Source organism: Blastomonas sp. 34TW, from assembly GCF_059803595.1.
This window is the reverse complement of the sequence record NZ_JAPFGW010000001.1, coordinates 56,508-170,022: the sequence shown is the minus strand read 5'-3', so window position 1 is coordinate 170,022 and position 113,515 is coordinate 56,508. Positions and strand designations below refer to the sequence as shown.

105 protein-coding genes and 1 tRNA gene (2 of these 106 only partly in view) are annotated in these 113,515 nt (G+C 64.7%); 47 read left to right on the top strand and 59 right to left on the bottom strand.

What is annotated here, in order from left to right; genetic code table 11:
- A protein-coding gene (locus OPU69_RS00800) for a 4-oxalomesaconate tautomerase (protein ID WP_060978017.1) crosses the window boundary here: on the top strand, positions 1-879 show its 3' portion. It extends 156 nt beyond the left edge of the window; only the last 879 of its 1,035 coding nucleotides appear in the window; its start codon lies off the left edge, out of view; the stop codon is at positions 877-879.
- A gap of 133 nt (positions 880-1,012) precedes the next feature.
- Positions 1,013-1,900, top strand: a complete 888-nt coding sequence (locus OPU69_RS00795) for an amidohydrolase family protein (protein WP_060978018.1) — start codon at positions 1,013-1,015, stop codon at positions 1,898-1,900.
- Here OPU69_RS00795 and OPU69_RS00790 read toward each other — a convergent pair.
- Together OPU69_RS00790 and OPU69_RS00785 are read right to left on the bottom strand one after the other, a co-directional pair.
- A complete protein-coding gene (locus OPU69_RS00790; RefSeq protein WP_060978019.1) occupies positions 1,897-2,865 on the bottom strand; it encodes an MBL fold metallo-hydrolase in 969 nt (322 codons plus the stop codon). The genes OPU69_RS00795 and OPU69_RS00790 overlap by 4 nt on opposite strands.
- Entirely contained in the window at positions 2,865-5,177 is a 2,313-nt protein-coding gene (locus tag OPU69_RS00785; RefSeq protein ID WP_208597896.1) for a TonB-dependent receptor, read from the bottom strand. The genes OPU69_RS00790 and OPU69_RS00785 overlap by 1 nt, the downstream gene beginning before the upstream one ends.
- A 133-nt stretch (positions 5,178-5,310) precedes the next feature.
- Here OPU69_RS00785 and OPU69_RS00780 point away from each other — a divergent pair, with 133 nt between their 5' ends.
- The 13 genes from OPU69_RS00780 (at position 5,311) to OPU69_RS00720 (ending at position 16,425) form a co-directional block, all read left to right on the top strand.
- Positions 5,311-6,216 (top strand): LysR family transcriptional regulator, encoded by a 906-nt coding sequence (locus OPU69_RS00780; protein WP_498508928.1) that lies wholly within the window; start codon positions 5,311-5,313, stop codon positions 6,214-6,216.
- A gap of 130 nt (positions 6,217-6,346) precedes the next feature.
- Positions 6,347-7,465: an FAD-dependent oxidoreductase gene (locus tag OPU69_RS00775; RefSeq protein WP_060978045.1), complete on the top strand. Its 1,119-nt coding sequence runs from the start codon at positions 6,347-6,349 to the stop codon at positions 7,463-7,465.
- A gap of 38 nt (positions 7,466-7,503) precedes the next feature.
- Positions 7,504-8,406: a VOC family protein gene (locus OPU69_RS00770; RefSeq protein ID WP_498508927.1), complete on the top strand. Its 903-nt coding sequence runs from the start codon at positions 7,504-7,506 to the stop codon at positions 8,404-8,406.
- 5 nt (positions 8,407-8,411) lie between these two features.
- Positions 8,412-9,584, top strand: a complete 1,173-nt coding sequence (locus OPU69_RS00765; RefSeq protein ID WP_498508926.1) for an alpha/beta hydrolase family protein — start codon at positions 8,412-8,414, stop codon at positions 9,582-9,584.
- On the top strand, positions 9,581-9,901 hold the full coding sequence (locus OPU69_RS00760; protein WP_060978023.1) for a DUF2218 domain-containing protein: 321 nt from the start codon (positions 9,581-9,583) through the stop codon (positions 9,899-9,901). Before OPU69_RS00765 ends, OPU69_RS00760 begins: the two co-directional genes overlap by 4 nt.
- Positions 9,898-10,347, top strand: a complete 450-nt coding sequence (locus tag OPU69_RS00755) for a hypothetical protein (RefSeq protein WP_498508925.1) — start codon at positions 9,898-9,900, stop codon at positions 10,345-10,347. The genes OPU69_RS00760 and OPU69_RS00755 overlap by 4 nt, the downstream gene beginning before the upstream one ends.
- 3 nt (positions 10,348-10,350) lie before the next feature.
- Positions 10,351-11,130 carry a cyclase family protein gene (locus OPU69_RS00750; protein ID WP_498508924.1) on the top strand — a complete coding sequence of 260 codons (780 nt, stop codon included), beginning with the start codon at positions 10,351-10,353 and terminating at the stop codon, positions 11,128-11,130.
- Between the two features lie 3 nt (positions 11,131-11,133).
- Positions 11,134-11,901: an SDR family NAD(P)-dependent oxidoreductase gene (locus tag OPU69_RS00745; RefSeq protein WP_498508923.1), complete on the top strand. Its 768-nt coding sequence runs from the start codon at positions 11,134-11,136 to the stop codon at positions 11,899-11,901.
- Positions 11,891-12,814 (top strand): NAD-dependent epimerase/dehydratase family protein, encoded by a 924-nt coding sequence (locus OPU69_RS00740; RefSeq protein ID WP_498508922.1) that lies wholly within the window; start codon positions 11,891-11,893, stop codon positions 12,812-12,814. The genes OPU69_RS00745 and OPU69_RS00740 overlap by 11 nt, the downstream gene beginning before the upstream one ends.
- Before the next feature lie 20 nt (positions 12,815-12,834).
- A complete protein-coding gene (locus OPU69_RS00735; RefSeq protein WP_060978028.1) occupies positions 12,835-13,794 on the top strand; it encodes a fumarylacetoacetate hydrolase family protein in 960 nt (319 codons plus the stop codon).
- Positions 13,791-14,282 (top strand): cupin domain-containing protein, encoded by a 492-nt coding sequence (locus OPU69_RS00730; protein WP_060978029.1) that lies wholly within the window; start codon positions 13,791-13,793, stop codon positions 14,280-14,282. Before OPU69_RS00735 ends, OPU69_RS00730 begins: the two co-directional genes overlap by 4 nt.
- 4 nt (positions 14,283-14,286) lie before the next feature.
- Positions 14,287-15,003, top strand: coding sequence for an alpha/beta fold hydrolase (locus OPU69_RS00725; RefSeq protein WP_060978030.1), 717 nt, complete (start codon positions 14,287-14,289; stop codon positions 15,001-15,003).
- A gap of 339 nt (positions 15,004-15,342) precedes the next feature.
- Entirely contained in the window at positions 15,343-16,425 is a 1,083-nt protein-coding gene (locus OPU69_RS00720) for a phytanoyl-CoA dioxygenase family protein (protein ID WP_498508921.1), read from the top strand.
- A gap of 161 nt (positions 16,426-16,586) precedes the next feature.
- On the opposite strand, the gene OPU69_RS00715 is transcribed toward OPU69_RS00720, so the two are convergent.
- On the bottom strand, positions 16,587-17,276 hold the full coding sequence (locus tag OPU69_RS00715; RefSeq protein ID WP_498508920.1) for a GntR family transcriptional regulator: 690 nt from the start codon (positions 17,274-17,276) through the stop codon (positions 16,587-16,589).
- Between the two features lie 112 nt (positions 17,277-17,388).
- On the opposite strand from OPU69_RS00715, the gene OPU69_RS00710 reads away from it, so the two are divergent.
- The 4 genes from OPU69_RS00710 (at position 17,389) to OPU69_RS00695 (ending at position 24,062) form a co-directional block, all read left to right on the top strand.
- Positions 17,389-18,468 carry a Rieske 2Fe-2S domain-containing protein gene (locus OPU69_RS00710; RefSeq protein WP_498508918.1) on the top strand — a complete coding sequence of 360 codons (1,080 nt, stop codon included), beginning with the start codon at positions 17,389-17,391 and terminating at the stop codon, positions 18,466-18,468.
- A gap of 71 nt (positions 18,469-18,539) precedes the next feature.
- The gene (locus tag OPU69_RS00705; protein WP_498508916.1) at positions 18,540-20,684 is read left to right on the top strand and encodes a penicillin acylase family protein; all 2,145 of its coding nucleotides are present in this window, start codon (positions 18,540-18,542) and stop codon (positions 20,682-20,684) included.
- Positions 20,685-20,815: 131 nt separating this feature from the next.
- Positions 20,816-23,722 carry a M16 family metallopeptidase gene (locus OPU69_RS00700; RefSeq protein ID WP_498508915.1) on the top strand — a complete coding sequence of 969 codons (2,907 nt, stop codon included), beginning with the start codon at positions 20,816-20,818 and terminating at the stop codon, positions 23,720-23,722.
- 40 nt (positions 23,723-23,762) lie between these two features.
- Complete coding sequence (locus tag OPU69_RS00695; RefSeq protein WP_023838966.1) at positions 23,763-24,062, top strand: hypothetical protein; 300 nt, start codon at positions 23,763-23,765, stop codon at positions 24,060-24,062.
- 51 nt (positions 24,063-24,113) lie between these two features.
- Here the strand turns inward: OPU69_RS00695 and OPU69_RS00690 are convergent, their stop codons facing one another.
- From OPU69_RS00690 to OPU69_RS00660, 7 genes are all read right to left on the bottom strand, one after another.
- Positions 24,114-24,557 (bottom strand): YybH family protein, encoded by a 444-nt coding sequence (locus OPU69_RS00690; protein WP_498508913.1) that lies wholly within the window; start codon positions 24,555-24,557, stop codon positions 24,114-24,116.
- 146 nt (positions 24,558-24,703) lie between these two features.
- On the bottom strand, positions 24,704-26,491 hold the full coding sequence (locus tag OPU69_RS00685; protein ID WP_498508912.1) for a DUF885 domain-containing protein: 1,788 nt from the start codon (positions 26,489-26,491) through the stop codon (positions 24,704-24,706).
- Positions 26,492-26,695: 204 nt separating this feature from the next.
- Positions 26,696-27,148, bottom strand: a complete 453-nt coding sequence (locus OPU69_RS00680; RefSeq protein WP_498508911.1) for a MaoC family dehydratase — start codon at positions 27,146-27,148, stop codon at positions 26,696-26,698.
- A gap of 198 nt (positions 27,149-27,346) precedes the next feature.
- On the bottom strand, positions 27,347-29,236 hold the full coding sequence (locus OPU69_RS00675) for an acetyl/propionyl/methylcrotonyl-CoA carboxylase subunit alpha (RefSeq protein WP_498508909.1): 1,890 nt from the start codon (positions 29,234-29,236) through the stop codon (positions 27,347-27,349).
- Complete coding sequence (locus tag OPU69_RS00670; RefSeq protein WP_331710219.1) at positions 29,230-29,613, bottom strand: endonuclease domain-containing protein; 384 nt, start codon at positions 29,611-29,613, stop codon at positions 29,230-29,232. Before OPU69_RS00670 ends, OPU69_RS00675 begins: the two co-directional genes overlap by 7 nt.
- 153 nt (positions 29,614-29,766) lie before the next feature.
- The gene (locus tag OPU69_RS00665; RefSeq protein WP_060978038.1) at positions 29,767-31,368 is read right to left on the bottom strand and encodes a carboxyl transferase domain-containing protein; all 1,602 of its coding nucleotides are present in this window, start codon (positions 31,366-31,368) and stop codon (positions 29,767-29,769) included.
- Between the two features lie 130 nt (positions 31,369-31,498).
- On the bottom strand, positions 31,499-32,647 hold the full coding sequence (locus tag OPU69_RS00660; RefSeq protein WP_498509312.1) for an acyl-CoA dehydrogenase family protein: 1,149 nt from the start codon (positions 32,645-32,647) through the stop codon (positions 31,499-31,501).
- A 108-nt stretch (positions 32,648-32,755) separates the two neighbouring features.
- On the opposite strand from OPU69_RS00660, the gene OPU69_RS00655 reads away from it, so the two are divergent.
- A complete protein-coding gene (locus OPU69_RS00655) occupies positions 32,756-33,628 on the top strand; it encodes a LysR family transcriptional regulator (RefSeq protein ID WP_498508907.1) in 873 nt (290 codons plus the stop codon).
- 49 nt (positions 33,629-33,677) lie between these two features.
- On the opposite strand, the gene OPU69_RS00650 is transcribed toward OPU69_RS00655, so the two are convergent.
- The 5 genes from OPU69_RS00650 to OPU69_RS00630 all read right to left on the bottom strand — a co-directional run bounded on the left by OPU69_RS00650 (position 33,678) and on the right by OPU69_RS00630 (position 38,312).
- The gene (locus OPU69_RS00650; protein ID WP_498508905.1) at positions 33,678-34,790 is read right to left on the bottom strand and encodes a hypothetical protein; all 1,113 of its coding nucleotides are present in this window, start codon (positions 34,788-34,790) and stop codon (positions 33,678-33,680) included.
- 213 nt (positions 34,791-35,003) lie between these two features.
- Positions 35,004-35,825 (bottom strand): transporter, encoded by an 822-nt coding sequence (locus OPU69_RS00645; protein WP_498508904.1) that lies wholly within the window; start codon positions 35,823-35,825, stop codon positions 35,004-35,006.
- A 144-nt stretch (positions 35,826-35,969) separates the two neighbouring features.
- Positions 35,970-36,155 carry a YegP family protein gene (locus OPU69_RS00640; protein ID WP_023838955.1) on the bottom strand — a complete coding sequence of 62 codons (186 nt, stop codon included), beginning with the start codon at positions 36,153-36,155 and terminating at the stop codon, positions 35,970-35,972.
- Positions 36,156-36,216: 61 nt separating this feature from the next.
- Positions 36,217-37,329, bottom strand: coding sequence for an NAD(P)/FAD-dependent oxidoreductase (locus OPU69_RS00635; RefSeq protein ID WP_498508903.1), 1,113 nt, complete (start codon positions 37,327-37,329; stop codon positions 36,217-36,219).
- Positions 37,329-38,312 (bottom strand): alpha/beta hydrolase, encoded by a 984-nt coding sequence (locus OPU69_RS00630; protein ID WP_498508902.1) that lies wholly within the window; start codon positions 38,310-38,312, stop codon positions 37,329-37,331. The genes OPU69_RS00635 and OPU69_RS00630 overlap by 1 nt, the downstream gene beginning before the upstream one ends.
- A gap of 21 nt (positions 38,313-38,333) precedes the next feature.
- Between OPU69_RS00630 and OPU69_RS00625 the strand changes: the two genes are divergently transcribed.
- From OPU69_RS00625 to OPU69_RS00595, 7 genes are read left to right on the top strand one after another with little or no spacing between them, the layout of a single operon-like run.
- A complete protein-coding gene (locus OPU69_RS00625) occupies positions 38,334-38,807 on the top strand; it encodes an A24 family peptidase (RefSeq protein WP_498508901.1) in 474 nt (157 codons plus the stop codon).
- 41 nt (positions 38,808-38,848) lie between these two features.
- Positions 38,849-39,880 carry a Flp pilus assembly protein CpaB gene (gene cpaB, locus OPU69_RS00620; protein WP_498508900.1) on the top strand — a complete coding sequence of 344 codons (1,032 nt, stop codon included), beginning with the start codon at positions 38,849-38,851 and terminating at the stop codon, positions 39,878-39,880.
- A complete protein-coding gene (locus tag OPU69_RS00615; RefSeq protein ID WP_498508899.1) occupies positions 39,877-41,553 on the top strand; it encodes a type II and III secretion system protein family protein in 1,677 nt (558 codons plus the stop codon). The genes cpaB and OPU69_RS00615 overlap by 4 nt, the downstream gene beginning before the upstream one ends.
- A gap of 29 nt (positions 41,554-41,582) precedes the next feature.
- On the top strand, positions 41,583-42,227 hold the full coding sequence (locus OPU69_RS00610) for a CpaD family pilus assembly protein (protein ID WP_060978580.1): 645 nt from the start codon (positions 41,583-41,585) through the stop codon (positions 42,225-42,227).
- Positions 42,224-43,519 carry a CpaE/TadZ family protein gene (locus OPU69_RS00605; RefSeq protein WP_060978579.1) on the top strand — a complete coding sequence of 432 codons (1,296 nt, stop codon included), beginning with the start codon at positions 42,224-42,226 and terminating at the stop codon, positions 43,517-43,519. Before OPU69_RS00610 ends, OPU69_RS00605 begins: the two co-directional genes overlap by 4 nt.
- 57 nt (positions 43,520-43,576) lie before the next feature.
- The gene (locus OPU69_RS00600; protein WP_060978578.1) at positions 43,577-44,548 is read left to right on the top strand and encodes a type II secretion system F family protein; all 972 of its coding nucleotides are present in this window, start codon (positions 43,577-43,579) and stop codon (positions 44,546-44,548) included.
- 16 nt (positions 44,549-44,564) lie between these two features.
- Complete coding sequence (locus tag OPU69_RS00595) at positions 44,565-45,563, top strand: type II secretion system F family protein (protein WP_167348211.1); 999 nt, start codon at positions 44,565-44,567, stop codon at positions 45,561-45,563.
- A 130-nt stretch (positions 45,564-45,693) separates the two neighbouring features.
- Here OPU69_RS00595 and OPU69_RS00590 read toward each other — a convergent pair whose 3' ends face one another.
- A complete protein-coding gene (locus OPU69_RS00590; RefSeq protein ID WP_202187992.1) occupies positions 45,694-48,189 on the bottom strand; it encodes a TonB-dependent receptor in 2,496 nt (831 codons plus the stop codon).
- A 411-nt stretch (positions 48,190-48,600) separates the two neighbouring features.
- Here OPU69_RS00590 and OPU69_RS00585 point away from each other — a divergent pair, with 411 nt between their 5' ends.
- Complete coding sequence (locus tag OPU69_RS00585; RefSeq protein WP_498508898.1) at positions 48,601-49,650, top strand: CaiB/BaiF CoA transferase family protein; 1,050 nt, start codon at positions 48,601-48,603, stop codon at positions 49,648-49,650.
- A gap of 6 nt (positions 49,651-49,656) precedes the next feature.
- On the opposite strand, the gene OPU69_RS00580 is transcribed toward OPU69_RS00585, so the two are convergent.
- Together OPU69_RS00580 and OPU69_RS00575 are read right to left on the bottom strand one after the other, a co-directional pair.
- Positions 49,657-50,283 carry a hypothetical protein gene (locus OPU69_RS00580; protein ID WP_498508897.1) on the bottom strand — a complete coding sequence of 209 codons (627 nt, stop codon included), beginning with the start codon at positions 50,281-50,283 and terminating at the stop codon, positions 49,657-49,659.
- A gap of 254 nt (positions 50,284-50,537) precedes the next feature.
- Positions 50,538-51,461, bottom strand: coding sequence for a glutaminase (locus OPU69_RS00575; protein WP_498508896.1), 924 nt, complete (start codon positions 51,459-51,461; stop codon positions 50,538-50,540).
- 77 nt (positions 51,462-51,538) lie between these two features.
- Here OPU69_RS00575 and OPU69_RS00570 point away from each other — a divergent pair, with 77 nt between their 5' ends.
- From OPU69_RS00570 to OPU69_RS00560, 3 genes are all read left to right on the top strand, one after another.
- Positions 51,539-52,510: a bile acid:sodium symporter family protein gene (locus OPU69_RS00570; protein ID WP_498508895.1), complete on the top strand. Its 972-nt coding sequence runs from the start codon at positions 51,539-51,541 to the stop codon at positions 52,508-52,510.
- A gap of 49 nt (positions 52,511-52,559) precedes the next feature.
- Positions 52,560-53,525 (top strand): radical SAM protein, encoded by a 966-nt coding sequence (locus OPU69_RS00565; RefSeq protein WP_498508894.1) that lies wholly within the window; start codon positions 52,560-52,562, stop codon positions 53,523-53,525.
- A 154-nt stretch (positions 53,526-53,679) separates the two neighbouring features.
- Positions 53,680-54,927 carry an ABC1 kinase family protein gene (locus OPU69_RS00560; RefSeq protein ID WP_081097048.1) on the top strand — a complete coding sequence of 416 codons (1,248 nt, stop codon included), beginning with the start codon at positions 53,680-53,682 and terminating at the stop codon, positions 54,925-54,927.
- A gap of 9 nt (positions 54,928-54,936) precedes the next feature.
- Here OPU69_RS00560 and OPU69_RS00555 read toward each other — a convergent pair whose 3' ends face one another.
- The 24 genes from OPU69_RS00555 to OPU69_RS00440 all read right to left on the bottom strand — a co-directional run bounded on the left by OPU69_RS00555 (position 54,937) and on the right by OPU69_RS00440 (position 84,740).
- Positions 54,937-57,255, bottom strand: a complete 2,319-nt coding sequence (locus tag OPU69_RS00555) for an SPOR domain-containing protein (protein ID WP_498508893.1) — start codon at positions 57,253-57,255, stop codon at positions 54,937-54,939.
- Positions 57,256-57,393: 138 nt separating this feature from the next.
- Positions 57,394-58,824, bottom strand: a complete 1,431-nt coding sequence (ftsZ, locus tag OPU69_RS00550; protein WP_060978569.1) for a cell division protein FtsZ — start codon at positions 58,822-58,824, stop codon at positions 57,394-57,396.
- Positions 58,825-58,961: 137 nt separating this feature from the next.
- Positions 58,962-60,275, bottom strand: coding sequence for a cell division protein FtsA (ftsA, locus tag OPU69_RS00545; protein WP_197418000.1), 1,314 nt, complete (start codon positions 60,273-60,275; stop codon positions 58,962-58,964).
- A complete protein-coding gene (locus tag OPU69_RS00540) occupies positions 60,272-61,168 on the bottom strand; it encodes a cell division protein FtsQ/DivIB (RefSeq protein ID WP_498508892.1) in 897 nt (298 codons plus the stop codon). Before OPU69_RS00540 ends, ftsA begins: the two co-directional genes overlap by 4 nt.
- Positions 61,152-62,102: a D-alanine--D-alanine ligase gene (locus tag OPU69_RS00535; RefSeq protein WP_498508891.1), complete on the bottom strand. Its 951-nt coding sequence runs from the start codon at positions 62,100-62,102 to the stop codon at positions 61,152-61,154. The genes OPU69_RS00540 and OPU69_RS00535 overlap by 17 nt, the downstream gene beginning before the upstream one ends.
- A complete protein-coding gene (gene murB / locus OPU69_RS00530; RefSeq protein WP_498508890.1) occupies positions 62,099-62,983 on the bottom strand; it encodes a UDP-N-acetylmuramate dehydrogenase in 885 nt (294 codons plus the stop codon). Before murB ends, OPU69_RS00535 begins: the two co-directional genes overlap by 4 nt.
- 26 nt (positions 62,984-63,009) lie before the next feature.
- Entirely contained in the window at positions 63,010-64,422 is a 1,413-nt protein-coding gene (murC, locus tag OPU69_RS00525) for a UDP-N-acetylmuramate--L-alanine ligase (protein WP_060978565.1), read from the bottom strand.
- Entirely contained in the window at positions 64,419-65,609 is a 1,191-nt protein-coding gene (murG, locus tag OPU69_RS00520; RefSeq protein WP_060978564.1) for an undecaprenyldiphospho-muramoylpentapeptide beta-N-acetylglucosaminyltransferase, read from the bottom strand. The genes murC and murG overlap by 4 nt, the downstream gene beginning before the upstream one ends.
- On the bottom strand, positions 65,609-66,838 hold the full coding sequence (locus OPU69_RS00515) for an FtsW/RodA/SpoVE family cell cycle protein (protein ID WP_208597939.1): 1,230 nt from the start codon (positions 66,836-66,838) through the stop codon (positions 65,609-65,611). The genes murG and OPU69_RS00515 overlap by 1 nt, the downstream gene beginning before the upstream one ends.
- On the bottom strand, positions 66,835-68,163 hold the full coding sequence (gene murD / locus OPU69_RS00510; RefSeq protein ID WP_060978563.1) for a UDP-N-acetylmuramoyl-L-alanine--D-glutamate ligase: 1,329 nt from the start codon (positions 68,161-68,163) through the stop codon (positions 66,835-66,837). Before murD ends, OPU69_RS00515 begins: the two co-directional genes overlap by 4 nt.
- Complete coding sequence (gene mraY / locus OPU69_RS00505) at positions 68,160-69,230, bottom strand: phospho-N-acetylmuramoyl-pentapeptide-transferase (RefSeq protein WP_498508887.1); 1,071 nt, start codon at positions 69,228-69,230, stop codon at positions 68,160-68,162. The genes murD and mraY overlap by 4 nt, the downstream gene beginning before the upstream one ends.
- A complete protein-coding gene (locus tag OPU69_RS00500) occupies positions 69,230-70,648 on the bottom strand; it encodes a UDP-N-acetylmuramoyl-tripeptide--D-alanyl-D-alanine ligase (RefSeq protein WP_060978585.1) in 1,419 nt (472 codons plus the stop codon). The genes mraY and OPU69_RS00500 overlap by 1 nt, the downstream gene beginning before the upstream one ends.
- Complete coding sequence (locus OPU69_RS00495) at positions 70,645-72,072, bottom strand: UDP-N-acetylmuramoyl-L-alanyl-D-glutamate--2,6-diaminopimelate ligase (RefSeq protein ID WP_060978561.1); 1,428 nt, start codon at positions 72,070-72,072, stop codon at positions 70,645-70,647. The genes OPU69_RS00500 and OPU69_RS00495 overlap by 4 nt, the downstream gene beginning before the upstream one ends.
- A 97-nt stretch (positions 72,073-72,169) precedes the next feature.
- Entirely contained in the window at positions 72,170-73,879 is a 1,710-nt protein-coding gene (locus tag OPU69_RS00490) for a peptidoglycan D,D-transpeptidase FtsI family protein (protein ID WP_498508886.1), read from the bottom strand.
- Positions 73,876-74,472 carry a hypothetical protein gene (locus OPU69_RS00485; protein WP_060978559.1) on the bottom strand — a complete coding sequence of 199 codons (597 nt, stop codon included), beginning with the start codon at positions 74,470-74,472 and terminating at the stop codon, positions 73,876-73,878. The genes OPU69_RS00490 and OPU69_RS00485 overlap by 4 nt, the downstream gene beginning before the upstream one ends.
- Positions 74,469-75,437 carry a 16S rRNA (cytosine(1402)-N(4))-methyltransferase RsmH gene (gene rsmH, locus OPU69_RS00480; RefSeq protein WP_498509311.1) on the bottom strand — a complete coding sequence of 323 codons (969 nt, stop codon included), beginning with the start codon at positions 75,435-75,437 and terminating at the stop codon, positions 74,469-74,471. The genes OPU69_RS00485 and rsmH overlap by 4 nt, the downstream gene beginning before the upstream one ends.
- 20 nt (positions 75,438-75,457) lie before the next feature.
- The gene (locus OPU69_RS00475) at positions 75,458-75,919 is read right to left on the bottom strand and encodes a division/cell wall cluster transcriptional repressor MraZ (protein WP_060978558.1); all 462 of its coding nucleotides are present in this window, start codon (positions 75,917-75,919) and stop codon (positions 75,458-75,460) included.
- Positions 75,920-76,252: 333 nt separating this feature from the next.
- Entirely contained in the window at positions 76,253-77,029 is a 777-nt protein-coding gene (locus OPU69_RS00470; RefSeq protein ID WP_498508885.1) for a Gldg family protein, read from the bottom strand.
- Positions 77,029-77,385, bottom strand: a complete 357-nt coding sequence (locus OPU69_RS00465; RefSeq protein WP_498508884.1) for a hypothetical protein — start codon at positions 77,383-77,385, stop codon at positions 77,029-77,031. Before OPU69_RS00465 ends, OPU69_RS00470 begins: the two co-directional genes overlap by 1 nt.
- A gap of 14 nt (positions 77,386-77,399) precedes the next feature.
- Entirely contained in the window at positions 77,400-78,389 is a 990-nt protein-coding gene (locus OPU69_RS00460; RefSeq protein ID WP_498508883.1) for a cysteine synthase A, read from the bottom strand.
- Positions 78,390-78,459: 70 nt separating this feature from the next.
- Complete coding sequence (locus OPU69_RS00455; RefSeq protein WP_498508882.1) at positions 78,460-79,308, bottom strand: phosphodiesterase; 849 nt, start codon at positions 79,306-79,308, stop codon at positions 78,460-78,462.
- Between the two features lie 44 nt (positions 79,309-79,352).
- Positions 79,353-81,224, bottom strand: a complete 1,872-nt coding sequence (locus OPU69_RS00450) for a cytochrome c3 family protein (RefSeq protein WP_060978553.1) — start codon at positions 81,222-81,224, stop codon at positions 79,353-79,355.
- A gap of 46 nt (positions 81,225-81,270) precedes the next feature.
- Complete coding sequence (locus OPU69_RS00445; protein ID WP_060978552.1) at positions 81,271-82,182, bottom strand: hypothetical protein; 912 nt, start codon at positions 82,180-82,182, stop codon at positions 81,271-81,273.
- A gap of 2 nt (positions 82,183-82,184) precedes the next feature.
- On the bottom strand, positions 82,185-84,740 hold the full coding sequence (locus OPU69_RS00440; protein WP_498508881.1) for a cyclic nucleotide-binding domain-containing protein: 2,556 nt from the start codon (positions 84,738-84,740) through the stop codon (positions 82,185-82,187).
- A 264-nt stretch (positions 84,741-85,004) separates the two neighbouring features.
- Between OPU69_RS00440 and OPU69_RS00435 the strand changes: the two genes are divergently transcribed.
- Positions 85,005-86,021, top strand: coding sequence for a tetratricopeptide repeat protein (locus OPU69_RS00435; protein WP_060978550.1), 1,017 nt, complete (start codon positions 85,005-85,007; stop codon positions 86,019-86,021).
- A 203-nt stretch (positions 86,022-86,224) separates the two neighbouring features.
- A complete protein-coding gene (locus tag OPU69_RS00430) occupies positions 86,225-86,977 on the top strand; it encodes a LuxR family transcriptional regulator (protein ID WP_066275996.1) in 753 nt (250 codons plus the stop codon).
- Positions 86,978-87,248: 271 nt separating this feature from the next.
- Here OPU69_RS00430 and OPU69_RS00425 read toward each other — a convergent pair whose 3' ends face one another.
- The 4 genes from OPU69_RS00425 to OPU69_RS00410 all read right to left on the bottom strand — a co-directional run bounded on the left by OPU69_RS00425 (position 87,249) and on the right by OPU69_RS00410 (position 90,601).
- A complete protein-coding gene (locus OPU69_RS00425; protein ID WP_498508880.1) occupies positions 87,249-87,845 on the bottom strand; it encodes a hypothetical protein in 597 nt (198 codons plus the stop codon).
- Positions 87,842-88,864, bottom strand: a complete 1,023-nt coding sequence (locus OPU69_RS00420) for a M48 family metallopeptidase (protein ID WP_498509310.1) — start codon at positions 88,862-88,864, stop codon at positions 87,842-87,844. The genes OPU69_RS00425 and OPU69_RS00420 overlap by 4 nt, the downstream gene beginning before the upstream one ends.
- A 173-nt stretch (positions 88,865-89,037) precedes the next feature.
- Positions 89,038-89,817 carry a hypothetical protein gene (locus OPU69_RS00415; RefSeq protein WP_060978547.1) on the bottom strand — a complete coding sequence of 260 codons (780 nt, stop codon included), beginning with the start codon at positions 89,815-89,817 and terminating at the stop codon, positions 89,038-89,040.
- A 112-nt stretch (positions 89,818-89,929) separates the two neighbouring features.
- Positions 89,930-90,601 carry a YggS family pyridoxal phosphate-dependent enzyme gene (locus tag OPU69_RS00410; protein ID WP_498508879.1) on the bottom strand — a complete coding sequence of 224 codons (672 nt, stop codon included), beginning with the start codon at positions 90,599-90,601 and terminating at the stop codon, positions 89,930-89,932.
- A gap of 23 nt (positions 90,602-90,624) precedes the next feature.
- Here OPU69_RS00410 and OPU69_RS00405 point away from each other — a divergent pair, with 23 nt between their 5' ends.
- On the top strand, positions 90,625-91,176 hold the full coding sequence (locus tag OPU69_RS00405) for a thiamine phosphate synthase (RefSeq protein WP_498508878.1): 552 nt from the start codon (positions 90,625-90,627) through the stop codon (positions 91,174-91,176).
- A gap of 9 nt (positions 91,177-91,185) precedes the next feature.
- On the opposite strand, the gene OPU69_RS00400 is transcribed toward OPU69_RS00405, so the two are convergent.
- Positions 91,186-92,079, bottom strand: coding sequence for a LysR family transcriptional regulator (locus tag OPU69_RS00400; RefSeq protein WP_498508877.1), 894 nt, complete (start codon positions 92,077-92,079; stop codon positions 91,186-91,188).
- Positions 92,080-92,176: 97 nt separating this feature from the next.
- Between OPU69_RS00400 and OPU69_RS00395 the strand changes: the two genes are divergently transcribed.
- Together OPU69_RS00395 and OPU69_RS00390 are read left to right on the top strand one after the other, a co-directional pair.
- Complete coding sequence (locus OPU69_RS00395; protein ID WP_498508876.1) at positions 92,177-92,506, top strand: nuclear transport factor 2 family protein; 330 nt, start codon at positions 92,177-92,179, stop codon at positions 92,504-92,506.
- Positions 92,503-93,291, top strand: a complete 789-nt coding sequence (locus OPU69_RS00390) for an SDR family oxidoreductase (RefSeq protein ID WP_498508875.1) — start codon at positions 92,503-92,505, stop codon at positions 93,289-93,291. The genes OPU69_RS00395 and OPU69_RS00390 overlap by 4 nt, the downstream gene beginning before the upstream one ends.
- A 114-nt stretch (positions 93,292-93,405) precedes the next feature.
- On the opposite strand, the gene OPU69_RS00385 is transcribed toward OPU69_RS00390, so the two are convergent.
- Positions 93,406-94,080 (bottom strand): hypothetical protein, encoded by a 675-nt coding sequence (locus OPU69_RS00385; RefSeq protein WP_060978541.1) that lies wholly within the window; start codon positions 94,078-94,080, stop codon positions 93,406-93,408.
- 357 nt (positions 94,081-94,437) lie between these two features.
- Between OPU69_RS00385 and OPU69_RS00380 the strand changes: the two genes are divergently transcribed.
- The 5 genes from OPU69_RS00380 (at position 94,438) to msrB (ending at position 99,586) form a co-directional block, all read left to right on the top strand.
- Entirely contained in the window at positions 94,438-94,881 is a 444-nt protein-coding gene (locus tag OPU69_RS00380) for a DUF3576 domain-containing protein (RefSeq protein WP_060978582.1), read from the top strand.
- Positions 94,882-94,905: 24 nt separating this feature from the next.
- Positions 94,906-97,455, top strand: a complete 2,550-nt coding sequence (leuS, locus tag OPU69_RS00375) for a leucine--tRNA ligase (RefSeq protein ID WP_498508874.1) — start codon at positions 94,906-94,908, stop codon at positions 97,453-97,455.
- 154 nt (positions 97,456-97,609) lie between these two features.
- Positions 97,610-98,107: an LPS assembly lipoprotein LptE gene (gene lptE, locus OPU69_RS00370; protein WP_498508873.1), complete on the top strand. Its 498-nt coding sequence runs from the start codon at positions 97,610-97,612 to the stop codon at positions 98,105-98,107.
- Complete coding sequence (holA, locus tag OPU69_RS00365; protein WP_498508871.1) at positions 98,104-99,141, top strand: DNA polymerase III subunit delta; 1,038 nt, start codon at positions 98,104-98,106, stop codon at positions 99,139-99,141. Before lptE ends, holA begins: the two co-directional genes overlap by 4 nt.
- Positions 99,142-99,187: 46 nt before the next feature.
- A complete protein-coding gene (gene msrB, locus OPU69_RS00360) occupies positions 99,188-99,586 on the top strand; it encodes a peptide-methionine (R)-S-oxide reductase MsrB (RefSeq protein ID WP_060978537.1) in 399 nt (132 codons plus the stop codon).
- A gap of 115 nt (positions 99,587-99,701) precedes the next feature.
- Here the strand turns inward: msrB and OPU69_RS00355 are convergent, their stop codons facing one another.
- The 3 genes from OPU69_RS00355 to OPU69_RS00345 all read right to left on the bottom strand — a co-directional run bounded on the left by OPU69_RS00355 (position 99,702) and on the right by OPU69_RS00345 (position 102,339).
- Entirely contained in the window at positions 99,702-100,103 is a 402-nt protein-coding gene (locus OPU69_RS00355) for a Smr/MutS family protein (protein WP_498508870.1), read from the bottom strand.
- Positions 100,104-100,348: 245 nt separating this feature from the next.
- Positions 100,349-101,653, bottom strand: coding sequence for a murein transglycosylase A (gene mltA / locus OPU69_RS00350; RefSeq protein ID WP_498508869.1), 1,305 nt, complete (start codon positions 101,651-101,653; stop codon positions 100,349-100,351).
- A 23-nt stretch (positions 101,654-101,676) separates the two neighbouring features.
- Complete coding sequence (locus OPU69_RS00345; protein WP_498508868.1) at positions 101,677-102,339, bottom strand: Tim44/TimA family putative adaptor protein; 663 nt, start codon at positions 102,337-102,339, stop codon at positions 101,677-101,679.
- 217 nt (positions 102,340-102,556) lie between these two features.
- Between OPU69_RS00345 and OPU69_RS00340 the strand changes: the two genes are divergently transcribed.
- The 4 genes from OPU69_RS00340 (at position 102,557) to OPU69_RS00325 (ending at position 106,514) form a co-directional block, all read left to right on the top strand.
- Positions 102,557-103,063, top strand: coding sequence for a protein-export chaperone SecB (locus OPU69_RS00340; RefSeq protein WP_060978534.1), 507 nt, complete (start codon positions 102,557-102,559; stop codon positions 103,061-103,063).
- Positions 103,064-103,088: 25 nt separating this feature from the next.
- Positions 103,089-104,666 (top strand): murein biosynthesis integral membrane protein MurJ, encoded by a 1,578-nt coding sequence (murJ, locus tag OPU69_RS00335; protein ID WP_498508867.1) that lies wholly within the window; start codon positions 103,089-103,091, stop codon positions 104,664-104,666.
- A gap of 35 nt (positions 104,667-104,701) precedes the next feature.
- Positions 104,702-105,706 (top strand): tryptophan--tRNA ligase, encoded by a 1,005-nt coding sequence (gene trpS, locus OPU69_RS00330; protein ID WP_498509309.1) that lies wholly within the window; start codon positions 104,702-104,704, stop codon positions 105,704-105,706.
- A 115-nt stretch (positions 105,707-105,821) separates the two neighbouring features.
- A complete protein-coding gene (locus OPU69_RS00325) occupies positions 105,822-106,514 on the top strand; it encodes a DUF4136 domain-containing protein (RefSeq protein WP_498508866.1) in 693 nt (230 codons plus the stop codon).
- A 181-nt stretch (positions 106,515-106,695) separates the two neighbouring features.
- On the opposite strand, the gene dut is transcribed toward OPU69_RS00325, so the two are convergent.
- The 5 genes from dut to OPU69_RS00300 form a co-directional block, all read right to left on the bottom strand.
- The gene (gene dut / locus OPU69_RS00320; RefSeq protein ID WP_060978530.1) at positions 106,696-107,160 is read right to left on the bottom strand and encodes a dUTP diphosphatase; all 465 of its coding nucleotides are present in this window, start codon (positions 107,158-107,160) and stop codon (positions 106,696-106,698) included.
- Complete coding sequence (coaBC, locus tag OPU69_RS00315; protein WP_498508865.1) at positions 107,147-108,355, bottom strand: bifunctional phosphopantothenoylcysteine decarboxylase/phosphopantothenate--cysteine ligase CoaBC; 1,209 nt, start codon at positions 108,353-108,355, stop codon at positions 107,147-107,149. The genes dut and coaBC overlap by 14 nt, the downstream gene beginning before the upstream one ends.
- Positions 108,356-108,388: 33 nt before the next feature.
- Positions 108,389-108,712: a hypothetical protein gene (locus tag OPU69_RS00310; protein WP_155645926.1), complete on the bottom strand. Its 324-nt coding sequence runs from the start codon at positions 108,710-108,712 to the stop codon at positions 108,389-108,391.
- A gap of 61 nt (positions 108,713-108,773) precedes the next feature.
- Positions 108,774-109,949, bottom strand: a complete 1,176-nt coding sequence (locus tag OPU69_RS00305; protein ID WP_060978527.1) for an amino acid aminotransferase — start codon at positions 109,947-109,949, stop codon at positions 108,774-108,776.
- Positions 109,950-110,150: 201 nt separating this feature from the next.
- Positions 110,151-110,939, bottom strand: a complete 789-nt coding sequence (locus OPU69_RS00300) for a DUF1134 domain-containing protein (RefSeq protein ID WP_498509308.1) — start codon at positions 110,937-110,939, stop codon at positions 110,151-110,153.
- 288 nt (positions 110,940-111,227) lie between these two features.
- Here OPU69_RS00300 and OPU69_RS00295 point away from each other — a divergent pair.
- A tRNA-Ser gene (locus OPU69_RS00295) sits at positions 111,228-111,320 on the top strand.
- 284 nt (positions 111,321-111,604) lie between these two features.
- On the opposite strand, the gene OPU69_RS00290 is transcribed toward OPU69_RS00295, so the two are convergent.
- The 3 genes from OPU69_RS00290 to OPU69_RS00280 form a co-directional block, all read right to left on the bottom strand.
- Complete coding sequence (locus OPU69_RS00290) at positions 111,605-112,033, bottom strand: hypothetical protein (protein WP_060978525.1); 429 nt, start codon at positions 112,031-112,033, stop codon at positions 111,605-111,607.
- The gene (locus OPU69_RS00285) at positions 112,026-112,787 is read right to left on the bottom strand and encodes a hypothetical protein (protein ID WP_498508863.1); all 762 of its coding nucleotides are present in this window, start codon (positions 112,785-112,787) and stop codon (positions 112,026-112,028) included. Before OPU69_RS00285 ends, OPU69_RS00290 begins: the two co-directional genes overlap by 8 nt.
- A 164-nt stretch (positions 112,788-112,951) precedes the next feature.
- On the bottom strand, positions 112,952-113,092 hold the full coding sequence (locus OPU69_RS00280) for a hypothetical protein (protein ID WP_155645716.1): 141 nt from the start codon (positions 113,090-113,092) through the stop codon (positions 112,952-112,954).
- 234 nt (positions 113,093-113,326) lie between these two features.
- Here OPU69_RS00280 and OPU69_RS00275 point away from each other — a divergent pair, with 234 nt between their 5' ends.
- Positions 113,327-113,515: the 5' portion of a DUF1843 domain-containing protein gene (locus tag OPU69_RS00275; protein ID WP_498508862.1), read on the top strand. 9 nt of this gene lie beyond the right edge of the window; only the first 189 of its 198 coding nucleotides appear in the window; the start codon lies at positions 113,327-113,329; its stop codon lies off the right edge, out of view.

Genomic DNA, 113,515 nt, shown 5'->3' with positions numbered 1-113,515 from the left:
AAGGTCGCGGTGGTGAGCAAATCCGATCGTCCGGGCGTCGATGTCGATTATCTGTTCCTGCAGGTGTTCGTCGATCAGGCGATCGTCACCGATGCGCAGAATTGCGGCAACATCCTGGCTGGCATAGGCCCGTTCGCCATCGAGCGCGGGCTGGTCCAACCGACCGGCGATGTAACGCGCGTCGCGATCTTCATGGAGAATACCGGCCAGGTCGCCGTCGCCAGCATTGCGACGCCCGGCGGCACGGTCACCTACGAAGGCGATGCGGCGATCAGCGGCGTGCCCGGCACCGCAGCACCCATCCCCCTCGCCTTTCGCGATACCGCAGGCTCCTCTTGCGGCGCGCTGCTGCCCACGGGCCATGGCGTCGACGAGATCGATGGCGTCGCGGTGACGATGATCGACAACGGCATGCCCTGCGTCGTCATCGCCGCCGAGGACATGGGCATAACCGGCTATGAGGACCGCGATACGCTCGACGCTGACGCCGCGATGAAAGCCAGGGTCGAGGCGATCCGGCTGAGGGCCGGGCCGCTGATGAACCTGGGCGATGTATCGGCCAAGTCGGTGCCCAAGATGATGCTGGTCGCGGCGCCGCGCGAAGGCGGTGCGATCGCGGTACGCTCGCTGATCCCGCACCGCGTCCATGCCTCGATCGGCGTGCTCGGCGCGGTCAGCGTCGCTACCGCCTGTCTGATCGAGGGATCGCCCGCCGCAAAGGTGGCAAAAGTTCCCGATGGCGCGTCCAAGACTCTGGGGGTCGAGCATCCGACCGGCGTCACCGAATGCGTCGTCACCGTGGACGAGCAGGGCCAGCCGGTCGAGGCGGGCATGCTGCGCACCGCGCGCAAGCTGATGGATGGCGAGGTTTTCGGGTGAATATGCGCCACTCGCCCTCACCCTTCCCACGCCTGACGGCGCGGGCCCCTTCCCTCTCCCGGTGGGAGAGGGAGGGAGGCGCGAAGCGCCGGAAGGGTGAGGGCGACCTGCCCCTAATAACAGGATCGACTGCATGACCACCACCGACGCCAATGGCCGCATCCGCAGCTGGAACCTTGCGCCGAGCAAGCCGCGCTTCACCCCGCCGCCGGGCGCGGTCGATGCGCATTGCCATGTCTTCGGGCCGCAGGCGGAGTTCCCGTTCAGCTCCAAGGCCAAATATCTGCCGCAGGACGCCGGGCCAGACGCATTGTTCGCCCTGCGCGATCATCTGGGCTTTGCCCGCAACGTCATCGTCCAGGCGAGCTGCCACGGGACGGACAATAGCGCTACTTTGCACGGCATCGCCCGGTCGAACGGCCTCGCGCGTGGCGTCGCGGTGGTCGATCCGGCGATCTCCGACGCGGAGCTCGACGCGCTGCACGCGGGCGGTATTCGCGGCGTGCGGTTCAACTTCCTGAAAAGGCTGGTCGACGATGCACCCAAGGACAAGTTCCTCGATATCGCGCAGCGGATCGAGCGGCTCGGCTGGCATGTCGTGGTCTATTTCGAGGCGGACATTCTGGAGGAATTGCAGCCCTTTCTCGCCGCGATCCCGGTGCCGATCGTGATCGACCATATGGGCCGCCCCGATGTGACCCAGGGACCGGACGGACCGGACATGACCGCGTTCCGCCGCCTGCTCGACAGCCGCGACGACATCTGGACCAAGGTGACCTGCGCCGACCGGCTCGATGCCGCAGGTCCGCCTTATGCCGATTTCGTCCGTGCGGTGCGCCCGCTGGTCGAGGCCTATCCCGACCGGGTGCTCTGGGGCACCGACTGGCCGCACCCGAACATGGAAAAGGTGCTGCCCGATGACGGGCATCTGGTCGACACCATCCCCGAAATCGCGCCCACGGCAGAGCTGCAGCACAAGCTGCTCGTCGCCAATCCGATGCGGCTCTACTGGGCGGACTAGAAGCGGTCGAGATCGCTGGCGAGCGTCACCGGGCCGCTGTAGCGCGTCGCAATCTCGGCGATATAGCCCTTGGTGCGTGCAGGGTCGGGCGTGCCTGCGGCAAAATGGGTGATGACCAGCGCCTTCACGCCGGCGCGCGAGGCGAGTTGCCCCACGGCATCGGGGGTCAGATGGTGTGAGGACAGGTGCTGCTCGAGCTGCTGCTTCGCCTGGGGCGGCATGTCGGGCGAGTTGCGCGCGACATTGGCCATGGTGCCGCCCATGTCGATCATCTCGCTGACCAGCAGGTCGGCGCCTTTGGCCAGCTTCTCCACCGCCGGGCTGGGTCCGGTGTCGCCGGTATAGACGATCGACCGCGCGCCCAGATCGAAACGGAAGCTGAAGGATTTGTAGTTGCGGTCCTCGATGCTTCCCGGCGCGAAGTCGTAATGCGAATTCTGCGCGGCGGTGACGGTGAAGCCATCCACGGTCAGCCGTTCACCATCGGCCAGCTCGATCACCCGCACCGTATCGGCGGGCGGTGCCCAGGGCTGGCCGGGAATGCCATAACCGACGCGCGCGGCGGGCTGCATCGAGGCGACCATGCCCGCGACCAGCTCGCGCGTGCCCGGCGGGCCGTAGACGGTGATCGAATCGCGCTGGTTGGTCTGGTTGCGCAGCGCCAGCACGGCGGAAAGCCCGCCGGTATGATCAGCATGCAAATGGCTGAGGAACACCGCGCGCACCCTCGGCAGCAGGATGCCGGCACGCGCAAGCTGCTGCACCGTGCCGTCCCCCGCATCGACCAGATAGACCTTGTCCTGATGGACCAGCGCATTGGCGGGCTGCGACCGGTCGGGCGACGGCACCGGCCCGCCCATCGTGCCGAGCGTGATGAACCCGTCAGCAGCCGGACCAGGCTGAGCCAGAACCGGTGCGGCGAGCAGACACGCCGCCAGCACCGGCCCGATGGCGCCCCTTGCCATCAGAAATTGAACCCGACGCGCACGCCATAGGTCCGTGGCGGACGCAGCGTCGCCACCGGGAAGTCGAGGATCGGGCGGGTGCCAGCGCGTGCCAGCACTTCCTCGTCAGTGATATTGTTGATGAACGCGGTGATGTTCCAGCCGCCGCGATCTTCCAAGGTCGCATAGGCATCGGCCATTGCGAAGCTGCCTTGGCGCTCTTCCGGACGGAAGTTCGAGTTCATGAAGCGGCTGCTCTCGATATTGCCGCGCGCGCCAAGGATGAGGTTGAGGTCGCCGGTCAGCTCGAACGTGCGCTCATAGCCCAGGTTCAGCGCCCATTTGGGCGAGTTGACCGTCGGGCGGCCCGAACAGTCGATATCGAAGAAGCGCGCGGCGTTGACGCCCGGATTGGCAAGACGGCTGCCCAGCGTCGTGCATCCCGTGGTCACCGGCGCGCCGGTGGGCGAGAAGTTTGCCGTGGTCAGCCGGTCGTACTTGCCGTTGAGATACTGGACGTTGAGGCTGAACAGGTCGTTGCGGCTCGGCGCGAACCGGGCTTCGAACTCGGCACCATAGATGCGCGACTTGCCCGCGTTGACCGTGGTCGAACCCTGCGCGAAGATTCCGCCCGCGGCGCGCACGCCGCCGACAAAGGTAATCTGCTGGTCCTTGTAGTCCCAGTAGAAGGCCTCGATGTTGAGCTGCAGCTTGTTGTCGAAGAAGCGGTTCTTCGCACCCACGGTGAACGCGGTGAGGTTCTCCGGCGCGAAGGTGTTGTTCGGCGGCTGTGCGACAAAGAACCCGCCCGACTTGAAGCCGGTCGCGGCATTGGCATAGACCAGCGACTGCGGTCCGGCATCCCATTCGAGACCCGCCTTCCAGGTGAATTTCTCGAACGACAGGTCGCCGGTGAACGGCGCGCTGAGCGGCGGATTGATCGGACCGGGCAGACCGCCGGCAGCGACCGAGGTCAGCTGCTTCTTGTCTTCCTTGGTGTAGCGGCCACCGGCGACGAGGCGCAGCGTGTCGGTTATGTCGAAGGTCAGCTGCCCGAACGCGGCGACGCTCTCGGTGCTCAGACGCGGGGTGAAGCGCGTGGTCGAGATATTGCCCTGGCGGAAGAAATTCTCGGTTTCCTGGTTTTCGCCGAAATAGAACAGGCCGACGACATAGCGCAGCCGCTGGTCCTCGTTAGATGCGAGGCGGACTTCGAGCGAGCTCTGCTCGGCAACGTCGCGGATCGTTCCGGCAAAGCCCGGCAGATAGGTGAGCACGTTCACGTCCGATCGGCGATAGGCCGGAATGAAGGTCAGCGTGCCGAAGCCCATATCACCGGTGATCGTGGCGCTGACGCCGATGAATTCGTTGTCGAGGAAACCGTCGGTGCCGGGCAGCGCAACGCAGCCGCTGTTGACGAAATTGCCCGGGCCTCCGCAGAACGGCGGCGCGAAGATGCCGGACGCGAGTTGGCGGATGGCGGCCCGTGCCCTGGGATCGGAGATGCTCACGCGGTCTTCCAGCGCGGGGACCGTGTAGCGAGTCTCGGGCAGCAGCACCGCGCCCGCGCCCTTGCCGCCCTGATTGTAGTAATCCGCGACCAGCAGCATCGACCAGCGATCCGACGGTTCGATCAGCAGCGACGCGCGAAAGGCCTCACCCTTGTCGTCGTCATAGCCGTCCGAGATATAGCCGTCACGATCGACCACCTGGCCCGCGAGGCGCAGCGCGACCGTGTCGCCAATCGGAATGTTCAGCGCGACGACCGACTTTTTGCTGTCGTAATTGCCATATTCGAAGAATCCCTCGCCGCCGAACGTGCCCAGCACCGGCCTTTTGGGGATCACGTTGATCGCGCCGCCGGTGGCGTTGCGGCCGTAGAGCGTGCCTTGCGGACCCTTGACCACCTCGACGCGTTCGAGATCGTAGAACACGCCTGCCGGCGCGGTCGGGCGGCCGACATAGATGCCGTTGAAGTTGAACGCGACCGCGTTTTCCGCGAACGAGTTCTGCGAATTGGTGCCGACGCCGCGCAGGAAGAAGCTGGTGGTGCCGCCGGTCGGCTGGACAACCAGCGAGGGGACCAGACGGCCCAGATTGGCGGTTTCGGTGATCCCGGCATTGACCAGATCCTCGCCGCCCACCGCGGTCACGGCAACGGCGGCGCGCTGCAGGCTTTCCTCGCGGCGCTGCGCGGTCACGACGATTTCGCCCAGACCCTGGTCTTCGGTGGCTTCGGATTGCTCGGAGGCGGTGGCATCCTGTGCGATGGCGGTGGCGGGAACGCTCAGTGCGCCAAGCACGGTAGTGGCCAGCAGGAATGCCTTCATCATCTATCTCCCCAAATGCGCGCGATGCCTGCATGGGCACCCGCTGTATCGGCGCGATGTTTACGGGAAATGCTAGCCATAGGTGAAATCTTTTGTTTTAATGATAATCCAGCAATCACACTGATAGGTTAAAGCCATGCGCTTCAAGGGTCTCGATCTCAATTTGCTCGTCGCCTTCAGCGTGCTGATGGAGACGCGCAGCGTTTCGCGCGCGGCCGAACAGCTCAACCTCAGCCAGCCTGCGATGAGCGCGGCGCTGGGGCGGCTGCGCGACTATTTCGGCGACGATCTGTTGGTGCTGCAGGGCAAGCGCATGTTCCCCACCCCCTATGCCGAATCGCTGGTACCGATGGTGCAGGACACGCTGCGCCGCATCGACGCGCTGATCACCACCTCGACCAGCTTCGACCCTGCCACCTCGCAACGCGTGTTCCGGCTCATCGCATCGGACTATATCACCGCAGCGGTCATCGCGCCGCTCTCGCGCCGCCTGTCGCATGTCGCGCCCGGCATCCGGCTGGAAGCTGTTCTGCCATCGGACGGCAGCGCGGACCTGATCGCGCAAGGGGCATTCGACCTGCTGATCACGCCCGAGGAGTTCATCAACCCCGGCCAACCCGCCGAACTGCTGTTCGAAGAACGGCATGTCATTGTCGGGTGGAAGGGCAATCCCGTCTTTGCCGGCGAGGTGACTCTCGAGGATGTGCTGCGCGCCGGCCATGTCGGCATCCAGATGGGCAACCAGCGCACCAGCGCCTTTGCCGACAGCATCATGGAGAAGCTGGGCCATTTCCGCCGGATGGAAATGACCGCCTCGTCGTTCACGGTCGTGCCCTGGCTGATCATCGAGACCAATCGGCTCGCATTGATGCACGAACGACTCGCGCGCGTGATGGCACGGATGTTCCCACTGGCCATCGCGCCCATTCCCTTCGAGTTCCCGGCGATGCGCGAGATGATGCAGTTCAACCATGCCCGCAGCGCCGATGAAGGGCTGGCCTGGCTGCGCGGCGAACTGCGCCGCGACAGCAAGCTCGATTGAGGCAATCATTCACAAATCTGATACCTAGGCATAAATACAATAAGATTTACAGATTTACGGCTCTCCCCTTATCTAGGCCGGGATGAACAGGCCCGGCGACGCAATGCCGGGCGGGGAGAGGCGTATCGGCATGAAGGACATGCGAATCTTGATCGTGGGCGGCGGGATCGGCGGACTGACCTCCGCCATCGCATTGTGCCGCAAGGGGTATGAAGTCGAGGTGATCGAGCGCGATCCTGACTGGTCGGTCTATGGCGTCGGCATCATCCAGCAGGGCAATGTCGTCCGCGCGATGACCGAGCTCGGTCTGATCGACGATTATATCAGTGCGGGCTTCGGCTTCGACCGGGTCCAGGTCTATATCCCGACGGGCGTGTGCGTGGCGGACATTCCGACCCCGCGTCTGGTCGAAGGCTATCCGGGCAATGTCGGCATCGGCAGGCGGGCGCTGCACAAGGTGCTGGGCGACCGTGCGAAAGAGGCGGGCGCGGACATTCGCCTTGGCATCACCATCAGCACCTTGGTGGATGATGGCGAGGGTGTAGCGGTCACCTTCAGCGATGGATCGAGCGGTATCTTCGATCTCGTGATTGGCGCCGACGGGCTCTATTCGCAGACGCGCGGGATGATCTTCCCCGATGCGCCCAAGCCCGAATTCACCGGCCAGTCGGTGTGGCGCTACAATTTCAAGCGCACCCCCGATGTCATCGGCTTGCAGGCCTATGAAGGCCAGACCGGCATCGGCCTTGTCCCGCTCTCGGACGAGCTGATGTACATGTACGTCACCACGCCCGAGCCGGGCAATCCCTGGTACGCCAAGGAAGATCTGGCGAGCACAATGCGCTCCAAGATCGCCGGCGTGCCTTCGCCCGCGATCCAGGCGCTGGTCGGCCAGATCACCGAGGATGACGAGGTGGTCTACAAGCCGCTCGAATGGATGTTCCTTGAAGGCGCGTGGCACAAGGGCCGGGTCGTGCTGCTGGGCGATGCAGTGCACGCGACCACACCGCATCTCGGCCAGGGCGCAGGGATGGCGATCGAGGATGCGCTGGTGCTGGCCGACGAGCTGGTCAAGGCCGACACGCTCGACACCGCGCTCACCGCCTATCGCGACCGCCGCTTCGAACGCTGCCGCTATATCGTCGAATCCTCGCGCGCGATCTGCTTCGGCCAGATCGGCAAGGGGCCGCTGGTCGATAATGCCAAGGCCACGCAGGAAATGTTCATGAAGGTGGCAGAGCCGATCTGACGCTCGCCCCTTTCCAATACAATCAAGGAGTTACCATTATGGCACGTGTCAGCGAAATTCGCCATGTCGGCTATGCCGTCACCGATCTGGCCGCCGAGGCCGCATTCTATCGCGACGTCTGGGGCCTGAAAGAAGCCGGCGAGAAGGACGGCATGCTGCACTTTGCCGCCGAGGGCAATGACGAGCTCTATGTCGTGCGCCTGCGGCAATCGGACACGCAGCGGATCGACATCATCACCCTTGCCGCAGACAGCCGCGAGGATGTCGACGCGCTGCACGCCAAGGTCGCCGATTATGGCTGCCAGATCGTGTTCGCGCCCAAGCAGCTCGACACGCTGGGCGGCGGCTATGGCTTCCGATTCTTCAGCAAGGACGGCCTGCCATTCGAGATTTCGAGCGATGTCGCCCGCGGCACTGCGCGCGAACTGACCCGCTGGGAAGGCATTCCGCAGAAGATCAGCCATATCGTGCTGCATTCGCCCGACCACAAGGAAATGGTCCGCTTCTTCACCGATGTGCTGGGCTTCAAGGTCAGCGATTGGCTGGGCGATTTCATGTGCTTCCTGCGCTGCAACCAGTGGCACCACCGCATCGCGCTGCTGCCTGGCCCCGCCTGTCTAAACCATGTTGCCTATGACATGCTGGGCGTCGACGACATGATGCGCGGCATCCACCGCCTGAAGCAGCAGGGCACCGATATCCGCTGGGGTCCCGGTCGCCATACTGCCGGCAACAACACCTTCAGCTATTTCACCACGCCTGCCGGGTTCGCGGTCGAATATACCGCCGATCTCGAGGAAGTCGACGACGCCACCTGGGAGGCCAAGGTCCACACTCCTGCCCCGATGGTCATGGACCAGTGGGGCATCGGCGTCGGCGGACCGCAGACCATGCCGCATCCTGCGCCCGACGCAGGCCTTTTCCAGCCTGCCGGAGTCTGATCCCCATGGCCCTGTTCGAATATTTCCCCAATTATGTCTGGAACCTGTCGGTCTCGATCGCGCTGGAAAGCGGCGGCAAGATCGGCGAGATCATCGACATGTGCAAGCCGATCCGCGATGCGGCGGCCAATGGCGAGGACGCGGGCACCGGCGAGTTCCTGCAGCAATGGGTGGCGATGGGCGAAAAGCTGATCGAGCTTGCCGCCGAGGACGAGGCGCGCGGCCGTACGCTCTCGGCTTCCAAGAAGCTGGAGCGCGCCGCGCTCTACCTGCTGGTCGGCGAACGCATGCAGGACCATGGCAACCCCGCGCGCGTCGCGACCTTCGCGCTGGCGCAGGACACGTTTGCGCGCGCGATGAAGCTCGGCAACCACCCGGTCGAACGCGTGATGATCCCCTATGAGGGCAGCGAATATCCCGCGCTCTATGTCCGCGCGCCGGGCGATGGCCCCAAGCCGGTCGTGGTCTATTGCAATGGCCTCGATAGCTCGAAAGAGCTGCTCTACTGGTCGAACCTGCCCCAGGCACTAGCCGCGCGTGGCATTTCGACGCTGTGCGTCGATCAGCCGGGCACCGGCGAGGCGCTGCGCATCAGCAACCTGCCCGCCACCCCGCATTCAGAAAAATGGGCCTCGCCCGCGGTCGACTGGCTCGAGAAGCAGAGCGATGTCGATCCGAAGCGCATCGGCATGACCGGCATCTCGCTCGGCGGCCATTTCGCGCCGCGCGCGGTCGCGTTCGAGCCGCGCTTCGCCAGCGGCGCAGTCTGGGGTGCGAACCACAACTGGGCCGAGGTGCAGCAGAAGCGCCTGCGCCGCGAAGGCGAGAACCCAGTTCCGCATTACTGGGCGCATGTGCTCTGGGTGTTCGGCGCCAAGGACATGGACGACTTCCACGAAAAGTCGAAGGACATGACGCTCGATGGCGTGATGGAGCGGATCAAGGTGCCGTTCCTGGTCACGCACGGCGCGCAGGATCGCCAGATCAGCGTCGATTATGCGCACCAGAGCTATGAGCAGCTGACGAACAGCCCGAAGCGCGAACTGAAAATCTTCACGCCGCGCGAAGGCGGGGTCGAGCATGTCGGGGCTGACAACATGTCCTATGGCTGCGACTATATCGCCGACTGGTTCGCCGACACCCTGGGCGGCGACATCACCGGAAAGGCCAATCCATGAGCTTCACCGCCACCGCGCGCATCCCCACCGCCAGTGCCAGCAAATACCTGCAACAGGTCTGCAAGCACTGGGAGCACAATCTGCCCGTGAACTTCGACAAGACGCATGGAGAGATCACCTTCGCCAAGGATGCGCGCGGGGCGGACTGGCCAGCCGATGCTTTGGTCACGCTCGATGCCGAAGAAGGCACGCTCGTCTGCACGATCAACGCCAGCGCCGAAGGACAGCGCGACGGGTTGAAGGGCGCGCTCGAACGCCATATCGACCGCTTCGCCTTTCGCGAAGTGCCGCTGGCCTATAACTGGGTCGATGGATGACTGCGTCTGCCGCACATCTGCGAACAAGCACGCTGATCTCGATCGTCATCTCGATGGCGATCAGCGCAGCGTTCTTTCTGCTGGTGTTCGGCTTGGCGGTGGACGTTCCGGTGTTCGGCACCTCGAGTCTGGCACTCGATTTCGTGCCGCCGACGTTGGCCGCAGGGTTCATGGCGGCGTTGATGCCTTGCCTGCAGACCCGCGCGAAGATCATTGCCGGAGATCTGCCCGGCACATCTCTTTCGCCGCTCGCCATTGCCAGGCGCGCGCTGCTGCTCGCGGTGGCGGCGCTGGGGCTCGCTGCGATTGTCACCGCCGGGCTCTGGCTGGCGGGCACAACCACGCTGCCCTGGACGGCAGCGCTGGCGCTCAAGATCGGCTATGGTGGCCTGATCGGGCTGATCGTCACGCCCGTCGCGCTTCACGCCCTGCTTTCCAAAGGATAATCCATGGCCCGCACCTTTGTTGACCTTTCGATCTTCCTCGAAAACGACGTCATTACCGATCCGCCGTTCATGCGGCCGAAGATCACCTATCAGCAGCATGCCGATACCGTGGCCGAGCTGGGCCATTTCTTCCCCGGCGTCACGCAGGAACAGACCCCCGATGGCGCGGGCTTTGCGGCGGCGGAATGGGTGACGCTGACCACGCATAACGGCACGCATCTCGACGCACCGTGGCATTTCCACCCGACGATGGATGGCGGCCAGCGCGCGATCACCATCGACGAGGTGCCGCTCGAATGGTGCTTCAACCCCGGCGTGAAGCTCGATTTCCGGCATTTCGAGGACGGCTATGTGGTGACCGCCGCCGATGTCGAGGCGGAGCTGAAACGTATTGGCCATGAGCTGCAGCCGTTCGAGATCGTGCTGGTCAACACCGCCGCCGGTGGCGCGGTCGGCAATCCCGAATATGTCAATATCGGCTGCGGCATGGGCTATGAGGCGACCATGTACCTGCTCGAACGCGGCATCCGCGTCACCGGCACCGACGCCTGGAGCTGGGACGCGCCGTTCAGCCATACCGCGAAGAAAGTCGCGGAGACCGGCGATACTTCGCTGATCTGGGAAGGCCACAAGGCCGGGCGCGATATCGGCTATTGCCATCTCGAAAAGCTGCACAATCTCGAAGCCCTGCCCTCGCACGGCTTCACGGTAAGCTGCTTCCCGCACAAGATCCGCGGCGCCTCTGCCGGATGGACCCGCGCGGTGGCGATCATCGAAGACTGATCGATGCAAGGGGGCGCGTTCGATCTTGCCGGCCGCACGGCCATCGTCACCGGATCGACGCGCGGCATCGGGCTCGGCATCGCGCAGCTCTTCGCCGAGATGGGCGCGAATGTTGTCGTGTCGAGCGAGGACGCGCGCGATGTCGCCGAGACCGAAACCGTGCTCGCGGGCCAGGGCTATCGCGTGCGCGGCATTGCCTGCGACGTGACCAACAGCGATGCGCTGGCCGGTCTGGTCGAAGGTACGCGCTTGGCGTTCGGCGGCATCGACATCCTCGTGTGCAATGCCGGCATCACCGGCGAGGGCGGCAGCTGGGCGCTGGAAGATTTCGACCGGGTGATGGCGATCAATCTCCGCTCGATGGTCGAACTGACCCAGCTTGCCCTGCCGCATATCGCCCGGCGCGGCACCGGCAGCGTGATCCTGATGTCGAGCCTCTCGGCGCTGCGCGGCAATGGCAGCATCAACGCCTATGCGCTGGCCAAGGCGGGCGTTGCGCAGCTGGCGCGCAACCTGGCGGTGCAATGGGGGCCGAAAGGCGTGCGCGTCAACGCGATCGCGCCGGGGCTGATCCGCACGCCGCTCTCCGAACCGCTCATCGCCAACGCGGATTTCATGGCACGGCGGCTGCAGATGACACCGCTGCGCCGCGTCGGCGAGGTCGAGGATATCGCCTCGACCGCGCTGTTCCTTGCCTCGGACGCCAGCCGCTTCATCACCGGTCAGCAGATCGCCGTCGATGGCGGCACATCGGTGACCGATGGCAGCTGAGCGCATCCTGATCACCGGCGCGGGAGGCTTTGTCGGCCAGGCGCTGGTGCGCGCGCTGGCAGGCTCGCGCCCGATCGTCGCGACCGACCGGACGGGGCTGGACGCGCTCACCTTACCCGGCGTCACGCCGATGCCCGGCGAGATCGACGATCCTGCGCTGGTCGCCACGCTCACCGCCGAGCCGCTTGCCGCGATCATCCATCTTGCGACCATTCCCGGCGGCGCAGCAGAGGCCGATCCGGCGCTCGCTGCACGGATCAATGTCGCAGCCCCCATGGCGCTGATCGATGCTGCCGCCTCGCATGGCAACACGCCGCGCCTGCTCTTCGCCAGCAGCATCGCGGTGTTCGGCGATCCGCTGCCGCCGCATGTCGATGACGCGACGCCCGTCGCTCCGATGCTGCGTTATGGCGCGCACAAGGCGATGATCGAGGAATGGATCGCGACGCTCACCCGGCGCGGCGCAGTTCGCGGCCTGAGCCTTCGCCTGCCGGGCATCATCGCGCGCCCGCTCGCGCCTTCGGGCATGAAATCGGCGTTCCTGAGCAACCTGTTCCATGCGCTCAAGGCCGGCGAGCCGATCACCCTGCCCGTCTCCGCCGATGCGACCTGCTGGCTGCTCTCGCGCCGGGCGCTGGTGGCGCAGCTCGTCACCGCGCTCGACTTGGCCGAGGACCCCGACAGCGCCCGTCTGAACCTGCCCGCGCTCCGCATCCACATGGGCGATCTGGTCGCCGAGGTCGCGCGCCAGACCGGGGCCGATGCCGCGCTCGCGACCCATGCCTCCGATCCGGCGATCGAAGCCGCATTTGGTGCGCAGCCGCCGCTTTTCACCCCCGCCGCCGACGCGCTGGGCCTGACGCACGATGGTACCCTCGCCAATCTGGTCGCCCACGCGCTCGCCGATCTGTAATTCCAGGAAAGGACGCCCATATGAAACTCGCCACCATCGAGAACGGCACGGCCGACGGCGCGCTCGTCGTCGTCAGCGCCGATGGCAGCCGCCATCTGCCCGCCGCGATTGCCACGCTCCAGGCGGCGATCGAGAGCTGGGAAACGTCCGAACCGGCGCTGCGCATGCTGGCCGCGCGGCTCGATGCGGGCGAAGGCGACAGCACCGATGGCCTCGCCTTCGCGGCCCCGCTACCCCGCGCCTGGCAATGGCTCGACGGCTCGGCCTATCGCAGCCATGGCGAGCTGATGGAGACGCTGTTCGGCACAGAACCCCCGCCGCCGGGACGCCCGCTGATGTATCAGGGCCTGTCGCACCAGTTCCTATCCGCCACTGCCGATGTGCCGCTGCCGCGCGAGGAGGACGGCATCGATTTCGAGGGCGAATTCGGCGTCATCACCGATTTCGTGCCGATGGGCGTCACGGCCGAACAGGCACTGTCGCACATCAAGCTGCTGGTGCAGATCAACGACTGGTCCCTGCGCGCGCTGGCACCCATCGAGATGAAGACCGGTTTCGGCTGGGTCCAGGCCAAGCCCGCCTGTTCGGTCGCGCCCTTTGCCGTCACCCCCGATGCGCTGGGCGATGCGTGGAGTGAGGGCCGCGTCCATCTGCCGCTCACCGTCGATTGGAACGGGACAAGGTTCGGCAATGCCGAGGGCGGCGCGATGGAGTTCGGCTTTCACGAACTGGTCGCACATGCCGCGAGCACGCGCTCGCTCTGCGCAGGCACGATCATCGGATCGGGCACGGTCTCGAACAGCAACTTCCGCGAGATCGGTTCAGCCTGCATCGCCGAGCGGCGCGGCATCGAGATGCTCGACGAGGGCAAACCGCGCACCAGCTTCATGCATTTCGGCGACACCGTGCGCATGGAAGCGCGGCTGCGCGACGGCGGGCTGCTGTTCGGCGCGATCGACCAGAAGGTGATCAAGGGATGACCGGCTCTCCCCCCGTGCGCCGCATCGTCACTGGCCATGACGCGGCCGGGCGCGCGGTGTTCACCGCCGACGACCTGCTGCCGGTCACCCCGATCCCCTCGGGCGATGCCGCATTCAGCCTGATCTGGACCACGGCGAGCGTGCCTGCAGACAATAACGATGATAGCGACGGGCGCAGCCGCGATGCCGGGCTGACGCTGCACCAGGGATCGGTGATCCGCATCGTCGACATGCTGCCCGGCGGGGTTTCGCCCTTCCACCGGTCGAGCAGCATCGATTACGGCATCGTGCTGTCGGGCGCGGTCGAACTGGAGCTGGACGATGGCGCGGTGACGACCGCGCGCGCGGGCGACATCATCGTCCAGCGCGGCACCATCCATCTGTGGCGCAACCCTTCCGCGAGCGAAAATTGCCGCATCGCCTTCGTGCTGATCGAGGCGGCGCCCAGGATCGTGGACGGAAAGCCCCTGCCCGATGTAATGGGCTGAGCTTATGATCACGCGCGAAACCGTCATTCTCGTCCCCGGCCTGTTGTGCGATGCGGATGTCTGGACGGACCAGATCGCCGCCTTGTCGCCGCTGTACGAGGTCATCGTTCCCGACCTCACCCGGCACGATTCGCTGCAGGGCATGGCCGCGCACATCCTGGAGGGCGCGCCCGAGCGCTTTTCGATCATCGGCCATTCGATGGGCGGACGCGTGACGCTCGAGGTATTCCGCCTGGCACCGGAAAAGGTCGAGCGGATCGGCCTGCTCGACACCGGCGTACATCCCGCGCCACCGGAGGAATTGCCCAAGCGCCAAGCGATGCTCGACATCAGCGCAGGCCAGGGCATGACCGCGCTCGCCGATGCGTGGCTTCCGCCGATGGTGCGGCCCGGCCTGCTCGATGCCGACCCGGCGCTGCGCGCGACGCTCTATGCGATGATCGAGCGGATGACGCCCGCGATCCACCGCCAGCAGATCACCGCGCTGATCAACCGCCCCGACGCTGCCCCGCTGCTGTCGCAGATCGCCTGCCCGGCGCTGGTCGGCGTCGGCGAACTCGACCTGTGGAGCCCGCCCGACCAGCACGTCCCCATCGCCGAAGCGATCGTAGGCGCGACGATGGTGGTCTTTGGCGGCGCAGGCCATATGGCCCCGATGGAAAAGCCCGATGCGGTCAACGCGGCGCTGCTGGAGTGGATGGCACGCCCCGTTGCGGGGTGATGGCGGGCGTCGGCGGAGTCAGGAGGCTTCGCGGCACAAGTTCGAGACAGGTTAGCGCCTCCCCCCCTCCGCTCAGCCTGAGCTTGTCGAAGGCCCCGTTAGATGGCCTACATATGCGCGGGGCCTTCGACGGTCGCGGGCTTGCGCCCGCTGCTCAGGCTGAGCGGACATGGTGATGGCCTGCCGCTCAGGACTTGTGCTCCTCGGCCTGCACTGGCTAGGCCTCGTGTCCCCGATTAACCCGTTCTAGAAAATTCTCTGCCATGAAGCGAAACTCTCGCCCATCATGGTCAGCAATTGGCCGGGCGAAGGAAGTCATCATATTCAGGGCGCAAGGGCATGAAGGACCTCGACACCTCCACCGACACATCCGCGTTCGAGCTGCCTGCGGAACTCGACGCGCAGGGCCGGCTCACGGCGGCTTGCGCGGCCGCAGCCCTGGTGCGGATGGAGGCGCATGGCCTCGTCATGCTCACCAATCTTTTATCCGACGCGGAAGCCGCAACCGGGCTCGCGCTGATCCGCGAGACCATCGACGATCCCGACCGCCAGCGCTGCGCCTTTGCGAGCGAGACCGACAATCGCTATGTCCGCCGCGATTTCTGTTCGCTGCCCTCCACGCCGCCGGTGGCGGATCTGGTCGCGACGCTCGCGCAGCGGCTGGAAGCCGTGCTGTCGCATTATTGCCACCGCTCCCATTCGCTGCTCGAAGTCACCACACTCACCAGCTATCTCGGCTCGTCGCACCAGTATATCCATCGCGACCCCAGCGGCGTGATCAGCCTGTTTGCGGCGGTGGAGGACGTGTCCGAGCAGCAGGGCGGGACGGTTTTCGTCCCCGGCACGCAACTGTTCGATGGCACCGCGCCCAAGCATGACGATGCGGCGCTGGAGCGGATGGAGCTGTTCCGCCTCGCGTGCAACTGGCGCATCCTGCGGCACAATCTGGCCAAGCTGTGGGCCATGGGCCGCAACAATGACGCGCCGCTCGCGCCGGGCGAGTTTGGCGACCGGGTGTTCTCGCGCATCTGGGACGAGCACCAGCCCAATCTGCTGCGCTTCTTGCTCGGCAAGAATTCGCAGTTCAGCCTGCGCATGCTGAGTCCAGGCCGGTTGCTGAAGCTGGTCCGCCAGCGCGCCGCACGCGACCGGAACTTTGAGCTCGTCTCCACCGCGCCGCGCAAGGGCACGGTGATCGTCTATCAGAGCGACATGTTGCACGCAGGCCCCGACAACCGCTCGGCTCAGCCGCGCCGCCTGTTCAGCATGAGCATCGCGCGCGAGGCAATCTCGGCCAAGCGCTGGCACGACGGCTATTCGCCGCACCCTAACCTGATTGCGCAGCCATTGAACCTTGGCGACCTGCTGGACCGGCCCGTCCGCAAGGACCGGGCTGGAAGCGAACTGCGCATCGCAAGCTGATCTGGCGCGCGCCCCTTACCTTCTCCGCTCAGCCTGAGCCTGTAGAAGGCCACGCAATTTGGCCAGCGTCGGTGCGGGGCCTTCGACGGTCGCGGGCTGCGCCCGCTGCTCAGGCTGAGCGGCGGTCGCTGGCGCCGACAAATCGGAAGCCGCCTTGGCCCTCAAACCGACGCAACCAGCGGCATCAGGCCGGGGTTCAGCGCGGCGCGCGCGTGCTGGCGCATGCGCTGTTCGGCCTCGTCGGCGCGGCCCGCAAGGATCGCCTCGGCAACCGCGAGATGCTCTTCGTGCGCGGCCTTGAGGTTGGTATGCGCATTGGCGAGATCGTCCCAGTCGAGCGCCAGCGCCGCAGCCGAGGCGAGCGGGAGGTGGTTGTTGCGCGACAATGCCACGCCGATCGCGCGGTTGCCGCTGGCATCGAGCAGCAGGTCGTGAAACGCAAGATTGTAACTGTAGAAGCGGTCGATATCCTCGGGCGCGAAGCTGTCGCCCGCAAACAGCGCATCGCCCTCGGCCAGCACCGCCTTCAGCCGGCGCGCAAAGCCGGGCGCGATCGGGCGCGAGGCGATCAGCCGCACTGCCAGCCCTTCGAGCACGCCGCGCACCTCGATCGCATCGTCGATCTGGGCAGGCGTCACCCCGCGCGCCGCATAACCGCGCCGCCCCAGCTTCGCCACCAGCCCTTCCTGCTCCAGCGTGCGAAGCGCGGTGCGCACCGGCATGCGCGAGACGCCGAAGCGCTCTGCCGTCGCGATCTCGGCGATGCGCGCGCCATCGGGAATCTCGCCCGAAACGATCATCTTGCGCAGGGCAAAGAGCACGCGCTGGCCAGGCTTCATCGGGGCAGTCATGCCGCCCTGTTTAGCCTGTGCGCCCGCACCGACAAGCCCCCGCATCCGCCTTGCAACGCTCATCAAACTGCATTATTGGATCCAATAACGATTTATCTCAGGAGAGGCACCCATGGCCACCGCCCCCGATCTGGAAGAGCGCAGCGCTGCGCACACCACCGCGCCCTGGCCGCGCAACGCCTGGTATGTCGCGTGCACTCCGCAAGAGATAGAAGGCAAGCCGCTCGGCCGCACGATCTGCGGCGAGCCGATGGTGTTCTTTCGTGGGCGCGAGGGCAAGGTCGCCGCGCTCGAGGATTTCTGCCCGCATCGCGGCGCGCCGCTGTCGCTCGGTTTCGTCCGCGATGGCGCGCTCGTCTGCGGCTATCACGGGCTCGCCATGGGCTGCCATGGCAAGACCGAGGGCATGCCCGGCCAGCGCGTCGGCGGTTTCCCGCCCATCCGCACCTTTCCGGTGATCGAGCGCTATGGCTTCATCTGGGTCTGGCCGGGCGATGCCGATGCGGCCGATCCCGCCAAGCTCAGGCACCTCGAATGGGCCGAGGACGAAGGCTGGGCCTATGGCGGCGGCCTGTACCACATCCAGTGCGATTACCGGCTGATGATCGATAACCTGATGGACCTGACGCACGAGACCTATGTCCATTCGACCAGCATCGGGCAGAAGGAGATCGACGAGGCTCCGGTCAAGACCCGGCTGGTCGGCGACGAGGTGGTGACCAGCCGCTTCATGGACGCGATCGACCCGCCGCCGTTCTGGGCGATGGCACTGCGCGGCGCGGGGCTGCCTGATAGCGGCCCGGTCGATCGCTGGCAGCTGTGCCATTTCCACCTGCCCAGCAGCGTCGAGATCGAGGTCGGCGTCGCCCCGGTCGGCGAAGGCGGCTACGAGGCCCCGCTCGACCGCAAGGCCTATTCGGTGGTGGTCGATTTCATGACCCCCGAGACCGAGGGATCGCACTGGTATTTCTGGGGCATGGCGCGGCGATTTGCCGTCGACGATGCCGAGCTCACCACCACCATCCGCGACGGCCAGGGTCGGATCTTCGCCGAGGACATGGAAATGCTCGAGCGCCAGCAGAAGAATCTCGACCTCTATCCCGACCGCCGCCTGCTGCTGCTCAATATCGACGCCGGCGGCGTCCGCGCGCGCCGGCTGATCGAACAGGCGATTGCGGCGGAATCAGGCTGATGCGACAGGCCGCAGCCCTACCTACAGCATTGTCAGTAGACGCGCGCTGATTGGTTGATAAGGTGCGCGCCATGCGTGTGCTCAAACGTCTGGCGCTCAGCCTTCTCGTCCTTGTCGTCGTAACCGCCATTGCCCTTGCGGTGTGGGAGCCGCTGGTGGCCGAATCGGGCAAGGCCCCGGCGTCGCGCAAATATGACGTGGAGATCGTCCGCGACGATTTCGGCGTGCCGCATATCTTCGGCAAGACCGATGCCGATGTCGCCTATGGCGTCGCCTATGCGCATAGCGAGGATGATTTCTCGACCATCCAGGAAGTCGCCGCGATGACCCGCGCGCGCACCGGCGCGATGACCGGTCAGGATGGCGCCAAGGTCGATTTCGCTGCGCATCTGCTCGATATTCGCGGCACGGTGGACCGCAAGTACGACACGCTGCCCGCCGATATCCGCGCGCTGCTCGATGCCTATGCCGCGGGCCTCAACCATTATGCCGACAAGCACCCCGAAGAGGTACGCCTGTCCGGCCTGTTCCCACTCGAAGGTCGCGACATCGCCGCGGGCTTCGTGCTGCGTTCGCCCTTCTTCTTCGGGCTCGATTCGGTGCTCGGTGCGCTGGTCGAGGGCAACGACCTGCCGATCGAGGGCGGACCCAGTTTGAGCGGCAAGGACGTCGCGCGCGTCACCCCGATCGGTCCAGAGCCCGACATGAATGGGTCGAATGCCTTTGCCGTCGCCCCTGCGCGCTCGACCGACAATGTCACGCGGCTGATCTCCAACTCGCACCAGCCCTGGCGCGGCGGCGTCGCCTGGTACGAGCTGGTGGTGCATTCGGAAGAGGGCTGGAATTTTGCGGGTGCGACCTTCCCCGGATCGCCCTATCCGTTCCTGGGCCATAACAAGCATCTGGGCTGGACCAACACGGTCAACCGGCCCGACCTGATCGATGTCTACAGACTCGAGCTGAACGACGACAGGACGCAATACCGGCTCGACGGAAAGTGGCGCGACCTCGAATCCAAGCGCGTCTGGCTCAAGGTGAAGATGGGGCCGTTCACCCTGCCCGTGCCGCAGACCGTCTATCGCTCGGTCCATGGCCCGGTCATCATGAACGACAAGGGCGCGTTCGCGATCCGCTATGCCGGCATCGACGAATTGAAGATGCTCGAGCAATATTTCCGCATCAACAAGGCCCGCGATTTTGCCGAATGGCAGCAGGCGATGGCAATCCAGGGCGTGCCCGCGACCAATTTCATCTATGCCGATGCCAAGGGCAATATTGCCATGGCGTACAACGCGCTGTTCCCTGCGCGCAAGCCGGGGGCGAACTGGCGCGGGGTGCTGCCTGGCGATCGCAGCGACCTGATCTGGAAATCGCACCTGCCCTGGGACCGGGTGCCGCTGCTGGTCAATCCCGCGTCCGGCTATATCATGAACGCCAACAACACGCCGTTCGTCGCGGCGGGTCCCGGCGACGAGCTCGATCGCGCCAGCTTCTCCCCTCTCTTGGGGATCGAGGACGACATGACCAATCGCGCGCGCCAGGCGATCAAGCTGTTCGAGGCGGCAGGCCAGATCGACGCGGCAACGCTGGCGCGGATCAAGTACGATGTCGGCTATGACAAGTCGGATTACGCCACCGGCTGGATCAACGCCGTTCTCGCGGTCAAGCCCGATGGCGACAAGCGCATTCCCGAGGCGCAGGCGCTGCTGCGTGCCTGGGACTGGCAGATGGACGGCAAGGACAAGGGCGATGCCTTGGCGCTGATGCTGATGCGCCCGGCGATGCGGCAGAGCTATCGCCGCCTGCCGCTGCCCGATCCGCGCGAGGAGCTGGTCGCGGCGATCGATCATCTCGAGAAGCATTTCAAGACGCTCGATCCGAAGCTCGGCACCGTGCTGCGGCTGCGCCAGGGCAAGGTCGATCTGCCGATGGACGGCGGATCGGACACGCTGCGCGCCGCGACTCTATGGGACGTCGACGAGAAGGACGGCCGCTTCGCCGTGCGCCATGGCGACAGCTTCATCCAGTTCGTCGAATGGGATGATCAAGGCAATGTGACTTCGCGCTCGATCCAGCCGTTCGGCGCGGCGACGACGCGGCCGGACAGCCCGCATTATGCCGACCAGGCCAAGCTGTTCGTCGAACACAAGACGAAGCCCGTCTATTTCACCCGCGAAGCGCTGATGCCGCATGCCAAGCGGCGCTATCGCCCGTGATTGCGCTTGAAACCGGTTGGACAAACCTTATGGTTTCGAACAGCAACCTGAAGGCGGCACCGGCGCTCCTACATCAGCCGGTGGCACCCGATAGAACAGTCATATTCGCTCCCAAGAGAGGCTCCATATCCATGCTCAAGCCCTTCCGCTCGCTGATCGCCGTATCCTCGCTGGCGCTTGCCGTGGCGCTTTCCCCCGCCCAGGCACAGCAGGCCGCGCCCGTCGCCGATCTGGTCAAGACGGTGAACATCCCCTATCAGCAGTTCACGCTGGCCAATGGCCTCACCGTCATCGTTCACGAGGACCGCAAGGCCCCGATCGTGGCGGTTTCGATCTGGTATGATGTCGGCTCGAAGCACGAGCCCAAGGGCAAGACCGGCTATGCCCATCTGTTCGAGCATATCATGTTCAACGGATCCGAAAACGCGCAGGGCGACTATTTCGAATATCTGAAGAAGCTCGGCGCGACCGATTTCAACGGCACCACCTGGTTCGATCGCACCAACTATTTCCAGACCGTGCCCAAGGCGGGGCTGGAAGGCGCCCTGTTCCTGGAAAGCGACCGCATGGGCCATCTGCTCAACGGCATCACCCAGGAGAAGCTGACCAACCAGATCGGCGTGGTGCAGAACGAGAAGCGCCAGGGCGATAACCAGCCTTATGGCCTGGTCGAATACAAGCAGATCGAGATGCTCACGCCCCCTGAGCATCCCTATGGCCATTCGACCATCGGATCGATGGAGGACCTGCAGGCCGCCTCGCTCGACGACATGAAGAAGTGGTTCACCGACCATTACGGCCCGAACAATGCGATCCTGGTGCTGGCGGGCGACATCAACGTCGCCGAAGCCAGGCCGCTGGTCGAGAAATATTTCGGCGATATCGCCAAGGGTCCTGAAGTTGCCAAGCTGAACCCGCCGCTGCCGACGCTCGACAAGGAGAAGGTCGCGGAGATGAAGGACAAGGTGCCGACCGCGCGCCTCTATCGCTTCTGGACCGTGCCCGGCCTCAATGACCCCGATTATGCCGCACTCGACGTTGCCGCGACCGTGCTCGGCGGCCTGGCCAGCTCGCGGCTCGACAACATTCTTGTGCGCGACGAGCAGACCGCGGTCGCCGTCACTGCATCTGCCCAGCCCTTCGTCCATGGCAGCGTGTTCGAGGTCTATGTCGATGTGAAGCCGGGCGCGGATGTCGACGCGGTATCCAAGCGGCTCGACGCGATCATGGCCGATTTCATCGCCAAGGGCCCGACCGCCGACGAGGTGCAGCGCGTCGCGACGCGCGAGGCGGCCCAGCGGATCAACGGCCTGGAACAGGTCGGCGGCTTTACCGGCAAGGCGGTGACGCTGGCCGAAGGCGCGCTCTATTCGGACGATCCGGCCTTCTACAAGAAGCAGCTCGACATGCTGGCCGCGATGACGCCGGCCAAGGTCACGGCTGCGATGCAGAAATGGCTGACTCGCCCCGTCGCCAAGCTGCACGTGCTGCCCGGTGAGCGCGATGCCTATCAGGAAGTCGCGGGCGGCAACGGCCAGGTGACCGGCAGCGGCCCCGCGATGCGCACGGGCGTCCTAGCGGCACCGGCGTTCTATTCGAGCATGGCCGAAGACGCGATGGCCGCAGGCGCTGCGAGCAAGCAGCCGCTTGCCGCTGTCGATCGCTCGACCTTCCCTGAAGCCGGCGCAGTGCCCGATCTCGACTTCCCCGATGTCGAGGAAGCGACGCTCTCGAACGGCATCAAGGTGCGCTTCGCCAAGCGGACCGCCGTGCCGGTGGTGCGCGTCGCCGTCAGCTTCGATGCCGGCTATGCGAGCGATCCCAAGGATGCGCTCGGTACCAACAGCCTGATGATCGCGCTGCTGCAGGAAGGCACCCAGAAGCTCAATTCGGTGCAACTGGCCGAGGCGCAGGAGCGCCTGGGCACCAATATCAGCGCCTCGTCGGACCTCGATCGCACCATCGTCTCGATGAGCGCGATGAAGGCGAATCTCGGCGCATCGCTCGACCTCCTCACCGATGTCATCCGCAACCCCGCTTTCGATGCCAAGGAGCTGGAGCGCGTGCGCGTGCAGCAGTTGACCCGCATTCAGGCGGAATTTACTCAGCCGCAAGGCATCGCGCTGCGCAACCTGCCGCCGCTGCTCTACGGCCCGGCCCATCCCTATGGCGTGCCGCTGACCGGCACCGGCGATCCGGCGGTGGTCGCCAAGCTGACCCGCGACCAGCTCGCCGCCTATCACGCCCAGTGGATGCGGCCTGAGCGCGCATCGATCTTCGTCGTCGGCGACACCAGCCTCAAGGACATCATGCCGATGCTCGAAGAGCGTTTCGGCAAATGGCCGTCGAACCGCATGGCGCTGATGCAGAAGGATTTCAGCGCGGCGATCCCGGCTGGCCAGGGCCGCATCATCCTGATCGACCGTCCCAATTCGCCCCAGTCGCTGATCCTGGCGGGTCAGGTGCTGAAGGCCAAGGGCACCGACAATCTGCTGGCGCTCGAAACCGCGAACGACATTCTGGGCGGCGATTTCCTCTCGCGCATCAACATGGACCTGCGCGAGACCAAGGGCTGGTCCTATGGCACCCGCACGCTGATCCAGCGGCCCAAGAACGACGTGCCGTTCCTGGCCTTTGCGCCCGTCCAGACCAACCAGACCGGCCCCTCGGTGACCGCGATCATCCAGCAGATGAACGATTTCATCGGCACCAAGGGCGTGACCCCGGAAGAGCTCGACCGCACGGTCAAGGGCAACAGCCTGGAGCTGGCGGGCACCTATGAACGCTCGGCCGCGGTGCTGTCGCAGATGCAGTCGGACGCGCTTTACGGCCGCCCGACCAACTATGCCGAAAGCCTGGCCGCGCAATATCGCAGCATGGATGCCGAGAAGCTCAACGGGGCGATGCGCACCGCGCTCAACCCCAAGACGCTGACCTGGGTGATCGTGGGCGATGCCGCCAAGGTCGAGCCGCAGCTCAAGGAACTGGGCATGCCCGTCGAGGTTCGCCGCGCGGCACCTGCCGCCGGAGACAAATAAGCCAACTACCCTTCAACCCACCACAGAGAGGACGAATAACATGTCAGTTGCTGGACAATATGATTGCGTGACCAAATCGCCGATGGGCGACCAGAAGTCGGTACTGACCGTCAATGTCGATGGCGACAGCTGGACCGGATCGAATGCCGGCCAGATGGGCTCGCTCGACATTACCGACGGCAAGGTCGACGGCAACACGCTGACCTGGACGATGGACATGAAGGTGCCGATGCCGATGAAGCTCGAAGGCACCGCGACCGTCGATGGCGACACCATCACCGGCCAGATCAAGGCCGGCGCATTCGGCACCATGGCGATGAGCGGCACCCGCAAGGCCTAAGCTTTCGCAAGCAACGAAAATCCTCCCCGTGCCTGGCGCGGGGAGGATTTTTTATGGGCGGTGCCCTTCAACCGGGTCGTTCGGATCGGGCGTCTCGCTCGACGAGACATGGTTGAGCGCGATCACCCAGCGCCCACCGACTTTCCGCATCAGCCGGGTGTTGATGCCATATTGCGGGCTTTGTGCCCGATCGAGATGATAGCGACTGATCAGCTGCGCGGCGTCGTCGCTGAGAATCTCCACCTTGATGTCGTAGAAATGCAGCGTCCCGCGCTTTTCCGGCGCGCCGCCATAATCGCGGACATAATGGTCGAGCGTTCCCTGCCAATCGCGCTGGAACTGCCCGCGCGAGACGAACACCACTCCGGGGTTGAGGAAGCCGCGCATATAGCCCTGAAAGTCGCCGCGATTCCAGGCCGCTTCCATCTCGGCGATCACATTGCGGATTTCGGCTTCGGGTGCGGGCGTCTCGGCATGGGCGGGCGCCGTGGCCATGCAGAGCGCAAATGCCGCGAATAACGAAAATCGCCCTGCCCCGTCATTCTCGCGAACGCGGGAATCCCGCTGTTGCGCCACGGGTTGAGAAGAAAGCGGGACCTTCGCCTTCGCTGGGGTGACGCATTCAGGGAAGGCCGGAAAGCTCACTTCCCCGCCTTGGCGAGCTTCGCCTTCTCGGCGGCGATGAATTCCTCCATCTTCTGCTCCATCACCGGCAGCGGCACCGATCCCAGCATCAGATAGGTGTCGTGGAACGGGCGCTGGTCGAAGGCCGCGCCCAGCTCGGCTTCCGCCTTCGCACGCATCTTGCGCAGCGCCAGCTCGCCCAGCTTGTAGGCGAGCGCCTGGGCCGGCCAGGAGATATAGCGGTCGACCTCGGTCTCGACATCGCGCGGGGCGAGCGCAGTGTGGCTGGCGAGATAGTCGATGGCTTGGCTCCGGGTCCAGCCCTTGGTATGCACGCCGGTATCGATCACCAGCCGCGCCGCGCGCCACATTTCAAAGGTCTGGCGGCCGAATTCCTCATAGGGCGTCTCGTAGATGCCGATCTTCGATCCCAGCCATTCGGTGTACAGCCCCCAGCCCTCGCCATAGCCGGAGAAATAGGTCTGGCGGCGGAATTCGGGCCGGTTGGGGGCTTCGAGCGCCACCGCCGCCTGGAAGCTGTGCCCCGGATTGCACTCGTGCAGCGCCAGCGCGGGGATGTTGTACAAGGGCCGCTGCGGCAGGTCATAGGTGTTGAACAGGCACGCATCCAGACCGCCGCGCCCCGAGGTGTAGATCGGCGCGATCACATCGGGCACCGGCAGCACGGTGAAGCGATAGCGCGGCAGGAAATTGAACGTGTCCTTGAGCTTGCCGTCCATCTTCTTGACCGTATAGGCCGCAGCCCCCAGCAGCTCGCGCGGTGTTCTGGCATAGAATTGCGGGTCGGTGCGCAGGAATTGCAGGAATTCGGGGAAACTGCCCTTGAACCCGGTCTCGCGCATCGTCCGCTGCATGTCGGCATCGATCCGCGCCACTTCCTTCAGCCCGATTTCGTGGATCTCCTCGGGCGTCAGGTCGAGCGTGGTGAAGACCTTGATCATGTCCTGGTAGAAGGCCTTGCCATCGGGCAGCGCATAGGCGGCGATGGTCGTGCGCGCCTTGGGCATGTACTCGGTCCGCATAAAGCCGAGCAGCTTGGTATAGGCGGGCACCACCGACGTCTCGATCGTCTTCAAGGCCTCGGCGCGCAGCGCGGCCTGTTCGGCGGGCGGTATGCTCTGCGGCATCACGCGGAAGGCATCGTAGAACGGATTGGCCTCGCCCGGCACCGTATAGGCCTCGATCGTCTTGTCGCGCCCCTCAATGCCGACGCGCGGCACGGTATAGCCCCGGGCCAGCCCTGCGCGCATGTTGACGATATTCTCGTCGAAATAGCGCGGAACATCGCGCATCCGCCCCAGATAGCGCTTGTAGCCGGTGGCATTGCCAAAGCCCTGGCGCGGGTTCAGCCCGCCCCAGAAGAAGGTGTCGCTGTTGAACGGGGCTTCATAGGTCTTGTATTCCAGCCCCTTGGCATTTTCCCAGACCGACTGGCGGAACACCGCGGCGTTGACCTGCTCCTCGGGCGACAGCTGATCCATCGGGATCGCGTCGAGCTGTTTCAGCACATCCTGCCAATAGGCGAGCCTGCGCGCCTGATCGGCAGCAGTCTCGCTGGTCAGCCGGTCGCCATCGACCCAGCGGCCATTTTCCTTGATCTGGGCCAGTTCCTTCTGCCGCCAGTCCCACTCCGCATCATAGAGCGCGCGCAGCTTCGCATCCATCGGGCCCGGCGCGGGCCTGGCAGCAGTGGCCGGCGCGGGTGAAGGCGCGGCGTCCTGCGCCATGGCGGGAGCGTTCGCCGTGCCGAGCAGCAGCGATGCGATAAGGATGGATGCGCGCATGGTGATGGGCCCCTTCGGAATGCCGTAAGCAGTTGTTCGGCATTAGAGTGAAGGGCATTCGGCAGGTCAAGCGATCAGTATACGAAACGCGGCAGGCGATTGAATTGCATGCTCTTTTCCGCCACTCCGGCGCAGGCGGGGGTCCCCCTGATGCACGACAGCGAACGAGCGAGCGGGATTCCCACGTGCGCGGAAATGAAGGGTTCAGGCGTCTCTCTTCTTCACCAGCGCCGACCGCAGGCACCGGCACACCACCTCGCCCCGCTGGTTGATCAGTTCGTGCGTGAAGGTGACGATCCCGGCATTGGGCCGCGATTTCGACTCTTTCAGCTCGGTCACCTCGCTGGTCGCGCGCATGGTGTCGCCGATGAACACCGGCTTGGGCATGACGAGCTTGTCATAGCCCAGGTTGGCGACCAGCGTGCCCAGCGTCGTATCACCCACCGACAGCCCGACCATGAGCGCAAAGGTGAAGGTGCCATTGACCAGGATCTGCCCGAACTCGCTCGCCTTGGCCGCCTCGACATCGAGGTGCAGCGGCTGCGGATTGTGCGTCATCGTGCTGAACAGCAGATTGTCGGTCTCGGTCACCGTGCGCCGGATCTCATGCTCGATCCGGTCGCCGACCTGCCATTCGTCGAAATATCGTCCTGCCATATTTCCCTACCTCAACTACCCCTCTCCCTCGATGGGAGAGGGCTGCGAAGACTTATGAGCGAAGCGAATTAGTCGAAGCTGGGTGAGGGTGAGAATGCGCCAGCTCGCAACCATCACCCTCATCCAACTGCGCCTAGCCGGCTACGCCGACAAGGCTCCGTATCCTTCTCCCTGTCCAGGGAGAAGGACCAGCGCGCATCACTCCGCCGCCGCCTCGATCCGCACGAGCAGCGCCTCGACCTGCACCTGCGCGCCCTCGCTGGCGTTAAGTTCCGCCACCACGCCATCGAACGGCGCGACAAGCGAATGCTCCATCTTCATCGCCTCGAGCGTCAGCAGCTTCTGCCCCTTGGCGACCTGCTGACCCGCCGCCACATCCACCGCAATCACCTTGCCCGGCATGGGGGAGAGGATGGAGCCGCTGCCTGCCGCCGCCGCACCTGCATTGAATCGCGGCAGGCCAATAGCAAAGCTCTGGCCTGCCTTCGTTACCAATGCAGAATCTTGATCTATCGCTGAGGAATAGACATTGCCGCCGAAGTCCGGGACCTTGGAAAGATGATGGACTGTACCACCGGCCTGCAAGACCAATGCCGTCCTTTTGCCGCTGTTGAGCCTGAAGCCTTCCAGCAATTCGTTGTCACGCGAATGACGCGACGCGTCCGCATAGGCATGAACCAGGTGACGGCCAGCCTGACCGAGCAACTCATGATCAGGCTCTGCTGGCGGGATGAGAGCGTCCCCCTGCTCTGCAATGAAGGCTGTCGTGATCAGCGCAGATCGGAATGGTGCACTGCTTGCCGCCTTGTGCAAGAAACCTGCATTGGACTTGACCGGCCAGACCGCAGTGCCCTCAAGCGCGGATAGCAACCTGTCGACAGCATCATCCCGATCCGAACCATGGACGATGATCTTGGCAATCATCGGGTCATAGAATGGAGAAACAACCGACATTTCCTCGACGCCGGTATCAACCCGAGCTTCCTCTTCGGGAAGGCAATAGCGATCCAGCCTGCCGGTGCTGGGAAGAAATCCGCTCGCCGGGTCCTCCGCATACAACCGCGCTTCCATCGCCCAGCCGTTGATGCTGAGCTCCTCTTGGCGCAGCGGGATCGGCTCGCCGCTCGCCACGCGCAGCTGCCATTCGACCAGATCGACCCCGGTAATTTCCTCGGTCACCGGATGCTCGACCTGCAACCGCGTGTTCATTTCCATGAACCAGATGCGATCCGCGCGCAGCCCCTCGGAGCCATCGGCGATGAACTCGATCGTGCCTGCGCCCTGATAATCCACGGCTTTCGCCGCGCGCACCGCCGCGCCGCACACCGCTTCGCGCGTTGCCTCGTCCATGCCGGGCGCGGGGGCTTCCTCGATCACCTTCTGGTGGCGGCGCTGCAGCGAGCAATCGCGCTCGAACAGGTGCACGACGTTGCCGTGACTGTCGCCGAACACCTGCACCTCGATATGGCGCGGGCTTTCGATCCATTTTTCCAGCAGCACGACATCATTGCCGAAGCTCGCCGCCGCCTCGCGCTTGCACGAAACCAGCGCATCGGCGAACCCGGCGGGGTCATCGACCTTGCGCATCCCCTTGCCGCCGCCCCCCGCGACCGCCTTGATCAGCACCGGATAGCCGATGCGTTCGGCCTCTGCCGCGAGCCGCTCGGGGCTCTGGTCCTCGCCCAGATAGCCCGGCGTGGTGGGTACGCCGGCTGTGTCCATCAGCTTTTTCGCCGCGTCCTTGAGGCCCATGGCGCGGATCGAGTCCGGCTTGGGGCCGACCCAGATCAGCCCGGCGGCGATCACGGCCTCGGCAAACTCGGCGTTTTCCGAAAGGAAGCCATAGCCCGGATGGATCGCCTCCGCGCCGGTCGCCTTGGCGGCGGCGATGATCTTCTCGCCCACCAGGTAGCTCTCGCGCGCCGGTGAAGGTCCGATATGTACGGCTTCATCCGCCTTGCGCACATGCAGCGCCCTGGCGTCGGCGTCCGAGTACACCGCGATGGTGCGGATGCCCATCGAGCGCGCCGTACGGATGATCCGGCAAGCGATTTCGCCCCGGTTGGCGATGAGGAGGGATTTCAGCATGGGGTGTTCCCTTGAAATCCTCCCCGAGCTTGTCTCGGGGAGGGGGACCGCCCGGCCCTTGCCGGGTGGTGGAGGGGCAATCGCGCGACCGCGTAGTCGACAATGCCCTCGGCAACCTGCGCGCAATCCATCAATACGTCACTGGCCGGAACCCGCAGCGTTTCGATGCCTTGCGATGCCAGCCAGGCATCGCGTCGTTGGTCTCGCAGGGGTCGGTCCGCACAGTCATGATCCGAGCCGTCGATCTCGACCGCCAGACGAGCATCCGCGCAGTAGAAGTCGAGCACCAATTCGCCGCTTGGATGCTGGCGACGGAATTTGATGCCTTCGGGCGCGCCTTTAAGATGCTTCCAGAGAAGCACCTCCGGCAGGCTCATGACCCTGCGCAACCGACGGGCACGGGTGACTGCTCCGATTGCGGGCCTTGGGGCCTCATCCTTGAGCATGAAGAGCCCCTCCACCACCCGCTGCGCGGGTGGTCCCCCTCCCCGAGCGAGCTCGGGGAGGATTTTGGGTGTCCGCGCGTCCCCTCACATCCGGAACACCCCGAACCGGGGGGCCTCCTCGACGGGCGCGTTGAGGCACGCGGCGAACGCCAGGCCCAGCACGTCGCGCGTCTGTGCGGGGTCGATAATGCCATCGTCCCACAGCCGCGAGGTCGCGTAATAGGGGTTGCCCTCGTCCTCGTATTTCTGGCGGATCGGGGCCTTGAACGCCTCGGCCTCGCGCTCGTCCCATTTGTCGGCATCGCGGTGCACGGTCGCGAGCACGCTGGCCGCCTGCTCGCCGCCCATCACGCTGATGCGCGCATTGGGCCAGGTGAACAGGAAGCGGGGCGAATAGGCGCGGCCGCACATGCCGTAATTGCCCGCGCCGAAGCTGCCACCGATGAGCACGGTGACCTTGGGCACGCTCGCCGTCGCCACCGCCGTCACCAGCTTGGCGCCATGCTTGGCGATGCCTTCCGCCTCGTATTTGCCGCCGACCATGAAGCCGCTGATATTCTGCAGGAACAGGAGCGGAATGCGCCGCTGGCAGGCAAGCTCGATGAAATGCGCGCCCTTGACCGCGCTCTCGCTGAACAGCACGCCATTGTTCGCCAGGATCGCGACCGGCATGCCCCAGATATGCGCGAAACCGCAGACAAGCGAGCTGCCATAGAGCGCCTTGAACTCGTGGAACTCGGACCCGTCGACCAGCCGCGCGATCACCTCGTGCACGTCATAAGGCGCGCGGACATCGGAGGGGATGATGCCGTACAGCTCTTCCGCGTCGAATTTCGGTGCGCGCGGATCGCGGACATCGATGTCCGGCTTGGGGATCGGGCCGAGGTGCGAGACGATATCGCGCACGATGGTCAGCGCGTGCTCGTCATTCTCCGCGACATGATCGACCACGCCCGACTTGCGCCCGTGCAGGTCGCCACCGCCCAGGTCCTCGGCGCTGATCTCCTCGCCCGTGGCGGCCTTGACCAGCGGGGGACCTGCGAGGAAGATCGTGCCCTGGTTGCGCACGATCACCGTCTCGTCAGACATCGCCGGGACGTACGCACCACCCGCCGTGCAGCTGCCCATCACGCAGGCGATCTGCGGAATGCCCTTGGCAGACATGTTCGCCTGGTTGAAGAAGATGCGGCCGAAATGCTCGCGATCGGGGAAGACCTCGGCCTGGTGCGGCAGGTTCGCGCCGCCGCTGTCGACAAGGTAAATGCACGGCAGCCGGTTGGCCTCGGCAATCTCCTGCGCGCGCAGGTGCTTCTTCACCGTCATCGGATAATAGGTGCCGCCCTTCACGGTGGCGTCGTTGCACACGATCATGCATTGACGACCCGAGACGCGGCCGATCCCGGCGATCATGCCTGCGCCAGGGATTTCGCCGTCATATTGATCGTTTGCTGCGAGCTGGCCGATCTCGAGGAAGGGCGAACCCGGATCGAGCAACCGCTCCACCCTTTCCCGAGGAAGCAGCTTGCCCCGCGCGGTGTGCCGCTCCCGCGACTTGGCGTTGCCGCCGAGCGCCGCTTCGGCGACCCTGGCCCAGAGCTCATCGCGCAGCGCGCTGTTGTGCGCAAAGGCGGCGCGGTAGCTTTCCGAATTCGTGTCGATTTTCGTGTCGAGAACGGGAGCGGTCATTGCATAACTCCGTCATGCTGAACTTGTTTCAGCATCCATCGTGCCTGATGAGCCGAAGCCGCGTGGCGAGAAATGGACCCTGAAACAAGTTCAGGGTGACGGCTAAAGCATGAAGCCGACCAAATTCGCATCACCGCGCTCCGATCAGTTCGCGCGCGATCAGGAACCGCCGGATCTCGTTCGTCCCTGCCCCGATGTCATACAGCTTGGCATCGCGCAGGAAGCGCTCCACCGGCCAGTCGGTGGTGTATCCCGCCCCACCCAGCGCCTGGATCGCCTCGAGCGAGCATTTCACCGCATTCTCGCTCGCCAGCAAAATCGCCCCCGCCGCATCGAAGCGCGTCGTCTTGCCCGCATCGCACGCCCGCGCCACCGCATAGACATAGGCCCGCGCGCTGTTGAGCGCGACATACATGTCCGCGACCTTGGCCTGCACCATCTGGAACGCGCCGATCGGCTGGCCGAACTGCTTGCGCTCGCGCACATAGGGCAGCACCACGTCGAGGCACGCCTGCATGATGCCGAGCGGCCCGGCGGCCAGCACCGCGCGCTCGTAATCGAGGCCACTCATCAGCACGCCAACGCCGCCGTTCAGCGGGCCCATGACATTTTCGTCCGACACGAAACAGTCGTTGAACACCAGCTCCGCCGTGGGAGAGCCCCGCATCCCCATTTTCTGGATCTTCTGGCCGATCGAGAAACCCGGCATGCCCTTTTCGATGATGAACGCGGTGATGCCGCCCGATCCCTCGCCGGTCTTGGCATAGACGATCAGCGTTTCGGCATAGGCCGAGTTGGTGATCCAGAACTTGGTACCGTTGAGCCGGTATCCGCCCGCCACCGCATCGGCCTTGAGCTTCATCGAGACAACGTCCGACCCTGCGCCCACTTCCGACATGGCAAGCGACCCGACATGCTCGCCCGAGATCAGGCCGGGCAGATATTTCGCCTTCTGCTCCGCATTGCCCCAGCGGCGCAGCTGGTTGACGCACAGGTTGGAATGCGCGCCATAGCTGAGGCCCAGCGAGGCGCTCGCGCGGCTCACCTCTTCCATCGCGATGACATGCTCGAGATAGCCGAGGCCGAGCCCGCCATCCTCTTCGCCCACCGTGATGCCGTGCAGCCCGAGTTCGCCCATTTGCGGCCACAGTTCGACCGGGAACCAGTCCTCGGCGTCGATCTTCGCGGCGATCGGCGCAATTTTGTCGCTGGCGAAGCGCCGCGTGGTATCGCGGATCATCTCGGCGGCTTCGCCCAAAGCGAAGTCGAAATCGGGCATCATGGACATGGCGGCATCCTCTCCTGGAGCTCTGATCGCACCGGTTCTAGGGCCCCAAGTCAACAAAGGAAAATTGATATTGAAAGGGGTTTATCCTAGACGCTGTCTATGATCGAACGCTATCTGCTTCGCTATTTCCTCGCCGTGGTCGAACATGGCAATTTCACCCGCGCGGCGGAAAGCTGCAACGTCACCCAGCCGACGCTGTCGGTCGGCATCGCGCGGCTGGAGGAAAGCGTGGGGCAAAGATTGTTCCACCGATCGAACCGGCGGGTCGACCTGACGCCGACGGGCGCACAGTTCGCCGAACATGCGCGGCGGATCGAGGCGCAGTTCAACCTGGCCGAAGCCGCAATGAAGCAGCACCGGCCCGAGGCGATCGTGCGGCTGGGCGTGCTCTCCACCCTTCCCACCGCGATCGTCGCCGCGATGGCCGCAGCGCTCGCCGAATTGGACGGCATCCGCACCGAGTTCGTCGAGGGCCGCGCGAGCGAGCTGACCGACCGGCTGGAGGCAGCGCGGATCGACATGGCGATCACGATGGAGCCCCAGGGCCGGTTGCGCGCCGATTTCGAGCCGGTGGTGACCGAGGGCTATAGCCTAGCCCTGCCCGCCAGCCACCCGCTTGGCCAACGCAACGCCATCGCCGCACAAGAGCTGGCGCGCGACGTGATGCTGGTCCGCCGCCATTGCGAACTGCTTGGCCAGACCAGCCAGCATTTCACTGCCCGCGGCGTCCGCCCCTTCTTCGCCGCCCGCTCCCGCAACGACGACCGCATCCTGGCTCTGGTCGCCGCGGGCGTGGGCGTGACGGTGATGCCCGACTGCTTCACCGCGACAGGGGTGGCGCGGGTGTCGATGGAAGATTTCGCGCATGTGCGCACACTGGGGCTGCTGGTGCGCGAGACGGGGGTGGTGCCAGAGGCGGTGGTGGAGCGGGTGCGTGGGGTGTTGGGTGAGAGGATTGGGGGGTGGGATTAAATAAGACGGCAATCAGACATCCAACGCGACAACGAAGAGGCCAATTAGCTCAAACCTTCGGGTTTTTGGGCTGACTTCTACGAGCATCATCATTTGCGGCTTCAAGCCTGAAAATCGGATCACCTGCAGGACGCGGAAAATTCAGCTTCGATGCAGCCAAATTCATCTCCGATTTTCTTTCTTCACGATCCTCCGTTTCCGCTTCGCTATGACCCTCTGCCAATGGCGCTGGCAAATACCTTACATCGACAGTTAGTCCTCTTTCAATTCTAGCTAAGAACTGCTTAAGGGTAGCTCTCAATCCATTTTGCAATTCATTTGCACGTGCTTTGTCAGTAACTGAAAGAGTCAGCGCTGCAATTTTTTCATCAATTGCGCTATCAATCTCCTTAACAATCTTTTCCCCAAAAATATTCTCTATTTCTTCTGCACTAAAAGACTTTAGCTTTGCAGTCTGCGCGCGCACATTTCTGATGTCCTCGACCTTCTTCCATGTTTCCAAACACCAGTCAGTAATTCCCGCGATCGTTTTTGCCACGCCATACCCAACTATCAACCATACCAATGGATCGCTCGTAGATAACGCCCCTACAGATACTTCATCGGGATTTTCGCCCTCAGCCTCTGACACGAGCCGAATGAATTTTTTGATAAAACTAAGCTCGCCAATAAAAGAAGAGAAGTTATTATCAAATATTTCCCTCGGTATTTTAAAGCCTACCTGAGCATTTTCACTTTTATTTAAATGATCAAAAAAACCATAATAAATCAAACTCTTGAGGAGTCGACTTAAATTATCTATCTCCCGATTTCGATCATCTACCATTTCGGTCAATAGGTCGCGAACCACTGCAGGCGTGGCCGGATTCTCAATGATCGATTCATCTATTCTTGAAATTAGATCTGATGAGAATTCTTCACGGCAATTTATTTCACCAAGCCTATCCCATTCAGGTGGAGAAAGCGCACTGGAAAAATTTTCCACACTGGACCTTAGGCTATGCAGCGCTTCTGCGAAAGCAGTTTGGTATGTCGGCTCTTGGGGCGCACCAGCCATATTCGAAATCGCATCACGAGCTTGCTCCAAGTACAGCTGAACCTTAAATTCCTTTTCGTAACGAAGCACCTTTTCCAGCAAGCCTCGCAAAACTGCAGCATCCATTGTCCAAATCCCCTCAACCAGCAAACTAGCGAGAAATCGATTATTTGAATAGCCCCGCCTACTTTGACAAGAGAGTATGCCTCTCCTGCAAGGGGAGATGGCGGGCGGAGCCTGACGGAGGGGTGTCACCGGCGCGCGGGTGGACACCCCTCCACCACCCGCGTTGCGGGCGGTCCCCCTCCCCCAGAAAGCTGGGGGAGGATTTGAAGGCGATCAAAACCGCGCCGAGACCCCTACATACACCTGCACATCGGGCGTCGCCTGGTTGAGCCCGAAATTCACCCCGCCGTCGAGTTGCAGGTCGTTACCGAGCAGGTGCGCGATGGCGAGGTCGGCGGAATATTGGCGGACGGTGCCCGAGGGATCCCAGTTCTGCGAGGTCCACACTTCCGCGGCGACACCGGTGCGCTCGGACAGCTGATAGCCCAGGTTGAGCACGGTCTGCAGCTCCAGATGCCGCTCGTCGGGGTCGGCCGCGCCCGCGAGCAGGCTCAGCTGCGGGTTCACGGTCAGCGACCAGCGATCGGCGAGCGCATATTGGATCGGCACGCTGACCCCCGCCTCCCATTCGCCATTGCCGATGCCGGTCTTCGCGGTGGGTGCCTTGATATAGGGGATGAGGGCGAGCTCGAACCGCGCGTCCTTCGGCGTCATGCGCTGCTTGTAGCGCAGGACAATGTCGCCGAAGCCGGTCTGGCTAGCGGTGCGCCCGGCAAAACGGTTGCGGACCTCGACCAAGGGGGTCAGGGTCAGTTGCACGTCGCTGCTGTCGCTGAGGCCCAGCTTCATCGTCGGGCTGGCATAGGCGAACACGTCGCTGCGCGCGCTGCCGGCATTGAGCCGCGACCAGTTGATCGCCTCGAACTCGACCTGCACCATGCCCTTGGGCACGCTGCACGCATTATTGGCCTTGGTCGGCCGGTCGGTGCAGATCGGATCGTCGCCGATGGCCGATTGCGCCATCGCGCCGCTGGTGCACGCCATGCCCATCAGCAGTGCCATCAGACCCGCCCGCGCGGCTGCCCATCCCGTCATCTTCCAACTCCCCCTTTGACACAGCGATCGCTGCCCGCAAGGACAGTCGCCATAGCCGGGGCCTAGACCAGCCGGGATTATCCGAAAGTAAACATGGGCCGATAAATCCTTCGCGATGTCCGCAAAGGACCTATCGCCCGCGTATCAGCCCTCGGTCGTGGTATCGACGATCGGCGCTTCGGGGCCGTTCTTCTTCATCGATTCGATCGCGTTCTTGGCCGAGGCCTTGCTGGCATAGCCTTCGGTCGAGAACATCACTTCCGAATTATACTTGAACCGCACGCGAAACTCGCCGGCCTTGTCCTTGTAGATCTCGAAATGGTGCGCCATCGACTCGTCTCCCTCAAACTGGGGCGAGGATATAAAATATGGCGATCCGCTGCCAGCACAGTCAGCCGAAACGCGCAGGATTATACAACTGCCCATCCACCTCGTTCAGCATCGCATCGGGGGTGAGGCCGAGCAGCACCGTCGCGGCCAGGCGCGCGGCGGCGGGCGCGGTCTGGATGCCGAAACCGCCCTGGCCTGCGAACCAGAAGAACGCCGGTTGATCAGGGGCATAGCCGATGACCGGCAGCCGGTCGGGCGCGAAGCTGCGCTGCCCCGCCCAGCGATGCTCGACCGCCTCGATCCCCCAGTCCACCACCTGGGTGAAGCGGTCGATCGCAATCGCCATGTCGAGCTCGTCGGGCGCGGTATCGCCGGGCGCTTCGGGCGTCTCGTCATGCGGGCTGAGCCAGAGCCTGCCGGCTTCGGGCTTGAAATAATAGTCGCCCTTGACGCCCAGGGTCAGCGGCAGATGCACCACCGGCGCGGGACGGGTGCGCAGCTGCACGACGGTGCGGCGATAGGGCTGCACGCCGAGCGGGCGCACGCCGCAGCGGGTCGCCACCGGATCGGCCCAGGCACCGGCCGCATTGGCGAGGCGGGAGGCGGTCACCGACTGCCCGCCCAGCACCAGATGCCACTGCCCGCCGCGATACTCGGCATGCTCGAGCGGGGCCTTGAGCGCGATCTGCGCCCCGCCGCGCCGCGCAACCGAGAGGAAGGCCTGATGCAGCCCGCCGACATCGATATCCTGGCAATCAGGTTCGTACACGGCGGCCACGATGTCCTCAGCCAGCCCCGGCAGCAGCGCCGCGATCCGCTCGCGACCCCAGCGCTCCATCCGCACGCCCGAGCCTGCAAACTCCGCTTCGAACGCGTCGAGCAGCGGTTCCTCGCCCGCCCGCGCCAGCGTCAGCGCGCCGCGCGGGGCGAGGAAGCTGCGCTCCCCATAGCCGCCCGGCGGCGAATGCAGCCAGGGGCCGGACGCGGTGGTCAGCGGCTGGACCTTCGGCCCACCATAGCTTTCCGCCCAGAAGGCGGCGGAGCGCCCGGTCGAATGATAGCCGGGCCGGTCCTCGGCCTCTGCGACCAGCACGCGCGCATGCGGCGCGGTCTCGGCGGCAAGGCTCGCTCCGGCGATCCCGGCGCCGATGATGACAACGTCGTAATCGGCCATCAGGCGGCGGCCCCGGCCTTTTCGCTGTGCGCGGCGGGGGCCTTGCGCGCGAGGAAATCGTCGATGGTCGCGAGGATGCGGTCGCGGATCGGATCGACCTCGCGCAGCACCTCGTGCCGCGCCTCGCGCCCGAAGCTGAGCAGCTCGGCCCCCGGAATGCGCGCAGCCGCCGCGACCGTCGCCTTGTTGTCGACCAGCTGGTCGGCGCTCGTGCCGATCAGCAGCATGGGCACCTTCACCTTTTCCCAGGCGCCGGGGGCATTGAGCCGGATGATCGATTCATAGGCGCGCTCGACCCAGTGCCAGCTCGCCGGGCCCATCACCAGCTCGGGCCGCTCGGCCCACCACCACAGTTCGTCCTGATAGCGCGCATCGTCATGCGTCAGCAGCGTCTGGCGGATCGCGAGCGGCGACGCGGGCTTTTCGCTGACCTTCCAGGCGGGGCGTTCGGGCTTGCCGAAGCCGCGCATCAGCTTCGTCACCATATGCCCGACCGAGAGCGGCAGGCCGAGGCCCTTCAATCCCAGCATCGGCGCGCTGAGCACCGCCGCATCGGGGGTGATCCGCTTTTCCTGGATCGCGCGCGCGATCAGATGTCCGCCCATCGAATGGCCGACCACGACATAGAGGCCCGGACGCGAGACCACCCAGTCCGCCCAGAAGCCGCCAATGTCGTCGATCCACTGGCTGAAATCGTGGATATGGCCGACATATTGGTGATCGCTCATCCGGCCGCTGCCGCCCTGCCCGCGCCAGTCCGCGGCGGTGACGTTCCAGCCCTGGGCCTGCCAGTGCGCGAGCGTCTCGAGATATTTTTCGTAAATGTCGCCGCGCCCCGGCATGAACAGGATCGACCCGCGCGCGGGGCCGTCGGCCATCCAGTCGATGCGGCGCAGCGGCCAGCCATCGGCGGCGTTCCAGCGGCTTTCCACCGCGCCTGCCGGGATCGCGCGCCGGTCAATGGTTACTTTTTGGTAAGTCATGCCCGCTATACGCCAGACCCCATGGAAAACGGTCCTCTCGTCTACGGTCTGCTGGCAGCCTTGGCAATCGCGCTGTTGCACGCGGCCTATACCGACATCCTGCGGCGCGAGATCGAGGACTGGCTGAACGCAGGGATTGCGCTCGTTGCACCGGTGTTCTGGTGGGCCTGCGGGCTGTCCTTCTGGCCCGACATGGCGCTGCAACTGGCGCTGGGCGCCGGCGTTTTCGTGTTCTTTGCGCTGATGTTCGCGATCGGGGCGATGGGCGGCGGCGACGTCAAGCTGCTCGGCGCCATCGCCTTGTGGTTTCCATGGGTCGAAATGGCGCGGATCACGATCATCATGTCGCTGATCGGTGCGGCGCTCACCGTGATCGTTCTGGCCGAACACAAATGGAAGCGAAAGCCGGGTCAGCCGGAGGTTCCCTATGGCGTTGCCATCGCCATTGCGGCGCTTTGGCCCGTTGGCGAACGGTTTTTTAACCATTTTGCCTGAAAAGATGAACATTCTGAAGGGTTTTGGGGGCTGCAAACGCCATGGATAGACGCAAAGTAATCCTGCTTGTGGGCGCGCTGATGATCGCGCTCTGCACAGCCTTTCTGGCCAGAAGCCTGTTCACCGGATCGGCAGCGCCTACCGTCACGGCAGCGCCGCAACAGGCGGTGGCCACGGGTCCGCGCGTACTGGTCGCCAAGCGCTCGCTGCCGGTCGGCACGATCATCACCCCCGACAGCGTGGCCTTCCAGCCCTGGCCGAGCGAACTGGTGAGCAACGCCTATTTCCTCGAAGCCGATTCCAATATCGATTCGCTGCTGGGCACCGTCGTGCGCAACGCGGTGACGGCCGGACAGCCGGTAACCCAGGGTTCGCTGGTCAAGCCCGGCGATCGCGGCTTCCTCGCTGCAGCGCTCGGCCCGGGCATGCGCGCCGTCACCGTACCCGTTTCCGCCCGCACGGGCGTTGCCGGCTTCGTCTTTCCGGGTGACAGGGTCGATCTGGTGCTGACCCAGTCGATCAGCGGCGACAGCGGCCCCGCACTCAACGCCTCTGAAACCATCATCCGCAACCTGCGCGTACTTGCCACCGACCAGCGCGTGTCGGCGGAAGACGCCGAGGGCAAGCGCGAGGTCATCGCCTTCACCACCGTGACCGTGGAAGCCACGCCCAAGCTGGCGGAAAAGATCGCGGTTGCGCAGACCATCGGCACGCTCAGCCTGTCGCTGCGCTCGATCGCCGATAACGAGGCCGAACTCGAACGCTCGATGGCCGCAGGCGACATCAACCTGCCCGCCGGTGCCGATCGCAAGACCGAGGACAAGCTGCTCAAGGCACTGGCCACGCGTCCGGTCGATACCGACGTCACCTTTGTCACCGGCGGCGATGTATCGCGCTTCCAGCGTCGGTCGGTCCCCGTCTCGGGTTCCGCCAACCGCCAGAACGGCCCCAGCGCATCCAGTGCAGGCCCCATGCAGGTCGCAGCTCCGGCTGCACCGCCTGTCCCGCGTGGCCCCGTCGTACGCGTAGCTCGCGGCAATACAGTGACCGAAGTTCCGGTCGGAGGGAAATGACCATGCGTTTTTCCAAGTTCATCAAGGGCGCCCTGCTGGGTAGCGCCGTCGTGGCCACCGCATCGCTGACCGGACTGGTTCCGGCCATCGGAGGTGCCGCCCTGGCGCAGTCCGCCGTTCAGCGTCCGACCGAAACGCTGGTGCTCTCCATCGGTCGCGGCCAGCTGATCCAGTTGCCCGGCACCATGGCCGATCTGTTCGTGGCCGATAACAGTGTTGCAGATGTGCAGGTCAAGTCGGCCAGGCAGCTTTATGTCTTCGGCAAGGCCGGTGGCGAGACCACGCTCTATGCCAGCAACGCGGCGGGCCAGGTGGTCTATTCGGCGACCGTGCGCGTCGGATCGAACATCGATTCGGTCGACCAGATGCTGATGCTGGCCATGCCCGACGCCAAGGTGCGCGTCAGCACGCTGAATGGCGTGGTGCTGCTCACCGGGACGGTGGGTGCGCCCGAGGACAGCGCCGAGGCCGCACGCCTTGTCCAGGCCTTTGTCGGCGATAACGTGAAGGTCATCAGCCGCCTCTCCACCGCCACCCCGATGCAGGTCAACCTGCAGGTGCGCATTGCCGAAGTCAGCCGATCGCTGGTCAAGGAAATCGGCGCGAACCTGCTGACGCGGGACCTTACCGGAGGCTTCCAGTTCGGCGTCAGCCGCGCATCGCGCAATTTTGCGGCAATCGGCAACACGATTGACGTCAGCACATTGCCGCGCATCGATGCCTCGGCCCAGTTCGGCCTGCCCGCGGGCTCGCTCAGGCTGCCGTTCAACCCGTCGACCGGCCAGTTCGTCACCGGGGGGACCACCACCACCTTCAACAACGTGCTCGACGGCAAGACCGCTATTCAGGCGGCCGGACGTCTGTTCGGCGTCGATATCGCCAGCGCCTTCGACCTCGCCGAGCAGGTCGGGCTCGTGACCACGCTGTCGCAGCCCAACCTCACCGCGCTGTCAGGCGAAACCGCCGACTTCCTGGCGGGCGGCGAGTTTCCGATCCCGATCAACCAGGGCCTCGGCACCACGACGATCGAATACAAGAATTTCGGTGTCAGCCTGGCCTATACGCCGACAGTGCTGGCCAATGGCCGCATCTCGATCCGCGTCCGCCCCGAAGTGTCCGAACTGTCGTCCGCCGGATCGGTGACGCTGAACGGCTTTCAGGTGCCCGCGCTGACCGTTCGCCGCGCCGAAACCACGGTGGAACTGGGGTCGGGCGAAAGCTTCATGATCGCCGGCCTGCTCAGCAACAACTCGCAGAACCTGGTCGACAAGGCCCCGGGTCTCGGCGACGTGCCGGTGCTCGGCAACCTGTTCAAATCGTCCAATTTCCGCAAGGGCGAGACCGAACTGGTGATCGTCGTGACGCCGTATCTGGTGAAACCGGTCAATGCCAACGACATCAAGCTGCCCACCGACGGCTATCGCTCTCCCGACGATCTGCAGCGCCTGATCAACCATCAGAATGCGGATGGCGTTACGGGCGGCGATCGCCCCAAGCCGAGCGTTGCACCGACAGAAGGCACGGGCGGGCCGGATTTCGGCGCGCTGCCCGATCAGCCGCGCGCACTGCCCCAATCTGCGTCCAAGCCGCAGCGCGAGGCCAGACAGGGCAAGGTGAAACAGGGTGACAAGTCTGCCGGTCTCGCCGCGGCCCCCGGTTTTTCGTTCGATTGAGGCCAGACCCCGCTTTGAGGAGAATAGCAATGCGCGCTTATCATGCAGCTATCGCAGCAGCGGCCATCCTGACCTTGTCGGGTTGCGGCAACATGGCCAGCAACCGGGGCCTGGATAGCGTCCACCAGGCCGTCGTATCGCGGAGCAACTACACGCTCGACCTGAATGCGGCGGGTGGATCGCTGCCTGCGCAGGAGCAGCGTCGGCTGGCCGAATGGTTCCAGGCAATGGACCTGGGCTATGGCGACCGAGTCTCGATCGACGATCCGGCCGGCCGCAATGTCGTGGTCAAGTCCGCGATCGAGGCCGCAGCCTCGCGCCATGGCCTGCTGGTCAACGACGTGGCACCGGTCACCACCGGAGAAATCGCGCCCGGCGCGGTTCGCGTCGTGGTCACGCGCAGCACTGCCGAGGTGCCGGGCTGCCCCGATTGGAAGACCAAGCTCGAGATGAACTATCGCAACGCGACCAGCAGCAATTTCGGCTGTGCCTTCAATGCGAATGTCGCGGCGATGGTCGCGAACAAGGAAGACCTGGTGCGTGGCGAGCCGGGGGCATTGACCACCTCCACCCAGCGTTCGGACACCGCCATCAAGCAATATCGCGAGACCCCGCCGACCGGCGCTCAGGGCCTGAAGCAGGGCGCGACCCAGCAGGGAGGATCGCAGCAGTGAACGCACCCTGGAAACCGGGCATGACGGCCAATCGCGACCAGTTCGCGGCCTTTGTCTGTGACGAGGCGACGCTCGACATCGTGCGCGCGATGGCGATCAACATGGGCTGGCCGCCGGAAAAGTGCAGCAAGGGCGGCCTGCGCAATGCAGTCCAGTCGTTGTCGATCACCGCAAGCCCCAACATCCTGCTGGTCGATCTTTCGGAATCGGGCGATCCACTCAATGACATCAACGCGCTGGCCGAGGTCTGCGAGCCCGGCACCGTGGTGATCGCCATGGGCCAGGTCAACGACGTCCGGCTGTATCGCGACCTGATCGCGAGCGGCCTGCACGACTATCTGCTCAAGCCCGTGGGGCCGGATCAGATCCGCGATACCATCCTGCAGGCGCAGGCGATGCTGAACGCACCCAAGGCGGGGGAAGCGGCGATCGAGCGCGCGCATGTCGGCATCATGGTCATCGGGACGCGCGGCGGCGTCGGCGCATCGACCGTGGCGACCTCGCTCGCATGGCAGCTTAGCAAGAACGCCGGTCGCATGACCGCGCTGCTCGACCTTGACCTTCATTTCGGCACCGGCGCGTTGACCATGGACCTGGAGCCTGGCCGCGGTCTTACTGACGCGATCGACAATCCCAGCCGCATCGACGGCCTGTTCATCGAACGTGCGATGATCAAGGCCAATGACAAGCTGTCGATCCTGTCGGCCGAAGCGCCGATCAGCTCACCGCTGATCACTGACGGCACCGCCTTCTTCCAGCTGCAGGAAGAATTCCGCCACGCGTTCGAAAATACCGTGGTCGACCTGCCGCGCCAGATGCTGATCGACTATCCGCATCTCGTCGCCGAGACCAACATGGCGGTGCTGGTGACCGAGTTGACGCTCGCCTCCGCACGCGATGCGATCCGGCTGCTCGCCTGGCTCAAGTCGAACGCGCCCGCTGCGCGCGTGCTGGTGGTGGCGAACAAGGTGCAACCGGCCGCGCTGGAGATCAGCCGGGCCGATTTCGAGACCACGATCGAGCGCAAGATCGATTTCCTCATCCCCGCCGATCCCAAGACCGCAGCCCAGGCTGCCAAGCTGGGTCAGCCTTTCTGTGAGGCGGGCAAGTCGACCAAGGCCGGCGCGGTGATGAAGGCGCTGACCGACCGGTGCCTCGGCCTGGCCGAGGAAGAGGCCGCAGCGGAAAAGGACACCGGCGGCGCCAAGAAGTCGCTGCTCGGCAAGTTCGGCGATTTCAAGTCGCTGCTTCCGGCCAAGCCGGGCAAGGCCGCAAAGGCCGCCAAGAAGTAACCGGTACCGCCGCGCCATATCGGCCAGCGGCGGCCCGAAATTACGGGTGAAGAGCGCATGGATATGGTGCAGACATTGCTGTTGGCGGCGGGCCTTGCGAGCGTCTTCGGTCTGCTCGTCTTGGCGTTTTCCGGCCCGTCCGAACGCAAGGAACTGCAGCGCCGCATCCTGACGGTGCGCGAGCGCTATAGCGAGAATGCCAGCGCCAAGGTCGAGGCGCAGATGCGCAAGGCCATCGCCAATCGCAAGCCGCGCTTCAACCAGACCGGTGAAGAGCTCACCAAGGTGCAGATGCTCGCGCGTCGCCTGGCGATGACCGGCAAGCACTGGACCGTGGTCCAGTTCGGGCAGGTCGTGGTCGGCCTGGGCCTGCTCGTGGCAATGGCGGTCTATTTCCGCACGGGTCAGCTGATGATGAGCCTGTTCGTCGGATCGGCGCTGGGCTTCGGATTGCCACACATGGTGGTCGGCCATTTCATCAAGCGGCGGCTCAACCAGTTTACCGCACGCTTTCCCGACGCGATCGACCTGCTGGTGCGCGGCCTGCGTTCGGGCCTGCCGGTGACCGAGACGCTCACCGTGGTGGCCAAGGAAATTCCCGGCCCGGTGGGCGAGGAATTCAAGCTGGTGACCGAGCGGATCAAGATTGGCCGCTCGATGGAAGACGCGCTGCAGGAAAGCGCCAACCGGCTGCAGACCCCGGAGTTCAACTTCTTCTGCATCACCCTGGCGATCCAGCGCGAGACCGGCGGCAACCTCGCCGAAACGCTCTCGAACCTTGGCGCCGTGCTGCGCTCGCGCGCGCAGATGAAGCTCAAGATCCGGGCGCTGTCCTCCGAATCCAAAGCCTCGGCCTATATCGTCGGATCGCTGCCCTTTCTGGTGTTCATGATGATCTGGTGGGTGAACCCCGAATATCTGGCCGGCTTCTTTGTCGAGGAACGCCTGATGATCGCCGGTATCGGCGGTCTGGTGTGGATGGGCATCGGCGTGTTCATCATGGCCAAGATGGTCAGCTTCGAAATCTGATCGGGGACTAGGGACGATGCAGGAAGCAGCCAATCCTACCCTGATGGGAATTGACGTGATCTTCGTGGCGACGATGCTCGCTGCGGTGGCGACGCTCGCGGTGCTGATCGCGATCTATGCCGCGACCACGGTGCGCGATCCGATGGCCAAGCGGGTCAAGGCGCTGAACGAGCGACGCGAGCAGCTCAAGGCCGGGATCACCGCCTCCACCGCCAAGAAGCGCGCCAAGATCGTTCACAAGAACGACACCACCGACAAGATGCGCAGCACGCTGCAATCCTTGCGCGTGCTGCAGGACGAACAGCTCAAGGCCGCGCAGCAGAAGCTGGCCCAGGCCGGCATCCGCTCCAAGGACGTGGCGGTGTCGATCATCTTCGGCCGCATGGTGCTGCCGATCGCGCTGGGCGGCCTCGCCGCGCTGCTGATCTATGGCCTCGACGTGCTGGTGCCCGACTGGTCGCCTATCAAGAAATTCGGCCTGTTTGCTGCCATCCTGATCGGCAGCTACAAGGCGCCGGACCTGTTCGTGCAGAACATGATCACCAAGCGCACCGATGCCATCCGCAAGGGCCTGCCCGATGCGCTCGACCTGCTGGTGATCTGCGCAGAGGCGGGCCTCACGGTCGATGCGGCCTTCAACCGCGTCGCCAAGGAACTCGGCCGCGCCTATCCTGAACTGGGCGACGAATTCGCGCTGACCGCGATCGAACTCGCGTTCCTGACCGAGCGCCGCCAGGCCTTTGAGAACCTGGCCTATCGCGTGGCGCTGGAATCGGTGCGCGGGGTGGTGACGACGATGATCCAGACCGAGAAATACGGCACGCCGCTCGCCTCCGCGCTGCGCGTTCTCTCGGCCGAATTCCGCAACGAGCGCATGATGCGCGCCGAGGAAAAGGCCGCGCGCCTGCCCGCGATCATGACCGTGCCGCTGATCCTTTTCATTCTGCCGACGCTGTTCGTCGTGATTCTCGGCCCGGCGGCATGCTCGATCGCCGATGCCTTTGCCAAGCAGTGACCGGTCGGGCCACCGACACGCGGACGGAATCAAAAAAGGGGCGGTAACCGTTGCCGGCACCGCCCCAGGTCACTGATGTTCACTGCCCGATGGTGTCCTATCGGGCAGTGTCCCCCATCAATTCACGATCTCAATATTTCGCGCGCAGCGTGATGCCGTACATCCGCGGCTCTTCGACAAAGGCGATCCGCGAACGGGTGCCGGCACCGCCGCGCAGCGGGGTGTTGGCGGTGATGCCGCGCGTGATCTCGTTGTTGAGGTTGGTGCCCCAGAATTCGAACGAGAAGCGGTCATCCGGCGTGGTGAAGCCGAGGCGCGCATTCATCTTGAAGAAGGCGGGCTGGATGTCGAGCGGATTGGGCAGGCCATTGGTGTCGAGCGCCGAGGTGGCGGTACGACGGCTGCTCGAATAGTTGATGTTGAAATTGGCCAGCATCTTCCAGCCGGAATCGGTGATCTCGTTGTCATAGGTGATGCCCGCAACACCCGTGAACTTCGGCGCGTTGGTGAGATCCTGGCCGCACAGGGCACGGATCGTCACCAGGGTCGGCGCGGATGCGACGACACCATCGGCGCAATTGCCGGGATAACGCGCATCTGCATAGGTCATCGCCAGATTGACCGAGATTCCTGATTCAAACTGTCCGAACAGTTCGAGTTCGGCACCGGTCGATTTTGCCGCAGCGACGTTGAAGGTCTGGAACTGCACGCCGGTAAAGTCGAGCACCTGGAAGTCGCTCATGTCCATGTGGAACACGGCAAGGTTGGCGCGGATCCGGCCATTGGCGAACTCGGTCTTGATCCCCGCCTCATAGGCATCGACCTTTTCCGAATTGAAGCGCGGATCGGCACCCAGTGCGGCCGCTGCCGGGTCAAGGTTGAAACCGCCCGACTTGAAGCCCCGGCTGAAGCCGGCATAGGCGAGGAAGCCGTTGTTGCTGTTATAGGCCAGCTGCGCGGTATAGGTCAGCTCGTCATCCTTGAAGACGAGGTCATATTCGCGCGGCAGCGGCAGGCCGGGAATGGTGTTGGCCAGAACCGTGCCACCCGTGCCCGGCACCGTGATGCGCGCCGAGGTTGCGAACGGGAAGCAGGTCAGGCCCAGCGCGCCAGCGCGCAATGCGGCCGGGATGGCACCGGTGATCACGCCATTGACGATCGCCTGACAGGCCGGGGAATTGGCAGCCAGCTGATTGAAGCTGCCATCCTTGGTCTCCTCGACATAGCGAGCACCCAGAGTGAGGCTGATATTGTCGGTGAAGTTGATGACATTGTGGGTGAAGATCGAGAAGCTTTCGGCATCCTGCCGGAAACGATTGACGGCAAAATTGCCTGCAGCATTGACCGGCACGCCGCCATTGCCCAGCGCGGTCAGCGCGAACAGCGGATTGACGCCTGCGACATTGCCGAAGTTTCCGGCGCTGACGGCGCGCTGGAAGTCGGTTCCCAGCGTCAGCGACTGGATCTCATCGATCTTTTCGTCCGAATAATAGGCGCCGACCAGGAAATCGAGCGCATCATTGAAGGCGCTGCCCTGGAAGCGCAGTTCGTGCGTCATCGTCTTGATCGGGCCGCCATTGCTGGGCGTGGTCGGCGCTGCCGTCGATCCCGCACCCGAGCTGAAGATGTTCAGGCCGACAAAATCCGATTCCTGGTCCGACGAAGCCTCGAAGTGGCGATAGGAACCGATATAGGTCATCTGCACCGGGCCGATGTCCCACTTCAATTCGCCCGAGAAGCCATATTGCTCGGTATCGTTGTTGAAGAGCTGGCTGTTGGTCTGCAGCCGCCTCAGCGCCTGCGGACCGGAAGCAGCGACCCCGCCATTGGCCGGCAGGCCCTGGAAGGCGAAGAACGGCAGCAGCTCGGTTTCGCGCACGATCACCGCGTCGCAGCAATTCTCATCGGCCTTGGCGTAATCGCCGATCAGCCGAATGCTGACATCGGGCGACGGCTCCCAAAGCAGCTGCGCGCGCAGGATGTAGCGATCGCGATTGCCGCTGCGGGCACCGGGGACGGTCACGCTGCGCAGATAGCCGTCGCGCTTGCGATAGGCTCCCGAGATACGCAGACCGAGCTGATCGGTGACCAGTGGCACGCTGACACCGGCCTGGACGTTGAAGAAATCGTAATTGCCGTAGGTCACGTTGCCGAAGGCCTTGACCTCGGTCAGGTCGGGGCGCTGGGTCGTGATATTGAGCGCGCCAGCCGAAGTGTTGCGCCCAAACAGCGTGCCCTGCGGGCCGCGCAGGATTTCGAGCCGTTCCAGATCGAGCAAATCGCCCAGCGCGATCCCCGGACGCGACTGGTAGACGCCATCGATGAACACGCCGACCGAGCTTTCAAGGCCCGTATTGTTGCCGGTGGTTCCGACGCCGCGAATTCGGATCGAGGTGCCCTGGCTTTCGGTCTGCGAGGACTGGATGCTGAAGCTGGGCGAGATCGAGGTCAGCGCCTTGATGTCCTGCACATTCTGGCGGTCGAGCTCGGCCGGGCTGACCGCGGTGACCGCCAGCGGAATATCCTGCACATCGGCCGCGCGCAGCGTCGCGGTGACGATGATGACATCGCGCTCGGGCGCCTGATCATCGGCTTGCGCATCCTGCGCCTGAGCCATCGATGTCATTGAGACAGTGCAAAGCAAGCCCAGAACGGGCTTCCACAAAGTGCGCATCCTCTTCTCCCACAAGCAACCTGTTGGTTGTGCTTTTGCCCCCCTCACTCTGCAGGTGATGTTGGGTGCGAAGTGAAAGCTGTCACAATGGCTGCCGGAATGCAATTCGTTTTAATTCCCTGATTAAACTTTTGCAGTGCGGCAAGAATGGCGGAAATCCTGACCTTTTTATTTGTTGCAATGCAACATCAAGCTTCCGTTACGGGAAGGTCACTGTTCCGCAACACCCGCACCCTGCATTTTGCATCGCGGCGATCAACCCACTTGCCAGCCCGCGCCCTGACCTCGAAATCTGGCTTGCATTGGACGCCGTCGACGCTAGCGTGCGCCCCTTAATCGATCAGTTAAACAAGGTGGAGAGATATGGCGGGTGCACTGGCAGGCGTGACGATCATCGAACTGGCGGGAATCGGTCCCGGCCCGTTTGCCGCGATGATGCTGGCCGATCATGGCGCGCGCGTCATCCGCGTCGAGCGCGCCACCGGCCGTGCGACCATGGGTGATTCCGGCAATCGCGATATCCTCAACCGCAACCGCGAGGTGATTGCGGTCGATCTCAAGTCACCCGATGGCATTGCCCATGTCCGTGAACTGGTCCGCGCCGCCGACGGGTTGATCGAAGGCTTCCGTCCTGGCGTGATGGAGCGGCTGGGTCTGGGTCCCGACGTGCTGCTCGCCGACAATCCCCGCCTCGTCTATGGCCGCATGACCGGATGGGGGCAGACCGGTCCCTATGCCCCGCTCGCCGGGCACGACATCAACTATATCGCGCTGTCGGGCGCGCTGCACAGCTATGGCCGCGCAGGCGAGAAGCCGACCCCACCGGTCAACGCCGTGGGCGATTTCGGCGGTGGCGGCATGTTCATGGCCTTCGGCATGGTCGCCGGCATCCTGTCCGCGCGCAGCACCGGAAAGGGCCAGGTGATCGACTGTGCAATGACCGATGGCGCGGCGGTGCTTTCCGCCATGACCTATACCTTCCTCGCCAATGGCCAGTGGCGTGACGAGCGCGGCGTCAACCTGCTCGATACCGGTGCGCACTTCTATGACACCTATGAATGCGCCGACGGCAAGTACATCTCGATCGGCTCGATCGAACCGCAATTCTACGCGCTGCTGCGCGAGAAGGCGGGACTTGCCGATCCCGCGTTCGACCTGCAGATGGACCCGCGCCAATGGGGTCCGCTCAAGGAGAAGCTCACCGCGCTTTTTCTGTCGAAGACGCGCGACGAATGGTGCGCGATCATGGAACATACCGACATCTGCTTCGCCCCGGTGCTGAGCCTGACAGAAGCGCCCGAACACCCGCACAACAAGGAGCGCGGCACGTTCATCGAAGTCGACGGCATCCTGCAGCCCGCCCCCGCGCCAAGGTTCAGCGAGACGCCTGCGCCGCCGGTGCGGATGGGGTAAGGTTACCTAATCAGCCTGGCCGACCTCAAGGAGCCAGTTAACGACCAGTCGTTCATAATCCACATATGGAAGGTCATTGAAATCAAAATGCAGGGCGGCCAGCAGATCGGGCAGATCCCGTACAAATCTGGTGTAGCTTTGCGACAGCAGCACTGCACTTGGTAGTGCTCGTCGTGAAACATTTGCCAGCCAGTTGCGCGCTTCCCGGATAGCGACACCCGGGTCGTTCGCGTGAGCGTGAATGTCCATTCCGGCCAAATCCGAAATGAATTTCTGGTAGCGAAACTGCTCGACGTCAAAGATCAGCAGCCGCTTTTCCTTCTGTGGTTTCCCGCCGAATCGTTTTGCACCGAGGAACAGGCCCAACTCCAAGGGCATATTGAAGCGCGGAAGGTGGTTTACCGGATCAAGTTCGGTCCGCGACAAATCATGGATACCATAGCGACATTGCTGGATGATAGCGTAGAGCTTTTCTATCCGCACTTGCCCGCCATCATCCAGCTCACGTGCGGACCTTGGCCGGAAACCGCAAAAATAGATGCAGAAAATCAGGGCGTTGAAAATGGCTGCGAACTGAGGGTCGAACGGGCAATTGATGAACACATCATCAATTGACGTCCGATCTTTCGCCATTTGAGCTATGCGCTCTTGCTCGCCAATACCGTTCTGACAGCCTGCTTGACCTGTCGATCGGAAACCGATTTTGGCTTGGAAACCGGCGTCAGGACAAATTGGCCGGTCAATGCGCTCCGACCCATGCGCGCCGCATCGGGGCTTTTCGCTTGAGTGTCTGACCTTGAGAGCTGTTCACGCGCCATCGGTAGAATATCACCGCGTCTAGCCTAAAAATCAAGCCCCAGCCCAAGATTGACCAACAGCGTGACCCATCAAACAAACACGCTCCACCCCGTCGCCTCGACCAGTTCCTCGAGCGCGATCGCGCCGACCATCGAGGTGCCCGAGGCGTTGAGCCCGGGCGACCAGACCGCGATCGCGCCATGGCCGGGCGCGATGCACAGGATGCCGCCGCCGACGCCGCTCTTGCCGGGCAGGCCGATGCGATAGGCAAAGTCGCCGCTATTGTCGTAATGGCCGCAACTCATCATCACCGCGTTGATGCGGCGGCAATTCTCGCGCGTCACCAGCTGCTCGCGGTTGATCGGATCGCAGCCATCGAACGCCAGAAACAGGGCGGCGCGCGCCAGCTGGCGGCAGCTCATGCGCACAGCGCACTGGCGGAAATAGGCGCCGAGGCTCTCTTCGACCGGATTGGCCATATTGCCGAACGCGGCCATGAAATGCGCGAGCGCGCGGTTGCGCGATCCGGTAGCGGACTCCGATTCCGCTACCTCCTCGTCCACCGCAATGCTGTCATCGCCCGACAGCCGGTGGAAGCGCCCGAGCAGTTCCGCCTCAAACGCTTGCGCACCGCTGCGCGCCACCAGCATGTCGGTGACGACAATCGCGCCGGCATTGATCAGCGGATTGCGCGGGATGCCCTTTTCGTTTTCCAGCTGCACGATCGAATTGAACGCGCTGCCCGAAGGCTCGCGCCCCACCCGGTGCCAGACATGTTCGCCATAATGCTTGAGCGCCAGCGAGAGGGTGAACACCTTGGAGATCGACTGGATCGAGAACGGTTCGTGGCTGTCGCCCAACGTCACCATCGTGCCATCGCCCAGCACGATCGCCATGCCGAACTTGGTCGGATCGATCCGCGCGAGCGCGGGGATATAGTCGGCAACCTTGCCGGTGCCTATATGCGGGGTGACCGCAGCCTCTATGCGCGCGGTGATCACCGGCCAGTCCATGCCCCCTCCCCCAGAATTCGGCGCTGGATCGTTCCGATCGTTGCGCAACCGAACAAAACATAGCAGGGGGAAGCGGCATGTCGATTCTTACGCGCTTCATTCCCGACCGGTTCGTGCTGATGCTGCTGCTGACCGTCGCGGTCGCCGCCGTGCTGCCCGTGACCGGCCAGGCGGCGGTCTATGCAGGATACGGCGTCTCGGTCGCGATCTTCCTGCTGTTCTTCCTCCACGGCCTGCGCCTGCCGCGCGCCGAGGTGATCGTCGCGATGAAGAACTGGCGGCTGCAGGGCCTGATCTTCGCGTTCACCTTTGCGTTCATGCCGCTGCTGGGTCTGGCGGCGTCGCAGGCACCGGCCGGACTGCTGCCGCACGGGCTGGTGATCGGGCTGCTGTTCCTCGGCATCCTGCCCTCGACCGTGCAATCGGCGATCAGCTATTCCTCGCTCGCCGGGGGCAATATCGCGGCCTCGGTCATGGCATCGGCACTGCTCAACCTTGCCGGCATCATCATGACCCCGCTGCTCGTCGCGCTGCTCATCGGCGCGGATGGCGGCGCTGCGATCAGCAGCGATACCGTGATCAAGATCCTCTCGATCCTGCTGCTGCCCTTTGCGCTGGGTCAGATCGTTCAAGCCTGGCTTGGCGCCTGGGCGCTGCGCAACAAGCCCCTGCTAACGCTGCTCGACCGCAGTTCGATCGCGATTGCGGTCTATGTCGCCTTCAGCTCGGCGGTCGCGGGCGGCAAGATGCAGACGCTCGGCTGGAGCGTCCTTGCTATGCTGTGCGCGATCATCCTGCTGATGCTGGTGCTCTCGATGCTAGCCGCCTGGGGGCTGGGCGGGCTGCTCGGCCTGCCGCGCGCCGACCGCATCAGCCTGCTCTTCGCCGGATCGCACAAGAGCATCGCGACCGGCGCGCCGCTTGCCGCGATCCTTTTTGCTGGGCCGCAGGCGGGGATCGTGATCCTGCCCGCGCTGATCTATCACCAGCTGCAGCTCGTCCTTTCGGCACCACTGGCCTTCAGACTGGCGAAACACGCCGAAGCCTGACGCTTTTTCGCTTGGCGGCGATCGGCGACGCAGCGATATAGTCGGCAGCATGAGCACCGCCGCCAGCCCCTTCGCGATCGACAATGCCCCGCCGCTCAACCCGGCCAAGTTCCGCAACCCGCTGGTCACCGCCAAGGGCGAAGCGCGCGCGAGCGTCCGCATGACCGGGCTCGAGACGCTGTGGTTCAACACCGGAACCCTGTGCAACCTCGCGTGCCTGAGCTGCTATATCGAAAGCTCTCCGCGCAACGATGCGCTGGTCTATCTCTCGCTCGCCGAGGTCACTGAATATCTCGACGAGATTGCTGCCAGCGGCCTCCCCACGCGCGAGATCGGGCTGACCGGGGGCGAGCCGTTCATGAACCCGGACATCATCGCGATCCTGGAACTTTGCCTGGCGCGCGGCTTCGAGACGCTGGTCCTGTCGAACGCGATGCGCCCGATGCGGCGGCACGAGGCGGCGCTGCTCGAGCTCAAGGCGCGGCATGGCGACCGGCTCACCATCCGCGTCAGCCTGGACCATTACACCCAGTCCGTCCACGAGGCCGAACGCGGTGCGAACAGCTGGGACAAGGCCTTGTCCGGCCTGCAATGGCTGGCGCAGCACGGCTTCAGGATCGCGATCGCCGGACGGCATCTGGCGCACGAAAGCGATGCCGAAGCGCGCGCCGGTTTTGCGGCGCTGTTCGAACGCCTCGGCCTTGCCATCGACACCGGCAATTCGCAGCAGTTCGTGATGTTTCCGGAAATGGACGCGGCGGCCGACATCGCCGAGATCAGCACGGGCTGCTGGGACATATTGGGCAAGAGCCCCGATGCGATGATGTGCGCGACCAGCCGCATGGTGGTGAAGCACAAGGGCGCACATGCGCCGACCGTCGCGGCCTGCACGCTGCTGCCCTATGATCCCGGCTTCGACATGGGCTCAACGCTGGCCGAGGCATCGCGCGCGGTATCGCTCAACCATCCGCATTGCGCGCGCTTCTGCGTGCTGGGCGGGGCGAGTTGCAGCTAGGGGACCGCGCACCTACATAGCGGGCGAGGCGCGTGCCTATCCCGGTCGCGCCAAGCTGACAGGCCGACACACCCCGATGCTCCCTCCCAGAACGCGATCTTCCGGCCAGGCCGTCCCCAGCGGCCGCCTCTCCCGCTTTGCCAGCTTCGGAACCATGGTCGGCGGCGTCGCCGGATCGATGCTCGTCGATGGCACCAAGCAGCTCGCGCAGGGCCGCCGTCCCTCGATCGGCGACCTGCTGCTCACCCCCGCCAACGCGCGCAAGATCGCTGACCGGCTGGCGACGATGCGCGGCGCGGCGATGAAGCTGGGCCAGCTGATGTCGATGGACACCGGCGATTTCCTGCCCCCCGAGCTGACCGATATATTGAGCCGGTTGCGCGCCGACGCACAGCACATGCCGCAGGGACAGTTGCGCAATGTGCTCAACCAGAACTGGGGGCGCGGCTGGGAAAAGCGCTTTGCCAGCTTCGATTTCAGACCCGTCGCCGCCGCCTCGATCGGCCAGGTGCACCGCGCGAAGACGCTCGACGGGCGCGACCTTGCGATCAAGGTGCAATATCCCGGCGTGCGCCAGAGCATCGACAGCGATGTCGACAATGTCGCCGCGCTGATCAAGCTCACCGGGCTGCTGCCGCCCGAGCTCGACATCGACCCGATGCTGGCCGACGCCAAGGCGCAGCTGCACGAAGAGGCCGACTATGCGCACGAGGCGGCGCACCTGGCGCGCTTCGGCGAGCTGCTCGCAGGAAATGCGGACTTCCGCGTCCCCGCATTGCATGCCGACCTCACCACCACCGACATCCTCGCGATGGATTATGTCGAGAGCATCGCGATCGAGGACACGATCGCCATGGACCAGGCGACGCGCGACGGCATCGTGCTGCGGCTTGTCGGATTGCTGCTGCGCGAGCTGTTCGAGTTCAAGCTGATGCAGACCGACCCCAATTTCGCCAATTACCGCTTCGATCCGGCCAGCGGCAAGCTGGTGCTGCTCGATTTCGGCGCAACGCGCATCGTCAAGGATCGGGTGTCGAACGCCTATCGCACGCTGCTGCGCGGAGGGCTGGAGCGCGATATCGCCCTGATGCGCGAGGGAGGCCTGACCCTGGGCATGCTTCATCCCGATGCGCCCGAGAGCCACAAGGTGGCGGTGTTGGGGATGTTCGACACGGCGTTCGAGCCGCTGCGCATCGACGGGCCGTTCGACTTCTCTTCCAACGAGATGACGAGCGAACTGCGCGACGAGGGCATGGCCTTTGCCAAGGAACGCACCTTCTGGCAGGTCCCCCCGGTCGATACGCTGTTCATCCAGCGCAAGATCGGCGGCGTGTTCCTGCTCGGCAGCCGGCTAAAAGCCAATACCAATGTGCACCGGCTGATCCGCGACGCGGTGATGTAATCCGCACGTTTACTTGCCGAGCGCGGTGACTTCCTGGCCCGCCGGGCTGGTGAAGGTGAAGCCCGACAGCTTGTTCTTGGCCAGCGTGTTGACGAAGGCCTGCGCCTCGTCCGCGCTCTTGAACGGCCCGGTCAGCAGCCGGTTGGTGGCATTGAGCGGCGTCCACCAGCCCTGCTTGCCCTTGAACAGGGCGGGCGAGGTCGTGGTCAGCCGCTTCCATTCCTTGGAAAGGTCGGCGCGATTGGCACCGCCTGCCACCTGCACCCAATAGCGCTTGGGATGCTTGGGCTCGGCCTTTTTCGCAGCCGCAGCCTTTTTCTCGGCTGCCAGCTTGTCCGCTGCCTTCTTGTCCGCCAGCTTCTTGTCGGCCAGCTTCTTGTCTTCCGCAGCCTTCTTGTCAGCGGCCTGCTTGTCGGCGAGCTTCTTGTCCTCTTCCGCCTTCTTGGCGGCAAGTTCCTTCTCGTCGGGCTTTTTCGGTGCTGGCGGCAGCTTGGTAACATCGACCGCATAGTCCGCTGGCGCGAGCTCGGCTGCGGGAACCTGAATGCTGGCAATGACCGACGCCAGGCTGATCCGGGCAGGCTCTGGTGCGGATGGCAGCGGCTGCACGGTCGCCGGAGGAGCCCCAGCGCTGGCCGTCGTGGCACTGGCCGCCGCCGGACTGGAACTGGACAAGATCAAAGGCGCCTGCCCCGGCGCAACGGCATTGGTCGACGTCACTGCAGAGCCTGCAAGCCCCGTTGGCGCTGCCGAGCCTGGCGCGCTGGTCGCAGGCGGAGGGGGCGGCGTCGCGCTCGTCGTTGCCGCTGTCGGATTGGCGACCGAAGTGAAGCCGGGCCGCGGCAACTCTGTCATGCCTGAAAGCACGACCACCTTGTCATCAGGGCCGATCAGCGGGCCCTGCGTTGCCCGATCGCGCGCGGACGATGGTGCTGGCAGTTCCTTGAGGTCAGTGACCCTGACCGAGGTCGCGAGCGCGAGCTGGTTATCCGCCGGTCGGTCAGGCTGTACGCCGGATTGGACGTTGGTCGCCAGGGCAGGACGATCGCCGCCGCCACGTGCGACGTTGGCCGGGGCTGCCGCCGCGTTGCGTGACGCCGCACTGCTGTCGGGCAAGGACTGAACGGTCGCGCGTGATCCGGGCAGCGGCTGAACGGTCGCGCGGGCGGTCTGCACATTCTGGATCGTCTGGATGGTCTGCTGCGATGGCGCCGATGAGGTGCCGCGCCCGGGCATCAGCAGATCGGGCGGCGGCACGGGACCCGGCGCGCGTGTTTGAACCGGGACGGGCTGTGCAGCGGCCTGCGCCTGGGCAAGCGCGATCGCCTCGCGCTCCTTTTTCGAGAGCTTGCCCGGGATACGCCGCTGCGACTTGTCGACCTTTGCCACCCGGCGGCTCTTGGTCTCGGGCGTCGGACCCAGCGGCTCGCCCGCCGGGATCAGCCCTGCATCGGCACGGCCCGAACGGACGCGCGGCGTACCCAGCGATGCATATTGCCGGTTGCGCGGATCGTCCTTGCCCACCGCCGCCGCTGCCGGGAAATGCCCGAAATGTGCCGCTGCAGCCTGTTGTGCCGGGGTGAGCCGGCCCATGAAGCGGAAAAAGGGCTCGATCGACGCGGCCATGCGCTTGGGCATCGTCGCATCGGCAATCGCAATGGCCCCTTCGGCATCGCCCGACACTGCGAGCACGAAGGCGCGGGTGCGCCAGGCCGCAGCGTCGCGCTTGCGCAGCAGCGGATCGAGCCGGGCTTCGGCAGCCGCCCGGTCGCCCGAAATGCCCAGCGACAGCGCATAGCGACGGATGGTCTCGTCATCGGCTCCGCGGCGCAGTGCCAGTTCGTAATCGTCCTGCGCGGCGTTCGAATTGCCGACCAGGTCGTAGGCGAGACCCCGGTCTGCGGCATAGACGGTCTCAGGCACGCCCAGCCTCTTCGCCTCGTCGAACAGGCGCAGCGCTTCATAGGGGTTCTCGTTGAGCAGCAGCGCCGAGCCCAGCCCGGCCTTCACCCGGCCATTGCCCGGCGACATCTCATCGGCGCGCGCGAAAAAGCCGATCGCCGCCTGCGGGTCCTGCAGCAGCAGGGCGGCATTGCCTGCATCGATCAGCGCGTCGATGTCACCGGGATAGAGCGCCAGCCGCTGCAACGCATTCTGCAACTCGCGCGTGCCGCGTGGCTGCGCGACATCGAGCGAGCTATAACCGGTTTCGGGCGCATCGGGCCCTTCCTCCTGCGCCTGGGCAGAGGTGAGCGAAACACTGGCAACCGCGCCAAGCAGAGCAGCGAAACGAAGTTTCCGGTGACGCAAAAACGGGGTCAAAGCCATATCGCCCCGTCAGTCGCGCTTTGCAGGCACGATTTCAAGCGCAGCATACCGGGCATCACGGCAGGGCGTGTGCGGTATTCGGTGGCTTGCGGGAACCAAATGCCCGCCGGGTGCACAGGCACGCGGCGGGCAGCAGGATTACTGGTTGTTCTGGCGGCCCAGGAAGCGCGGGATGTTGAGCGGCGGCGCATCGGCACCGTCGTCATCTCCCTCGTCCTCGCTGCGGGCACCGCCGCGCGACAGGCTCGACATCCGTTCGAACAGGGTGCCACCGCCCGTAGCGACGCGCGGGGCCTTGGCGACCGGATCTGCCGTCTGCGCGGGCGGCGCAACGAACGGTGCGGGCTCCTGCGGCAGTTGGGCGCTCGCGGGATCGAGCAGCAGCTCATCGGCGCCGGCATCGTCGTCGAGCGACTGGGCTGCAACGCCGAGGTCAAGCGCTTCGGGCTCGGCCGCCGCAATTGGCGTGGGCGCCGGAGCAGGGGCGGGTGCCGGGCGCGGGGCCGCGGCGAAGCTGGGTGCGGGCGTCGGCGCAGCAAAGGCGCGCGGGGCGGCCTGGTTCAGCGAGAACGGACGCGCCTCTTCCTGCCCCTGCTGCATCGCATCGCCATCGATGCCGGTGGCGACCACCGAGACGCGGATCTTGCCTTCGAGATCGGGGTTGAACGCGCTGCCCCAGATGATGTTGGCATCGGGATCGACCAGTTCCTTGATATGGTTGGCCGCTTCGTCGACTTCCATCAGGCGCATGTCGTCGCCGCCGGTGATCGAAACGATGACGCCCTTGGCGCCCTTCATCGACACGCCATCGAGCAGCGGGTTGGCGATCGCGCGCTCGGCGGCTTCGAGCGCACGACCGTCGCCCTCGGCCTCGCCGGTGCCCATCATCGCCTTGCCCATTTCGCGCATCACCGAACGGATATCGGCAAAGTCGAGGTTGATCAGGCCGGGATTGACGATCAGGTCGGTGATCGAACGCACGCCCTGCTGCAGCACCTCGTCCGCCAGCTGGAAGGCTTCCTTGAAGGTCGTGTTCGGGTTGGCGACCAGGAACAGGTTCTGGTTCGGAATGACGATCAGCGTGTCGACATTCTTCTGCAGCTCGGCAATGCCCGCTTCGGCAGCGCGCATGCGCCGCGTGCCTTCGAAGGTGAACGGCTTGGTGACGACGCCGACGGTCAGGATGCCGCGATCGCGCGCAGCCTTGGCGATCACGGGCGCTGCACCGGTGCCGGTGCCGCCGCCCATGCCGGCCGCGATAAAGCACATGTGCGTGCCTTCGAGGATCGCCTCGATATCGCCGACGGTCTCTTCCGCTGCCGCACGACCGACTTCGGGCCGCGATCCGGCGCCCAGACCCTGGGTGACATCGGGACCCAGCTGGATGCGCTGCTCGGCGGTCGAGCTGTTCAGCGCCTGCGCGTCGGTATTGGCGACGATGAAATCGACGCCCTCGACGCTGGCTGCGATCATGTTGGCGATGGCGTTGCCGCCAGCCCCGCCGATCCCGATCACCGCAATGCGCGGGCGCAGTTCGTCGACGGTCGGCGGTCCGATGGTGATGCTCATGCCTTAATTCTCCCCTGCTTCATCATTCTGAAGCAAATACCAAAAACCACATTGCACAGATTGATTCGCGAATTCACCCAAAAAATCGGGTTTTTCCACCACTTCCTGCATGCAAGACGACGAACCGCGCCGCATCGTCAGAAATTTCCAACCAGGGCACGCCACAATCGCTGCAGAACAGCAGCGCCAGAATGACGGTGAACCTGCTGATAGCTGGAGGCAACGCTGCGAATATCGACCGGTTCGTCGGCCGCGAACAGCGCCAGTCCCGCCAATGTCGAGAAGGCCGGACCCGCATGTGCATCGGGAAGGCCCGCGATGCCGGTCGGGCGACCGATCCGCACCGTGCGGCCCAGCGCCACCTGCATGTGATCGGCAAGCCCGCGCAGTTCGGCGCACCCGCCGGTGAGCACGATCCGCTGGCCCTGCGCGCCGGTAAAGCCCAGTTCCTTCAGCCCCTTGGTGATCTCGCCGATCAGATAGTCGAGCGGCTGGCGGATCACCGAGACGAGCTGCGCGCGGCTGATCGAATGCTTGTCATCCGTCCTCCCGCCTGCGCCGACCAGCTTGCTGTCCTCTTCGGGCAGACGCAGGTCGATCATGTCGTGATTGTCGCGCGGCGAGGATGTCGCGGCACCATGAAAGCACTTGATCCGCTCGGCCTCCGCCCGGCGCAGCCCGAAGGCGGAGGCGATGGCATCGGTAATGTCCGCGCCGCCGAAGGGAATGGTGAACAACCCGACGAGCATGCCGCCGGCATAGAGCGAGATATTGGTGACCGCCGCGCCCATCTCGACCAGCGCGACGCCGAGCTCGCGCTCTTCCTCGCCCAGCACCGCAGTGCCCGCGGCGATCGGCGCGGCAACGATGCCGCTGACGCCGAGATAGGCGGCCGCGACCGTCTGGTCGATATTGCGCACCGGCGCACCGTCGGCAAAGATCACGTGGATATCGACGCCCAGCCGCTCGGCATGCAGGCCGATCGGCTTCTTGACGCCGGTTGCGCCGTCGAGCGTGTAGAGCGCGGGCTGCGCGTGCAGCACCATGCGACCGCCGGGCTGGATCGTCTCGCGCCCCGCTGCCAGCAGATGGTCGACATCATCCTCGTCGATCCGCCCGCCGCCCAGATCGATCTCGACCCGCGCGATCGTGCTGGTCAGCCCGCCCGAAGTGCAGCCGACATGGACATGGTCGATGTTGAGCCCCGCGATCCGCTCGGCCTGTTCCACCGCTTCGCGCACCGCCAGCTCGGTCGCGGCCATGTCGGTGATATAGCCGCGCTTGACGCCCTCGCTCGCGCGCTGACCAGTGCCCAGCACCAGCAGCTCGCCCGCGTCGGTGCGCCCGATGATCATCGCGCAGACCTTGGACGAGCCGATGTCGAGCGCGCCATAGGTCTTCTCGATCCGGGGGACGGCCGCGCCGCCCTTGCGTGCCTTGCCGCTGCTCATTGGTCGGCTGCCGATGCCAGGGCATCGCCTTCGGGCTTGGCGGGGCTACGCGGACGGCGCAGATAGGCGCGCTCGGGATCGCGCAGGTCGAAATAGGTCACGCCCTTGCCCAGCAGCCGGTTGACCCCGTCCATCCGCGCGAAGTTGATCAGCGCGGCCTGCGACAAATCCTCGCCCTCGGGCAGCGCCAGCACCTCGCCGGTATGGAAGCTGAGGTTCCAGCGTCGGTTGCCGACCCATTCGGCCTCCTTGACCTGCGGGGTCAGCGCGGGCGCGGCGTCGAGCAGCTTAGTGAGATCCTTGATCCGCGTATTGGCGCGCTTGCCGACGATGCGCAGCATCTTCGGATCGATCTGGCCGGGGCTCGGCTCGAGCGCGACGCCCTCGGCATCGACCAGCATCACGCGCCCACGATCCTCCCACACCGCCAGCGGCTCGCGCTCGACGATATCGACGATCAGCGTGTCGGGGAGCTGGCGCGAGATGCGCGCGTCGGCGATCCAGCTGAACCGGGTCAGTTCGCGGCGCAACTCCTCAAGGTCGACCTGCGGCATCGACCGGTCCTTCTGCGCGAGCACGATCTCGTAGACCTTGAGCTCGTTCATCTTGTCGACGTTGCGTACCTCGACCTTCTTGACCTCGAACCCGGCGCGACCGGCGGCCAGCGCCATCTCTTCCTGCACCATGCCGGGAATGCCCATGAACTGGGCGGTGATGACCCCGCCCAGTGCGAGAATGCCCAGGATGCCGATGGTCGCCGCCTTCTGCATCTGCTCTTCGGTAAAGGGCAGACGGGCGAGAAACGCGTTGGTGCGCGAGCGCTGCGGCGTGCGCGGCTTGGCGCGCGTCGCGCCCCGTTTCGCCGATGTGCCGCGCTTAATCCGTGTCGCCATGCCGGGTGCCCCCCAATGCCTGTTCAACGATGATCTCGACCAGATCGGCATAGCTGATGCCGATCGCCGCCGCCTGTTCCGGCACGAGGCTGAGCGGGGTCATGCCCGGCTGGGTGTTGACCTCCAGCAGGTACAGCCCTTCCAGCCCCTTTTCGTCATCCCAGCGGAAATCGGAGCGCGACGCGCCCTTGCAGCCAAGGATGTTGTGCGCCTTGAGCGCCAGCTCCATGCAGCGCTGCGCGATCTCTTCGGGGATTTCCGCCGGACAGATATGCAGCGTCAGCCCATCGGTATATTTGGCGTCATAGTCGTAAAAGCCCGATTTGGTCTGCAATTCGGTGACGCCCAGCGCGCGGTCGCCGAGCACCGCCGTGGTCAGCTCGCGGCCCTTGATGAACGGCTCGGCGAGCAGTTCGTCGAATTCCTGCCAGGGTCCGATCGCGTCGCGGCTGATCGGATCGCCATAATTGCTGTCCGCCTTGACGATGGCGACGCCCACCGACGAGCCTTCGTTGACGGGCTTCAGCACATAGGGGCGCGGCAGCGGATCGCCCGAATACAGGCTTTCCGACCGCACGATATGCCCGCCCGGCATCGGGATGCCATGCGGCACCAGCGCCTGCTTGGTCAGCACCTTGTCGATCGCGATCACCGAGGTCGCCATGCCCGAATGCGTGTACGGGATCTGCATCAGGTCGAGCATGCCCTGCACGCTGCCATCCTCGCCCGGCGTGCCGTGCAGCGCGTTGAACACGATATCGGGACGGATGCCCGCCAGCACCGCAGCGACATTGCGGTCCATGTCGACCCGCGTCACCTGGTGCCCGCGCGATTCCAGCGCCTTGGCGACGCCCTCGCCGCTCATCAGCGACACCTCGCGCTCGGCCGACCAGCCGCCCATCAGCACGGCAATATGGAGCTTGGGCAGGGTCATGAATTCGGCTTTCCTATCCGCTGGATTTCCCATTCCAGCGCGACACCCGATTGCGCGAGGACGCGGGCGCGGACTTCCTCGCCCAGCGCCTCGATATCGGCGCTGGTGGCGGTGCCGGTGTTGATCAGGAAATTGGTGTGCTTCTCGCTGACCTGCGCGCCGCCGAGCATCAGGCCGCGACAGCCCGCCGCATCGACCAGCGCCCAGGCCTTGTGCCCTTCCGGATTTTTGAAGGTCGATCCGCCGGTCTTGCTGCGCAGCGGCTGGCTCGCCTCGCGCGAGGCGGCAATGCGGTCCATCTCGGCCTGGATCGCCGCCGGCGCATCGGGATGGCCGCGAAAGGTCGCCGCGATCACGATCGCACCTTCGGGCAGTTCCGAATGCCGATAAGTGTAGTGCAGGTCAGCGAGTTGCAGGGTCTGGCGCTTGCCGTTGCGCAGCACGACTTCGCAGTCGATCAGGATATCCTTGACCTCGCGACCATAGGCACCGCCGTTCATCCGCACGAAACCGCCGACCGTGCCGGGGATCGAGCGCAGGAATTCCAGGCCCCCGATACCGGCATCGCGCGCGGTCGAGGAGACGAGAATGCCCGAGGCCCCTGCCCCGCAGGCCAGCGTCACGTCATCGATCCGCTCGACCTTAGAGAAAGCCTTGCCGAGGCGAACCACGACACCGGGCACGCCGCCGTCGCGGACGATGAGGTTCGATCCCAGTCCCAAAGCCATCACAGGCACGGACGGATCGAGCGCGGCCAGGAATTGCGCGAGGTCATCGGCGTCCTTGGGCTCGAACAGCCAGTCGGCGGCGCCCCCGGCCTTGAACCACACCAAAGGGGCCAACGGCGCATGCGCCGTCAGCTTGCCGCGTACATCGGGCATGGTTTCAGGACGAGGCGCGGTTGAAATCACGCAGGCACTCTCCGCGAACCAATCGCCGCAGCCAGGCCCGCCGCCCATTTCGTGATATCGCCTGCGCCCAGGCAGATGACCATGTCGCCGTCCTGCGCCTCGGCCGCCAGCAGATCGGCCAGCTCGTCCGGCCCGGTGATCGTACGCGCCTGGCGATGGCCGCGCTGCTTGAGGCCGCTCGCCAGCGTTTCGGCGCTCACGCCCTCGACCGGCTCCTCGCCCGCCGCATAGACCGGCGCGACATAGACGATATCAGCATCGTTGAACGCCTGCTGGAACTCGTCCATCAGATCGCCCAGACGCGAATATCGGTGCGGCTGGACCACCGCGATGATGCGGTTCTTGACCCCCTCGCGCGCCGCCGCCAGCACCGCGCGGATTTCCACCGGGTGATGGCCGTAATCGTCGATGATCGTCACACCATCGACTTCGCCCACCTTGGTGAAGCGGCGCTTGACCCCGCCGAACTTGGCAAAGCCGGTGACGATATCGGCGTCCGCCATGCCCATCTGCAGCCCGACCGCGATCGCGGCGATGGCGTTCTGCACATTGTGGCGGCCCGGCATGGGGAGTTCGATGCCCGTGATCTGGCGGGTGGAGCCGTCGCGCTCGCGCACGGTGACGTCGAAGCGGTTGCCGCCGGGGATCGAGACGACATTGTCGCCGCGCACATCAGCCTGGGCTGAAAAACCATAGGTCACCACGCGCCGGTCCTTGACACGCGGCAGGATCGCCTGGACCTCGGGATGGTCGAGGCACAGGATTGCCGCGCCGTAGAAAGGCACGTTCTGGACGAACTCGACGAACGCGTCCTTGACCCGGTCGAAGCTGCCATAATGGTCGAGATGCTCGGGATCGATATTGGTGACGACCGCGATCGTGCCGTCGAGCCTCAGGAAGCTGCCGTCGCTCTCGTCGGCCTCGACCACCATCCATTCGCTGTCGCCGAGGCGCGCGTTCGATCCGTAATTGTTGATGATGCCGCCGTTGATCACGGTGGGGTCGATGCCGCCCGCATCGAGCATCGCGGCGATCATCGAGGTGGTCGTGGTCTTGCCGTGCGTGCCGGCCACTGCGACGGTGGACTTGAGGCGCATCAGCTCGGCCAGCATCTCGGCGCGGCGGACGACGGGGACGCGGTTCTCGAGCGCCAGATCGACTTCGGGATTGCCGCGCTTGATCGCGGTCGAGGTTACGACCACCGCAGCGTCGCCCAGATTTTCCGCCTTGTGCCCGATCATCACCTTGATGCCGCGCTTGCGCAGGCCCTCGACGACATAGCTTTCGGCAATGTCCGACCCTTGCACCTTGTAACCCAGATTGTGCATCACCTCGGCAATGCCCGACATGCCGATGCCGCCGATGCCGATGAAATGGATGGTACCGATGTCGATTCCGACGCCCTTCATGCTTCCTGTCCTTCAGCTTCGCGGGCCAGGGCCTCGCCGCCCAGGGCCTGGCCCTTGGCGGCGGGAGCCACGCGAATAATGTCTGCGAGCGGCGCGGCGCCGAAGCTCTCGACGAGATCGGCGAGATCGCGCACCGCATTAGGGTAACCGCATTTGTGCGCGGCAAGCGCCGCATTCTCGAGCGCCTGCGGGTCGAGCGCCATCTTCTGGATCTGCTTGGCGAGTTCCTTGGGCGTGAAAGCCTCCTGCCGGATCGAGCGCGCGCCGCCGGCCTTGACCATCTCGCGCGCATTGGCGGTCTGGTGGTCGTCGGTGGCAATCGGCAGCGGCACCAGGATCGCCGGGCGGCCAGCAACCGTCAGCTCGGCGATCGTCGATGCGCCCGCACGGCCGATGAACAGGTGCGACCAGCCGAGCTTTTCGGGCAGGTCGTTCATATAGGTGGCGAGTTCCGCCGGAATGCCATGCTCGGCATATTTGGCGCGGACGCCCTCGATATCCTCCTCGCGGCACTGCTGGACCACCTGGAGGCGGCGGCGCAGATTGACCGGCAGCATCGCCAGGCCATCGGGCACGACTTCGGACAGCACCCGCGCGCCCTGGCTCCCCCCGGTGACGAGCACGCGGAACACGCCATCCTCGAGCAGCGGCGGGTAGTTCTCGCCGCGCAAGCCAAGCACCGCGTCGCGCACCGGATTGCCGACCAGATGAACGCGATCCTTGAGCCTGGGGTTCAGCCGGTCGACCTGCTTGTACGCAGTGGCAATCGCGTTGACCCGGCCTGCCATGAAGCGGTTGACCCGCCCCAGCACCGCATTCTGCTCGTGGATGATCGTCGGGATGCGCGCCTTCTGCGCCGCGAGCAGCGTCGGCAGCGCGGGGTAGCCGCCGAAACCGATGACCGCGCTCGGCTGGAAATTCTCGAACAGGTTGAGCGCCATGGAGCGGCCCGCCCAGATGCCCCTCATGCCGCGGAGCCAGCCGATCGGCCCGCCCGCGATGCGTCCGGGCGGCAGAATGTGCACCTGATCGCCCTCGAAAATGCCGGGGATCTTCGCGCCGCGCTCGTCGGTCACCAGCGCGATATGATGCCCGCGCTGCTGCAATTCGCGCGCAAGCGCATAGGCCGGAATCAAATGTCCGCCGGTGCCGCCTGCGGCGAGCACATAATGGCGTGAGATGGTCATCAGTTCTTCCAGTCCGGTCCGAGCAGGCTGCGGTCTTCGAACGGGTTACGCCGGGTGAGCGACAGCAGCAAGCCCGCGCCGATGCCGAGCGCGATCATCGAAGAGCCGCCATAGCTGATGAACGGCAGCGTCATGCCCTTGGAGGGGAACAATTGCAGGTTCACCGCGATGTTGATGAACGCCTGCCCGCCAAGCTGCGCGGTAAGGCCCGTCACCGCGAGGATGGTGAACAGGTCGCGCTCGTCGAGCAGCCGCATGCAGATGCGCACGATGATCGCAAAATAGACCAGAGCGATGGCGGCGCAGGCGAGCAGGCCGAACTCCTCGCCGATGACCGAGAAGATATAATCGGTATGCGCCTCGGGCAGGTTGAACTTGTGCACGCCCAGGCCCGGTCCGGTGCCGATCAGCCCACCGCCGGTCAGCGTCTTGTGCGCGAACATCACATGGTCATACTCGCCCGCGCCGAACAGCCAGCCGTTGATGCGCTGCGTCGCCACCGGATAGAAGAAATAGGCGAGCGTCATGCCCACCGCGCCCGCACCGACACCAAGGCCGACCACCTGCATCGGCAGGCCAGCCAGCAGCATCAGCGTGAACCAGATGCCGATGAACATGATCGTCTGGCCAAGGTCCGGCTGGCGCATCAGCAGCACCGCGATACACGCGGTGATCGCCATCGACAGCTTGAGCACTGGCAGGCTCGGGTCCTTGACGCGCAGCGAGATGATCCAGCCCATGGTCACCGCATAGGCGGGTTTCAGGAATTCGGACGGCTGGATGCCGATGCCATAGCCGATCCAGCGCTTCGACCCGTTCACGGCATTGCCGAAGATCGGCACAAGGGCGAGTAGCACGAAGAACACGCACGCCATGATGATCGCCAGGCGGCGCGCCTCGCGCTTGGGCAGCATCGAGACCACGAACATGAAGCCCAGGCTGACGATCACCCAACCAAGCTGGCGGTAGAAGAAGTAGAGCGGGCTCAGCGTCTCGGTCGCGGTCGAAAGGCGGCGCGCGGTCGCGGGCGATGCCGCCTGCACCGCGATCAGGCCGATGGCGATCAGCATCATGATCATTGCCAGCAGCACGCGGTCCAGTTCCCAGAACCAGATCGCCAGCTGCGACCGGTCGCTGCGGCCCAGCCTGCGCCCGAGATTGCGCGGCAGCTTGTACGCGCGCTTGCCCGAAAGACCGGTTGCGGGGGCGGTGGCAGCAAGATCACTCATCGCTCGGCATCCTCCTCGTGGTTCGCATCTTCGGCAATCAGCGCATCGACGATCTTGCGGAAGCAGTCGCCGCGCGCCTCGAAATCGCGGAACTGGTCGAACGAGGCACAGGCCGGCGACAGCAGCACCACCTCGCCCGGCTTCGCATTGGCCATCGCGCTGCGCACCGCGTTCGCCATCAGCTCGGCACGGGTCACCGGCATGACCTTTTCGAGCTGGTCCGCGAACACCGGCCCGGCCTCGCCGATGGTATAGGCGTGAACGACATGATCGAAATGCGGCGCGCATTCGTCGAGGCTGTCGCCCTTGGGAAGGCCGCCGACGATCCAGTGGATGCGCGGATAGGCCCCCAGCGCAGGCGCGGTCGAGGCCGGATTAGTCGCCTTGCTGTCGTTGACATAGAGCACGCCGCGATGCTCGGCGGTGCGCTCCATGCGGTGCGGCAGGCTGGAATAGGTGGCGAGCGCCGCGCGGCTGCGCGCCTTGTCGAGCCCCAGCGCATCGACAGCTGCCAGCGCGACCGCGACATTCTGCGCGTTGTGCGGGCCCTGCAATGCGGGCCAGGCGCGCTGGTCTTCGGCCAAGATATCGGCTGCGTGAACCTCGATCGGGTCGGTCAGCGTCGCAGCGATGCCGCGGGTCGGCTCGTCATCGGTGGCGATCACCGCGACATGCTCAGGATCATGCTGCATCGCAAACAGCCGCGCCTTGGCGGCGCAGTAACCGGCAAAGCCCTCATAGCGGTCAAGATGATCGGGCGTGATGTTGAGCAGCACCGCGACATTGCAATCGAGGCTGTAGGTCAGGTCGATCTGATAGCTCGACAGTTCCAGCACATAGATCCCGCCTTCGGGAAGCGGCGGCTGCGACAAGATGGGCAGGCCGATATTGCCGCCCATGATCGTCGGCACGCCCGCCTCGCGGATGATGTGGTGGATCAGCGCAGTGGTGGTCGACTTGCCGTTGGTGCCGGTAATGCCCACCACGCGGTGCGGCGGCAGGCTCGCCCGGGCGAGCGCGAACAATTCGATATCGCCGATGATCGGAACGCCCGCAGCGCGCGCGCGATCGGCCACCGGATGGCGGTTGAGCGGCACGCCGGGGGAAACGATAAGGCCATCGAACCCTTGGAGGTCGATCTCCATCGGATCGCCGATCCGCACCTCGGGGTGGTGCGACACCGCCGTCTCGCGCGCTTCGTCGCGATTGTCCCACACGGTGCACTCGGCACCCGATGCCATCAGCGCATCGAGCGTCGCCAGGCCCGAGCGCGCCAGGCCCAGGATGCAATAGCGTTTCGCGGCAAAGGCGGGCGACGTGATCACCGGATCTTCAGCGTCGCAAGACCGGCCAGCGCGAGCACCAGCGAGATGATCCAGAAGCGCACGACAACGGTCGATTCCGCCCAGCCCAACTGCTCGAAATGGTGGTGGATCGGCGCCATGCGGAACACGCGCTTGCCGGTGCGCTTGAAGAAGAACACCTGGATGATCACCGACATCGCCTCGACCACGAACAAGCCGCCGACGATGCCAAGCACGATTTCATGGTGCGCCGCGACCGCGATCGCGCCGAGCGCGCCGCCCAGCGCCAGCGAGCCGGTATCGCCCATGAACACGGCGGCAGGAGGCGCGTTGAACCACAGAAAGGCAAGGCACGCGCCGATGATGCAGCCGCAATAGATGGCCAGGTCACCCGCGCCCGGCACGTGCGGAATGCCCAGATATGCTGCAAACTTGGCGTTGCCGACCATGTAGACGATCAGCAGGAACGCGAGGCTCGCGATCACCACCGGGAAGGTGGCAAGGCCGTCGAGCCCGTCGGTCAGGTTCACAGCATTGCCGAAAGCCACGATGGTGAACGCGGCGAACGGGATGTAGAACAGCCCCAGGTCGAACGGCGGATAGTTGATGAAGGGCACATAGAGCAAGGTTCCGGTCTGACCCAGGATGACCCAGCTCGCCACGCCGGCGATCAGGAACTCGCCCAGCAACCGCACCTTGCCCGACACGCCCTTGTGGCTCGCCTTGCGCACCTTGTCGAAATCGTCGAGAAAACCGATCAGCCCGAAGCCCAGCGTCACGCACAGGCACGCCCAGACGAAAACGTTGGTCAGGTCCATCCACAGCAGCACCGAAATGGTGAGCGAAATCAGGATCATCAGCCCGCCCATGGTCGGGGTGCCGCGCTTGGCGAGGTGCGTCTGCGGGCCGTCGAGACGGATCGGCTGGCCCTTGCCCTGGCGCATGCGCAGCATCAGGATGAAGCGCGGGCCGATGATCAGACCGATGAACAGCGCGGTGACGATCGCCGCGCCCGAGCGGAAGCTCAGATAACGGATGAGGTTCAGCGGCCCTTCAAAATCCAGATATTGCGCCAGCAGATACAGCATCAAACCCCCTCCCGCGACACGGCGGATGCGGCCGGCGATGCTGCCAGCGCGCGCACCAGTGCGGACAATCCCACGGAATTGGACCCCTTGACGAGCAGGGCATCGCCATCGCCCAAAATGGCCGTCAGCGCGTTCAGCGCCGCATCGGCGGCGGGCACATGCGCGATTGTGCCCCGCCACTCAAGCGAATTGGCGAGTACATCGGCCAAGGGTGCCATTTCGTCGCCGACCAGAATGACATGATCGACCTTGGCCGCGAGGATCGGCGCGGCGAGCCCTGCATGATAGCTGTCCGAGGTCTCGCCGAGCTCCTTCATCGCACCGAGTACGGCGATGCGGCGGCTGGCCTGTTCCTGTCCGAGCAGTGCCAGCGTCGCCGCCATCGAGGCTGGGTTGGCGTTATAGGCCTCATCGATCAGCAGCGCACTGCCGCCATCGGGCGTCGCAACCTGCACACGCTCGCCGCGACCCGACATGCCAGGCAGATCGGCGAGCGCGAGGCCAGCCACCGCCAGATCGCCGCCTGCCGCGTCGACCGCGGTCATTACCGCGAGCGCGTTCATCACCCAGTGCTCGCCCGGCGCGGAGACGCGGAAGCACAGCCGCGCCTCGCCGATCTCAGCAGTGACCAGCGATCCGCCTTCGGGCGCGCGGATCGCATCGATCAGCCGGGTTTCGCTGTCCGGCTGGCTGCCGAAGCGGCGGATGACATGGGCGCATGCCTGCGCAGCGGCATAGAGGCGCGGATAATGGCGGTTGTTGTGCGGCACGATCGCGGTACCGCCGGGCTCAAGACCCTGGAAGATCTCGGCCTTGGCATCGGCAATACCTTCCTCGCCATTGCTGAAATTGCCGATATGGGCAGGCGCGATCGTCGTGATCATCGCGATATGCGGGCGGACGATGCGGGTCAGTTCGGCCAGCTCGCCCGCATGGTTCATGCCCATTTCGAACACGCCGAACCTGGCGTCGCGCGGCATGCGTGCCAGGCTCAAGGGCACGCCGACATGGTTGTTGTAGCTCTTGACCGATCGGTGCACCGCGCCCGGGGCCATGCGGTCGAGCGCGTGGAACAGCGCCTCCTTGGTGCTGGTCTTGCCCGCCGATCCGGTCACGCCGATGACCGTCGCGCCGGTCCGCGCGCGCGCGGCATGCCCTAGCGCGGTGAGCGCGGCGGCGCTATCCGCCACCAGCACATGCGGGTGATCGACCGGCTGCTCGCAGATCACGCCCGCCGCGCCTGCCGCCATCGCGCGGTCGATGAACAGATGCCCGTCGGTCGCCTCGCCGCGCATCGCGATGAACAGGTCGCCCGGCTGGATTTCGCGGGAATCGAACGCGACGCCGGTCACCTCGAACTCCGCCGAGGCGGTGCCGCCAGTTGCCTTCGCGAGCTCGGAGGACGTCCAGAGGCTCACGCGGCGCACTCCCGCGCAACCTGGACGTCGTCGAACGGCAGCACACGGTCTCCGACGATCTGACCTTGCTCATGGCCTTTCCCGGCGAGCAGCACGATATCGTCCTTGCCCGCCATGGCGATGGCAGCGGCAATCGCCTCGCGCCGTCCGCCGATCTCGGTCGCACCGGGCGCCGCGGCCATGATCGCGGCGCGGATGCTGGCGGGGTCCTCGGAGCGCGGATTGTCGTCGGTGACGATGACGACATCGGACAGCTCGGCCGCCACCTTGCCCATTTCGGGGCGCTTGCCGGCATCGCGGTCGCCGCCCGCACCGAACAATGTGATCAGCCTGCCCGAGACATGCGGGCGCAGTGCGGCAATCGCGGCGACCAGACCATCGGGGGTGTGGGCATAATCGACATAGACCGGCGCGCCTTCGCGGGTGATGACCGCGCGCTCGAGCCGTCCGCGAACCGGCTGCAGCCGCGCCATATGGTCGAACACCTGCGCCGGCGTGCCACCCGATGCGATGACGATGCCGGCGGACACCAACGCATTGGCCGCCTGATAGGCGCCGATCAGCGGCAGGTTGACCTTCACCTGCTTCCCATCATGCTCGAGCACCAGTTGCTGGCCGAGCTGGGTCGGGGTGCGGCTTACGAGCGTGATCGCCTCGCCGCCCTCGCCCACCGTCATCAGCTTGAGCCCGCGCGCGTTGACGCGATCGATCACGCGTGCCGACCATTCGTCATCGGCCCAGACGACGAAATGGCCGTCCTCGGACACGACCTCGTCGATCAACCGCATCTTGGCCTCGAAATAGGCCTCCATCGTGCCGTGATAATCGAGATGATCGCGGCTGAGATTGGTGAAGGCGCCCACCTGGACCGGCAGTCCTTCGGTGCGGAACTGCGACAGGCCGTGGCTCGAGGCCTCGAAGATCGCATGGGTCACGCCCTCGCGCGCCAGGCCGGACATGTTGCCGAGGAACGTCACGATATCGGGCGTAGTGAGCCCGGTGGACGCCTGATCGACCGAGGTGGTGACGCCGAGCGTCCCGATCGAGGCAGCGTTGTGCCCGGCCATGCGCCAGAGCTGCCGGGTCATCTCGGCGGTCGAGGTCTTGCCGTTGGTGCCGGTGACGGCAGCGACGTGTGCGGGCACGGGGGTGAAGAAGCGCGCGGCGATCTGGGCAAAGGCGCGGCGGGGATTGGCGTCGGCGATGTGCACCGCGCCCTCGACCTTCGCACTGGGCGCAGCGACAATGGCGATGGCGCCGGCAGCAACGGCATCGGCGATGAAATCCTCGCCGTTGAAACGGGCACCGGCAAAGGCACCGAAGACGGTGCCGGGTGCGACCTTGCGGTGATCGATGGCAAATCCGGTGACAGTCCGCGCCGCATCGTCGCCGGAAAGACCCGAAGCCAGTTCACCCAATTTCATTGCACGTCCCTTTTGCCGACCCTGAAAATCCCCGCCTCCTCTATGTTTCGCCGCTTCAGATGCAACCCCCTGCATCGCGGCGCCTGTGTATAATTGCCTATACCGGATCGTCCGATTTCTTGCCCGGCGCCTTCCACAGCAGCGGCATCAGTTCGGACACATCGACATCGCGCCTGTCGTCAGGGATGACGCCCAGCATCGGGCCGATCCGCGGAACCAGCTTGGCCACCACCGGCGCGGCGGTCCAGCCTGCGGTGCGCTGGAAGGACGACGCCTGGTTGCCCGAGGGCTCGTCGATCATAACGATGACGACATAGCGCGGCTTGTCCATCGGGAAGGCGGCGGCGAAGGTCGCGACCACCGAGCTGCGCTTGTAGCCGCCTGCGCCCGGCTTTTCGGCAGAGCCGGTCTTGCCGCCGACGCGGAAGCCCGGGGCCTCGGCCTTGCGACCCGTGCCATCGCGAACGATCATGCGCAGCAGCTGGTTCATCCGCGCGCTGGTCGAGGCCTTGAACACGCGCTCGCCCCGCGGCACGTCGGCGGGATTGAGCTTCATCAGGGTCGCCGGGCGGTACAGCCCGCCATTGACCATCGCCGCATAAGCCGAGGCGAGATGCAGCGGCGTCACCGCGATGCCATGGCCGTAGCTGACCGTCATGTTGGTCAGCCGTCCCCATTGCGACGGCCAGAGCGGCTTGGCGCGCTCGCGCAGGTTGATATCGGCCTGGCGATCGAAATGCAGCTTGCGCATCACTGCCTGCAGCCGTTCCGGACCCAGCTCGTCGGCAATCTGGGCGGTGACGATGTTGGAGCTGTGCACCAGCGTTTCGGGCACGTTGAGCCAGCGGCCCGACGAGTGGGAATCGCGGATCTGGAAACCTGCGACCCTGAGCGGCCGGCTGGCGTCATATCGGCGCGCCATGCTGGTCACCGTGCCCGCATCGATCGCGGCCGCGACGGTCAGCGGCTTGAAGGTCGAACCCAGCTCGAAGAAGCGATAAGTGACCTGGTTGGCTTCGAACGCCACGCTATTGGCGTTGAACTGGTTGGGGTTGAAACTGGGCAGCGAGGTCATCGCCATCACTTCGCCGGTCTCGACATCGAGCACGATCCCGGCTGCGGCCTTGGCATCATAGGCCTTCATGCCCTTGCCGAGTTCGTCCTCCAGCGCCGCCTGGACGCGGATGTCGATCGACAATGCCGAGGGCATGAGCCGCTTCTTCGGATCGAGCAGCTCCTGGTCCATCGCGCGCTCCATGCCCGAGACGCCATGGCCATCGGGATGGACATAGCCGAGCACATGCGCCGCGAGTTGCAACTGCGGATAGAAGCGCTCCTTCTCGCGCGGAAACTCGATGCCGACCTCGCCCAGCGCGTGGACGCGATTGACCTCTTCCGGAATCGCGCGGTGGCGCAGATAGGTGGGCTTGGTGCGGCTGAGCAGCTTGAGGAAGCGCTGCTCGGATGTGTCGGGGAAGATTTCCGCCAGCTTGGCGGCGAGCACCTTGCGGTCGCCGATCAGCTTCGACGGCACCACGCGGATGGCATAGCCATCGATCGTGCGCGCCAGCGGCACCCCATTGCGATCAACGATATCGCCCCGCCCCGGATCGACCAGCGCGCCGCGCGTCGCGGCCTGGGCCTGTTCGCCGAACACGCCGATAAACGTCAACCGCAGGAGGATCGCGCCGACGCCGAGGCCAAACAACGCGAGCACCGCGACCAGGCGGACCTGCGCGGTGAGCGTGAGATGCTGGCGCTTGCTGGCCAGACGGACCCTGTGACTTCCGGATGCAAGCGCGGTCATTGACCCCCCGTCTTCTTCAGTTCGGCATCGGCCTGTTTGTTGATCCGGTCGAGCAGCCGGTCATCGAGCAGACGACGGCCCGAGCCCTTTTCCTCGCCCGCCTTTGCGGCCTTGGGTGCGGTCGCCGATGTCGCGGCGCGCGCCGGGCTGATGATGGCGACGCTCGCCGAGACCGAGAGCGGCTCGGGCGTCTTGACCGTGTTGGCAGCAAGCTCGGCGGGCTTGATCGGCGTAGGTTCGGCCTGCGGCTTGATCGTCATCGCGGCGACCCGCACCGGCTCGTCGAGCGGCTTGTCGATCTCGCCCAGATTGGCCAGTTCGCGCTCGCCATCGAGATACTGAGCGGCGCTGGGCGCCTCATAGCCATATTCGAGGTCGTTCCACATCGCGAGCTGGGCAAGGCTCGCGCGGGTGGCGAATTCGGTTTCCAGATAGCGGATCTCGGCGCGAGTACGCAGGATGTCGCGCTCGGTGCGCGTGAGGTCGCTGCGCAGCGTCGCGACGCTGAGCGAGAGCGGATAGAGCGCGATCGCGACGATGAAGATCAGCGCGATCCAGCCGATGGTCTTGAGGCGCTTGACTGCCAGGATCATGCCGCCTGCCTTTCCGCATCGTCATGCGCGCCCCAGGCCGGGGCATCGCTACGGACTGCAACCCGCAAGGTGGCCGAACGCGCGCGGGGGTTACGCGCGCATTCGGCCTCGCCCGCCCGGGTCGGTCTGGCGGGTTTCTCGAAACTGGGGGTCCGGCGCTGGCCGGGATTGTCGGGCAGGTGACGCGATCCTGCGCCCTCGCCGCCGCTGCGCGCCTTGAGGAAGCGCTTGACGATGCGGTCTTCCAGGCTGTGGAAGCTGACAACGGCAAGCCGCCCGCCCGGTGCGAGCATCGCCTCGGCCGCGACCAGGCCCTCGCGCAGCTCGTCCAGCTCGCCGTTCACATGGATGCGGATCGCCTGGAAGGTGCGCGTCGCCGGATCCTTCGGCGCGCCGGGGCGATAGCCCAGAGCCTTGCGCACCACCGTCGCCAGCTCGAGCGTCCTCTGCAACGGACGGGCGGCGACGATGGCGCGGGCGATGCGGCGCGATTGACGCTCCTCGCCATAGAGATACAGGATATCGGCGATATCGCCTTCGTCGGCGGTGTTGACGAAATCGGCAGCACTGAGGCCGTCCTGGCCCATGCGCATGTCGAGCGGACCGTCCGACTGGAACGAGAAGCCGCGCTCGGCCTGGTCGAGCTGCATCGACGAGACGCCGATATCGAAGACGATGCCATCGACCTGGGTCACGCCTGCCGCGCGCAGCATCTGCGCCATCTGCGAGAAGCGCCCGGCGTGGAAGGTGAAGCGGCCTTCGCTCTGCCCGGCCAAAGCAGCTCCGGTGGCCACCGCGTCGGGATCGCGGTCAAAGCCATGGACCTGGGCACCGGCGGCCAGCATCGCGCGGCTGTATCCGCCTGCGCCGAAGGTCGCGTCGACATGCACTTCACCCGGCAGGATCGCCAGGCCTTCGAGCACCTCGGCGAGCAGCACCGGAATGTGCGGCGCGTCGTGCGTCATCGCGGGAGAATCAGCGGCCATCAGCGCTTGCCTCCCAGTTCTTCCATCAGGAAACGCGCGTTGAATTGCTGCGAGGCGAGACGCGGGTCGTCGAGCGACATCAGATGCTCGTAGCCCCAGACGCTGAAATCGGTGCCGTTGCCGCTGAAGAACACGTGCTTCTCGATCCGCGCCATGGCGACCAGCATCTTGGGCAGGATCAGGCGGCCGCTGCCGTCGAAGCTGATCGTCGAGGTGGAATTGAACCTGGGGCCACCGAAGAGTTCGGTGCGGAATTCCTCGCCGGTCTCGTTGGCGATTTCCTCGCGGCGGCGCATCTGTTCGAGCAAGGCGTTCAGCCGCTCGGTGCCATAGCCTTGGAGACACTGGCCCTGCGCGTTGAACGAGAAGACGACTGCGCTTTCGCCGTTCGAGTTTGCGATGATGGGATTGCGGAAGGCAGCCGGGATGGCCATCCGCCCCTTGGGGTCGATGGTGGTCAATGCAGAACCCAAAAAGGCACTGATTTCCGCCACTTGGTCGACTCACCCCTTTTTCCGCGCCCTTGCGTATCCCTGACATGCCGGGGGTGTTCGCCTGACCCTTGCCTGACCTGCAAACAGCCCTTGCCCGTCGCTCCGCAGGCAAAGTCCTCAGGCCCCCACGCCGCGCTAGCGCCGCAGGTCGGAAAGGAATCACAGATGGTTGAACCCCGATTAAGGAGGTTCATAACAAGGGATAGTTGGGGATGGAAGGGGTTTTTTGGGTCTAGAACGGTAACATTGGGGTCAATGTTCCATATTCGGGGTGAACCGAAAATATTCGGGCAGTTGGCATCATCCGCTGTCCTCCTGCATCAGTTCGAGCAGCAGATCGCGAATGAACGTGCGGTTGGCGGCCCCGGAAACGGCGCGGTTTGCGAGGATTTGAGGATCGAGCAGATCGGCATCGGCAACGATCACCGCACGCCCCTTGCCTATGCTGCAGCGGACCACCGAAGCGTGGAAAGCCGGGTGGCATGATCCGTCCCCAGATTTCCCCAGCAGAACCCCGAATTGCCCGGGATGGACCAGTAACACGCCCGATTCACCCAGCCGGACCGATTCGATTCCCGGATTTTGCAGCTCCAATCCCCAATGGCGGAGCAAGGGCGAGATCAGCGACGTGCGCAGCGGACCGCGCGGATCGGCCAGCCCGACCCCGTGCGGCCAATCGAGCTGCGGATCGGCAAACAGCAGCAGCCGGCCGCCAGCGCGCACATAGTCATCGAGCGCCACCAATTCGTCGGGGCCGAGCGCGCGCGGTTGCACCAATATGGCCAGCCGCACATCCTTGAGCGCAGCGGCATCCAGGGCATCGGGTACGACCAGATCATGCGCCGCGGCGAGCGCCGCATGCAGCGGGTGCGGATCGGCCTTGCCCGCGATCACGTCCGCCATGTCGACCCCCGCGCCATAGACCAGCGGCAGGCTGCTCATCAGCGCGATCTTCTGTCGCGGCAGGCTGGGGACGATCGGGGATGGTTCAGCGCGCTGGGCCGGCTGTTCGGAAGAGGCAGGGACGCAGGCGGTGACCGCAAGGCTTGCCGCCGCGAGCGCGTGCCCTGCGCGCATCACTGCTGGGGCTGGCTGGGCGAACCCGATTGCGGCGCGTTCTGCAGCTCGCCGACCACCGGGGTCTGCCCGCCCGCGCTATGCTGTGTGCCTTCTGCCGGAAGATCGGGGACGACGCCCAGATCGACCAGCGGTTCGCTGGCGGCGGGCGGCTGCACGACGGGCGGAGCGGTGGTCGCAGCGACACCGGGCTCGGCGACACTGGTGCTCTCAGCCGGAGCCTCGGTGGCCGCGCGCTGCAGCAGCATATCGGCGAGCGCGACCATCACCAGCACGGCAAAGATGCCGCCGATGCCGATCTGCAGGCGGTGCATCAAGGGGTTGCCCCCCGGCGTGCGGGCTTTGTCAGCGGCCATCGCGCCAGTATAGGTCAATCGGCCAGCCAGGGGAAGACGGGCAATCCCTTGGCGCGCAGCCATTCGGGATTGTACAGGGTCGACAGATAGCGGAATCCGGTATCGCAAAGGATCGTCACAACGCGCGACCCCGGGCCGAGTGTCCGCCCAAGCTCGACCGCGCCCGCGACATTGATGCCCGAGGAAAGGCCCAGGCACAGCCCCTCTTCGTTGAGCAGCCGCTGCACCCAGTAGATCCCGACCTCGTCCGAGATGCGGAACTGCGTGTCGATCGGCGCATCTTCCAGATTGCCGGTGATCCGCCCCTGGCCGATGCCTTCGGCAACCGACGAGCCTTCGGCCTTGAGTTCGCCATTGGCATAATAATTGAACAGGGCCGCACCGTGCGGATCGGTGAGCGCAATCGTGACATTGGGGTCGTGCGCCTTGAGGCCCATGCCGACGCCCGCGATGGTGCCGCCAGTGCCTGCCGCGCAGGTAAAGCCATCGATCCGGCCGTCCATCTGCGCCCAGATTTCCTCGGCCGTGCCCTCGATATGCGCGCGGCGGTTGGCGATATTGTCGAATTGCTGTGCCCAGACCGCGCCGGGCGTCTCTTCGGCCAGGCGGCGCGAGGTGTGCACGAAATGGCCCGGATTGGCATAGGGCGCTGCCGGGACGAGCACCAGCTCCGCCCCCAGCGCGCGCAGCGTGTCCATCTTTTCCTTGGACTGGGTCTCGGGCATCACGATGATCGTCTTGTAGCCCTTGGCATTGGCGACCAGCGCGATGCCGATGCCGGTATTGCCCGCCGTGCCCTCGACGATCGTGCCGCCGGGCTGCAGCGTTCCGCGCTCCTCGGCATCGCGCACGATATAGAGCGCCGCACGATCCTTCACCGACGCGCCGGGATTGGCGTATTCGCACTTGCCGAAGATGTCGCACCCGGCGGCCTCGCTGGGGCCGTGCAGGCGCACGAGCGGGGTGTTGCCAATCAGGTCGAGCGTGGTCGGTGCAATGGTCATCGCCGCTAGATAGCCACCGGGTCCGCAGGCGGCAAGGTGCCGTGACCCTCCGCCCCCGCCCGGGCCGCGATCAGGCGGGCCGCTCGGCCAGAAGGCTGCGCACCAGGGGCTGCATCTTCTCGTCGAAGCGCGCCAGCATCACGTGCTCGTCGGCGGTCTCGTAATGCGTGATCAGCTCGCGCCCGTTCCACCAGTGCAGCGCGAAGGCAGGCGGATCGGCGATGATCATGTTGCGGCCATCGGGCCGGTCGGGATCGATCGGTGCAAGCTCCAGCGCCACCTGCGGCGCGCTCGACGGACAGATCGCGACGGGAAAGCCGTTCCACTGGCTGACGATCGCGCGGTGGACATGGCCGCAGACCATGCCGATGACATTGGGGCGGTTCGCCAGGCATCCGCGCAACCGCTCGACCCAGGGCTCTTCGGGGTGCGTGTTCATCCATTCGATGCCGACCTCGATCGGCGGATGATGCTGGACGATCAGCGTCGGGCGATCGGTCTGCTCGGCGAGCCGAGCGCGCAGCCATTCGGCGCGAACCTCGCAGAACGCGCCGCCATGCCGCCCCTCTTCGAGCGTATCGAGCACCAGCAGCCGGATGGGTCCCGCGTCGACCTCGTACTGCACGAAGCCGTCGACCATTGGCACGTGGGGAAATTGCGAGGCAAAGGTGTCGCGCTGGTCGTGATTGCCCATGCACATGTGCACCGGGAACGGGCAGACCGAAAACGCATTCTTGAGCCGGCGATAGCTGTCCTCGTCACCACGATCGATCAGATCACCGGTGGCGAGCAGAAGATCGGGCACCGGGTCCAGATCGCGCAACATGGCGATCACCTGATCGAGCCGCTTGCGATTGAATTCGGCGGGATTATCCGGATCGAAGCCCAGATGAATATCGGTGATCTGAGCTATCAGCATTGTGCGACCCGGTCCCCTGTCTTTTGTGCGCTCAGGCGCGGCAGCTATCGTCGCAGCCGCGCCGCTGCCCCTCCCGGATGCGCCATGGAGGCCGTAATCTCTGGCCGCTTTTTCTTCTTGTCTTGCTCGCGAAGCAGCCATGGCGCCCCCTTATCGGCATGGTAATCGTGACACATTGCGCAGGTGGATTCGACCGGTTTCTTCACCTTGATCAGCGAAGCGCCAGTCTCGCCGACATGACAGGTCCGGCAGTCCTTGATTCCGGGCAGTAACAGGTCGGATGCATCGCTCGACTTTTCGGCGAGATGGCAGCTGGTGCACTCTTCCTTGTCATGCGCGTCGTGCGTGAACCAGCCCTTCTGCATGTAGCGACTGGTCTGCGCGACCGGAGCAATACGGAAATCGAGCCCGCCCGATCCCGAAGGGGGCACCACGACATGACAGTCATAACAGGCACCGCCGCGGCTGAAGACCTGACGGATCGCCTGATCGGCCCGGCCGCCGCGGAAATTGACCGCGCGCGCATAATCCGCCGCCGTCCGCCGCGAGTTCACGACGCCGGGGCGCTGGCGTGCCAGGCTGCCCAGGTTGATCGGGCGTGCAGGCGGGGTCGAGCGGTAGAAGGCGCGCAGATCCGCCTTGACCTGCTCGGGCTGGCCATGGCGCAGCGTGCGATAGGTGTCGCCGATCTTGTCGAAGGCCAAGCTGTGGCACATCGCACAGCTCTTCTCCATGTCGACCTCGACAAAGCCGACATTGTTCTTGTCCGGCTCGTGGCAATCCTTGCACTCGAGCGCGTCGCCAAAGCCGTATTTGGCGCTGAGCCGCCGTCCCATCTGCGCGACGCCGTTGGTCTTGCTCAGATGCATGTCGTGCGGGAACTTGAGGCCGTTATTTTCCTTGGGCTTCCTGTCGAGCGAGATGCGCTTGCGCGGCGCCTTGGCATCGTCGCCGACCAGCGGACGCACCAGCACCGCCGCCTGGAACTGCGGATGGGCCTTACCGAAATCGGCGGCATTTCCGAGTTTGGTGTCGGTCAAGCGCGTGTTCATCCCGTCGTGACATTCAGCGCAGAATCGCTGCTGTGTCGGTTCCATAGCACCCGCACCCTCATGCTCGGTGTGACATTCGACACAACGTCCCGCAGGTTTGTTGAAACTGGCTGCAACGAATCGGGTGAAAGCGGCAAATCCGGTGGGGTCGCCACGTGCATCGAGCTGACGCGCCATCGGGGCGTGAGGTCCTGCATCCTTCTGGTGGCAGGTCATGCAGGCATTGTCGCGGACGGACACGAACGCATCGACATGGCACGACTGGCAATCGTTCTTGAGGGTCTTGTGCGCCAGGCTGAGCTTGCCCGAAGACCACATCGTGTCGGCATGAAAACCGGCGGGCCGCGAGATTTTCTCCTTGTAGGCCAGGTCCTTGTAGCTCGACCAGGTATAGACCGGCCAGGCCAGGCACGCGATGAGGACCAGCAGCGCAAAGCCCCAGGCGCTCATCCGCTTGCCGGGCAGCAGACCTTTCAGCGAATAGATCGCGGCCTCGTCCTTGTCCTCGGCGCTGTCCGATACCGCTTCGACGCGGCGAACGGTCAGCGTGATCGCATCGCCTTCGGTGCCCAGCGCGATGATATGGCCGCCAAAACGCAGTTCGGCACCGCGCGCCACATCAATTGAGGTCGATTCGACGCTGCGCCCGTCGACATCGAAAGGTTGCGCCGATTCGGCGGTGACGATGAGCTCGCCGCCGCGTCGCACCATGCGCGCGTGGACCGGGTTCACCGCGAGGTCGGGCAAGTGCACGCCGTTGCTGGCGTTGCGGCCGATGAGGATCTCCTCGCCCGCGACCTCGGTCTGGCGGACGATCTCGCTGCCATCTGCCTTCAAGGCCACCTGGCGGACGATAAACATCATTCAACTGCCCCCAACACTTGCCGACACCCCGCCCCGGGACTTTGGATCACCAGTAGAAAAACACGCTGAAAATGTGCGCCGACAGCGCGGCGAGCAGCGCGAACGTCATCGGTACATGGACATAGAGCCAGACCTGCAGCAGCGCCTTGATCTGAAGATGCTTGCGCAGCCGCGCCAGCGTCGATTCCTTGCGCTGCAAGAGCCCGTCGACCTTGTCGAGCGGGTCGTCGCCCATGCGCGGCTGATAGGCGCGCATCCGGCGCAGCTCGGCAATGGCAGCACGGGTCTCGCAGCCCGAATAGCTGTTGGTGATGCGCTGGATGAAATTGCCGGCAAACGGGTCCTGCTCGAGCGAAGCCTGGACCAGCGCGGCCTGCGAAGGATCAAGCGGCTGGCCGGCATCGTGCAGCTGCCGGTCGAGCGAACGCAGCTGCTCGATCATCATCTTTTCGGTCACCGCACCATCGGTATCGGCGCGGTTGCTCGACAGATTGTCGGGCAAGGTCGCGTAGAAATAGATGCCGACAATGCCGGAGACGATGACGATCATCATCAGCGACCAGGCCAGCGTGTGCACATTCCAGCCGAGCTGGAAGCCGGTGTGCAGCGTGCCGATGACGATCAGGCTGAGCCCGAGATAGACATGCGCGCTGGTCCAGGCCTTGAGCGACCAGCCCCCCGGCGTGATCGCGCGCTTGCGCAAGCCCAGGCAGGTCAGCCACAGGATCAGCGCTGCGCCGATGGTGCCGAGCGTATAGCCATACCACGAACCGCCATTGTGCCGCGGCTGCACGTCGATGAGAAAATAGCTGACGAGGCACGTGATGCTGAGCACCGTCGCGATTTTCATCCAGCGGAAATTCTTGTGGCGAAGAAAGCCGTCATGCATCGAATTGCGCTGACGTCCGGTGGTCTTCTTGCGCACCACGGGTGCGGCGGTTTGCGCCTGGCTGGCCATGGTCAAGCCTCCTCCTGCTCGAGCCGCGCGACGGTCAGGAACTCGTCCGGCGCAACACGGATCGCCGCGCCCGTCGGGCAGGCGCGCACGCAGCTGGGGCCACCCTCGATCCCGGCGCACATGTCGCACTTGATCGCCTTTTTGGGCTTTTCGACGCTGTGGTCGCTATTGGCATAGGACCATTTCTTGCTCGGCTCGCCAGGGCCGGGGCCGAAGCCGAAGAACAGCCAGGAGAGCAGGCTCGGCTTCTTGGGCGGCACCTTGTCCATGCGGATCACGCCATAGGGGCAGTTGCGCTGGCAGTTGCCGCAGCCGATGCACGTGTCGTTGATATAGACCTCGCCATCGGGGCCGCGATTGATCGCATTGGGCGGGCAATCGGCCATGCAGTGCGGATGCTCGCAATGGCGGCAGCTGGTCGGCACGTGCAGATGCGCATAGGTGCGCCCCGCCTCGCGATCGAGCCGCGACAGGCCGTCATGGCTGTCCGCACAGGCCTTTTCGCAATTGTCGCAGCCCACGCACAGCGTCTCGTCGATCAGCAGCACGTCGGTCGCCTCGCCGATGCCGTTTTCGACGAGGAAGTTGGCCACGCCCGAATACATGTCGACCACGCCCGAGAAGCTGTCCTTCTTCGCCTCGATAAAGGCGTTGATGTCCTGACGACTGGCCATGTCGCGCTTGGCGCGCTTCAAGAGTTCGGGATTGGCCTCCAGCACCTTCTTGAAGGCATCGCCATCGATCTGGATGACTTCCGACTTGATCGCCGCCTTGACCGTCGCGGTACGCCTGCCGCCCGCGATCAAGGCCATTTCGCCGACATAGGACCCGGCGGGCAGGTAGGAGAGGAACACGGGCTTGCCGCCGATTTCCTTCTCCACGATCATCGATCCGACGCGGATCACGTAGATCTCGTTGCCCTCATCGCCTTCCTTGAGGATCGCCTCGCCCGGCCGCACCTGGCGGATCTTGCTGGTATCGACGACTTCGCGGATATCCTCGGGCTTCAGGCCGGAGCCGAACATCTGCAGCAAAAGGCGCTCGGTCGAGATGCGCTCGATCGCCTTTTTCGCGGTCGGCACCTGGCTCTGCAGCTTGAGCGCGGCGTTGCGCGAGATTTCGACGCAGATCGTGTCCTCGGCAGCGACCACGGTCGCGCCGCGACGGCGCCCCGAGATCAGGCCGACCTCGCCGAAGATCGAACCCTTGCCGATCGGCACCGTCTTCGACGTGTCATTTGGGTCGATCTGCACCGCGACCGACCCTTCGGCAATCGCGAACAGCGACGATCCGGGCGCGGCGCGCTCGAAGATCACATCGCCGCGGCGATAGAATTTGGCATCCGAATCGAGCATGAACTCGCGCATCTGCAGCGGGTTCATGCCATTGAGGATCGTCACGTTCTCGCGCAGCAGGTCGAGCCATTCGGCGACCGACTTGCGGCCCGGCAGGTCCTTGAACTTGCCCTCGAGGATCGGCTCGTCCGCCGGCTTCAGTTCGGTATTGCCGTTGATGAACTCGATGACGTCATAGCCCTGGTTCATGCAGTGCTTGATCAGCGGGTATCCGGCGAGCGCGCCGATGACGAAGATGCTGGGCGCAGTCGATTCGAACACCGGCGACAATTGCGGGAAGGCCAGGCGATCGGCGCTGGTAAAGGCGATGCCGCATTCCTCGATGAACGCGCGCGGCGGCGCCGAACCGATACGCGCGATGATGCGGTCGCAGCGCACCCGCTCCTCGCCATCGCGGGTGCTGAAGGTGATCCAGCCCGGCTCGATGCTGGCGGTATCGGTCTCGAAGCGGATCTGCAGCTTGCCCGCATTGCGATCGGCGAGCAGCGCCAGCGCGTTCGCCTCCTTGGCGGTGGGGAAGGTTTCCTTCGGGCTCGGCGCTTCGGGTCCGCGGTTGACGATGGTGACGACGTTGCCCTGCGCCGAATCCTCGGCCAGGCCGCGTGCATTCTCGATCCCCGCATCGCCCGCGCCGATGACGACGATATGCTCATCGACATATTCGGTGGGGTCATCCAGCTGGTACTGCACATGCGGCAGATCGCCGCCGGGACAGCGCATGCGGTTGGGATTGCCCTGGGTACCGATGGCGAGCACGACATTCTCGGCGATGATCTTCTCGCCATTGGTCAGCTCGATCTCGTAGGGCGGGGCGTAGCGCTGGATTTCCTTTTTCGTCACCGATCCGTCGCGCGCGCGCTGTTCGATCACATGGACGCTGCCCTCGATCGCGGGGCCTGTGCCCTTGATCGCCTTCACCTCGGCGTTGAACTTCACGTTGACGTTCAGTTCCTTGGTGCGCGCATTCCACTTTTCCAGGATCGCCTCGCGCTTGCCCGCCTCGAACTCATGGTCGGAGCGCAGGACCAGCTGCGATGGCGTCGCCATCACGTGCTTGCCCTTCTGGTATTTGTAGATCGTGTCCGAAAGATGGTCGGTCTTTTCGAGCAGGACATGGCTCATGCCGAGGCTCGCGGCACGCGCGGCTGCGCTTTTGCCTGCCGGGCCCGACCCGATGATAGCAACGCGGTAGATCTCGCTCACTGGTTCGCGTCCCCCAATTGCGGACGCTCGCGCGACCGCGCCTGCCAGCAAACGCTGCCCCATCCGGCGGCCCGCAACCCGATTTCTCCCCGATCGGTGCTGCTATCGCCAGATTGCCCCGCTGCCGCAAGAACTTGCCCAAAATTCGGTTGCGAACCCTATGCCGATATTTCTAGCAAAGAATGTGATCTTTACCACTTAGAAATTGGAAAATCTGGCCGATCGGCTAGCCTTCCACCCGGACGCGACAAAGAGACAGCCCGCATGACCGACCAACAGACCGATACCGACATGCCCCTTGCGGCAGAACCGGCTTCCGCGCGCGCCTCCGGCGGCCGTCCTGGTGTCGGCACGATCGCGCTGGCGGCCGCCGCGCTGATCGCCGTCACGGCCGTGGGGTACAAGGTCTATAGCGACCAGAAACCCGCTGCATCGGGACCCGTTGCCCCCCTGAACGCGCAGGGACAGCCCGCATCGGTCGATGAGGTCATCACCCAGCTCGAAGCCCGGCTGCGCGAAAACCCGAACGACGCCGAAGGCTGGCGGATGCTGGGCTGGAGCTATTTCGAGACGCAGCGCTTTGCCGAATCGGCCACCGCGATGCGCCGCGCCATCCAGCTGGCCCCCGGCAATTCGGAATATCACTCGATGCTGGGCGAGGCGCTGGTCATGGCCAGCAAGGACGAGGCGATCAGCCAGGATGCCCGCACTGCGTTCAAACGCGCGGTCGAGCTCGATCCCAAGGATGCGCGCGCGCGCTATTTCCTCGCCGCTGCCAAGGATATCGATGGCAAGCATGCTGAGGCGATCGAGGACTGGTTCGCGCTGCTCGCCGAGACGCCCGCCGACGCGCCTTATGCCAAGGACATTCGTGACGTGATCCGCAATGTCGGCAAGGAGCGCGGGATCGACGTGGAAAAGCGGCTCGCCTCGGCCAAGTTCGCGCCGCCCACGGCGGGCTTCCGCACCGACGGCGCCGAAACCGCGACCGCTGGCATCCCCGGCCCGACGCCCGACCAAATGGCGGCGGCCGCTGCCCTTCCCCAGGGCCAGCAGGACATGATGATCCAGCAGATGGTCGATGGGCTGGCCGAGCGCCTCAAGCGCGAGCCCGGCGATACCGATGGCTGGATCATGCTGTTGCGCAGCCGGATGCAGCTGGGCGAGACGGGCAAGGCCCAGGCGGCGCTGCGCGACGCCACGGCAGCGCTCAAGAACAAGGCTGCTGACCAGCGCAAGGTGCGCGAAGCGGCAGCGGCCCTGGGCGTCCCTGGCGCCTGAAACGATCGGCCAGCGCCACCCCGCCCGATCTTGTCCCCGACGACGAAATTGATCCGAACTGGATCGATGTAACGGTTTAATCGTTGCGTAGCGAACGTATCGTCAATAGCGATTCGCAAATCATTATCAATTAACCGTGTTACTCGCAGGCGAATCCCTGCTATTGCGCGTAACCATTGCCAACCGGGATTTCGACCAGCCTCATGCCCGAACTGGACCATGTCGAGCGCGCATCGCAGGCCATAGAGGCTGCGCAAACGCTTGAGGAACTTCTGGAAATTACCGCGCATGCGGCAACGCCCTTCGGCTTTGCGCATGCAGCGCTGGCGCGTCACGTGCACGTGCAATCCGGGCTGATGGAGCCCGAAATGGTTACCAACTATCCACAGGCCTGGCACGATCTGTTCGCGCGACGGGATTATGGCCTGACCAGTCCGGTGCTCGCGGCATGCCAGCGCCGCGGTGGCGCCATCCGCTGGGAAGATCTGGAAACGATCATTCCGCTCACCCGCATCCAGCGCGAATATCTGGAAGAGATGCGCAAGCTGGGCTTGAATTCGGGTTGTACCATTGCCGGGCACATGCCCGACAGGCCCACCATCTCGGTGCATTTCGTCGTCGCCGGCGGCGAGCCGCTCGAAGCGCGTCCGTTCATGCTCGCCATCCTGCTCGGCATTGCCGCCGGGCAACAGGCGCGCACGCTATGGCAATCGCAATTGCCCCAGGTGCAGGTGACCCAGGAAGAGCGCCTGTCGCCGCGCCAGGTCGATTGCATCAAGCTGGTCGCGCGCGGCATGACGAGCTGGGAAATCGCGGCGGTGCTCGGCATTTCGGACCAGACGGTGAGCGAATATCTCACCGATGCGCGCCGCCGCCTCGGCGTGTCCAACCGCGCGCAGCTGGTGCTCAAGTCGCTGAAACTCGGCTATTTCACACTCGACGACGTCACCGAATAGCCACCGGTTGGCCCCAGGCCTGTACGATCGTCCAGCCCGATCCGCTGCCCCGAGCAGCGACACGTGGCGGTGGGGCGCATCGCCGCTCCGATCGCTTCTGGAGATCGACCTGTGGAGCATGCGGTCGCTCGCCCCGTTTCTATGGCCAACGCTACGGGCCGGATATCATCCGGGGAACATTGCCCCGGTCTCAGCGCCCCGTCTTGCACGTGTGAGCGCCTCGCAAGCCTGTACGAATGTCCCGAAATGTCGGCACGCGGCCATGGCTGCTTCAGGACAGGCGCGCGCTTTGAACAATGCGATGGAAATCGTCGATACTGCGTTCGAAATAATGGAGCCGCGGGGCATCGAACCCGATCATGTAAAGCCGGCCTGCGACGATCGCGGCACGCGCCTCTCCCTTGCGGGTGAGCTGATCCTGGTCGACATATTCATATGTGAACATGACACCATCCTGCCCCAGAAAGCGCGTCGGCTGCACATCGGTAACGCGGAAATCGGCGATCTGCTTGGCGGTGCGATAGGTTGCCTCGAACAGTTCGGGCAGTTCCACGAGCAGGGTTCCGGCACCGAATTTGGGCAAGGGCTCGCGTTTCTTGCTGCGTTCGCGCACGAGCGGCTTGCCCGGCTCGATCCCGGCGAAAAAGGTGAGATCGTTGAGCTGCCCGCCATCGAGCGTCCAGGTCTCCGTATGCTTGCCGACATTGCCGTCGAGCCGGTTCCAGTCGCGCCCTGGTGTGACGGTGAGCGGCGAATCGGCGATGCTGACCGCCACCCCCTGCTCGCGCAGCTTGTGCGCCATGGCGGTGGACGGCAGCAATGCGATGATCAGCGTCGCGGCAAATGCAGCGATAAGACGGGACATCATGGCGCGGGCACCTCTTCGGGGATCATCATGCCGATCAGCTTCGCATCCGCTGCATCGGGCTTGAGTTCGAGATAACGGCGGAGCGCCTGCTGCCCTGCGGCCGCCTGACCGGTCTTGAGCAGTGCCAGGCCGAGGCCGCGATGCGCCTCGGGATGGGCGGGATCGAGCGTGATCGCCTCGCCATAGAATTGTGCGGCATGGACGAGATCGCGCGGCGCGCCGCGCAAGCGATAGAGCTCGCCGCGCGCATGCCAGAGCGGCGCGGTCCAGCCGCTTTCGGCCAGTGACTGGATGATATATTCGCTTGCGCCGAAATCGTTGAGCTTGATCTGATCGTCCAGCAGCTGCGGCAGCCAGGGCGCGAGCGCCTCCCGGTAGCGCGCCGCGCCATCGTCGCGCGTCGCAGCATCCGGCCGGGCGAGGAGGGCGAGCGTCGTGGCGCGTTCGACCTGTGGCGGATGGGTTGCGTAGAATGGCACCCGGTCAAGACGCGGCTTCTTCAACCCCTTGGAAAGAGCGTCCGCCTGATATTCCTCGATCAATCGCTCCCACACTTGCGCAGCGGCCTGGGGTCGCAGATTGCTGTTGTTCAAATAGGCAATGCCTAGCCGATCAGCCTCGCGTTCATGATCGCGATTGAAGCTGTACAAGCTGCTGATGAGCGTGATTTCGAGATTGCGATAGGCCCTGACCACGTCATAGCTGGGAGCAAGACTACCGAGAACGCCAGCCCAGGCCAGAATGTCGGTGCTCGAACGGGCTGCACGGAACCTTTCTAGCGTATGGCGCGCCTCGAAATGACCAAACTCATGCCCCAGCACTGCTCCTAGCTCGGCTTCGCTATGGACTCGAAGCAATAGTCCGGTAAACACTTGCATCGTGCCATTCGGTGCCATGTTTGCATTGAAAATAGGCACTCTCAGAATGTAGGGGCGGACTGCTCCGCACCGATCTTCGCCCACGGTTGCACACAGTATGCTTCGAACATAACCGACGAGCGCCGGATCTTGGATGACCATATCCGATTGAGCAAGCCGACGTTCTTCCTCGTCCATCTTTTGCCAGAAGCCCTGTTCATCCACGCCCTGCGGTTGATAGGCCCCGGCATAAGGCGGCGGAAGCGGAGGTTCGGCTTGAGCGGAAACGCCCGCAGCAAGGGCCAGCACGCCGATCGCCAACCGCATCCGCGCGATCATGGTCTGGCCTGCGCGGTTGCGGCTGGCGCTGCGGCCTCTTTCGCAATCGTACTGCCCGGAAAATCCTCGAGCAGCTGGCGCACGCGCTTCATCGCGCCCTCGGCCTCGCGCACATCGCCGCCCATCTGGAAATCGGCGTTCAACCACAGCAGGTCACCGGTCCTGAGGTCGACCAGCCCGGCATAGCCCGCGTGCACGCCCGAGGTGAAGCCGACCCCCGCCACCAGTCCGACGATCTGCAGCATCTTCCGCCCGGTCGATCCATATTGATCGTCCGTATAGAGGAACAACGCATAATCGGCCTGGTCTGCGCCGGGCAGCTTCGCCACACCGGGCCCGAGCGACCAGTCGAACTGGCCCGCCTTGTTGTCACGCTTCTTGGTGGGCAGTCGATTGCCGACGAAGAACTGATATTCGATGACGGCCCGCGATACCGCGGCAAACAATGCCTGATGCTCCGCGACCAGCCGGGCATCCTCGCCATAGGCTTCGGGCGCAGCGACAACCGTATTGCCCAATTGCCGCTGCAGCTCGACCAGCGCCGCATCGATATGGCGGCGCGCCTGATCGGTCCATTCGGCGCGCGGCTCGGCCATGCCCCCGGTCGATTGCTCGGCCACGCGCACCGAGGGGCGCAGCACCAGGATGGTCTTGCCGCTTTGCGGTGGAAGGGCAAAGCCCTGACGCACCGCCGATCGCTCCTGCGCCAGTACCGGAGCCGAAACCGCCGCCCCCCATAACAGAAGCGAAGCCAAAAGGCCGAATATCGCACGCATCCCCTACCCTCGTTCCAGCATGGGAGCATAGAATAACTTGTGTCCGTTATTCTATGGGAAAGCGTGCGATTGCTTCATTATGGATATGATTGTCGGCATCGTCCGGAAATGCTTAGCGGGCCCCGAACAGGGCGGAACCGACCCGGACATGCGTCGCGCCAATTCTCACGGCGGTCTCGTAATCGCCCGACATGCCCATGCTGAGCTGATCGAGGCCATGGTCGCGCGCCAACTTGGCGAGCAGCGCGAAATAGGGCGAAGGCTCCAGATCGGCGGGCGGTACCGCCATCAGCCCGATGACGGGCAGATCGAGCGCGCGCACATCGGCGAGAAACTGCGGCAGCTCGGCGATCGCGCAGCCGCCCTTCTGCTCTTCCTCGCCGATATTGACCTGGACGAAGCACGGCACACGCCTGCCCGCCTTGTCCATCGCCGATGCCAGCGCCTTGGCCAGCGACGGGCGGTCGAGCGAGTGGATGCAGTCGAACAGCGCCACCGCTTCGTCCGCCTTGTTCGATTGCAGCTGGCCGACCATGTGCAGTTGCAGATCGGGGTAGCGCTCGCGCAACGCCGGGAATTTGAGCGCGGCCTCCTGCACCCTATTCTCGCCGAACGCCATCTGCCCCTCGCCGATCAGCGACTCGATGGCGTCGACCGGCTTGGTCTTGGAAATGGCGATCAGCGTGGTCGAACCGGCGGGGCGACCGGCGATCTTCTCCGACCGGGCAATCGCGTCGCGCACGATGGAAAGGGCGGTGGTGGGGGCGTCGCTTTGTATATCCATGGGGCGCGGCTATAAGCCCGGACATGCGCCGCCGCCAGCCCGGAAACACCTTGCCCATGCTGTGGCTGATCAGCGACGCGCGCAACGATGCGGTGCTGGAACGCGCAATTCGGCGGTTGCCCTTGAGCGTGGGCTTTGTGTTCCGGCATTATCATCTTGCGCCGCTGGAAAGGCGCGCGCGCTTCGACCGGCTGGCGAAACTGGTGCGCGCTCGCGGCGGACTGGCGGTGCTGGCGGGCGATCTGCGCACTGCGAAACGCTGGCGAGCAGACGGCTGCTATGGCGCACCTGGCAGCGGCGCGGATGCGCGGCTAATCCGGTTGCTCACCGCGCACGACATGCGCGAACTCGCCCGCGCCAATCGCGTGACAGGCGAGGCGCACACATTGATCTCCCCCATCTTCACGACCCGCACACATCCCGGTGGCGCATCGCTCGGCATCCCGCGATTTGCCGGACTCGCGCGGCTATCCCGCCTGCCAGTGATCGCGCTGGGCGGGATGACGCGGGCGCGGTTCCGAAGGGTTGCACGGATTGCAGAAGGCTGGGCGGCGATCGACGGGTTGTCGGGCTGAGCTATCGCGTCAGCCGAAGGAACGCCGCGCCATCTCGATCAGGGCCTTGAACGCGGCCGAGGCATTGCGGCGGTTTGGATAATAGAGACAAAGCCGTTCCAGCGGCGGTGTCCATGGTTCGAGCAGGCGAACCACCCGACCCGCCTCCAGATCCTCGCAGATATCGGATTCCATGAAATAGCCGATTCCGACATTTTCGAGCACGGCGATGCGCGCGAGACTTGCCTCGTCGAGCGTGATTGGCCCCTCGACATCGATCTGTAACGGCTGGTCGTCATTCTCGAACTGCCATCGGTGCAGCGCGCCGTTTGGCAGCCGGACGCGCAGACAGCGATGCCGCAACAAATCCGGCGGTGTTGCCGGCACGCCATGCGCCTCGAGATAGGCGGGGGATGCGACCACCGCGAAACGGCGTGGCGACCCGACGGGGATGGCGATCATGTCGCTGGGCACCAGATGCGCGCTGCGCAGCCCAAGATCAAACCCTTCGGCGACGATGTCGACGATGCGCCCCTCGGTGACGAGATCGATATGCACCTCGGGATAGCGCTGGAGGAATGGTAGCAGGAGCGGTGCCAGAATTTCGCGCGCAGCGGTCGGGAAAGCGTTGATCCGGATCGTGCCAGAGGGCGAATGCTGCTGGGCGCTCGCCGCCAGCATCGCATCGTGCAGCGTGGCAACGGCGGGTGCTACCTTATCGACGAAGCTGCGACCGGCATCGGTGAGCGAGACACTGCGCGTGGTGCGGTTGAACAGGCGGACGCCGAGCCGCCGTTCGAGCGCGCCGATCAGGTTGCTGAGGCTGGTGGTCGAGAGACCGAGCTCGATCGCCGCGGCGCGGAACGATCCCCGCCGCACAATGGCCAGCACGGCGTCGAACTCGATCAAGCCCTGTCTCGACATTATCCCTCCTTTCGCAACACTACATACCTCTCTATCCCGCTTATTAGCAATTATTGGCCTCTCTATAATCGCTCCAACCCCATCAAGGAGCAGAGCCATGCCGATCGATCTTCCCCGCCCCATTGCCGATTATGTCGCTGCCAACGCGCGACTCGATATCGATGCGATGCTCAAACCTTTCACGCCCGACGCGATCGTGGTCGACAATGGCAAGCGGTATCAAGGCACAGCGCAGATCCGCACACTTTTCGAGCGGGAGGTCATCCCGGTCGCGGCGATCTTCACGCCAGACATGGTTCGGACAGAAGGCGATCGGGTGATTGTCGAAGGGCCTGTGCATGGCAGCTTCAACGGTAGCCCTATTGGCTTCACCTATGACTTCGCGCTGACCGGCGATGCCATCGCGGCGTTGGAGATCACACTGTGACGTTGCGGGTCGATCCAAACGAGTTTGCGGGCAAGCGCATCGTCGTCAGCGGCGGCTCGAAGGGATTGGGGCGTGCGACCGTCGAGCGCTTCGTGGCAGGCGGCGCACGGGTCGTGACTGCAGCCCGGTCCAGCGTGGAACCGAGCGAAGGCGTCTTGTCGGTTCAGGCCGATCTGACCACCCCACAAGGCATTACGGCGCTAGCTCAGGCCGCGCTCGATCATCTCGGCGGCGTCGACATCGTCGCGCATGTGCTCGGCGGGTCCTCCTCACCGGGCGGCGGCTTTGCCGCGCTGTCGGACGAGCATTGGCTGGCCGAGCTGAACCTCAACCTGATCGCGGCGGTGCGTCTGGACCGGCTGCTGGTCCCGCAAATGACCGCGCGCGGTTTGGGTGCGGTGGTGCATGTGACATCGATCCAGTCGGTCATGCCGCTGCCCGAATCGACCACCGCCTATGCCGCCGCCAAGGCCGGCTTGAGGACCTATAGCAAGGCGCTGTCCAAGGAGATCGGGCCGCAGGGTGTGCGCGTGAACAGCGTCTCGCCCGGCTGGATCATGACCGAAGCATCCTCGGAGTTTCTCGAGCGGCTGCAGGCGGCCGAAGGCGGAACGATCGAGCAGGTGCGGCAGCGCGTGATCGACGGGCTGGGCGGCATTCCGATCGGGCGGGGGGCCGAGCCGCACGAGGTGGCCGATCTCATCGCCTATCTCGCCTCGGATCGCGCGGCGGCCATCCACGGGGCGGAGTTCGTCATCGATGGAGGGACGATCCGGACGGTGTGAGGTGAGCGGCGCCGTATCACCCTCTCCCAGCTTCGCCTAGCTCGCTTCGCTCACAAGGCTTCGCAACCCTCTCCCATCCAGGGAGAGGGCAGTCAGTGCTGATACATCGCGAAATCAGAAGCGGAACTCGGTCCCGACATAGACAGCCTGGCTGTCATACTGCTCGTTGGTGAGCCCGGTCAGGCGGTCGCGTTCACTGCGCAGGCGGATGCCGGCGGTGACGTCGAGATTGCGGGTGACCTTGTAGGCGCCGCCGACGTCGAGCGAATAGCTGCCCTGGTCGTTGAACGGACGCACCGCGCGGGTGGTCGGGGCCTGGACATCGTCCATCTCGATCCGCGGGCTGAACCGGCTCTTGCGCTGCGATGCACCGCGGCCGAGCTCGCCGATATCGGGCAGTGCATCATCCGACTGGCGGATGCTGGTGGGCAGTGCGAATTTGGTAAAGCCCTTGGCCACGCCCAGGCTGTAGGCGGTCGGCGTGATCTGGACGACACCGTCGCCCTTGCCGCCGTCGCTCGCCAGATCAGGCCGCATGTTGATCGCCTTGGCCGAGTCGGGGCGGATGCGCACCGCGATGGTCAGCGCGCGCGGACCGTCGGTCGCGGCAGACGCTGCAGGCGTGAAGCGGAACATCTTGTCACCGCGCAGTGCCGAGAATTTGAGCTTGTCCGCCAGACGCGGATCGACCGAGGCAGGCGTGAACGAACCGATGCCGCCGCGCGCATCGATCGAGACGGGTCGCGAGTCGAAACCGGAGGAAAAAGCGAGCGCAATCGACGGCACCAATGCCGCAGACCCGAGCAAAAGCCCTGAAATTGCCAGCTTTTTTGTAACTCCCGCTTTCATCGTCTTATTCCGACCCCGCCGCATCCCTGTAAAACGCGTTAACACAAAAACGCGTCCATGGGGGATCAAAGCACCTTCCCGTAAAAATAATCTCAAACCGTTGCAAACAATCCACAATCGGTTGCGGCTCTTTCTGCCCCGTCCTGCGGGGTACCAGAGCTCTGCCAGACGGCAGAATATCGGGCGAATTCTTGCTGCGCGCTGAACATGCACCGGCATGCGCAAGTGCTTGCCGAAGCAGCCCAAGCCACTATAGAAGGCCGCTGTTTCAAGCTGCGAAGATATAAGGAAGCCGCCATGCCCGTACCCCGTTTTGCCCGTGCCGCCCTTTGCGCCGCTGGCACGCTGGCGCTGCTTTCTGCCTGCGGTGGCGGGGAAAAGCGCGCCGAGGCGGATATCGCCGCCAGCCAGGTGACCACCATCGGCGTCAACAGCTATCTGTGGCGCGCCTCATTGGATGCGCTGTCGTTCATGCCGCTGCTCCAGGCGGACAGCGCCGGCGGCGTGATCGTGACCGACTGGTATGCCAATCCGCAGAGCCCGTCCGAGCGGATGAAGGTGACGGTGTCGATCCTCGACCAGGATCTGCGCGCCGATGCGCTGCGCGTCGCCGCCAGCCGCCAGGTCAACCAGAACGGCCAGTGGGTCGATGCGCCCGTCCGCGCTGCCACGGTGCAGAAGCTGGAAGAGGTCATCCTCACCAAGGCCCGCGACCTGCGCCAGTCCGCCATTCGCGAATAACACCCTGTCTTTCAGAGGGATACAATGAACGAGAAGACGCGGTTCAATCCGCTGGCCGCCGATGCCCGCTGGCAATCGGTGTGGGACGAGCGCCAGTCCTTCAAGGCAGACAGCAACAGCCCGAAGAAAAAGGCCTATGTGCTGGAGATGTTCCCCTATCCGTCGGGGCGCATTCATATCGGCCATGTGCGCAACTACACGATGGGCGACGTCATCGCGCGCTATCGCCGGATGCAGGGCTTCGAGGTGCTGCACCCGATGGGCTGGGATGCGTTCGGCATGCCCGCCGAGAATGCCGCGATGGAAAAGGGCGTGCACCCCGGCGGCTGGACCCGCGACAATATCGCCGCGATGCGCAAGCAGTTGAAGCGGCTGGGCTTCGCGCTCGACTGGAGCCGCGAACTGGCGACCTGCGAGCCCGAATATTACGGCCACGAACAGGCGCTGTTCCTTGACCTGTACGCAGCAGGCCTGGTCTATCGCAAGGAAAGCGCGGTCAACTGGGATCCCGTAGACCAGACCGTGCTCGCCAACGAGCAGGTGATCGACGGCAAGGGCTGGCGCTCGGGCGCGCAGGTCGAGCGGCGCAAGCTGAGCCAGTGGTTCCTCAAGATCACCGACTTTGCCGACGAGCTGCTCGAAGGGCTGGATACACTCGAGGACTGGCCCGAAAAGGTCCGCTCGATGCAGGCCAACTGGATCGGCAAGAGCCAAGGGCTGACATTCAGCTTCACGCTTTCCGGCGGTGCCGGGACCATCCCCGTCTATTCGACCCGGCCCGACACGATCTTCGGGGCGAGCTTCGTCGCGATTGCGGCTGACCATCCGCTGGCGGTCGAACTCGCCGCGAGCAATGCCGACGCCGCCGCGTTCATCGAGCGCTGCAAGGCGGGCGGCACCACCGCGGCCGAGCTGGAAACGGCGGAAAAGCTGGGCTTCGATACCGGGCTGAAAGCCATTCACCCGTTCGATCCGACATGGGAGCTGCCGGTCTTCATCGCCAATTTCGTGCTGATGGACTATGGCACCGGCGCGGTGATGGGTGTGCCCGGGCATGACCAGCGCGATCTCGATTTCGCGCGCAAATACATGCTGCCGGTGACCCGTGTGGTCGCAGCCGAGGGCGACGAGAACGCCCCGATCCATGACGAGGCCTATACCGGGCCGGGCAGGATCATCAATTCGAGCTTCCTCGACGGCATGGCGGCGGAAGAGGCCAAGGCCGCGGTGATCGCGCGCGCCGAGGCCGAAGGCTGGGGCCAGGGCACCACCGTCTGGCGGCTGCGCGACTGGGGCGTCTCGCGCCAGCGTTATTGGGGCACGCCGATCCCGTTCATCCATTGCGACGATTGCGGCGTCGTCCCCGTGCCGAAGGACCAGCTGCCGGTCACCCTGCCCGAGGATGTCAGCTTCGACATTCCCGGCAATCCGCTGGTCCGCCATCCGGCATGGAAGCATGTCGATTGCCCGAAATGCGGCAAGGCTGCGGTGCGCGAGACCGACACGCTCGACACCTTTGTCGATTCGAGCTGGTATTTCCTGCGCTTTGCCAGCCAGCCGGATGACAAGCCGTTCGACGCTGCCGAGATCGCCAAATGGCTGCCGGTCGGCCAGTATATCGGCGGAGTCGAACATGCGATCCTGCACCTGCTCTACGCCCGCTTCTGGACCCGCGCGCTGGCACGGATCGGCAAGCTGGAGGTGACCGAGCCCTTTGCGAGCCTGTTCACGCAAGGCATGGTGACGCATGAGACTTACTTCAGGAAGTGGACTCCCCCGGAGCAAGACACAACTCACACAATCTGGTTCTCGCCATCAGAGATCGAGAAGGAGAATGGAAAGGCCTTCCGAATCAATAAAAATGGCGAAAAGGTCGAAGTGGAAATCGGCCGCGTCGAGAAGATGTCCAAGTCCAAGAAGAACGTGGTCGATCCCGACGAGATCGTGAACCGCTATGGCGCGGACGCGGTGCGCTGGTTCATGCTGTCCGACAGCCCGCCCGAGCGCGACCTGCCGTGGAGCGAAGCAGGGATCGAGGGCTGCTGGCGCTTCGTCCAGCGTCTGTGGCGCGTGTTCAACTCGGTCGAGGCCGCCGAGGGCCAGGACAAGGCATTAGACCGCAAGCTGCACCAGTCGATCGACCTGATCGCCAAGGATATCGAGGCGCTCGCCTTCAACAAGGCGGTGGCGCGGCTGTACGAGCTGACCAACGCGATCGAGAAGGCCGCGCCCAGCGCCAGCCGCAACGTCGCGATCCGCGCGCTGGCCAGGCTGGTCGCACCGATGGTGCCGCATCTTGCCGAAGAAGCGTGGGAAGTGCTCGAAGGCCATGGCCTCATCGCCGATGCGAGCTGGCCCGAGGTCGATCCGGCGCTGCTGGTCGAGGACGAGGTCACCATCGCGGTGCAGATCAAGGGCAAGCTGCGCGACACGCTCACCGTCGCCAAGGGCCTGCCCAGCGAAGAGCTCGAACGGCTTGCACTGGCATCCGACAAGGTGCAGCGTAGCCTGGACGGCGCGGCGATCCGCAAGGTGATTGTGGTGCCCGACCGGCTGGTCAATCTGGTGGTGTGATGAATGCACGTGCCAACTTGCGTCACCCTGAACTTGTTTCAGGGTCTATTTCTCCCCATGCGGCTTCGGCTGCTGGGGCACGATGGATGCTGAAACATGTTCAGCATGACGAAATTGGCGAGATAACTGCCTCCCACCTTACCGGAGCGAACTGATGCGCGCCCTCCTCCCCCTCGCCCTGCTCGCCACGCTGTCCGCGTGCGGGATGAAGCCGCTCTATTCGAACGGCACGCAAGGCGCGGTTTCGACCACGCTGGGCGACGTCGCGGTCGCGCCGATCCAGGGACGCGCAGGCTGGCTGGTCAAGAATGCGCTCGACGACAAGCTCGATGCGCTGAGGAATGGCAACCAGAAATACAAGCTTCAGGTCGTGCTCGACGACAAGATCACCGGTTTCGGTCTGCTCGCCAACGATCAGGTAACGCGCGAGCGCAGGACGCTGCGCGCGCGCTATCAACTGGTCGATATCGCCAGCGGCGAGACGGTGCTCGATGCGACCGCCGCCTCGGACGCGGGTATCGATATCGTCAGCAGCGAATATGCGACGATCGCGGCGGAAAATCGCGCGCTGGAAAACCTGTCGCTCGAGATTGCCGACCAGATCGTGACGCGCCTGTCGCTGTTCGCGCGCGAGGTTTCGGCCGCGCGATGAAGGGCGATGTCGGCGCGATCCAGGCGCTCGCCCGCAAGCCGCGCCCCGATATCCGGCTCTATCTGATCTTCGGTACCGATGACGGCGGCAATGCCGCGCTGATGGCGGACATCATCGCGAGCTTCCCCAAGGGCACCGAACGCACCGATATCGACGGGCATCAGCTCGCCAAGGACCCCTCGCTGCTCGCTGCCGAGGCCGCCTCGCTCTCGCTGTTCGGCGATGCGCGCTATATTCGCGTCCATACCAGCGGCGAGGAAAGCCTGCCCGCGGTCGAGGCGCTGCTCGCGGCGGACAAGGCGGTGAACCCCGTCGTCATGCTGGCGAGCAGCGTGACCGACAAGTCGCGGATCGCCAAGGCCGTGCTTGCCGCGCCCAATGCGATGGCGGTGCAGACGAAAATCCCGGGGCCGGACGACATGGCCCGGATCGTCACCGAGCTGGGGCGCGGGGCAGGTCTCACCATCGATGCCGAGCTGGCGCATGTCATCGCGGGTTTCACCGCTGCCGATCGCAGGCTGGCAGCGCAGGAGATCGAGAAGCTCTCGCTCTATCTGGATGCCTCGCCCGACAATCCTAGGCCCGTGACCCGCGAGGCCATCGCCGCGCTGCGCGCCGATGCCGAGGATGACGCGATGCAGCCGATCATCAACGCGGCGCTCTCCGGCGACCTCAAGCGCCTGCCGGAGGAACTCAAGCGAATGCGCGAGCAGGCAGTGTCCGAGGTCGGGCTGGTCATCGTGATGCAGCGTCAGGTGATGCAGCTTGCCGGGCACGCACAGCGCATGGGCCAACCGCGCGATGTTTCGGCTTGGGTGCGGCAGGAAATGCAGAGCCGCAGGTTGTGGGGCGGCGGCAGCGCGAACGACTGGACGCGCCAGCTGCGCGCCTGGGGCCGTCCGCAAGCAGTCGCGCGGCTGTCCGAGCGGCTGCTGGTGCTGCAACAGGCGATGATGAAGGCAAGCCCCGGCCCTGCGCTGCTGCTGGAGCAGGAACTGCTCGAAATCGCCCGGGTCGCTGCGCGGGCATCTTGATCTTTGGGCCGACTGGTCCATGTTACTGTCTCCCCAGGAGAGACAGATGAGCGACACGAAGATCAGCGACGCCGAGTGGCGCGCGAAACTCAGCCCCGAACAATATCATGTGCTGCGCGAAGGCGGCACCGAGCGGGCGTTTACCGGAAAGTATAACGACCACAAGGGCACCGGCATGTACCGCTGCGCCGGATGCGGTGCGCCGCTGTTCGAATCCGACACCAAGTACAATAGCGGCTCGGGCTGGCCGAGCTTCACCGCGCCGGTCGAGCAGGAAGCCGTCAGCGAGATCGTCGACACCAGCCACGGCATGGTCCGTACCGAAGTGCGCTGCGCGCGCTGCGACGGGCATCTGGGGCATGTCTTCCCCGATGGTCCGGGACCCGAAGGCCTGCGCTACTGCATGAACAGCGCCTCACTGGATTTCGAGCCGAAAGAGGATTGAAACTCCTCGTCATTCCCGCGAACGCGGGAATCCCGCTTCTGCTCGACGGCTTTGACAAAAGCGGAACCCCCGCTTTCGCGGGTGTGACGATGAAAAGCGTTGCTAGCCTCGCGCGCTAGCCTCTCCGCCGCCGCAGCACGATATACAAAGCCCCATCACCGCCATGCCGGGGGTGCGCATTGCGGACCGCCGCGATATCGCCCGCATGGCGCGACGAGGCGAGCCAGTCCGAGACCGCCGCACGGATCGCGCCGCGCCCGGTTTCGGGGGCGCGTGCCTTGCCGGTGATCAGCAGCATCAACCGCATATCCGCCGCGATGGCCTGGCCGAGCGCCAGGTCGAGCCGCGCATAGGCGCTGGCGAGCGTGTGGCCGTGCAGATCGATCGTGACATCGGGCTGCACCCCACCCTTGGCCATGCGCCGATCCCAATGGCCGTCGAGATTGCCTTTCACCGTAGGGACGGGTGCCGGCGTGAAGGTCCAGCCGGGGTTGGGTTTGCTGGTACTTGAGCTCAACCAATCCTCCCCCTTGATGGGGGAGGTGCGAGACTTGGCCACTTGTAGCCTAGTCGCAGCGGTGGGGGTGATCGTGCCGCCAGTGTCGGACCTGGAGGCACGCTCACCCCCACCCAACCCTCCCCCATCAAGGGGGAGGGCTTTAGATGTGGTGGGAGCGAACCTGTCCTTGAAAGGCTCGACGGTCGCGATCACCCGCTTCCACAGGGCCGCTTCCGCATCGGTCAGCGGCCTTCGGCTCATCGTCAGCGCGCCTGGGCAGCGAGCCGGTCGTAGCTCCCGCGCGGCAGCAGGATCAGCGCCAGCCCGCGCGCGGACATGCCGCCCGCGATCGTCCGCGCCTGGTCGCCCGCGCCCCAGAAGGTGTCGAACCGGTTCGCCCCCTTGATCGCGCCGCCGGTATCCTGCGCGATCCACAGCCCATTGGGCTCGGCGCGGTCCATCGAGAGGAAAACCGGCGCGCCCAGCGGAATGAACTTGGGATCGGCAGCGACCGAGCTGCCCGCCTCGACCTGATAGCCCAGCGCGCCCAGTGGTCCCGGCCCGGTCAGTTCGCGGAAGAAGACGAAGCTCTTGTTCTCGCGCATGATGCTGCGGCCCTGTTCGGGATTGGCGCGCAGCCACGCGACGATGCCCTGCATGCTCGCCTGACCCGGCGCAAGCAGGCCACGGTCGCGCATCAGCGCGCCGATTCCGGTATAATCGCGCCCATTTTGCGACGCATAACCGATGCGTACCACCGATCCATCGGGTGCGCGAAGCCGTCCCGAACCCTGGACCTGCAGGAAGAAGAACTCGATCTCGTCCGCCGCCCAGGCGATGATCGGCGCGCGGCCGTTCAGCGATCCCTGCTCGATCTGCGTCCGGTCGTCATAGGGCACGAAATCGCTGCCCTTGACCTTGCCGCGGATCTTCTTGCCCGCCCATTCGGGGGAGAATTGCGACAGGTCGACATCGACCAGATCGGACGGGCGGCCATAGACCGGCACCTCGAACCCCGGTTGGCGGGTGCGGGTGCCGGCGATTTCGGGCTCGAAATAGCCGGTGGCAAAGGCTGCACCCTCGCCCACCTGGACCGCCTCGAATGCTTCGGCAAAGAAGCGTGCGGGGTCCTTGTCGCCCCATACAACGGCGGCATCGCAAGGCACGCGCCAGTCCTCGGGCCGGGTGAGGCCGCTCGCATCCTGGCGCTTGGTGACCGAGGGGCAGGTCAGCCGGAAAGCGGCCAGCGCTGCGCGTGCATCTTCGGGGGCGATCGGCAGGCTCGCAATATCGGGCCCGCGGCGCAGCGTCTGCCCCGCAGCCTGCGCGATATCTGCGCTCGCGATCACGCCCGCCCCGGTCATTGCAGGCAAGGGCGTGGCGCGCGGGATCACATAATTGGAAACAGCACCCCCAGCAGGCGGTGTCACGGGCCGCGAAGGCGCTGGCGTGACCGTTTCATAGGGCAGCCGCGAGGGCGAAGGCGTGGAGGCTGTGTCGCCCGAGGGAACCACGCCCGCACATCCCGCCAGCGCCAGCGGCAACAGGGCAAGCGCCAGCCTGTGCATCGCAGCCCCCTGCCCCGACACGATCAGGCCTGATCGGTTTCGACCAGAATCCAGTTGGGATCGTTGCTGCGCAGGTCGCGCTGGAAGGTCCAGACATCGTGCGTCTCGACCGCATCGGTCAGCGATCCAGCGACCAGCTCGCCATCGGGTCCGCGCACGACCGCCGCAATGTCGGAATCGTAGCGAACTGTGATGCGCGCCATCGGCGCGTCATATTCGGCATCGACGATGCGGGTCTCGTCGATCCGCACCAGCCGGTTTTCCAGCGTCTCGCCGCGCGCCGTCCGCTGCTCGATCGATTCGGCGAAGCTTTCGTACACCTCATCGTCGCACAGGCTGCGAAGCTGCTCGCGATCGCCCGACCAGAAGGCTTCGAGGATCATGCCATAAGCGGCCTTGGCGCCTTCACGGAAACGGCCGACATCGAAGCTGCGATCGGACGCGAGAATTTGGCGGATGCCCGGCTCGGCAGCGATATCGAACACGGTCGAAGTTCCGGGCGTCAGGCCAGCGGGCTTATCGTCGAGCTGCGGCCTCTCGATCGCGGCGGGACGTTTGGTGACAGGCGTGTCCATCCCGCGGGTCAGCGGTTCCTGCTCGTGCCCGGTGCGTTTGCCCAGCACCGAATAGAGCCGGAGCCCCAGAAATGCTGCAACCATGGCCAGGATGATGATTTCTACCGTCACAAGACTTCCCGTTTGCCCACCCGTGTGGAACGTGATGCTGCCAGCGCAGCAGGTTGAAAGCACAACATAGGACATGTCGGCCAATATGCAAATCGCTTTGGCCCGATATCCGTTGCGCCGGACCTGCACTTTCGCGACGCTTGCGCATGCAGCACAGCCCGATTAGAGCGCGGCACAGGACGCGCGGGGCGCGCAACTGCATCGAAAGGGATTATTCATGGCCGAAGACGGCACCGTAAACACGCAAGAGTCGGCGCTGAATGGCGCAGCGGGACCGCAGGCTGGCCTGATCTCGCAATATGTGAAGGACCTTTCGGTCGAGAACCCGAACGCCCCCGACAGCTATCAGTGGCCGGGTCAGTTGAGCTTCGACGTGCAGTTCCGCGCCGAATCGCGCCAACTCAATGAAGAGGTGCATGAAATGCTGTGCACCTACACGATCGCAGCCAAGGCCGAACAGGGCACCGCCTATCTGGTCGAACTCGCCTATGGCGCTCTGGTCGGCCTGCGCGGCATGGACGAGGAGCAGACCCGCCGCTTCCTGTTCGCCGATACGCCCCGCATGGTCTTCCCGAACATCCGCCTGATCCTGGGCAATGTCATCCGCGATGCGGGCTATCCGCCGCTGGTGCTCGAGCCGATCGATTTCGTCGGACTGTACGAACAGCAGAGCCAGGACCCGAATTTCGGTGCGGCAATGCCGCCTGCGGAAGGCAACGCCTGATCCTCGCTTCCCGGGGCATCATCCGATGAACCTGCTGCGCGCCGTCTCCACCATCGGCGGTCTGACCCTGGTCAGCCGCGTGCTGGGGATGGTGCGCGACATATTGATGGCCCGCTATGTCGGCGCAGGCATGGCATCGGACGCGTTCCTGATCGCCTGGCGGCTGCCCAACCTGTTCCGCGCGCTGTTTGCCGAGGGCGCGTTTGCCGCGGTCTTCGTGCCGATGTTCAACCGCAAGATGGCCGAGGCGGACAAGGACGCGCCCGGTACCGGACTGGACGTCGCCAAGGCCTTTGCCGGCCAGGTGCTGTCGGTGCTGGTGCCGTTCCTGGTCCTGTTCACCGCGCTGATGATGCTCGCTGCAGGGCCCGTCGTCTATGCGATGACCGGCGGCTTTCCCGATGGCGGGCCGGAAAAGTTCGCGCTCGCCCGGCACCTGACGATCATCACCTTTCCCTATCTCGGGCTGATCTCGCTGGTGTCGCTCTTGGGCGGCATCCTCAATTCCTTGAACCGCTTCTGGGTCAATGCCGCAGCGCCCATCCTGCTCAACATCTGCATGATCGTCGCCTTGCTGTTCTTTCGCGGCGACAATGAGGTCGACACCGCGATCACCCAGGCGATCGCGGTCACTGTCTCGGGCGCGCTGCAGCTGCTCTGGCTGATCCTGTCCTGCCGCGCCAATGGCGTGGTGCTCAAGCTCTCGCGCCCGCGCCTGTCGCCTGACGTCAAGGCGATGCTGATGCTGATCGCACCGGCTGCGATCGGCCAGGGTGCGATCCAGTTCAACCTGCTGATCTCGACCTCGCTCGCCGCACGCTATTTGAGCGAAGGTGCGGTCTCGTGGATCTATTATGCCGACCGGCTGAACCAGCTGCCTTTGGGGCTGATCGGTATCGGTGTCGGCACCGCGATCCTGCCGATGCTCTCGCGCCAGATCGGCGGAGGAGACAGCGCGGCCGCGCTCAACACGCAGAACCGCGCGCTCGAACTCGCACTGCTGCTCGCGCTGCCTGCTGCGGTCGCTTTGGTGACCGCCGCCGGGCCGATCATCCACGGCGTGTTCCAGTACGGCGCGTTCACCGCCGAAGACACGCTGGCCACCGCGCAGGTGCTTGCCGCCTTTGCCTGCGGGGTGCCGGCCTATGTGTTGATCAAGGTGCTGACCCCAGGTTTCTACGCCCGCGCCGATACCAAGACGCCCGTGCGCCTCGCGTTGCTGGCGATGCTGGTCAACCTGGTCGGCAATCTGGTGCTGATCTGGCCGCTGGGCCCGGTCGGCGTCGGCATAGCCACCGCGCTGTCGGCCTGGGTCAATGTCGGCCTGCTGTTTGGCGTGCTGTACAAGCGCGGGCATATCCAGCCCGACGGGCGGCTGATCGCCAAAACCTGGCGCATCGTTGCGGCGGCAGCGCTGATGGGTGTCGCGCTCTGGCTCGGCGGGCATCTGGCCGAAGGCTGGATGGAAGGCCGGCTCGAACACCGCATCGCCGCACTCGCCGTCTTGTGCGGAGGCGGCGCGGCGGTATATGGGCTCGCAACGCTGGCGCTGGGCGCTTACCGGCTCAGCGAGATCAAGGGCATGCTGCGCCGCAAGGCGTGAAGCGGCCCGCCCCTTCAGGCGAGAAAGTAACCGACATGCGCGTCCTTTCCGGCATCCAGCCGACCGGCAATCTGCACCTGGGCAATTATCTGGGCGCGATCCGCAACTGGGTGAAGATGCAGGACGAGATGGACGCGGACAGCGCGTGCTTCTTCTTCCTCGCTGATCTCCACTCGATCACCGTGCATGAAGAGCGCGAGACGCGCATCCGCAACGTGCGCGAGATGGCCGCCGCGCTGATCGCCTGCGGCATCGATGCCGACCGCAGCGTGCTGTTCAACCAGGCGCGCGTTCCCGCACATGCCGAGCTTGCCTGGCTGCTCAACGGCACCGCGCGCATCGGCTGGCTCAACCGCATGACCCAGTTCAAGGACAAGGCCGGCAAGAACCGCGAGGGCGCGAGTGTCGGCCTGTTCGTCTATCCGGTGCTCCAGGCCGCCGACATCCTGCTCTACCAGGCGACGCACGTTCCCGTGGGCGAGGACCAGAAACAGCATCTGGAACTGACCCGCGACATCGCGATGAAGTTCAACACCGATTTCGGGGTCGAGCTGTTCACCCTGCCCGATCCGTACATCCCGAAGGAATCGGCGCGGATCATGAGCTTGCGCGACGGCAATGCCAAGATGTCCAAGTCCGACCCGTCGGACATGAGCCGCATCAACTTGACCGACAGTGACGACGAGATCGCGCAGAAGATCCGCAAGGCCAAGACCGACCCCGAACCGCTGCCGGACGTCGCATCCGCGCTCGAAGGCCGGGCCGAGGCGCTGAACTTGATCGGCATCTATGCGACGCTGACCGAATCGACGCCCGATGCGGTCTGCGCCCAGTTTGCAGGCCAGGGCTTCGGCGCGTTCAAGCCCGCGCTCGCCGAAGTGCTGGTCGAGGCGCTGCGCCCGATTCGCGAGCGTTTCGTCGAGCTCAAGGAAGATGAGGCTGCACTCGACGCGATCCTCGACAAGGGCGCGGAAAAGGCGCGGTCAGTCGCGGCGCCGACACTCAGCGGAGCTTATGAGGCGCTCGGCCTGATGCGCTGAGCCGAAGCTGAACCTGCGCAGAATTGCGTTCAAACGGGGTTCATTCGCGGCCAGTTAGTCCTATATCCAGAGTCGGACGGCGCAGGGTCGCGCGCGTCCGCCATGGAGAGACAAAATGACTGTTCGCAGCCGTTTTACCCGTCGTGCAGCGCTGTTTGCGGTGCCCGCCCTTGCCCTTGCGCTTTCGGCCTGCGCCACCCCGTTCAAGGCCGATGTCGCCCGCTTCCAGGCTCTGCCCGCTCCCCAGGGCCAGAGCTTTGTCGTCACCGCATCCGATCCGCGCCTGCAAGGCGGGCTGGAATTCGCGCAATATGCCGGGCTGGTGACGCGCCAGATGAGCCAGCTGGGCTATGTCCCCGCCAACGATCCCTCGCGCGCCGACATGGTGGTGAGCTTTTCCTATGATGTCGACAATGGCCGCGAAAAGGTCGTGTCCGACGGCTTTGGCGGCGGCTGGGGCGCCGGTTTCGGTCCGTGGGGCGGTCCCTGGGGCGGCTTCTACGGTCGCCGTGCCTTTGGCTTCGGCTTCTATGACCCGTTCATCTTCGGCCCTGGCTGGAACAACGATGTGCGCAGCTACACCGTGTACACCAGCGAACTCGACCTGAAGATCGACCGCGTCGCCGACAATCAGCGCTTGTTCGAAGGCAAGGCCGAGGCCCAGTCGCGTAGCAAGAACCTGCAATATCTGGTGCCGAACCTTGTCGATGCGATCTTCACCGATTTCCCCGGCCGCTCGGGCGAGACGGTGCGCATCTCGATCGCACCCGAAGGCAAGAAGGTGAAGCCGATCCGCGAGACGCGGTGAGCATAGGCTAACCCTCCTAAATCCTCCCCGAGCTTGTCTCGGGGAGGGGGACCGCCGATCAAAGATCGGTGGTGGAGGGGAAGCGGGATCACGCTTGGAATCGCGGCAGTGCACATCCGCTGCCCCTCCACCATCCGCTGCGCGCGCGGTCCCCCTCCCCCAGCAAGCTGTGGGAGGATTTTTATACCCCCGTCGAGCCGAAGCCGCCGGTGCCGCGTTCGGTAGCGTCGAGATCATCGACCTCGGCGAAATCCGCGCGCTGCACCGGTGCGGCCACCAGTTGCGCGATGCGGTCACCCCGGCGGATCGGGAACGGCGTGTCGCCATGGTTGATCAGGATGACCTTGAGCTCGCCGCGATAGTCGCTGTCGATCGTGCCGGGCGTGTTGGGCACGGTGATGCCATGCTTGAGCGCGAGGCCCGAGCGCGGGCGCACCTGCACCTCGTATCCGTCGGGAATCGCCATCGCAAAGCCGGTGGCCACCGCATAGCGCTGACCCGGCATCAGGTCGAGCTCTTCAGCCGCGACGACATCCATCCCCGCCGCGCCCGCTGTCGCGTAGGCAGGCACCGGCAGCCCCTCGCCACGCGGCAGCCGCTTCAACCTTATCGTGATCGGCGCCAGCGGGTGTTCAGCGGACGGCATCAGCGATCTTCTCCATCAATTTGCGCGCGACCTGGTCCTTGGGCAGGTTGGACCAGCTTTCCACGCCATCGGCGGTGACGATGTGCACCGCGTTCTCGTTCCCGCCCATCACATCGCCGGAGACGTCATTGGCGACGATCCAGTCGCACGCCTTGCGCGCCAGCTTGGCCTGGGCATGCGCGATGACATTCTCGGTCTCCGCAGCAAAGCCGACCAGCAGTGCGGGCCGCCGCGCGTCCCGGGCCAGCCCTGCCAGAATGTCTGGATTCTCCGCCAGCTGCAGCACCGGTAGCGCGCCGCCGGTCTTCTTGATCTTCTGCTCCGCCGCATCCGCGGTGCGCCAGTCGGCCACCGCCGCGACCAGGATCGCGATATCGGCTGGCAGCGTCGCATCGACCGCCGCCGCCATCTCGCGCGCGGTCTCGACATCGATGCGCGTCACCCCCGGCGGAGTCGGCAGATGCACCGGCCCGGCGATCAGCTGCACCTCTGCACCCATGGCCGCCGCGGCTTCGGCAATCGCAAAGCCCTGCCGCCCGCTCGACCGGTTGGCGATATAGCGCACCGGATCGATCGGCTCGTGCGTCGGCCCAGCGGTGACGAGCACGCGCTTGCCGGAAAGTGGTAGCGCTGGAGCAACGGCAGCACCCGCCCGCACGGCCAGAGCCTGTTCGATCTGCTCCATGATCGCCACCGGCTCGGGTAACCGGCCCGGCCCGTATTCGCCGCATGCCATCGCGCCGTCATCGGGATCGACCACCGTGATGCCGTCGGCGCGCAACCGCGCGACATTGCGCTGGGTCGCGGCATGCTGCCACATGCGCACGTTCATCGCCGGGACCGCCAGTACCGGCGTGTCGGTGGCCAGCAGCACCGTCGTCGCCAGGCTGTCCGAAATCCCCGCCGCCATCTTCGCGAGCAGGTCTGCAGTCGCCGGGCAGACCACGATCAGGTCGGCCTCGCGGCTCAGCTGGATATGACCCATCTCGGTTTCGTTCTTGAGATCCCAGAGCGTGGTGAACACCTCGTTCTCGCTCAGCGCCGCGAGCGTCATCGGGGTGATGAACTGCGCGCCGCCATCGGTCAGCACGCAGCGCACGGTCATGCCCGCCTTGCGGATCAGCCGGATCAACTCGCACGCCTTGTACGCGGCGATGCCGCCGCCGACGATAAGCAGGATATGGGGTGGTTTCATGGGGGCCAGCGGTAAATGCTGCGCGCGCGCCGGTCAACGATAGTGCCAGCTTTCGAGCAGGCGGGAGGTGCCGGGGCGATAGGGCTGGTCAAAGGCATCGGGCGGCCGCGTCTCGCCGCAGCGATAGAGCGGCCCTGCGACCAGCCGCCTGCGATACAGCGCGGTCAGCACGATGGCATGGGCCAGCGCACACAGCGCGACGCCGATCAGCTGGCCCGCGCGCCCCTCGATCAGAAGCGAACCGTGGGGGACAAAGTCGGGCAGGCGAACGAGACCGATGGCATGCGCGCACAGAATCGCTGTGGCCAGAGCGGCCAAGTGATCGCGCATCCGCAACAGGGTGGAACACAATGACATGCGATCCGCCTACACGGCGCGCAGGGCGCGCGCTGTGCGGCAGATCGCAGTCAGGCCGGAATCACGCGGTGACTGCGCGCAGCCCCTCGATGAAATGCGGGATATTGGCTTCCGTGAACCCGGCAATGTTGATCCGGCCCGAACCCGCCATGTACACGCCCCAGTCGGCGCGCAGCGCGGCAATCTGATCCGGCGTCAGCTGGAGCACCGAGAACAGGCCGTTCTGCTGGCCCACGGCTGCCAGATTGACCGATCCGATCGACTGGTAAGAAGCGAGCGTGTCGCGCACGCTGCGCATCCGCTCGCGCATCGAATCGAGTTCAGCGAGCCAGATCTTGGTCAGCCCCTCGTCTTCCAGCACGATCCTGACCGCAGCCGCGCCATGATCGGGCGGCATCGACCAGTTGGCACGCGCCAGCGCGGCCAGGTTCGACTGGATCGCGGGCTGCTGCTCGGCGCTTTCGGTCATCACATAGAGCGCGCCGACGCGCTCGCGATACAGGCCGAAATTCTTGTCGCAGCTATAGGCAATCAGCGCCTCGGGCACCTTGGCAAGGACGGTGCGCAGGCCATAGCCGTCGGCCTCAAAGCCATGACCCAGGCCGTGATAGGCCAGATCGATCAGCGGAAAGAGGCGCTTGGCCGCGACCGTCTCGGCGATCTGCTGCCATTGCTGCTCGCTATAATCCGCGCCGGTGGGATTGTGGCAGCAGCCGTGCAGCAGCACCGCATCGCCCGCATCGGCCTTGTCCAGCGCGGCTTCGAGCGCGGTGAAGTCGAGCTTCTGCGTCGCGACGTCGAGATGACGGAAGGTTTCGCTCGCCAGGCCCACGGCGTTGAAGATCTGCACATGGTTGGGCCAGCTGGGCGTGCCCATCCAGATACGCTTGACGCCGGCCTTGAGCAGCAGGTCCGCTGCCAGCCGCACCGCGCCGGTGCCGCCGGGGGTCTGCAGGCCGTCGATGCGCCCTGCCGGATCGAAATCGCCCAGCATCCAGGGCATGATCGCGCGGACAAAGCCCATATCGCCTTCGGGGCCGAGATAGCTCTTGCTGTCCTGCCCGTCGAGCAGGCGCGCCTCAGCCGCCTTGATCGCCTTGAACACCGGGGTGGCGCCATCGGCGGTGCGATAGACGCCCACGCCCAGGTCGATCTTGGTCGGGCGGTCATCGGCCGCATAAAGCTTGATCAGCGCGAGCAGCGCATCGGCCGGTTGCGCCTTCAATTGTTCCAGCACGGGTAATTCCCCCATCTCACGTTTGAAAATTGCCGGAAACCACCTCTCCGGCGTCAGGAAAATGCGCGAGCCTCCATGCCGACCGTTGCGCGCCGGGGCAAGGCAAAAAGGCCGGCTGCCGCTTTGGAGTGCGACAACCGGCCCCGTATTTGCCCATGGCAGTTGCGACCCTGCGGGCTATGCCTGCCGCGAAGCGATCCGTCAGAAAGGGACGAAGTTCCGCTTGCGGGTGAATTTCATGTACCCGGCATTGACGCCGAGGCGCAGGCCAAGCCCCATGCGCACGGGGATCAGCACCACATCGCCGCGGCGCAGATAGCTGGTGTGGAATCCGCCGACCAGATAGGCCGCGCCCTCGCCCGCGCCGAAGCGCTTGTACAGGTCCTCGGTGTCATAGAGATTATAAACCAGAACGAAGGTGTTGCCGGCATTGGCCCCGGCATCGAAGCCGATGGAAGGGCCGGTCCAGTAGACGGGCCGGTCGCCTTCCACCTTGTGGTGCAGCGTGCCCGAACCATAGCGCAGCCCGACGACGAATGCGCCCGATGCCTCGCGCCCGACGATATAGCCATTGGGCTCGCCCTGCTTGCGCAATATGTCCTCGATCAGCCCGGCCAGCCCTTCGGCGCCCTTGCCGAACACGCCCTCTGCCGCGCCGATCAGATCATCCTTCTGATAGCCGTTGCCGGAAACCGCAGGCGGCACCGCCGCAGTCGCAGCAGGCGCGCTGCTGTCGGCTACCGGCGGCAGTGATTCGGTGCTGCTGGTGGCACCATTGTCGGGCGTGCCATAATCATATCCGCCGTCGAGGGGCGCCTCACGCGCCGGCTCGGCCGTGCCGCTGGGTCGCGCCGGCGCCAGGTCCGCATCGATTGCGTCATTGGGATCGATCGTCCTGACCTGGGCCGATGCCGGCCCGGCCAGAGGCCCTGCCCCCAGCCCCAATGTCGCCAGGGCGACAATCGCCAGACCCTGTCCGAACCAGCCCATTGCCATGCTTGCCTCCCGCCTGTGCATCATTAACCACAATCGCCGCATTCCTGGACCCAAGACAATGAATGGGCGATGACCCGAGTCGGTGGTGCGCCGACCCGAGTCCGATTTGCGACAAATGCGGTTGAATCGGGCGATTGCGGGCCATCCACAGCAAATGCGCAAAAGCGGGCGCGGAAAGCGAACTTAACCGGTTGATCCCTGCCCCACCCGCCGCTATAGCGCGCTCTGGCCAATCGACCGGCCCCGTAGCTGGGGCAAGCAAGCATCGACATGCTGCCATGCGGAGACGTGGGTGAGTGGCTGAAACCAACGGTTTGCTAAACCGTCGTACTGGTAAATCCGGTACCGAGGGTTCGAATCCCTCCGTCTCCGCCACTTCCTGTTCCGCGCTCCTGCCCTGATGGTCAGCAGCCCCGAAGGACACGCGACTGTCTCTGCTTTTGCCTAGCAGAGGAGCCAACGACATTCCCTGGCGCGGGACACGCGGGCGCCGGGAGCGAGACAAGCTGTCTAGCCCGAGCGGGATGGATCCCCCTCTGAAATGCGCAGGGAACGGGCATGCAGGAGTTTCGGTAGCAAACCCGCGGTCCGGACCGGCTTGACTTCCCCCGGCCGGCATCTGGGCGCAGCGCCATGAGCCGGCGTCCTCGATCACAATCTCAAGCCTGTTGGGTTGGCGGGGATGAAGGACGCCACCACGCCACTATACCGAATCGGTCGTGGCAGCTTTCGCATGTCTCGAAGCGCGCGGGCATCGTCTGCAAGGGGTTCGGACGACGCTGCTCGCAGCCGCAAGCCAGGCACGTGGAACTGTCACCGTTCCGCAGGATCAGCCCAGCCTGCTCGAACTCCCGGAGAATATCGGCAAACAACGTTGCCGAGACCGGGTCGTGCACACGGCCGGTCGCGTTGCAAAACGAACGATAGATTTGCGAGAGGCTGCGCTTACTGTCGATCTCGAACCACAGCGCCTCGATGGTTTCATCGATCTCGAGGCGGCTATGCCCATTGTGAATCATGCGGATATCGCCCCTGGGATCGGGATAGAAGCGGAACACCGCCGAGATCTCCCTCACCACTTCAGGCATAGACTCGCCTCAGGGCACAGTCGGACCAGTAGAGCACCTGCCGCACCAGTGTCAGCACTTCGTCCATATCGGGCGCGTCCAGCCCGAGACCGAACACCCTATAGCGCAAATAGATGCCAAGCGCATTTTCGGCCTCAGGCGATGGCGGCATCGACCGAAGCGATCTGATCCGCCATTTTCCGAGTGGATTGGTGAAGCCGTGCGCAAATCGGATGGCATCCACGCTATGGTCGATGATGTCGAAGAGGCGCAGCAGCACTTCGGCCGGATCTCCGCGATCCACCATGCCTTCAAGATCGAGCGCGGCCCCGTCGATCTTGTGCATGCAGCGCTTGACCATGTAGCGGCGGAAATCGCAGGCCTGCGCGGCGGCAAGCAGCGCGCGGTAGGCGGGTGTGTCGAAGAGCGGGACCGCGTTCAGGAGGCGATGAATCAGCAGCTCCTGCCGCTCGTCGATCCGCTCTGCGACAAAGTCGACGGGAATGTCGAGCGCAGCAATTTCCGCGACCGGCGAGGAGATGGTCCCGGTGTGGATATATTCCAGATCGATCCGGCGAGCTTTGCCGAAGATCATGTTGATCAGCATATGATCCTTGCGCACGACATGACCGATGCCGTCCAGCGCCAGCTCGCTCACAATCATGACATCGAGATCGGAGGTCTTGTTGCCAAATCCCTCCACCAGCGATCCTGCAAGAAAGATGGCTCCATGCTCGATGAAGCGCTGCTGTATCGCCGGGAGAAATTCGCCCATGTCGACACCGAAGCGCTGGCAAGCCGCCACGGACGCATGGGTCGGTAGAGGATGAATTGTGCCCTGCATTTTACTTGCGCATCATGCCAGGAGGGACAACAATCAAACTACTGTACCGATGAAGGACATTGGCTGCGGATGAATATCCGCAGCCAACATCACGATCAGGCGACCACGTCTGCGCGAAGCGTACGCAAGGTGGCGGCAAGTTCATTGAGACGCGATTCGACAACGTCGATCTTCTTCGTCACCATCTGCTTGCGATCAAGATACGCAGCACGAGTCACATTTTCAGACTTTGCCATCATAAATCTCCATTCGAATCATTGTTTTGAATATTGCCCGAACAAATAATTCGGACTGCAGCTAAATTGAATTAGCTGCACCAGCATTGCTGGCACTTTTTTGCAAGCAGCTTACATTTTCACTATACAAATCACCCCAGGATTGTCAACAATGATTCAATATCCGCATCGACATATCGAATCTTTTCAGCTAAAGATTAAGTATTGTTCATGTTCGTTACAGGGAGATGTGCAATGACCGATAAGGGTTCAGACATCCGCATGAGTCGTGCGGCCCACGATCCGGCGATCCGCGAGGCGCTGACGCTCGGAGAGGTCGGCCGGATGAAATCGGTTCTCAAGCGCGCCAGAAAGGTTCAGGCAGAGACCGGAAACCTCTCAGCCGGAATTGCCGACCTGGAAGCGGCCATCGCCAGGCTGGAG

Excerpts from the sequence above, each read along its gene's own strand:
- ftsA (WP_197418000.1), bottom strand. The coding sequence starts at position 60,275 with ATGAGCAGCGGCAAGGCACGCAAGGGCGGCGCGGCCGTCCCCCGGATC.
- OPU69_RS00470 (WP_498508885.1), bottom strand. The coding sequence starts at position 77,029 with ATGCGCGCAGGGCACGCGCTCGCGGCGGCAAGCCTTGCGGTCACCGCC.
- OPU69_RS00540 (WP_498508892.1), bottom strand. The coding sequence starts at position 61,168 with ATGGCGACACGGATTAAGCGCGGCACATCGGCGAAACGGGGCGCGACG.
- OPU69_RS00665 (WP_060978038.1), bottom strand. The coding sequence starts at position 31,368 with ATGACCGCTCCCGTTCTCGACACGAAAATCGACACGAATTCGGAAAGC.
- OPU69_RS00780 (WP_498508928.1), top strand. The coding sequence starts at position 5,311 with ATGCGCTTCAAGGGTCTCGATCTCAATTTGCTCGTCGCCTTCAGCGTG.
- OPU69_RS00600 (WP_060978578.1), top strand. The coding sequence starts at position 43,577 with ATGGATATGGTGCAGACATTGCTGTTGGCGGCGGGCCTTGCGAGCGTC.
- OPU69_RS00585 (WP_498508898.1), top strand. The coding sequence starts at position 48,601 with ATGGCGGGTGCACTGGCAGGCGTGACGATCATCGAACTGGCGGGAATC.
- OPU69_RS00765 (WP_498508926.1), top strand. The coding sequence starts at position 8,412 with ATGGCCCTGTTCGAATATTTCCCCAATTATGTCTGGAACCTGTCGGTC.
- OPU69_RS00535 (WP_498508891.1), bottom strand. The coding sequence starts at position 62,102 with ATGACCCTGCCCAAGCTCCATATTGCCGTGCTGATGGGCGGCTGGTCG.
- mltA (WP_498508869.1), bottom strand. The coding sequence starts at position 101,653 with ATGCACAGGCTGGCGCTTGCCCTGTTGCCGCTGGCGCTGGCGGGATGT.
- OPU69_RS00445 (WP_060978552.1), bottom strand. The coding sequence starts at position 82,182 with ATGGCCAGCCAGGCGCAAACCGCCGCACCCGTGGTGCGCAAGAAGACC.
- OPU69_RS00395 (WP_498508876.1), top strand. The coding sequence starts at position 92,177 with ATGCCGATCGATCTTCCCCGCCCCATTGCCGATTATGTCGCTGCCAAC.
- lptE (WP_498508873.1), top strand. The coding sequence starts at position 97,610 with ATGCGCGCCCTCCTCCCCCTCGCCCTGCTCGCCACGCTGTCCGCGTGC.
- cpaB (WP_498508900.1), top strand. The coding sequence starts at position 38,849 with ATGGATAGACGCAAAGTAATCCTGCTTGTGGGCGCGCTGATGATCGCG.
- murB (WP_498508890.1), bottom strand. The coding sequence starts at position 62,983 with ATGCCCGATGTACGCGGCAAGCTGACGGCGCATGCGCCGTTGGCCCCT.
- OPU69_RS00420 (WP_498509310.1), bottom strand. The coding sequence starts at position 88,864 with ATGGTCATCCAAGATCCGGCGCTCGTCGGTTATGTTCGAAGCATACTG.
- OPU69_RS00400 (WP_498508877.1), bottom strand. The coding sequence starts at position 92,079 with ATGTCGAGACAGGGCTTGATCGAGTTCGACGCCGTGCTGGCCATTGTG.
- OPU69_RS00755 (WP_498508925.1), top strand. The coding sequence starts at position 9,898 with ATGACTGCGTCTGCCGCACATCTGCGAACAAGCACGCTGATCTCGATC.
- OPU69_RS00490 (WP_498508886.1), bottom strand. The coding sequence starts at position 73,879 with ATGACCGCGCTTGCATCCGGAAGTCACAGGGTCCGTCTGGCCAGCAAG.
- leuS (WP_498508874.1), top strand. The coding sequence starts at position 94,906 with ATGAACGAGAAGACGCGGTTCAATCCGCTGGCCGCCGATGCCCGCTGG.
- murG (WP_060978564.1), bottom strand. The coding sequence starts at position 65,609 with ATGACCATCTCACGCCATTATGTGCTCGCCGCAGGCGGCACCGGCGGA.
- OPU69_RS00455 (WP_498508882.1), bottom strand. The coding sequence starts at position 79,308 with ATGCTGATAGCTCAGATCACCGATATTCATCTGGGCTTCGATCCGGAT.
- OPU69_RS00710 (WP_498508918.1), top strand. The coding sequence starts at position 17,389 with ATGGCCACCGCCCCCGATCTGGAAGAGCGCAGCGCTGCGCACACCACC.
- OPU69_RS00790 (WP_060978019.1), bottom strand. The coding sequence starts at position 2,865 with ATGGCAAGGGGCGCCATCGGGCCGGTGCTGGCGGCGTGTCTGCTCGCC.
- OPU69_RS00660 (WP_498509312.1), bottom strand. The coding sequence starts at position 32,647 with ATGCCCGATTTCGACTTCGCTTTGGGCGAAGCCGCCGAGATGATCCGC.
- OPU69_RS00750 (WP_498508924.1), top strand. The coding sequence starts at position 10,351 with ATGGCCCGCACCTTTGTTGACCTTTCGATCTTCCTCGAAAACGACGTC.
- OPU69_RS00495 (WP_060978561.1), bottom strand. The coding sequence starts at position 72,072 with ATGAAATTGGGTGAACTGGCTTCGGGTCTTTCCGGCGACGATGCGGCG.
- OPU69_RS00720 (WP_498508921.1), top strand. The coding sequence starts at position 15,343 with ATGAAGGACCTCGACACCTCCACCGACACATCCGCGTTCGAGCTGCCT.
- OPU69_RS00575 (WP_498508896.1), bottom strand. The coding sequence starts at position 51,461 with ATGGACTGGCCGGTGATCACCGCGCGCATAGAGGCTGCGGTCACCCCG.
- OPU69_RS00760 (WP_060978023.1), top strand. The coding sequence starts at position 9,581 with ATGAGCTTCACCGCCACCGCGCGCATCCCCACCGCCAGTGCCAGCAAA.
- OPU69_RS00610 (WP_060978580.1), top strand. The coding sequence starts at position 41,583 with ATGCGCGCTTATCATGCAGCTATCGCAGCAGCGGCCATCCTGACCTTG.
- OPU69_RS00745 (WP_498508923.1), top strand. The coding sequence starts at position 11,134 with ATGCAAGGGGGCGCGTTCGATCTTGCCGGCCGCACGGCCATCGTCACC.
- murC (WP_060978565.1), bottom strand. The coding sequence starts at position 64,422 with ATGAAGGGCGTCGGAATCGACATCGGTACCATCCATTTCATCGGCATC.
- mraY (WP_498508887.1), bottom strand. The coding sequence starts at position 69,230 with ATGCTGTATCTGCTGGCGCAATATCTGGATTTTGAAGGGCCGCTGAAC.
- OPU69_RS00435 (WP_060978550.1), top strand. The coding sequence starts at position 85,005 with ATGACCGACCAACAGACCGATACCGACATGCCCCTTGCGGCAGAACCG.
- OPU69_RS00430 (WP_066275996.1), top strand. The coding sequence starts at position 86,225 with ATGCCCGAACTGGACCATGTCGAGCGCGCATCGCAGGCCATAGAGGCT.
- OPU69_RS00325 (WP_498508866.1), top strand. The coding sequence starts at position 105,822 with ATGACTGTTCGCAGCCGTTTTACCCGTCGTGCAGCGCTGTTTGCGGTG.
- OPU69_RS00785 (WP_208597896.1), bottom strand. The coding sequence starts at position 5,177 with ATGATGAAGGCATTCCTGCTGGCCACTACCGTGCTTGGCGCACTGAGC.
- OPU69_RS00740 (WP_498508922.1), top strand. The coding sequence starts at position 11,891 with ATGGCAGCTGAGCGCATCCTGATCACCGGCGCGGGAGGCTTTGTCGGC.
- OPU69_RS00695 (WP_023838966.1), top strand. The coding sequence starts at position 23,763 with ATGTCAGTTGCTGGACAATATGATTGCGTGACCAAATCGCCGATGGGC.
- OPU69_RS00635 (WP_498508903.1), bottom strand. The coding sequence starts at position 37,329 with ATGGCCGATTACGACGTTGTCATCATCGGCGCCGGGATCGCCGGAGCG.
- OPU69_RS00615 (WP_498508899.1), top strand. The coding sequence starts at position 39,877 with ATGACCATGCGTTTTTCCAAGTTCATCAAGGGCGCCCTGCTGGGTAGC.
- OPU69_RS00625 (WP_498508901.1), top strand. The coding sequence starts at position 38,334 with ATGGAAAACGGTCCTCTCGTCTACGGTCTGCTGGCAGCCTTGGCAATC.
- OPU69_RS00655 (WP_498508907.1), top strand. The coding sequence starts at position 32,756 with ATGATCGAACGCTATCTGCTTCGCTATTTCCTCGCCGTGGTCGAACAT.
- OPU69_RS00285 (WP_498508863.1), bottom strand. The coding sequence starts at position 112,787 with ATGGGCGAATTTCTCCCGGCGATACAGCAGCGCTTCATCGAGCATGGA.
- murJ (WP_498508867.1), top strand. The coding sequence starts at position 103,089 with ATGAACCTGCTGCGCGCCGTCTCCACCATCGGCGGTCTGACCCTGGTC.
- OPU69_RS00450 (WP_060978553.1), bottom strand. The coding sequence starts at position 81,224 with ATGATGTTTATCGTCCGCCAGGTGGCCTTGAAGGCAGATGGCAGCGAG.
- OPU69_RS00555 (WP_498508893.1), bottom strand. The coding sequence starts at position 57,255 with ATGGCTTTGACCCCGTTTTTGCGTCACCGGAAACTTCGTTTCGCTGCT.
- OPU69_RS00725 (WP_060978030.1), top strand. The coding sequence starts at position 14,287 with ATGATCACGCGCGAAACCGTCATTCTCGTCCCCGGCCTGTTGTGCGAT.
- OPU69_RS00565 (WP_498508894.1), top strand. The coding sequence starts at position 52,560 with ATGAGCACCGCCGCCAGCCCCTTCGCGATCGACAATGCCCCGCCGCTC.
- OPU69_RS00675 (WP_498508909.1), bottom strand. The coding sequence starts at position 29,236 with ATGCTGAAATCCCTCCTCATCGCCAACCGGGGCGAAATCGCTTGCCGG.
- OPU69_RS00685 (WP_498508912.1), bottom strand. The coding sequence starts at position 26,491 with ATGCGCGCATCCATCCTTATCGCATCGCTGCTGCTCGGCACGGCGAAC.
- OPU69_RS00425 (WP_498508880.1), bottom strand. The coding sequence starts at position 87,845 with ATGATGTCCCGTCTTATCGCTGCATTTGCCGCGACGCTGATCATCGCA.
- OPU69_RS00485 (WP_060978559.1), bottom strand. The coding sequence starts at position 74,472 with ATGATCCTGGCAGTCAAGCGCCTCAAGACCATCGGCTGGATCGCGCTG.
- OPU69_RS00705 (WP_498508916.1), top strand. The coding sequence starts at position 18,540 with ATGCGTGTGCTCAAACGTCTGGCGCTCAGCCTTCTCGTCCTTGTCGTC.
- OPU69_RS00280 (WP_155645716.1), bottom strand. The coding sequence starts at position 113,092 with ATGGCAAAGTCTGAAAATGTGACTCGTGCTGCGTATCTTGATCGCAAG.
- OPU69_RS00640 (WP_023838955.1), bottom strand. The coding sequence starts at position 36,155 with ATGGCGCACCATTTCGAGATCTACAAGGACAAGGCCGGCGAGTTTCGC.
- dut (WP_060978530.1), bottom strand. The coding sequence starts at position 107,160 with ATGCCGTCCGCTGAACACCCGCTGGCGCCGATCACGATAAGGTTGAAG.
- OPU69_RS00290 (WP_060978525.1), bottom strand. The coding sequence starts at position 112,033 with ATGCCTGAAGTGGTGAGGGAGATCTCGGCGGTGTTCCGCTTCTATCCC.
- OPU69_RS00310 (WP_155645926.1), bottom strand. The coding sequence starts at position 108,712 with ATGTCATTGTGTTCCACCCTGTTGCGGATGCGCGATCACTTGGCCGCT.
- OPU69_RS00670 (WP_331710219.1), bottom strand. The coding sequence starts at position 29,613 with ATGAGCCTGCCGGAGGTGCTTCTCTGGAAGCATCTTAAAGGCGCGCCC.
- OPU69_RS00700 (WP_498508915.1), top strand. The coding sequence starts at position 20,816 with ATGCTCAAGCCCTTCCGCTCGCTGATCGCCGTATCCTCGCTGGCGCTT.
- OPU69_RS00570 (WP_498508895.1), top strand. The coding sequence starts at position 51,539 with ATGTCGATTCTTACGCGCTTCATTCCCGACCGGTTCGTGCTGATGCTG.
- OPU69_RS00410 (WP_498508879.1), bottom strand. The coding sequence starts at position 90,601 with ATGGATATACAAAGCGACGCCCCCACCACCGCCCTTTCCATCGTGCGC.
- trpS (WP_498509309.1), top strand. The coding sequence starts at position 104,702 with ATGCGCGTCCTTTCCGGCATCCAGCCGACCGGCAATCTGCACCTGGGC.
- msrB (WP_060978537.1), top strand. The coding sequence starts at position 99,188 with ATGAGCGACACGAAGATCAGCGACGCCGAGTGGCGCGCGAAACTCAGC.
- OPU69_RS00735 (WP_060978028.1), top strand. The coding sequence starts at position 12,835 with ATGAAACTCGCCACCATCGAGAACGGCACGGCCGACGGCGCGCTCGTC.
- OPU69_RS00730 (WP_060978029.1), top strand. The coding sequence starts at position 13,791 with ATGACCGGCTCTCCCCCCGTGCGCCGCATCGTCACTGGCCATGACGCG.
- OPU69_RS00595 (WP_167348211.1), top strand. The coding sequence starts at position 44,565 with ATGCAGGAAGCAGCCAATCCTACCCTGATGGGAATTGACGTGATCTTC.
- OPU69_RS00380 (WP_060978582.1), top strand. The coding sequence starts at position 94,438 with ATGCCCGTACCCCGTTTTGCCCGTGCCGCCCTTTGCGCCGCTGGCACG.
- OPU69_RS00645 (WP_498508904.1), bottom strand. The coding sequence starts at position 35,825 with ATGACGGGATGGGCAGCCGCGCGGGCGGGTCTGATGGCACTGCTGATG.
- ftsZ (WP_060978569.1), bottom strand. The coding sequence starts at position 58,824 with ATGAGCATCACCATCGGACCGCCGACCGTCGACGAACTGCGCCCGCGC.
- coaBC (WP_498508865.1), bottom strand. The coding sequence starts at position 108,355 with ATGAAACCACCCCATATCCTGCTTATCGTCGGCGGCGGCATCGCCGCG.
- OPU69_RS00300 (WP_498509308.1), bottom strand. The coding sequence starts at position 110,939 with ATGGGCTGGTTCGGACAGGGTCTGGCGATTGTCGCCCTGGCGACATTG.
- OPU69_RS00415 (WP_060978547.1), bottom strand. The coding sequence starts at position 89,817 with ATGCGTGCGATATTCGGCCTTTTGGCTTCGCTTCTGTTATGGGGGGCG.
- rsmH (WP_498509311.1), bottom strand. The coding sequence starts at position 75,437 with ATGACGCACGACGCGCCGCACATTCCGGTGCTGCTCGCCGAGGTGCTC.
- OPU69_RS00580 (WP_498508897.1), bottom strand. The coding sequence starts at position 50,283 with ATGGCGAAAGATCGGACGTCAATTGATGATGTGTTCATCAATTGCCCG.
- OPU69_RS00650 (WP_498508905.1), bottom strand. The coding sequence starts at position 34,790 with ATGGATGCTGCAGTTTTGCGAGGCTTGCTGGAAAAGGTGCTTCGTTAC.
- OPU69_RS00770 (WP_498508927.1), top strand. The coding sequence starts at position 7,504 with ATGGCACGTGTCAGCGAAATTCGCCATGTCGGCTATGCCGTCACCGAT.
- OPU69_RS00515 (WP_208597939.1), bottom strand. The coding sequence starts at position 66,838 with ATGAGTGATCTTGCTGCCACCGCCCCCGCAACCGGTCTTTCGGGCAAG.
- OPU69_RS00560 (WP_081097048.1), top strand. The coding sequence starts at position 53,680 with ATGGTCGGCGGCGTCGCCGGATCGATGCTCGTCGATGGCACCAAGCAG.
- OPU69_RS00715 (WP_498508920.1), bottom strand. The coding sequence starts at position 17,276 with ATGACTGCCCCGATGAAGCCTGGCCAGCGCGTGCTCTTTGCCCTGCGC.
- OPU69_RS00340 (WP_060978534.1), top strand. The coding sequence starts at position 102,557 with ATGGCCGAAGACGGCACCGTAAACACGCAAGAGTCGGCGCTGAATGGC.
- OPU69_RS00460 (WP_498508883.1), bottom strand. The coding sequence starts at position 78,389 with ATGACCATTGCACCGACCACGCTCGACCTGATTGGCAACACCCCGCTC.
- OPU69_RS00775 (WP_060978045.1), top strand. The coding sequence starts at position 6,347 with ATGAAGGACATGCGAATCTTGATCGTGGGCGGCGGGATCGGCGGACTG.
- OPU69_RS00680 (WP_498508911.1), bottom strand. The coding sequence starts at position 27,148 with ATGGCAGGACGATATTTCGACGAATGGCAGGTCGGCGACCGGATCGAG.
- OPU69_RS00630 (WP_498508902.1), bottom strand. The coding sequence starts at position 38,312 with ATGACTTACCAAAAAGTAACCATTGACCGGCGCGCGATCCCGGCAGGC.
- OPU69_RS00405 (WP_498508878.1), top strand. The coding sequence starts at position 90,625 with ATGCGCCGCCGCCAGCCCGGAAACACCTTGCCCATGCTGTGGCTGATC.
- OPU69_RS00465 (WP_498508884.1), bottom strand. The coding sequence starts at position 77,385 with ATGGCCGCTGACAAAGCCCGCACGCCGGGGGGCAACCCCTTGATGCAC.
- OPU69_RS00690 (WP_498508913.1), bottom strand. The coding sequence starts at position 24,557 with ATGGCCACGGCGCCCGCCCATGCCGAGACGCCCGCACCCGAAGCCGAA.
- OPU69_RS00795 (WP_060978018.1), top strand. The coding sequence starts at position 1,013 with ATGACCACCACCGACGCCAATGGCCGCATCCGCAGCTGGAACCTTGCG.
- OPU69_RS00590 (WP_202187992.1), bottom strand. The coding sequence starts at position 48,189 with ATGACATCGATGGCTCAGGCGCAGGATGCGCAAGCCGATGATCAGGCG.
- holA (WP_498508871.1), top strand. The coding sequence starts at position 98,104 with ATGAAGGGCGATGTCGGCGCGATCCAGGCGCTCGCCCGCAAGCCGCGC.